Origin of the sequence: Micromonospora sp. NPDC023644 (assembly GCF_040640115.1) — a bacterium.
Classification (GTDB): Bacteria; Actinomycetota; Actinomycetes; order Mycobacteriales; family Micromonosporaceae; genus Micromonospora.
The window spans coordinates 1-89,207 of sequence record NZ_JBFABA010000021.1 but is presented as its reverse complement, the minus strand read 5'-3'; the positions used below and the strand labels follow the sequence as shown (position 1 = coordinate 89,207).

75 protein-coding genes, 3 tRNA genes, 1 rRNA gene and 1 other RNA gene are annotated in these 89,207 nt (G+C 74.0%); 44 read left to right on the top strand and 36 right to left on the bottom strand.

Annotation, left to right across the window (positions count from 1 at the left end; all coding sequences use genetic code 11):
• Together rrf and AB0G08_RS17505 are read left to right on the top strand one after the other, a co-directional pair.
• Nucleotides 1-93 (top strand): 5S ribosomal RNA (gene rrf, locus AB0G08_RS17510); the annotation flags it as partial.
• 63 nt (nucleotides 94-156) lie between these two features.
• The gene (locus AB0G08_RS17505) at nucleotides 157-894 is read left to right on the top strand and encodes a hypothetical protein (protein WP_358088623.1); all 738 of its coding nucleotides are present in this window, start codon (nucleotides 157-159) and stop codon (nucleotides 892-894) included.
• Nucleotides 895-1,041: 147 nt separating this feature from the next.
• On the opposite strand, the gene AB0G08_RS17500 is transcribed toward AB0G08_RS17505, so the two are convergent.
• The gene (locus tag AB0G08_RS17500) at nucleotides 1,042-2,856 is read right to left on the bottom strand and encodes a VanW family protein (RefSeq protein WP_358088620.1); all 1,815 of its coding nucleotides are present in this window, start codon (nucleotides 2,854-2,856) and stop codon (nucleotides 1,042-1,044) included.
• A gap of 179 nt (nucleotides 2,857-3,035) precedes the next feature.
• Here AB0G08_RS17500 and nudC point away from each other — a divergent pair, with 179 nt between their 5' ends.
• Nucleotides 3,036-3,956 (top strand): NAD(+) diphosphatase, encoded by a 921-nt coding sequence (nudC, locus tag AB0G08_RS17495; RefSeq protein ID WP_358088617.1) that lies wholly within the window; start codon nucleotides 3,036-3,038, stop codon nucleotides 3,954-3,956.
• A gap of 42 nt (nucleotides 3,957-3,998) precedes the next feature.
• On the opposite strand, the gene AB0G08_RS17490 is transcribed toward nudC, so the two are convergent.
• Both AB0G08_RS17490 and AB0G08_RS17485 read right to left on the bottom strand, forming a co-directional pair.
• Nucleotides 3,999-6,530, bottom strand: a complete 2,532-nt coding sequence (locus tag AB0G08_RS17490) for a DUF5005 domain-containing protein (RefSeq protein WP_358088614.1) — start codon at nucleotides 6,528-6,530, stop codon at nucleotides 3,999-4,001.
• Nucleotides 6,531-6,550: 20 nt separating this feature from the next.
• Complete coding sequence (locus AB0G08_RS17485) at nucleotides 6,551-7,810, bottom strand: polysaccharide biosynthesis protein (protein ID WP_358088612.1); 1,260 nt, start codon at nucleotides 7,808-7,810, stop codon at nucleotides 6,551-6,553.
• Nucleotides 7,811-7,896: 86 nt separating this feature from the next.
• On the opposite strand from AB0G08_RS17485, the gene AB0G08_RS17480 reads away from it, so the two are divergent.
• Together AB0G08_RS17480 and AB0G08_RS17475 are read left to right on the top strand one after the other, a co-directional pair.
• Complete coding sequence (locus AB0G08_RS17480; RefSeq protein WP_358088609.1) at nucleotides 7,897-9,486, top strand: hypothetical protein; 1,590 nt, start codon at nucleotides 7,897-7,899, stop codon at nucleotides 9,484-9,486.
• Between the two features lie 112 nt (nucleotides 9,487-9,598).
• Nucleotides 9,599-9,793, top strand: a complete 195-nt coding sequence (locus AB0G08_RS17475; protein WP_358088606.1) for a hypothetical protein — start codon at nucleotides 9,599-9,601, stop codon at nucleotides 9,791-9,793.
• On the opposite strand, the gene AB0G08_RS17470 is transcribed toward AB0G08_RS17475, so the two are convergent.
• Nucleotides 9,778-10,989, bottom strand: coding sequence for a glycosyltransferase family 4 protein (locus tag AB0G08_RS17470; protein WP_358088603.1), 1,212 nt, complete (start codon nucleotides 10,987-10,989; stop codon nucleotides 9,778-9,780). The two genes, AB0G08_RS17475 and AB0G08_RS17470, sit on opposite strands and share 16 nt — an antisense overlap.
• Nucleotides 10,990-11,074: 85 nt before the next feature.
• On the opposite strand from AB0G08_RS17470, the gene AB0G08_RS17465 reads away from it, so the two are divergent.
• Nucleotides 11,075-15,385: an alpha-(1->3)-arabinofuranosyltransferase gene (locus tag AB0G08_RS17465; RefSeq protein WP_358088600.1), complete on the top strand. Its 4,311-nt coding sequence runs from the start codon at nucleotides 11,075-11,077 to the stop codon at nucleotides 15,383-15,385.
• On the opposite strand, the gene AB0G08_RS17460 is transcribed toward AB0G08_RS17465, so the two are convergent.
• On the bottom strand, nucleotides 15,277-16,476 hold the full coding sequence (locus tag AB0G08_RS17460; RefSeq protein ID WP_358088597.1) for an acyltransferase: 1,200 nt from the start codon (nucleotides 16,474-16,476) through the stop codon (nucleotides 15,277-15,279). The genes AB0G08_RS17465 and AB0G08_RS17460 overlap by 109 nt on opposite strands.
• A gap of 110 nt (nucleotides 16,477-16,586) precedes the next feature.
• Between AB0G08_RS17460 and AB0G08_RS17455 the strand changes: the two genes are divergently transcribed.
• Together AB0G08_RS17455 and AB0G08_RS17450 are read left to right on the top strand one after the other, a co-directional pair.
• Nucleotides 16,587-17,711, top strand: coding sequence for a DUF3068 domain-containing protein (locus AB0G08_RS17455; RefSeq protein WP_358088594.1), 1,125 nt, complete (start codon nucleotides 16,587-16,589; stop codon nucleotides 17,709-17,711).
• 416 nt (nucleotides 17,712-18,127) lie between these two features.
• Nucleotides 18,128-19,249: a hypothetical protein gene (locus AB0G08_RS17450; RefSeq protein ID WP_358088592.1), complete on the top strand. Its 1,122-nt coding sequence runs from the start codon at nucleotides 18,128-18,130 to the stop codon at nucleotides 19,247-19,249.
• Nucleotides 19,250-19,310: 61 nt separating this feature from the next.
• Here the strand turns inward: AB0G08_RS17450 and AB0G08_RS17445 are convergent, their stop codons facing one another.
• Together AB0G08_RS17445 and AB0G08_RS17440 are read right to left on the bottom strand one after the other, a co-directional pair.
• Nucleotides 19,311-20,981: a DUF885 domain-containing protein gene (locus AB0G08_RS17445; protein ID WP_358088589.1), complete on the bottom strand. Its 1,671-nt coding sequence runs from the start codon at nucleotides 20,979-20,981 to the stop codon at nucleotides 19,311-19,313.
• Nucleotides 20,982-21,033: 52 nt separating this feature from the next.
• The gene (locus AB0G08_RS17440; RefSeq protein ID WP_358088633.1) at nucleotides 21,034-21,627 is read right to left on the bottom strand and encodes a Uma2 family endonuclease; all 594 of its coding nucleotides are present in this window, start codon (nucleotides 21,625-21,627) and stop codon (nucleotides 21,034-21,036) included.
• A gap of 124 nt (nucleotides 21,628-21,751) precedes the next feature.
• On the opposite strand from AB0G08_RS17440, the gene AB0G08_RS17435 reads away from it, so the two are divergent.
• Nucleotides 21,752-22,762: a DMT family transporter gene (locus tag AB0G08_RS17435; protein WP_358088586.1), complete on the top strand. Its 1,011-nt coding sequence runs from the start codon at nucleotides 21,752-21,754 to the stop codon at nucleotides 22,760-22,762.
• Nucleotides 22,763-22,879: 117 nt separating this feature from the next.
• Here AB0G08_RS17435 and AB0G08_RS17430 read toward each other — a convergent pair whose 3' ends face one another.
• The 3 genes from AB0G08_RS17430 to AB0G08_RS17420 form a co-directional block, all read right to left on the bottom strand.
• Nucleotides 22,880-23,956: a PHP domain-containing protein gene (locus AB0G08_RS17430; protein WP_358088584.1), complete on the bottom strand. Its 1,077-nt coding sequence runs from the start codon at nucleotides 23,954-23,956 to the stop codon at nucleotides 22,880-22,882.
• A 65-nt stretch (nucleotides 23,957-24,021) separates the two neighbouring features.
• Nucleotides 24,022-26,946, bottom strand: a complete 2,925-nt coding sequence (locus tag AB0G08_RS17425) for a glycosyl hydrolase (RefSeq protein ID WP_358088582.1) — start codon at nucleotides 26,944-26,946, stop codon at nucleotides 24,022-24,024.
• Nucleotides 26,947-27,118: 172 nt separating this feature from the next.
• Entirely contained in the window at nucleotides 27,119-27,883 is a 765-nt protein-coding gene (locus AB0G08_RS17420) for a M23 family metallopeptidase (protein WP_358088580.1), read from the bottom strand.
• Nucleotides 27,884-27,941: 58 nt separating this feature from the next.
• On the opposite strand from AB0G08_RS17420, the gene AB0G08_RS17415 reads away from it, so the two are divergent.
• The 4 genes from AB0G08_RS17415 (at nucleotide 27,942) to AB0G08_RS17400 (ending at nucleotide 29,898) form a co-directional block, all read left to right on the top strand.
• Entirely contained in the window at nucleotides 27,942-28,334 is a 393-nt protein-coding gene (locus tag AB0G08_RS17415; protein ID WP_358088577.1) for a hypothetical protein, read from the top strand.
• A 118-nt stretch (nucleotides 28,335-28,452) separates the two neighbouring features.
• Nucleotides 28,453-28,620, top strand: a complete 168-nt coding sequence (locus tag AB0G08_RS17410; protein WP_357877863.1) for a hypothetical protein — start codon at nucleotides 28,453-28,455, stop codon at nucleotides 28,618-28,620.
• A gap of 122 nt (nucleotides 28,621-28,742) precedes the next feature.
• The gene (locus AB0G08_RS17405) at nucleotides 28,743-29,270 is read left to right on the top strand and encodes a tRNA adenosine deaminase-associated protein (RefSeq protein ID WP_358088575.1); all 528 of its coding nucleotides are present in this window, start codon (nucleotides 28,743-28,745) and stop codon (nucleotides 29,268-29,270) included.
• 136 nt (nucleotides 29,271-29,406) lie between these two features.
• The gene (locus tag AB0G08_RS17400; protein ID WP_358088631.1) at nucleotides 29,407-29,898 is read left to right on the top strand and encodes a nucleoside deaminase; all 492 of its coding nucleotides are present in this window, start codon (nucleotides 29,407-29,409) and stop codon (nucleotides 29,896-29,898) included.
• A gap of 5 nt (nucleotides 29,899-29,903) precedes the next feature.
• Here the strand turns inward: AB0G08_RS17400 and AB0G08_RS17395 are convergent, their stop codons facing one another.
• The 3 genes from AB0G08_RS17395 to deoD all read right to left on the bottom strand — a co-directional run bounded on the left by AB0G08_RS17395 (nucleotide 29,904) and on the right by deoD (nucleotide 31,833).
• Complete coding sequence (locus tag AB0G08_RS17395; protein WP_358088572.1) at nucleotides 29,904-30,371, bottom strand: thioesterase family protein; 468 nt, start codon at nucleotides 30,369-30,371, stop codon at nucleotides 29,904-29,906.
• Entirely contained in the window at nucleotides 30,368-31,006 is a 639-nt protein-coding gene (locus tag AB0G08_RS17390) for a TetR/AcrR family transcriptional regulator (RefSeq protein WP_358088570.1), read from the bottom strand. The genes AB0G08_RS17395 and AB0G08_RS17390 overlap by 4 nt, the downstream gene beginning before the upstream one ends.
• A gap of 119 nt (nucleotides 31,007-31,125) precedes the next feature.
• The gene (gene deoD / locus AB0G08_RS17385; protein WP_089003001.1) at nucleotides 31,126-31,833 is read right to left on the bottom strand and encodes a purine-nucleoside phosphorylase; all 708 of its coding nucleotides are present in this window, start codon (nucleotides 31,831-31,833) and stop codon (nucleotides 31,126-31,128) included.
• Between the two features lie 75 nt (nucleotides 31,834-31,908).
• Here deoD and AB0G08_RS17380 point away from each other — a divergent pair.
• A tRNA-Ser gene (locus tag AB0G08_RS17380) sits at nucleotides 31,909-31,995 on the top strand.
• Between the two features lie 206 nt (nucleotides 31,996-32,201).
• Here AB0G08_RS17380 and AB0G08_RS17375 read toward each other — a convergent pair.
• The 7 genes from AB0G08_RS17375 to AB0G08_RS17345 form a co-directional block, all read right to left on the bottom strand.
• Nucleotides 32,202-32,753: a DUF5872 domain-containing protein gene (locus AB0G08_RS17375; protein WP_358088568.1), complete on the bottom strand. Its 552-nt coding sequence runs from the start codon at nucleotides 32,751-32,753 to the stop codon at nucleotides 32,202-32,204.
• Between the two features lie 316 nt (nucleotides 32,754-33,069).
• A complete protein-coding gene (locus AB0G08_RS17370; RefSeq protein ID WP_358088566.1) occupies nucleotides 33,070-35,637 on the bottom strand; it encodes a hypothetical protein in 2,568 nt (855 codons plus the stop codon).
• Nucleotides 35,638-35,729: 92 nt separating this feature from the next.
• Complete coding sequence (locus AB0G08_RS17365; RefSeq protein WP_358088628.1) at nucleotides 35,730-36,224, bottom strand: hypothetical protein; 495 nt, start codon at nucleotides 36,222-36,224, stop codon at nucleotides 35,730-35,732.
• A gap of 32 nt (nucleotides 36,225-36,256) precedes the next feature.
• Nucleotides 36,257-36,871, bottom strand: a complete 615-nt coding sequence (locus AB0G08_RS17360) for a hypothetical protein (RefSeq protein WP_358088564.1) — start codon at nucleotides 36,869-36,871, stop codon at nucleotides 36,257-36,259.
• 430 nt (nucleotides 36,872-37,301) lie between these two features.
• Nucleotides 37,302-38,102, bottom strand: a complete 801-nt coding sequence (locus AB0G08_RS17355) for a sulfite exporter TauE/SafE family protein (RefSeq protein ID WP_358088562.1) — start codon at nucleotides 38,100-38,102, stop codon at nucleotides 37,302-37,304.
• A gap of 158 nt (nucleotides 38,103-38,260) precedes the next feature.
• The gene (locus AB0G08_RS17350) at nucleotides 38,261-38,701 is read right to left on the bottom strand and encodes a hypothetical protein (RefSeq protein ID WP_358088559.1); all 441 of its coding nucleotides are present in this window, start codon (nucleotides 38,699-38,701) and stop codon (nucleotides 38,261-38,263) included.
• Nucleotides 38,702-38,879: 178 nt separating this feature from the next.
• Nucleotides 38,880-38,964, bottom strand: a tRNA-Ser gene (locus tag AB0G08_RS17345).
• 82 nt (nucleotides 38,965-39,046) lie between these two features.
• Here AB0G08_RS17345 and ffs point away from each other — a divergent pair.
• Nucleotides 39,047-39,136: signal recognition particle sRNA small type (ffs, locus tag AB0G08_RS17340), an RNA gene on the top strand.
• A gap of 107 nt (nucleotides 39,137-39,243) precedes the next feature.
• Complete coding sequence (locus tag AB0G08_RS17335; protein WP_358088557.1) at nucleotides 39,244-42,174, top strand: DNA polymerase III subunit gamma and tau; 2,931 nt, start codon at nucleotides 39,244-39,246, stop codon at nucleotides 42,172-42,174.
• Nucleotides 42,175-42,334: 160 nt separating this feature from the next.
• Here AB0G08_RS17335 and AB0G08_RS17330 read toward each other — a convergent pair whose 3' ends face one another.
• Nucleotides 42,335-43,408, bottom strand: a complete 1,074-nt coding sequence (locus tag AB0G08_RS17330; protein WP_358088555.1) for a DUF2332 domain-containing protein — start codon at nucleotides 43,406-43,408, stop codon at nucleotides 42,335-42,337.
• 159 nt (nucleotides 43,409-43,567) lie between these two features.
• On the opposite strand from AB0G08_RS17330, the gene AB0G08_RS17325 reads away from it, so the two are divergent.
• The 7 genes from AB0G08_RS17325 (at nucleotide 43,568) to AB0G08_RS17295 (ending at nucleotide 50,758) form a co-directional block, all read left to right on the top strand.
• Complete coding sequence (locus AB0G08_RS17325; protein ID WP_233600326.1) at nucleotides 43,568-43,876, top strand: YbaB/EbfC family nucleoid-associated protein; 309 nt, start codon at nucleotides 43,568-43,570, stop codon at nucleotides 43,874-43,876.
• Nucleotides 43,877-43,883: 7 nt separating this feature from the next.
• The gene (gene recR / locus AB0G08_RS17320; protein WP_358088552.1) at nucleotides 43,884-44,477 is read left to right on the top strand and encodes a recombination mediator RecR; all 594 of its coding nucleotides are present in this window, start codon (nucleotides 43,884-43,886) and stop codon (nucleotides 44,475-44,477) included.
• 320 nt (nucleotides 44,478-44,797) lie between these two features.
• Nucleotides 44,798-46,462 (top strand): ABC transporter substrate-binding protein, encoded by a 1,665-nt coding sequence (locus AB0G08_RS17315; protein ID WP_358088549.1) that lies wholly within the window; start codon nucleotides 44,798-44,800, stop codon nucleotides 46,460-46,462.
• 77 nt (nucleotides 46,463-46,539) lie between these two features.
• The gene (locus AB0G08_RS17310; protein WP_358088546.1) at nucleotides 46,540-47,544 is read left to right on the top strand and encodes an ABC transporter permease; all 1,005 of its coding nucleotides are present in this window, start codon (nucleotides 46,540-46,542) and stop codon (nucleotides 47,542-47,544) included.
• Nucleotides 47,541-48,497, top strand: a complete 957-nt coding sequence (locus AB0G08_RS17305; protein WP_358088543.1) for an ABC transporter permease — start codon at nucleotides 47,541-47,543, stop codon at nucleotides 48,495-48,497. The genes AB0G08_RS17310 and AB0G08_RS17305 overlap by 4 nt, the downstream gene beginning before the upstream one ends.
• Before the next feature lie 63 nt (nucleotides 48,498-48,560).
• Nucleotides 48,561-49,658: an ABC transporter ATP-binding protein gene (locus tag AB0G08_RS17300; protein ID WP_358088540.1), complete on the top strand. Its 1,098-nt coding sequence runs from the start codon at nucleotides 48,561-48,563 to the stop codon at nucleotides 49,656-49,658.
• Complete coding sequence (locus AB0G08_RS17295; protein WP_358088537.1) at nucleotides 49,655-50,758, top strand: oligopeptide/dipeptide ABC transporter ATP-binding protein; 1,104 nt, start codon at nucleotides 49,655-49,657, stop codon at nucleotides 50,756-50,758. Before AB0G08_RS17300 ends, AB0G08_RS17295 begins: the two co-directional genes overlap by 4 nt.
• 80 nt (nucleotides 50,759-50,838) lie before the next feature.
• Here the strand turns inward: AB0G08_RS17295 and AB0G08_RS17290 are convergent, their stop codons facing one another.
• Together AB0G08_RS17290 and AB0G08_RS17285 are read right to left on the bottom strand one after the other, a co-directional pair.
• Complete coding sequence (locus AB0G08_RS17290; RefSeq protein ID WP_358088534.1) at nucleotides 50,839-51,294, bottom strand: hypothetical protein; 456 nt, start codon at nucleotides 51,292-51,294, stop codon at nucleotides 50,839-50,841.
• The gene (locus AB0G08_RS17285) at nucleotides 51,276-51,938 is read right to left on the bottom strand and encodes an HNH endonuclease family protein (RefSeq protein WP_358088532.1); all 663 of its coding nucleotides are present in this window, start codon (nucleotides 51,936-51,938) and stop codon (nucleotides 51,276-51,278) included. Before AB0G08_RS17285 ends, AB0G08_RS17290 begins: the two co-directional genes overlap by 19 nt.
• Nucleotides 51,939-52,046: 108 nt before the next feature.
• Between AB0G08_RS17285 and AB0G08_RS17280 the strand changes: the two genes are divergently transcribed.
• Entirely contained in the window at nucleotides 52,047-53,498 is a 1,452-nt protein-coding gene (locus tag AB0G08_RS17280) for an MFS transporter (protein ID WP_358088529.1), read from the top strand.
• Nucleotides 53,499-53,519: 21 nt separating this feature from the next.
• On the opposite strand, the gene leuA is transcribed toward AB0G08_RS17280, so the two are convergent.
• The 3 genes from leuA to AB0G08_RS17265 form a co-directional block, all read right to left on the bottom strand.
• Entirely contained in the window at nucleotides 53,520-55,271 is a 1,752-nt protein-coding gene (gene leuA, locus AB0G08_RS17275) for a 2-isopropylmalate synthase (protein WP_358088526.1), read from the bottom strand.
• Nucleotides 55,272-55,508: 237 nt separating this feature from the next.
• Entirely contained in the window at nucleotides 55,509-56,060 is a 552-nt protein-coding gene (locus tag AB0G08_RS17270; protein ID WP_358088523.1) for a nitroreductase family protein, read from the bottom strand.
• A gap of 85 nt (nucleotides 56,061-56,145) precedes the next feature.
• Entirely contained in the window at nucleotides 56,146-56,970 is an 825-nt protein-coding gene (locus AB0G08_RS17265; RefSeq protein WP_358088520.1) for a hypothetical protein, read from the bottom strand.
• A 224-nt stretch (nucleotides 56,971-57,194) separates the two neighbouring features.
• On the opposite strand from AB0G08_RS17265, the gene AB0G08_RS17260 reads away from it, so the two are divergent.
• Nucleotides 57,195-58,460 carry an aspartate kinase gene (locus AB0G08_RS17260; protein ID WP_089003025.1) on the top strand — a complete coding sequence of 422 codons (1,266 nt, stop codon included), beginning with the start codon at nucleotides 57,195-57,197 and terminating at the stop codon, nucleotides 58,458-58,460.
• A gap of 5 nt (nucleotides 58,461-58,465) precedes the next feature.
• A complete protein-coding gene (locus AB0G08_RS17255; RefSeq protein WP_357870855.1) occupies nucleotides 58,466-59,527 on the top strand; it encodes an aspartate-semialdehyde dehydrogenase in 1,062 nt (353 codons plus the stop codon).
• 144 nt (nucleotides 59,528-59,671) lie between these two features.
• On the opposite strand, the gene AB0G08_RS17250 is transcribed toward AB0G08_RS17255, so the two are convergent.
• The gene (locus AB0G08_RS17250) at nucleotides 59,672-61,093 is read right to left on the bottom strand and encodes a diguanylate cyclase (RefSeq protein WP_358088517.1); all 1,422 of its coding nucleotides are present in this window, start codon (nucleotides 61,091-61,093) and stop codon (nucleotides 59,672-59,674) included.
• A 216-nt stretch (nucleotides 61,094-61,309) separates the two neighbouring features.
• Here AB0G08_RS17250 and AB0G08_RS17245 point away from each other — a divergent pair, with 216 nt between their 5' ends.
• The 4 genes from AB0G08_RS17245 to AB0G08_RS17230 all read left to right on the top strand — a co-directional run bounded on the left by AB0G08_RS17245 (nucleotide 61,310) and on the right by AB0G08_RS17230 (nucleotide 65,651).
• Nucleotides 61,310-62,092 carry a phosphodiesterase gene (locus AB0G08_RS17245; RefSeq protein WP_358088515.1) on the top strand — a complete coding sequence of 261 codons (783 nt, stop codon included), beginning with the start codon at nucleotides 61,310-61,312 and terminating at the stop codon, nucleotides 62,090-62,092.
• A gap of 24 nt (nucleotides 62,093-62,116) precedes the next feature.
• Nucleotides 62,117-62,794 (top strand): histone deacetylase, encoded by a 678-nt coding sequence (locus AB0G08_RS17240; RefSeq protein ID WP_358088512.1) that lies wholly within the window; start codon nucleotides 62,117-62,119, stop codon nucleotides 62,792-62,794.
• 308 nt (nucleotides 62,795-63,102) lie between these two features.
• On the top strand, nucleotides 63,103-63,558 hold the full coding sequence (locus AB0G08_RS17235; protein WP_358088509.1) for a lamin tail domain-containing protein: 456 nt from the start codon (nucleotides 63,103-63,105) through the stop codon (nucleotides 63,556-63,558).
• A gap of 380 nt (nucleotides 63,559-63,938) precedes the next feature.
• The gene (locus AB0G08_RS17230) at nucleotides 63,939-65,651 is read left to right on the top strand and encodes a bifunctional metallophosphatase/5'-nucleotidase (RefSeq protein ID WP_358088506.1); all 1,713 of its coding nucleotides are present in this window, start codon (nucleotides 63,939-63,941) and stop codon (nucleotides 65,649-65,651) included.
• Between the two features lie 67 nt (nucleotides 65,652-65,718).
• Here AB0G08_RS17230 and AB0G08_RS17225 read toward each other — a convergent pair whose 3' ends face one another.
• Nucleotides 65,719-67,002, bottom strand: a complete 1,284-nt coding sequence (locus tag AB0G08_RS17225) for an MFS transporter (protein ID WP_358088503.1) — start codon at nucleotides 67,000-67,002, stop codon at nucleotides 65,719-65,721.
• Nucleotides 67,003-67,134: 132 nt separating this feature from the next.
• Between AB0G08_RS17225 and AB0G08_RS17220 the strand changes: the two genes are divergently transcribed.
• On the top strand, nucleotides 67,135-67,608 hold the full coding sequence (locus tag AB0G08_RS17220) for a hypothetical protein (protein WP_358088626.1): 474 nt from the start codon (nucleotides 67,135-67,137) through the stop codon (nucleotides 67,606-67,608).
• Between the two features lie 296 nt (nucleotides 67,609-67,904).
• On the top strand, nucleotides 67,905-69,173 hold the full coding sequence (locus AB0G08_RS17215; protein ID WP_358088500.1) for a cytochrome P450: 1,269 nt from the start codon (nucleotides 67,905-67,907) through the stop codon (nucleotides 69,171-69,173).
• Between the two features lie 61 nt (nucleotides 69,174-69,234).
• Here the strand turns inward: AB0G08_RS17215 and AB0G08_RS17210 are convergent, their stop codons facing one another.
• Complete coding sequence (locus AB0G08_RS17210) at nucleotides 69,235-69,579, bottom strand: LysR family transcriptional regulator (RefSeq protein WP_358088498.1); 345 nt, start codon at nucleotides 69,577-69,579, stop codon at nucleotides 69,235-69,237.
• Nucleotides 69,580-69,969: 390 nt separating this feature from the next.
• On the opposite strand from AB0G08_RS17210, the gene AB0G08_RS17205 reads away from it, so the two are divergent.
• Nucleotides 69,970-70,356 carry a VOC family protein gene (locus AB0G08_RS17205; protein ID WP_358088496.1) on the top strand — a complete coding sequence of 129 codons (387 nt, stop codon included), beginning with the start codon at nucleotides 69,970-69,972 and terminating at the stop codon, nucleotides 70,354-70,356.
• 56 nt (nucleotides 70,357-70,412) lie between these two features.
• On the opposite strand, the gene AB0G08_RS17200 is transcribed toward AB0G08_RS17205, so the two are convergent.
• Together AB0G08_RS17200 and AB0G08_RS17195 are read right to left on the bottom strand one after the other, a co-directional pair.
• A tRNA-Pro gene (locus tag AB0G08_RS17200) sits at nucleotides 70,413-70,489 on the bottom strand.
• Between the two features lie 270 nt (nucleotides 70,490-70,759).
• Nucleotides 70,760-71,653 carry a metallophosphoesterase gene (locus tag AB0G08_RS17195; protein WP_358088493.1) on the bottom strand — a complete coding sequence of 298 codons (894 nt, stop codon included), beginning with the start codon at nucleotides 71,651-71,653 and terminating at the stop codon, nucleotides 70,760-70,762.
• A 25-nt stretch (nucleotides 71,654-71,678) separates the two neighbouring features.
• Here AB0G08_RS17195 and AB0G08_RS17190 point away from each other — a divergent pair, with 25 nt between their 5' ends.
• Nucleotides 71,679-72,134, top strand: a complete 456-nt coding sequence (locus tag AB0G08_RS17190; RefSeq protein WP_089003038.1) for a GatB/YqeY domain-containing protein — start codon at nucleotides 71,679-71,681, stop codon at nucleotides 72,132-72,134.
• An 82-nt stretch (nucleotides 72,135-72,216) separates the two neighbouring features.
• Here the strand turns inward: AB0G08_RS17190 and AB0G08_RS17185 are convergent, their stop codons facing one another.
• Nucleotides 72,217-74,652, bottom strand: coding sequence for a penicillin-binding protein (locus AB0G08_RS17185; protein WP_358088490.1), 2,436 nt, complete (start codon nucleotides 74,650-74,652; stop codon nucleotides 72,217-72,219).
• A 405-nt stretch (nucleotides 74,653-75,057) separates the two neighbouring features.
• Here AB0G08_RS17185 and AB0G08_RS17180 point away from each other — a divergent pair, with 405 nt between their 5' ends.
• Nucleotides 75,058-75,378 carry a WhiB family transcriptional regulator gene (locus AB0G08_RS17180; protein ID WP_357870892.1) on the top strand — a complete coding sequence of 107 codons (321 nt, stop codon included), beginning with the start codon at nucleotides 75,058-75,060 and terminating at the stop codon, nucleotides 75,376-75,378.
• 6 nt (nucleotides 75,379-75,384) lie between these two features.
• Here AB0G08_RS17180 and AB0G08_RS17175 read toward each other — a convergent pair whose 3' ends face one another.
• Genes AB0G08_RS17175 through AB0G08_RS17165 form a run of 3 tightly spaced genes read right to left on the bottom strand, consistent with a single transcriptional unit; the run spans nucleotide 75,385 to nucleotide 78,230 of the window.
• The gene (locus AB0G08_RS17175; protein WP_358088487.1) at nucleotides 75,385-76,536 is read right to left on the bottom strand and encodes an ArsA-related P-loop ATPase; all 1,152 of its coding nucleotides are present in this window, start codon (nucleotides 76,534-76,536) and stop codon (nucleotides 75,385-75,387) included.
• Between the two features lie 54 nt (nucleotides 76,537-76,590).
• Nucleotides 76,591-77,568 carry an ArsA-related P-loop ATPase gene (locus AB0G08_RS17170; protein WP_358088484.1) on the bottom strand — a complete coding sequence of 326 codons (978 nt, stop codon included), beginning with the start codon at nucleotides 77,566-77,568 and terminating at the stop codon, nucleotides 76,591-76,593.
• 26 nt (nucleotides 77,569-77,594) lie between these two features.
• A complete protein-coding gene (locus tag AB0G08_RS17165; RefSeq protein WP_358088482.1) occupies nucleotides 77,595-78,230 on the bottom strand; it encodes a hypothetical protein in 636 nt (211 codons plus the stop codon).
• 309 nt (nucleotides 78,231-78,539) lie between these two features.
• Here AB0G08_RS17165 and AB0G08_RS17160 point away from each other — a divergent pair, with 309 nt between their 5' ends.
• The 7 genes from AB0G08_RS17160 to AB0G08_RS17130 all read left to right on the top strand — a co-directional run bounded on the left by AB0G08_RS17160 (nucleotide 78,540) and on the right by AB0G08_RS17130 (nucleotide 86,361).
• Nucleotides 78,540-79,019: a hypothetical protein gene (locus AB0G08_RS17160; RefSeq protein ID WP_358088479.1), complete on the top strand. Its 480-nt coding sequence runs from the start codon at nucleotides 78,540-78,542 to the stop codon at nucleotides 79,017-79,019.
• A gap of 46 nt (nucleotides 79,020-79,065) precedes the next feature.
• The gene (locus AB0G08_RS17155) at nucleotides 79,066-79,221 is read left to right on the top strand and encodes a DUF4177 domain-containing protein (protein WP_018222171.1); all 156 of its coding nucleotides are present in this window, start codon (nucleotides 79,066-79,068) and stop codon (nucleotides 79,219-79,221) included.
• The gene (locus AB0G08_RS17150) at nucleotides 79,218-79,679 is read left to right on the top strand and encodes a RidA family protein (RefSeq protein ID WP_358088476.1); all 462 of its coding nucleotides are present in this window, start codon (nucleotides 79,218-79,220) and stop codon (nucleotides 79,677-79,679) included. The genes AB0G08_RS17155 and AB0G08_RS17150 overlap by 4 nt, the downstream gene beginning before the upstream one ends.
• A 121-nt stretch (nucleotides 79,680-79,800) precedes the next feature.
• The gene (locus tag AB0G08_RS17145) at nucleotides 79,801-80,628 is read left to right on the top strand and encodes an MBL fold metallo-hydrolase (protein ID WP_358088474.1); all 828 of its coding nucleotides are present in this window, start codon (nucleotides 79,801-79,803) and stop codon (nucleotides 80,626-80,628) included.
• Nucleotides 80,625-84,209 (top strand): adenylate/guanylate cyclase domain-containing protein, encoded by a 3,585-nt coding sequence (locus AB0G08_RS17140; RefSeq protein WP_358088471.1) that lies wholly within the window; start codon nucleotides 80,625-80,627, stop codon nucleotides 84,207-84,209. Before AB0G08_RS17145 ends, AB0G08_RS17140 begins: the two co-directional genes overlap by 4 nt.
• Before the next feature lie 129 nt (nucleotides 84,210-84,338).
• Complete coding sequence (locus AB0G08_RS17135) at nucleotides 84,339-84,809, top strand: hypothetical protein (RefSeq protein WP_358088468.1); 471 nt, start codon at nucleotides 84,339-84,341, stop codon at nucleotides 84,807-84,809.
• A gap of 31 nt (nucleotides 84,810-84,840) precedes the next feature.
• A complete protein-coding gene (locus AB0G08_RS17130) occupies nucleotides 84,841-86,361 on the top strand; it encodes a serine/threonine-protein kinase (protein ID WP_358088465.1) in 1,521 nt (506 codons plus the stop codon).
• On the opposite strand, the gene AB0G08_RS17125 is transcribed toward AB0G08_RS17130, so the two are convergent.
• Nucleotides 86,338-86,685: a hypothetical protein gene (locus AB0G08_RS17125; RefSeq protein WP_358088462.1), complete on the bottom strand. Its 348-nt coding sequence runs from the start codon at nucleotides 86,683-86,685 to the stop codon at nucleotides 86,338-86,340. The genes AB0G08_RS17130 and AB0G08_RS17125 overlap by 24 nt on opposite strands.
• A 99-nt stretch (nucleotides 86,686-86,784) precedes the next feature.
• Here AB0G08_RS17125 and AB0G08_RS17120 point away from each other — a divergent pair, with 99 nt between their 5' ends.
• Together AB0G08_RS17120 and AB0G08_RS17115 are read left to right on the top strand one after the other, a co-directional pair.
• Nucleotides 86,785-87,273 carry a hypothetical protein gene (locus AB0G08_RS17120; protein WP_358088460.1) on the top strand — a complete coding sequence of 163 codons (489 nt, stop codon included), beginning with the start codon at nucleotides 86,785-86,787 and terminating at the stop codon, nucleotides 87,271-87,273.
• A gap of 173 nt (nucleotides 87,274-87,446) precedes the next feature.
• On the top strand, nucleotides 87,447-89,207 hold a 1,761-nt coding region (locus AB0G08_RS17115), incomplete at its 3' end, for an alpha/beta hydrolase (RefSeq protein WP_358088457.1).

The window sequence follows — 89,207 nt, the reverse complement described above, 5'->3', positions numbered from 1 at the left end:
ACGCCCGGTTACATTCCGAACCCGGAAGCTAAGCCCTCCAGCGCCGATGGTACTGCACTCGGGAGGGTGTGGGAGAGTAGGACACCGCCGGACAATCTTTCAGTTCAGGGCCACCCCTTCGGGGGTGGCCCTGAACTGCGTTACGGAGGGCACGCCATGCATACCGTCGTGGAACCCCTGCGGGCCCGGCCCCGGCCCGACGACCAGCTGGCCCGGTTGTTCGCCGACGGCTGGCCGGCCTTCATCGGCGCCGACCGGGATGCGAGCCGTCACCTCGGACGCGTGCGGGAGGTGTTCGCCGACCTGGAGCTGGTGCTGCTCGACGGGGACGACGAGCTGGTCGCCGCGGGATGGGGCGTGCCGATCCGCTGGGACGGCGACCCGGCGCACCTGCCCGAGGGCTACACCGACTCGCTGCGGCACGCGGTCACCGGCCACGACCACGGCGACACCCCCGACACCCTGGTGGTGATGGCCGCCCAGGTCCGCCCTGACCTACGCGGCCGGGGACTGGCCGGTGACCTGATCACGGCGCTGCGTTCGCTGGTCGGTGAGCGCGGCTGGTCGCGCGTCGTCGCCCCGGTACGACCCACGCTCAAGGCCCGTTACCCCCTGACCCCGATAGAGCGGTTCGCCACCTGGACCCGCGAGGACGGCGCACCGCTCGATCCCTGGGTCCGTACCCACTGGCGGCTCGGTGCCCGGCTGGTCGCCACGGCGCCCCGGTCGCAGACGATGACGGGCACCGTCGCCGAGTGGGAGCAGTGGACGGGCCTGGTCTTCCCCGACAGCGGCGACTACGTCATCCCCGACGGGCTGGCCCTGTTGCGCATCGACCGCGACCTCGACCAGGGCACCTACACCGAACCCAACCTGTGGTTCCGCCACCGGTAGCGCCGGCGTAGGAGCAGATCGCCGCCCACGGGACGGCGAGGTGCCGGGCCGCGGCGTCGACGGTCGGGCGCGGTACGCGTACGACAGGAGGAAGCCCCGCCGGCGACGTGGCCGGCGGGGCTTCTCCGAGCGGGAGTCGGGCGGCCGTCAGGACGGCTCGGGGCCACAGATGAAGCGCGGCTCCGCGGAGTAGCGCCAGGTGAACTTCTCCCGCTTCACGACCTTGCCGTCCTTCTTGAACACGCGGAAGGCGTCCTGGGTGAACCCCTGGCTGCCGTTCGCCGGGATGCAGGTCGGGCCCGGCTTCAGGTAGACCGTCTCCGGGTGGGTGATGTTGCGGCGCGGGCTGTACTCGGTCTTCACGCTGTCCCAGATCTTCGTGCTCCAGATCGACACGGTGATCGAACTCGACGTGTAGGAGGTGTCGATCAGGACGCCGTGCTCGGTGTTGTTGCGGAACTTGAAGTCCAGGTCCGGCCAGAAGATGGTCGACTCGATGACCGCCGGGTACCGGCTGAACCAGTACGAGTGCGGCTTGTGCTCGACGTCCTCCAGCCCGGCGTAGTACGTCGCGTTGAACAGCGTGGTGGTGAACTGCGAGGTGCCGCCGCCCACCCCGGGGACCAGCTTGCCGTCGAGGATGACCGGGGCGTCCCGGTAGCCCTGGGCGTAGCCGCGCTCGCCGGTGTGCCCGTTGAGCGAGAACGTCTCGCCGGGCAGCACCACCGTGCCGTCGACGTCCTTCGCGATGGTGACGATGTTCTGGCTGCGCGGCGAGGAGAGCCCGCCGGTGAAGTGCGTGGTGAAGGTGGAGACCCGCTCCTCGATGCCCAACCCGGCCAGCTTCGCGGCGGTCAGCTCCGGCTCCGCCGGCTTCAGCTCGCCGGTGACCTTCCGCTCGTCCGCCTTCGGCAGGACGGCGAGCAGGTCGCGGCCGAGGGCCTCGCTGTCGAGCTGCTGCCCGGGCTTGCCGTCGACGACCTTCGGCTTGCCGCCGGAGATGGTCATCCGCGCGTCCTTCGGCGGCACCTCGATCGCGGCCAGGTCGTCGCCGAGCGCGGCGCGCAGCCGCTTCACGTCGACCTGGGGGGTCAGCTTCCCGGCCTTGTCGGCGGTGAACCGGAGGCTCCGCGCGATCGCCTTCGGTGGGATCTGCACCGAGCCCTTGCCGGTGGTCAGCGTGACCGGGGCCGCGACGGCCGGCTTCGCCAGCTCGGCGACCAGCCGGTCCACCTCCTCGGCGGTGGTCGCCGGGTGCGTCTCGACCAGCGGCACGGTCACCGGCTGGCCGCTGAGCCAGCCCTCCCGCACCACCTGCGCGGAGCGGTCCGGATCCAGCGCGAGGCTCGGCTTCGGGTGCACCGCCTTCGGCGTGGTGCCCTTCCAGGTGATCGCCGGCATGGTCATCTTCCGGCCCTGGTCGCCGACGACCTTCTCGAGGGCGGCGTCGAGCCGGGCCGCGTCCACGGTCACCACCGGCTGCACCGTCCGGGAGCCCACGAGCCGGTCGACCGCGTGCGCCTCGGCCTCGGCCGCCGCCGCCACGGTGGCGTCGACGTCGACCGCCAGGCCGACGGCGGCCGGGTCGATCGTGGCGGTCCGCTCGCCGACGCGTACCGACAGCGGGGCGTTGAGGGTGGCGGCGCGGCGTTCGAGCTCCGTCCGCAGCTCCCGGGCGGCGTCCGCGCGGCTCCGGCCGCCGAGCTCCGCGCCGAGCACCGTCGTCCCGCGCGGCACGTCACCGGCGTACGCGTAGGCGCCCGCCCCCGCCACGGAGCCCAGTACCGCCGTGGCGACCCCGGCGGCCAGCAGCAGGCGGACCCGGCGGGACCGGGAGCCGGCCGGTCTGCCCGCCGGCGCAGGCGGCTCCGGCTCGTCACCGGGCCAGGTCACGGCCGTGACCTGCACGGTGGGCCGTTCGTCGGCGGGTGGAGTCTTCTCGCCGTACAGCGTCACGGTCACCTCGATCGGACGTACCACAACGGGCGGAGCGCGCCTCCGCCCGGAAGACACCTACGGTAACCGGCGCTCCGGCGGGGCGGCCGCCTGCGCCCACCCGTCGCACCACGGCGTGTCGCCCGGCGTGTCGCGGGATACCGGCCGGCTGCGGGCCGGAGCGGCGGGCATGGCACGGTAGGGGCATGGGAACGGACGAGGCGGTCCTGGCGTACGGGGGCGGTTGGCTGGACCGGGCGGGGGAACTGCGTACCGACCCGGAACGGATCGCCGCGCTGCTGGCGGACCCGTCGAGCACCCTGCTGCCGCTGTGGCGGGACCGCTGCCTGGTCGCCGGAGACGTGCCGGTGCGGCTGAGCGGGGAACGGGCGGCCGGGGCGCGCGCCGTCGCCGACGAGACCGTCTTCCTCGGCATGGACGAGGGCTCGGCCGTCTTCGCCGTGGACCTCTCCGGGCTGCCCGAGGCCGCCGCCGTCGAGGTGGCGGGGGCGGGCGCCGCCGTCGACGTCCGGGCACTGGTCGGCCGGCTCGACCCGGCCGGGGCGGCCGTCCAGGCGTACGCGCGAGGGCTGCTGCACTGGCACCGGCAGCAGCGCTTCTGCGGCACGTGCGGGGCGTCGACCGTCGCCCGGGGCGGCGGACACGTCCGCTCGTGCGCGCGGGCGGACTGCGGCCGGCTCCTCTTCCCCCGGATCGAACCGGCGGTCATCGTGCTGATCGAGGCGCCCGGTGCCCCGGACCGCTGCCTGCTGGCCCGGCACGCGGGCGCGCCCGAGGGGGCGTACTCGACGCTCGCCGGCTTCGTCGAGGTGGGCGAGAGCCTGGAGGACGCCGTCCGGCGGGAGATGGCCGAGGAGGCCGGCGTGACGGTGACCGACCTCGCGTACGTGGGCTCGCAGGCGTGGCCCTTCCCGGCCGGGTTGATGGTCGGCTTCCGGGCCACCGCCGCGTCCGAGCAGGTGCGGGTGGACGGCGAGGAGCTGCTGGAGGCGCGCTGGTTCACCCGGGACGAGCTGCGCGAGCGGGCGGCCGCCGGACGGCCGCTGGGCCGCGCCGACTCGATCGACCACCACCTGCTGCGCTCCTGGCTCGCCGCCGGGGCCTGACCGGGCCAGCTCCTCCAGCGCGGCGCGGCCGCCGCCGGTCTCTCAGCGTGCGAGCACGGCGACCGGCGCGGACGGCGTACCGGTGTCGACGCCGTTGGTGGCGGCGACCCGGAACTCGTAGCGGTGCCCGCGGACCAGCAGCACGGCGGTGAAGTCCGTCCCGCTGACCGGCACCGGGTCCGTCCGCCACTCCCCGCCGGCCGTGACGTCGCGGAGCTGGACGCGGTAGGCGAGGCCCGGCCCCGCCGAACGCCAGGTCAGCCGGGCCTCGCCGGTGCCGCCCGCCGTCGCCGTCAGCCCGCCCGGCGTGGGCAGCCGCGGGACGGCCCGCACGGGCCTGCTCAGCCGACCGGCACCGGCCTGGTTGGCCGCGGCGACCGTGAACTCGTACTCGTGGCCGTTGCGCAGCTGGCGGATGGTGGCCTCGGTGCCCTGCACGGGCACCTCCTCCTCGGTGAACTCCCGCTCCCCGGCGGTGAGGTCCCGCCGGTAGACGCGGTGCCACCCGCCGGGATTGGCCGATCGCCAGGTCAGCTCCACCTCGGAAGTTCCGACCTTCGTCACCCGCAGGTCGGTCGGCACCACCTGCGGCGCGGTGAAGCGCGCCCGGCCCCGCACCGGCGGGGAGAGCGGACCCTCCCGGTCGCGGTCCACCGCGCTGACGGCGAACTCGTACTCGTGGCCGTGCTCCAGGTAGCGGGCGAGGTGGCTCGGCCGGGTCTCGAGTGCGGGCGAGTCAAAACGGCTCCGGCCCGCCGTCACGTCGCGCCGGTAGACCCGGTAGGAGATGCCGGGCCCCAGGTTGGCCCAGCCGAGCCGGAGGTTGCCGTCCGGCTGGGCCTGGACGGTCAGCCGGGCCGGCGCGGCTGGCGGGCTGACCGAGGCGGTGGCCCGGACGGGCGCCGAGGGCGGGCTGTCCCCGCCGCCGCCCACCGCGACGACGGTGAACTCGTACGTCCGGGCGTGCCACAGCGAGCTGACGGTCGCGCTGGTGCCGGTGAACGTGCCGACGAGGGCCGGTTCCCGCTGCCCCGCCGTCACGTCGCGCCGGTAGAGCCGGAACAACTGGACGAACGGCACCGGCTCCCAGCGCACCGCGACGTCCCCGGTGCGTCCGGCCTCGGCCCGCAGCCCGCCCGGCGGCGGTGGCGGCGGCACGGTGGCGGTCATCCCCGCCACGGCCGACGGGGGGCCCTCGCCCCGACGCCCGACGGCGGTCACCCGGAACTCGTACCGGTGCCCGTTGACCAGGAAGTCGGCCGAGGCGCGGGGCTCGGCGGTCGGCTCGCCGATCCGGACGAAGTGGGTCTGCCCGGCGGTCACGTTCCGGCGGTGCACCAGGTAGCGCAGCTCGTCGTCGGTCGGGACGGGGCGCCACCGCAGCTCGGCGTTGCCCGCGCCCCGTGCCTCGGCCGTGAGCGCCGCCGGCGCCGGTGGCACGTCGGTCCGGTCCGGCCGGGGGCGGGGCCAGTCGACCTCGACGAAGCGCGGCCGGTAGAGGCCGGCGTCGGCGTACGTCACCGCGTCGTCGACGTTGTTGACGTTGTAGGAGATCAGCAGCTTGCCCGGACGCGCCAGGTCGGGGTGCAGGTCGGCGTCGTAGACGAGGTGCCCGGCGTCGGTCTCGGGCGCGCGGTGCAGGTAGTCCGGCCCGTCGAACGGACCCGTCGGCCCGTCGGCCGAGTAGGCCACCAGGTCGGCGCTGAACACCAGGTTGTTCTCGTGGGTCACGAGCACGTACCGGTCGCCGACCCGCTGCACCCCGTACGTCGTGCCGACCCCGCTGAGGATGCGGGCGGAGCGGTCCGCCGCGGGCGCCCAGTCGCTGCCCGTCCAGAACTCCCACGGGCCGTTCAGGTCGTCGCCGGCGACCCGGGCGACGTGCGCGAACTTCGTCTCGCCGCTCGCCTCGGTGCCGTAGATCAGGGTGTGCCCGCCAGCGCGGAGCAGGGTGGAGCCCCACGAGACGCGCTCCCCCAACGGCAGCGGCCGGACCGCGGTGGGCGTCAGGCCGGGCAGTGCGAAGGTCGCCAGCGAGGTGCCCAGCAGGACGTGGTCCAGCGGGCCGTCGCCCGTGCGGCGGTAGCGGTTGACCAGCGCCTGGAGGGTCTCGCCCACGACCTGGGCGTCGCCGATCCAATAAAACTGGTCGGCTGCCGGCGGCGGCACCAGCGAGGCGGGGTCGTCGGCGGTGCCGCCGTGCACCGTCTCGCGCAGCTCGTCGCCCTGCTGCACCACCGCGGAGTTGTTGATGAACGACGCCGTGCGGGGGCGGGAGCCGTCCGGGCCGATGGGGCCGAGGAAGGTGTCGGAGAAGAGCCAGAGGAGCCGGCCGTCGGGGAGCCGGACCGAGGCCGTCCGGTCGGCGCCGTTCCACCGGCCGGAGGTGTCGCCGTAGCGCTCGAAGAGGGCGGTGAGCCGGTCGGCCGACATGCCGCCCTCGGCCCGCGCCCGGCCCGGGACGCCGGCCGTCAGGGTGAGCACCAGCGCGGTGGCGTACAACACGAGCAGCCAGCGGGCGTGCGCGCGGGACTTTCCTGGCCCGGATCCGGTCGTGGCCATGCTGACGCTCACCAGAAACCCCCGTCTCCTGGTTATCCGTCCCGCACTGTGACATGTCCTCCCGCTGGGGTGGTAGTGGCCGTACGGGTGCGTTTCGACCTGCTGTCCCGTTCGTGGGCCATTGTCAGGAGTCCCGTGACCACCGCGGTGACCGCCGCCGTGGCCAGGGCCGCCCCGGCGATCCCGGCGACGGTCCGTGGCACGACGGTCGCGACGGCGGCCACGAAGATCACCGTGGACGTCCACAGGGGAGCGGCGGGCCACCGGGCCGACGCCGCGACCCGGGCGTTGACCAGGATGAACACGACCGCGTACAGGGCGCCGGTGGCGGCGAAGAGCGGGGCGTAGCGGCCGGCTGCGGCGTAGGCGGGGCCGCCGGCCAGGCGGAAGGCCAGCCCGCCCGCGAGCGCCGAGCCGAGCACCAGCGTCGCCCCCGCGCCGGCGACCAGGGCCAGCGCGGTGACCAGGGCCCGCCGGTCGCCCCTGGCCAGCCGGGGCAGCGCGATCACGGTCACCACCTGCGGCGCCCACAGGGCCCCCTTGGTCAGCACGGTGCCGACGGCGTAGGTGCCGGCGACGTCCGGCGGCAGGAAGCGGCGGGCGAGCAGGAGGTCCGCGTAGGAGACGACCAGCATCGCCAGGGTGGCGCCGCTGGCGGTGAGCACGGTCCGGGTGGCGAGGGAGGGCACGGCCGGGTCGATGCCGGCGCCCCGGTTGAGGCGTACCAGCAGGGCGAGCACCAGGACCGAGGTGAGCGCGCCGGCCAGCAGGGAGCCGGTGAGCCCGCCGCCGAGCGAGAGCCCGGCGACCATGCCCCCGTAGCGGCCGGCGCCGAGCAGCGCCATGCCGCCGGCGAGGCGCAGGAAGCGCTGGTCGCCCTGCAACTCGCCGAGCCAGCGGCCGGCCGCCACGACCGCCACGGTGAGCACGCCGAGCAGCAGCACCGCCGGGGCGGTCAGCCGGAGCTGGATGGCGGCCACCGGCAGCGTCAGGGCGAGCAGCGCGGCGGTGACGAGGACCGTGAGCAGGGTCGGCCGGGCGGTGGCGGCGCGACCGTGCCGCGCCCGGTGCACGGCGACCGCGATCTGGAGTCCGGTGCTGGCCACGCCGCCGATCGCACCCAGCGCCAGGAGCGTGGCGAGCGCCCCCAGCTCCGCCGGATCGAGGTGCCGCGCGCCGAGGACGGGCACCACGTAGGCCAGCCCGTTGACGAACACCCCGGCCAGCGTCACCGCGACGCCGGCGGTGCCGAGACTCCTCGCCCGGCCGGGCCGCTCCGAATCCGTTCCCATCAACCGTCCCGTGTCGCCGGCACTCCCGGGGGTGCGACGGGCGCGCGTACAGTGGCGCCACGCCGGTGCCACGCCCGGTCAGCGTAATGAGGAGGTCAACCCTGCGGGAGAGGTCGATGCTCGTCGGGCTCGGGCTGGCCGTCACCCTGCTGGTGCTGGCTCCGCTGGCGGCACCCGGATACGTGCTCAGCTACGACATGGTCTTCGTGCCGCACCAGCCGTGGCGCGCCGAACTCGTCGCCCCGTCCGACTCGCTGCCGCGGGCGGTGCCGTTGGACGCCCTGGTGTCGCTGGCGAGCCAGGCGGTGCCCGGGTGGTTGGTGCAGCGGCTGGCCCTGGTCGCGGTGCTGCTGCTCGCCACCGTCGGCGCCGGGTTGCTGGTGCCGGCCCGGCATCCGGTCACCCGGCCGGTGGCCGCCGTCGGGTACGCGTGGACGCCCTACCTGGCGGAGCGGCTGCTGATCGGGCACTGGGGTCTGCTCCTGGCGTACGCGGCGCTGCCCTGGCTGGTGCTGGCGGCGATCCGGCTGCGGACCGGTGCGCGGCGGGCGCTGCCGCTGCTGGTGCTGGCCGCCGCCCTCGCCGCGGTGACCCCGACGGGTGGGCTCATCGCCCTGGCGGGCACCGTCGTGCTGGTGCCGCGGCGGGGCGGGGGCCGGGTCGGCGCGATCGCGGTGGCGGTGGTGCTGCTGCTGAACGCGCCCTGGCTGGTGGCGGCGGCCCTGACCCGGGCGGACGCCCGGACCGACCCCGACGGGGTGGCGGCCTTCGCGGCGCGGGCGGAGAACTGGAGCGGGGCGCTCGGCGCCCTGGCCGGCACCGGCGGGATCTGGAACGCACAGACGACGCCGGCGAGCCGGTCGTCCCCGCTGGCGCCGGTGGCCACCGCCGTCGTGCTGGCACTGGCGGTCCTCGGCTACCGGGCGCTGCGCCGCCGCTGGCCGGACGGGGTCCTCGACCGGCTCGTCGTGCTGGCGGCCGGCGGTTTCCTGCTCGCCGCCCTGGGCGTGCTGCCCGGCCTGGGCGCGTCGCTGGAGTGGCTGGTGGCCACGGTGCCGGGAGCCGGGGTGCTCCGCGACGGGCAGAAGTTCCTCGTCCCGTACGCCCTGCTGGTCGCCGTGGGGTTCGCGCTCGGCGCGGAACGGCTGGCCGGGGCGGCGGCCCGGGCCGGTCGGGCCGGCGCGGGCGCGGTGCTGGCCGGGGCGCTGGTGCTGCCGGTGGTGGTCCTGCCGGACCTGGCGTTCGGCGCGGCCGGCCGGCTGCGGCCGGTGGCCTATCCGGCGGACTGGGACGCCGTCGCCGCCCGCCTCGACGGCCAGCCGGGCGAGGTGCTCTCGTTGCCGCTGGGCTCCTACCGGGCGTATCCCTGGAACGGCGGCCGGACTGCGCTCGACCCGCTGCCCCGCTACGTCGACGCCGACGTCCTCGTCGACGACACGCTCTGGGTGGGCACGAGCGAGGTGAGCGGGGAGAACCCGCGCGTCGCGCACGTGCGGCGGGTGCTCGACGCCGCCGCCCCGGTGCGGGACACCGGGGTGCGCTGGGTGGTGGTGCAACGGGTGGCCGGCGGGCAGCGGATGGACCCGGCGGCGTTGGTCGGGCTGCGCGAGGTCTACGCCGGCGAGGACCTGACCCTGTACGAGAACCCGGCCGCGCGCGGCGCCGGTGCGCGGTGAGCCGTCGGCTCCCGCCGCGGGGCCGGTATCGATCGTCCTCGCGGCCCTCCCCACCGACGCTACTTGGTGGTAACGTCCCGCGCACGCAGCTCACGAGGAGGAAGTCAGCACCATGCGCAGTGCTCTCTCGTTGGTTCTCGCCGGAGTGATCGCGGTCGCTCTCGGCGTCTTCGGGTCGGTGGCGCTGGCCACCACCCTCACCGGCACCTCGTCGTCCGAGGCCGCCAAGGCCGAGCAGGCCGCGCGGACCAGCTCGGACGGCGGAGGCAGCGGCGCCAACAAGCCGCTGGTCTACGGCACGAGGTAGGACGGCTCCACCGGCTCCAACTGCTCCGCCGGCACCACAGCCCGAACGTTCGCGGCCCTCGTCACGAGGGCCGCGAATTTTTCGCCCGAGACCGGCCAGGTGAAGCGGGCCGCGTGCGCCCGCGCCGCCGTGCCCATCGCGGTGCGCCGGCCGTCGTCGGTCAGCAGCAGCCGCACCTTGGCGACGAAGTCGTCGACGTCGTCGGCGAGCAGGCCGGTCTCGCCGTCGACGAGCGCCTCCTCGACCCCGCCGGCGCCGCGGAACGCCACCGTCGGCGTGCCGACCGCGCCGGCCTCCACGATGGTCAGCCCCCAGCCCTCCTTGAGCGACGGGGTGAGCGCGACCCAGGCGCTGGCCAGCAGCTCCCGCTTCTCCCCGTCGCTGACGAAGCCGGTGAAGCGGACCCGGTCGGTGACGCCCAGCTCCTCGGCGAGCTGGCGCAGCTGCGGCTCCCACCAGCCCTGGCCGGCGACCACGAGGGTGAGCCCGGGCAGCTCGCCGGTGAGCCCGGCGACCGCGTGCAGGGCCAGCTCGACCTGCTTGTGCGGCACCAGCCGGCCGAGCACCACCAGGGACGGGTGCGGGGTGCGCGGGACCGGCCCGACCGTCATGTCGGGCGTGCCGTTGTGCACGATGGCGATCCGGGACGGGTCGATGCCGAGGGTGGCCAGCTCCCGCCGGGTGGCCGCGGAGACGGTCACGTACTGGCAGTGGCGGTAGACGCGTGGGGCGAGCCAGGACTCGACCCACCAGCCGAAGCCGGCCAGCCAGCGGCCCAGCACCACCGGCCACTGCTCGCGGTGCACGTGGTGCACCAGCGCGATCACCGGGCGGCGGGCGTACAGGGCGGACAGGAAGGGCAGGCCGTTGCCGACGTCCACGATCACGTCGGGGCGACCGCCCCGCCTGCGGGTCAGCGGCCCGAGCCCCAACGCGCCGGCCAGGTAGACGAGCGCGGCGCGCAGGTAGACGGTGTGCCGGCCGCCGCGCCGCAGCACCCGTACGCCGGCGGCGGTGACCTCCTCGGCGGGGCCGGCGGAGTGGGTGGCGCAGAGCAGCGTGGCGCGGTGACCCCGGCGCACGAGTTCGCTGGCGATCCGCTCGACGTACACCTCCGAACCGCCGCCCTCCGGGTTCCGGGTGTCGCGCCAGTTGAGGAAAAGTACGTGCCGGGTGGCGGCAGGCGGTGCTTCCACACTTACTCCTACTGCCGAGTAGTCTTCGCGTCGCGTCACACTATGGGCTTCGTCACGCCCCCCGCAATGCCCGATCGGAGGCGAAATGCAGCAGGCGCCGGCCCGCCCGGAGCTGACCGACCGACCGGACGCCACATCGAGAAGGGTGTGGCGTCTGCGCTTGGTCGCGGTCTGTCTCGGTTTGTCGGCCCTGGCGTTCCTCCAGGACCCGGGCATGATCGCCATCGACACGAAGGTGGACCTGACGGTCGATCCAGCCGGATGGCTGAGCCGCGCCCTGCACGTCTGGGACCCGGACGGCACCTTCGGGCAGCTGCAGAATCAGGCGTACGGCTACCTCTGGCCGATGGGGCCGTTCTTCCTGCTCGGCGAGGTGCTCGACATCCCGGCCTGGGTGGTGCAGCGGCTCTGGTGGGCGCTGCTGATGACGGTGGCCTGCACCGGCGTGGTCCGGCTGGCCGAGCGGCTGCACATCGGCACGCCGGCCGCCCGACTGCTCGCCGGGGTGGCCTTCGCGCTCTCTCCCCGGCTGGTGACCGAGCTGGGCCCGATCTCGGTGGAGGCGTGGCCGAGCGCCCTCGCCCCCTGGGTGCTGGTGCCCCTGGTGGGGCTGGGCCGGGGTGCCTCCGTACGCCGGGCGGTGACCCTGTCCGCGCTGGTGGTGGCGTGTGCCGGCGGCGTCAACGCGACGGCGGTGCTGGCCGTCGTGCCGCTGGCCGGTCTCTGGCTGGTCGGCCTGCACCCGTTCCGGCTGCGGATCAGGGCGCTGGTCGCCTGGGGGCTGGCGGTGGGCGCGGCGACCGCCTGGTGGCTGGTGCCCCTGCTGCTGCTGGGCCGGTACAGCCCGCCGTTCCTCGACTACATCGAGACGGCGCCGGTCACCACCGGGCCCACCGACATGACCACCGTGCTGCGCGGCGCCTCGCACTGGCACGCGTACCTCAACGGCGCGTACGGGCCGCCCTGGTCGGCCGGCTGGCGGCTGGCGACCGAGCGGCCGCTCGTGGTCGCCACCCTGGTGGTCGCCGGCCTCGGCCTCGCGGGCCTGGCCCGGCGCGGGATGCCGCACCGGCGTTTCCTGGTCACCGGCCTGCTGGTCGGGCTGGCCCTGGTCGGGCTCGGCCACGTCGGCGCGGTCGACGGGCTCGGCGCCCAGACGCAGCGGGACTTCCTCGACGCGGCCGGCGCGCCGCTGCGCAACGTGCACAAGTTCGACGTGGTGCTGCGGCTGCCGCTCATCCTCGGGCTCGCCCACCTGGTCGGGCTGGTGGCACGGGCGGCGCGTGCGGCCGACCGACCCGAGCTCAACCCGGGCCTGCCCCGCCTGCTCCAGCCGGTGCGGCTGCGCGCCACGCTGGTGACCGGCACCGCCCTCGTCGCGGTCGCCGGGGTGGCCGCGCCGGCGCTGGCCGCCGGGCTGCCCGCCCAGGGCAGCTTCCGGGAGGTGCCCGGCTACTGGCACCAGGCGACCTCCTGGCTGGACCGCAACCTCGGCGACGACCGGGTGCTGGTGGTGCCCGCCGCCCGCTTCCCCCGCTACCTGTGGGGCAGCCCGAGCGACGAGGTCACCCAGCCCCTGCTGGAGAGCCCCTGGGCGGTGCGCAGCTCGGTGCCGCTCACCCCGCCGGGCACGATCCGGCTGCTCGACGCCGTCGAGTCGGCGCTGGCCAACGGCGAGGGTTCGGCCGGGCTGGCCGACCTGCTCGCCCGCTCCGGCGTGCGGTACCTGCTGCTCCGCTCCGACCTCGACTACGGCCGCTCGGGGGCCACCCAACCGGTGGTGGTCCGGCAGGCGCTGCAACGCTCGCCCGGCATCCGCCCGGTGCGGGCCTTCGGGCCGGAGGTCGGCGGCGGCCAGCTGCCCGGCAACTTCGTCGACCACGGGCTGGACGTGAAGGTCCGGGCCCTGGAGGTGTACGAGGTCGCGCAGCCGGTCAGCCCCGTCGTCGCGTACGACGCGAAGGGCCTGACCACCGTGGTGGGTGGGCCGGAGTCGCTGCTCCAGATCGCGGCGGCCGGCCGGCTCTCCGACGCCCCGACGGTGCTCGCCGGGGATCGGCCGGCGGGGCTGGCCGACGGCCCGGTGGTGCTCACCGACGGGATGCGCCGGCGCGAGGTCGCGTTCGGGCAGCCGCACGACAACGCCTCGGCGACCCTGACGTCCGACGACGAGGCGAGGCTCGACGCGCCCGCCCGGGACTACCTGCCGTCGTGGGGCGAGGACCAGGCCACCACCGTGCGCTACCTGGGCATCGAGTCGGTCACCGCGTCGAGTTCCTGGTCCGACGCCCAGCCGCTGGTCGGCGGCCGGCCGGCGCACCAGCCGTACGCGGCGCTCGACGGCAGCCTCGCCACCGCCTGGCGCTCGGCGCCCGGGACGGTCACCACCGCGCAGTGGCTCCAGGTGGAGCTGACCGAGCCGCAGGTGGTCCGCGAGGTGGGGCTCACCTTCGACACCGGCGCCGACTCCCTGCCCACGAGGATCACCGTCAGCGCCGGCAACCAGCAGGCGGTGGTGGAGAACCCGGGCCAGAGCGTGCGGGTCACGGTGCCCGCCGGCTACCCGACCCGCCGGGTGCGCGTCTCCATCGACCAGGTCTTCGACATCCGGGCCGGCTTCGGTGGCGTCGGCATCGCCGAGATCACCATCCCGGGTGTGCGGGCCGAGCGGACCCTGGCCGTGCCGGCGCCGCCGGCCACCGCCGCCCCGGCCGCCGTGGTGCTCACGGCCGCCGCCGGCGCCTCGCCCTGCGTCTTCGACGAGGGCCGGCCGATCTGCGACGGCGGGCTGGTCCGGGAGTCCGAGGACGGCGACCGGATCGACCGGACGCTGAGCCTGCCGGTCGCCGCCGGCTACGACGTGGCGCTGCGGGTACGCCCCCGTGCGGGCGGCGCGCTGAACGCGCTGCTCGACGGCGGGGGCGCGGCGGCCGTCACGCGCGGTGTCAGCCCGGTGGTCGCCGCCTCCAGCGTCGGCGTCTCCCACCCCGCGGCCCGGCCGGGCGCGGTGGTCGACGGCGACCCGGCGACGACCTGGTACGCCGCCAGCTCCGACCGGCAGCCGTGGCTGCGCCTGACCTGGCCGAAGGCCCGCCAGATCGCCGGGCTGAAGGTGACCCTGCCACCCACGGCGGCGGCGGCCCGCCCGTGGCAGGCCACCGTGATCGGGGACGGCGGCATGCGCGGCGGCGTCTTCGACGAGGGCGGCAGCCTGGTCTTCGACCGGCCACTGACGACCGACGAGATCACCGTGCTGATCTCCGACGTGGTGCCGGCCAACACCTTCGACCCGTACCGGCGGTTGTCGCAGAGCCTGCCGGTCGGGGTGGGCGAGCTGATCGTGTTGCCCGACGGCCCGGTGCCCCGCCACGACCCGGCGGCCCGCGTCACGCTCCCCTGCGGCACCGGGCCCACCGTCGAGGTCGGCGACGCCTCGCGCCGTACGGCCCTGGTGGCCAGCCGGCGGGAGCTGGTGGAGCTGCGCGAGGTGGACGCGGTGCTCTGCGGCGCCGGCGCGAAGGCTCCGCTGCCCCTGGCCGGCGGTGAGGTGCGGGTGGTGGCGAAGGCCAGCCGGCTGGCGATGCCGACCCAGCTCGTCCTCACCCCGGACGCCGTGGTCCCGGGGCCCGCCGACGGCAGCGCGGCCGGCTCGGCGGGCGTCGCCGGCTCGGCGGAGGCGGCGGACGTCGTGCAGACCCCGGTCCGGGTGGACGGCTGGTCGGCCACCCGGCGGTCGCTGCACCTGGACGGGTACCCGGGTCAGCGGGTGCTGGCCCTGCGGGAGAACGCGAACGCCGGATGGGAGGCCACCGCCGGCGGCGAGCGGCTCACCCCGTTCGTGGTGGACGGCTGGCAGCAGGGCTGGCTGGTGCCGGCCGGGTTCTCCGGTGAGGTGCGGCTGCGGTTCGCCCCGGACGACGGGTACGTCCTGGCGCTGGGCGCCGGCGCGATCCTGCTGGGCGGGGTCGCGGTGGCCGCACTGCTGCCGAGCCGGGGCGTCCCGGCGGCGGCGGTGGGGCCGGCGCGTCGCCGCCGGCACCGGCTGCTCGCCCTGGTGTTCGGCGGGGCGGCGCTGTTGCTGGTCGGGGGCCCGGCCGCGGTCGCGGTCGTGCTGCTCGCGGCGGCCGGCGTGGTGGCCGGTCACGCGCTGGAGCCGCGCCTGCCCGCGTCGGACCGGCGCGGGCTGCGCCGGGTGTACGGACTGGTCGGGCGCTGGCTGCCGGTGGTCTGCTTCGGGCTGGCCGGCTGGTACGCGGTGACCCGGGGCGGGCACACCGACGCGGTGCCTCAGCTGGCGGCGGTCGCCGCCGCGACGGTGCTCTGGTTCTCGCTCGTGCTCCCGCGTCGGCGCGGCCAGGGGCCGTTCCAGCGTTGGAAGGGACGCTCGACGGCGTAGTAGCTGATCGCGGCGAGGACCAGCCCACCGGCGACGGTGAGCAGGAAGATCTCGCCCGTGTCACCGGTGAAGTTCGGTCGGTCGCCGACGACGTAGACGCCCTCCAGCACGAACGGGTGCCAGAGGAACAGCCCGTAGGACACCCGACCGAGCCACCGGCCGACGACGCCGCCGAGGACGGCCTTGGTGCGAGTGGCCGGCCCGAACGCCACCGGCAGCACCACCATCACCGCCACCAGGGCGTACAGCGCCATCTTCAGCCCGAACTGGGCGGCGGTGGGCTCGGCCAGGTCGCGGGGCCCGACGATCGGCGTGGTGGCGACGGCCAGCGCGGCCAGCGCGACCGACCAGCAGGCCAGCGGCGCGGCGCCGAGGTCGTCCAGCCACCGCCAGCGGTCACCGGTGCCGGTGCGCAGCGACACGTGGACGGTGGCCAGCGCCATGCCGGCGCCGAACCAGCCGGCGTACGAGGGCAGCCACATGGTGTGCAGGCCCAGGTCGAGCAGGCCGAATCCCATCAGGGCCACCCAGCCGGCGGTGATCGCCAGCCCCGCCGCGACGATGAGGACGGTGGACCGGCCGGGACGCCAGCGCCGCCGGAGCAGCAGCACGGCGAGCAGCGGCAGCAGCAGGTAGAAGGCCGCCTCGGTGGCCAGGCTCCAGGTCTGGCTCAGGCCGTGGCGCAACTGCCGGGGCTCGTAGATCTGGGCCAATGTCAGGTGTCGCCACCAGTCGCCGGCGGCCGCCGGCTGGTTCTGCGGCAGCACCAGTAGGCAGACCACCACGGTCAGCCAGTACGCGGGCAGGATGCGGGTCGCGCGACGCCACAGGTAGCGCCGGGCGGAGGGGCGCCGCTGGTCGGTGGCGGACGAGTGGGCGTACGGGCGGAAGAGCAGGAAGCCGGAGAGCACGAAGAAGACGGCGACGCCCACGTCGAGGCGGGACAGCCAGCTGCCCAGCCCCGAGTCGCCGGTGTTCGCACCGGTGGCGAACCCGACGTGGTGCCCGACGACGGCCAGCGCGCCGATCACCCGTACGGCGTCCAGCGCGGGCAGTCGGCGGAGGTCGTGATCCGGAGTTGGGGCAGACATCAACCGTCCAGAGGGTCGCGTGAATATGTAACCCGGGAGTAACCTGCGGCCAAGTTTAGGGACAGGACCGCTCGCCGGACACCGGCTGACTGTCTTTGTTGGGAGGATCAGTGAAGGCTCGTCTGGGCGCCGTGCTGTTCGGGATAGGCGTCTTGTGTCTTGTGCTCGCCGCGGGGGCGGCGTTCTTCGTGGCACCGACGGTGACGAAACTGCCGTACGACCTGAAGCTGTGCAACGCGGAGAACAAGCCGGAGGGTTGCCTGAAGCCGAGCGTCGCGGTGGCGGAGAACGCCAAGTTCCTGCAGCTCAAGAAGGATGCCCCGCCGACGGTGCAGACCGGAACGCTGCAGGCCACCACCGAGGTGGCACCGCAGGCGGGCAGCACCGAGTCGGAGATGACCGGCGACCTGGAGGGCAAGGCGGTCGTCTGGGGCGCGTACGGCACGGTGAAGTGGATCCAGACCGGCGAGGTGATCAGCCAGTACTCCGCGGAGCTGGCCCTGGACCGGCGGACCGCCGCGGCGGTCGGCTGGGACAAGCAGTTCCTCCAGGCCGACGGCCCGGAGGGGCCGAGCGAGGTCACCTTCGGCGGGCAGACCTACAAGTTCCCGTTCCACACCGAGCGCAAGGACTACGAGTACTTCGATCGTGACCTGCGCAAGGCGCTGCCGATCCGGTTCGACGGCACCGAGAAGATCAACGGCACCGAGGCGTACCGGTTCCGGCAGGTCATCGAGGAGACCGACCTGGGCATGCCGGCCGAGCGGGTCGGTGGCCTGCTCGGGGCGTTCGCGCCGGGCGCGACCAGCGGCAAGGTGATGTACAGCAACACCCGCACCATCTGGATCGAGCCGGTCAGCGGCAACCTGGTCAAGGTGCAGGAGCAGCAGAAGAAGACGCTGGTGCCGGATCAGGGCGCGCCCACCGCGCTGCTGGACGCCGACTTCGTCTACACCGACGAGACCATCGCGAACAGCGTCGAGTCGGCCGGTAAGAACCGGGACAAGCTGCTGCTGATCGGGCGGACCATCCCGCTCGTGCTGACGGTCGTCGGCGCGCTGGCGCTGATCGTCGGGCTCTGGCTGGTGCTGGCCGGACGCCGGGCCACCGCCGCCGCGCGGCACCGCGCCGCCGGCGGGGACGCCGACGCCACCACGGCGCCCGCGCCGCGGACGTCGTCCGAGCAGGTCACCTCGGGGGCGCCGGTGCGCGACGGCGAGGCCGGACACCGGTAACCGACCGTCGGGCGGCGTCCCTTGTGTGGGGGCGCCGATCGCCGACAACTGATGACAGGCCGCCACCGTCGCCCCTTGACGCGGGGCGACGGCGGCGGCCTGTCGCGCAGGCGGGGGCCGGCCGGCCTCGTTGTTACTGAACCGTGACCTGTCCCGCCCCTCGTCACTCACGGTCGCCGCCGGGTGGCGAGGTGCTCGGTTTGCGGGAAAATCATCGATATGCGCCGATAGCATCGGGGGTCCTCCGCACGAAGCTCGGCTACCGAGCGTCATGGCGGTCGTCGTAGCCGGTGATGCGGCTCTTGTGGCGTACGCCTCGGCGGGGCATCATCGGGCACGTTCATTACTCGTCGGTAACCGTGACGGCCCGAATGCGGGCCCGACCCCGTCCCCTCTGGTCCCGGCAGGAGGCGTACGTGACGACCGCCGATCCGCTGTCCGACCGGCGCGGCCGGTACCGCGCGGCGTGGCACGGCTTGCACCGCCGGCGAGGGGTGCGGCCGCTGCGGGGCGGCTCGTTGACCGGTCCCCGGCCGTACGTCGTGCCGCCGGTGCTGCTCGGCCTCTTCGCCGCCGTGGCGCTCGCCGCGCCCGGCCCGACGCCGGTGCACGGTGCGGCGCTGCCGACTCCCGCCTGCCCGACCACGGCTCCCGGCCAGGGCGGAACGCGGCCGGCGCCGAGCGGAACGCCCCTGGCCCCCACCGGCACGCCGAGTGCGACGCCGGCCCCGAGCGCCCCCGGCCCGTCCCCGTCGGCCGGCGGCGGGACCGTCGTCCTCGACGACCTCCTCGGCGACGGCCGGGACGACGACGAGGAGGCGGACTCCCGCGCGACGCCGTCGGCCACCCCGACCGCCCACCCCACGGCCACCCTGGGCGTCCGACCCACGGCCAGCCCGACCCCCCGCCCCAAGGCCACCCCGGGCGTCCGACCCACGGCCACGGCCACCCCGGGCGTCCGACCCACGGCCACGGCCACCCCGACCGTCCGACCCACGGCCACGGGTCGGCCGGCGGCTCCCGGCCCGCCGTGCGCGCCGGCCAGCCCGACGCCGAGCCGGCCCGGGCCGGTGGCGACGGGCGGGCCGCTGCCGCGGATCGACCCCGATCCGGGGCAGCCGGTGGTGGCGCCGGTCCCGTCGCTGCTCACCGGTTCGCAGGTGACCATGACCGGGCTGCGGTTCGAGGGCGTCGTCGACCTGCCGACCGCCGACGGCAGCCTGCGGGCGTTGAAGTTCACCATGGAGCAGGCGGTCACCGACGACTTCCTGCTCCGCTCGCCGGGACCGGCCGGCACGACGATGCGGTTCGCCACGGACCGGCTGACGGTGCGGGGGGACGTCGCCTTCTACGCCACCCGGTTCGTCGGGCGGCTGCTCGGCGTCAAGATCACGCTGACCCCGGACCTGCCTCTTCCTGACGGCCTGCCGATCACGTCACCGGTGCCGGTCACGTTCACCGACCCGGCCATGGAGTTGGCGTTCGTCCGCAGCGGCACGCTGACCGCCCAGCCGGCGCTGAAGCTCACCCTCTCCTGACCTCACTGCGCACCACCACCCGGTGCGGGGCCGGTGTCCCCCCGGCCCCGCACCGCAGACCTCAGAGGCGGGCGAGCGCCTTGCGCAACGGGTCGAGCCCCAGCGAGCCGAGGTCGAGCGCCTGGCGGTGGAACTCCTTGAGGTCGAAGTCGGCGCCCTTGCGGGCCTTCGCCTCGTCACGGGCCTGGAGCCAGATCCGCTCGCCCACCTTGTAGGAGGGGGCCTGCCCCGGCCAGCCGAGGTAGCGGTTCAGCTCGAAGCGCAGGTTCTCGTCCGGCACCCGGCAGTGCGCCCGCATGAACTCCCAGCCCAGCTCCGGGGTCCAGCGCTCGCCCGGGTGGAAGCCGAACGGGTTGTCCTTCGGGATCTCCAGCTCCAGGTGCATGCCGATGTCGACGATCACCCGGGCGGCCCGGAACGCCTGGCCGTCCAGCATGCCGAGCTTGTCGCCCGGGTCCTCCAGGTAGCCCAGCTCGTCCATCAGCCGCTCCGCGTAGAGCGCCCAGCCCTCGCCGTGCCCGGAGACCCAGCAGAGCAGCCGCTGCCAGCGGTTGAGCAGCTCGGCCCGCACGGCGGTCTGGGCGACCTGGAGGTGGTGGCCCGGCACGCCCTCGTGGAAGACGGTGGTCACCTCGCGCCAGGTGGAGAAGTCGGTGACGCCCTGCGGCACCGCCCACCACATCCGTCCCGGGCGGGAGAAGTCCTCGCTCGGGCCGGTGTAGTAGATCGCGCCGTCGCTGGTCGGGGCGAGGCAGCACTCGATGTGGCGTACCTGCTCCGGGATGTCGAAGTGGGTGCCGTGCAGGTCGCCGATGGCCTTGTCGGCGAGCGCCTGCATCCAGTCCCGGAACGCCTCCTTGCCCCGGATCGTCCGGGCCGGGTCGGCGTCCAGCGCCTCGACCGCCTCGTCGATGGTGGCGCCGGGGCCGACGATCCGGCCGGCCACCGTCCGCATGTCGGCCTCCAGCCGGGCCAGCTCCTCGAACCCCCAGGCGTACGTCTCGTCGAGGTCGATCTTCGCCCCGAGGAAGTACTGCGAGGCCAGCTCGTAGCGCTCGCGACCCGCCGCCTGCTTCTCCCGGCCGAGCGGGGCCAGCTCGGTGCGGAGGAACTGGCCGAACTCGGCCGTCGCCGCGGTCGCCGCCGCCGCGCCCCGCCGCAGCTCGGCGCCGAGGGTGCCGTCGGCGCCCAGCCGCTCGACCAGCCCGTGGAAGAAGTTGTCGCCGTCCGGGTCGACCCAGATGTCGCACTGCTTGGCGACCTCGACCAGCTGGACCCGCGCGCTGACGTGGCCGGCGGCGGCCGCCTCGCGCAGCGTCGTCTTGTAGCCCTCCAGCGTGCCCGCGAAGCGGTTGAGCCGGGCGGCCACGTTGGCCTTGGCGTCGTCGCCCTCGGTCGGCATCAGGTCGAAGACCATGCGGACCTCGTGCAGGCCGCTGGAGATCACGTTGACCTCGCTGCTCGCCTCGCCGGCGTCGTAGCGGGCGAGGTCGAGGCCGAGTCGCTCCTGCATGGCCTCCTTGGCCGTCCGCTCCGCCTCCGACTCCGGCTCGGTCACGTCCAGGTCGGCCAGCGTCCGCCGGGTCAGCTCCGCCCGGGCGGTGTAACCGTCGGGCGACAGGTCGTCGAGCTTGTCGTCGTGGCCGGCGATGCCGACGTAGGTGGCGCCGATCGGGCTCAGTGGCGCCCACTCGGCGACGTACCGGTTCGCGAGGTCATCGATTCGTCCCACGCTGCGACCCTACGTGAGGGCACCGACGGGTTGTCGAACGCGTGCTGCGTGTTCAGGGCAGCAGGTCGGCGGGGTCGAAGTCGATCGGGAACGGCAGGTCGGCCGAAAGCCGCCGACCGCCGACCGCCCTGGCGACGGTGTCGTAACCGCCGAGCTTGCCGAGGGTGAAGAGCTCCGCCTGGGCATGCCCCAGCCGGCGGGAGAGTTCGACCCGCAGGAAGTACGGCACCCGTCCCTCCGCGCACCGCATCGGCTTGTCGACGAAGTCCTGCCGGCGGCTGCCGGGCGAGACGAACTCCACCGCCATCGTGCAGAGGTGGGCCGGGATCCACCGGTCCTCCTCGTCGGTCTTCGGCAACGCGTGCAGGACGGTGATGTCGGGCTGGATCCAGCGCCGCGGCGAGAAGGTCAGGTTCACCTGCCCGAACACGTAGAACCCGTGGGTCTCCGCGGCGGGTGACAAGATGCGGGCGAGCTTTATCTCGCCGTAGCTGTTCGTGCCGACCTCGGCGGGCGTCATGACCAACCTCCCGTCGATGCACTCGTAGCGCGCATCGGCTAGCCCCGGCAACGGGAGGTATCGGTCGGCGAACTGGGTCGTCCACATGCCGTCGAGGTCGACGAGCGGGTCGAAACGCATCGGCATCGCCACGGCGTGCACCTCCTCGGGGTGGTCAACGCGGCACCAGCGTAGGCGGTTTCTGTGGTGGTCGACACGGCGTGGAAGAAGTCGCGGGACTTCGTCGTACGGCTGCGGCAGAGTGTCAGGGGTGACAGTGGATTCCACTCCTGACCGGGCGGCGCTGCGGAGCTGGCTGCCCGGGTTCCTGGCGCTGGCCGCGATCTGGGGCTCCAGCTTCCTGTTCATCAAGATCGGCATCGGGGAACTGCATCCGCTGCACCTCACCCTCTACCGGGTCGGCGCCGGCGCGCTGACCCTGCTGCTGGTGCTCGCCGTGCTCCGCGACCGGCTGCCCGCCGAGCCCCGGGTCTGGGCGCACCTGACCGTGGTCGCCGCGTTCGGCGTCGCCGTGCCGTTCACCCTCTTCGGCTACGGCGAGCAGCGCGTCGAGTCGATGCTGGCGGGCATCTGGAACGCCACCACCCCGCTCATCGTGCTGCCGCTGGCCGTGCTGGTCTTCCGCACCGAGCGGCTGACCGCACGCCGGGCGGTCGGGATGGCGCTGGGCTTCGCCGGGGTGCTGGTGGTGCTCGGCGTCTGGCAGGGGGTGGGCGGGGCGCACTTCACCGGGCAGCTGATGTGCCTGGGCGCGGCCGCCTGCTACGGCGTCGCCATCCCGTACCAGAAGAAGTTCGTCGCGGGCAGCGCGCACTCCGGGCTCTCGCTCTCGGCGGCACAGCTGCTGATCGCGACCGCCCAGCTCGCGATCGTCGCGCCGCTGGTGGCGGGGGCGCCGCCGGCGCCGACCGGCCTCTCGGCCGAGGTGCTCGCCAGCGTGCTCGCGCTCGGCGCGCTCGGCACCGGCCTCGCCTTCGTCATCAACCTGCGCAACATCCGGGTCGCCGGGGCGAGCACCGCCTCCACCGTCACCTACCTGATCCCGGTGTTCGCCGTGCTCATCGGCGCCCTGGCCCTCGACGAGCAGCTCGCCTGGCACCAGCCGGTGGGCGCGCTCGTCGTGCTGCTCGGCGTCGCCGTCTCGCAGGGCCTGATCGGCCGCCGCCGGCCCGGGCCCGCCGGCGTCACCGAGCCGTCCACGGCCCCTGCCACCGTGCCTGCCGCTTCCCCGGTCTCGCCTACGTCGCCGCGAGCCGTCTGAGTCGTCCGCGTCGTCCGCGCCGTGCCCGCCGTCCTCAGGATCTTGGTACGAAGTCGCCCCGCCGAGGGCCCTCTCGTACCAAGATCCGCACGGGACTCCCGGTGCGGTGGTGGGTGCTCAGCGGGTGGCGTGGTCGCGTGCCCAGTCGACCAGCCGGTCGGCGTCCCAGGTGTTGACCACCCGGTCGGCGGGCACCCCGCACAGCGCGGCGCGCTCGCAGCCGAACCGCTGCCAGTCGAGCTGCCCGGGGGCGTGCGCGTCGGTGTTGACGGCGAAGTGGCAGCCCGCCTCCAGCGCCCGGCGGATCAGCCGCTTCGGCGGGTCCTGCCGCTCCGGGCGCGAGTTGATCTCGACGGCCACCCCCCGCTCGGCGCAGGCGGCGAAGACGGCGTCGGCGTCGAAGTCGCTCTCCGCCCGGGTACGCGGCCGGTGCGCCCGGTCGCCCGGCCCCTTCACCCCGGCCGGCCGGGACGACACCATCCGCCCGGTGCAGTGGCCGAGGATGTCCAGGTGCGGGTTCGCGATCGCGGCCAGCATCCGCCGGGTCATCTTCGCCCGCTCGTCGTTGAGGCCGCTGTGCACCGAGCCGACCACCACGTCGAGCCGGGCCAGCAGCTCCTCGTCCTGGTCGAGCGACCCGTCGGCGAGGATGTCCACCTCGATGCCGGTCAGGATCCGGAAGCCCTCCGGCAGCGCCTCGTTGACCTTCGCCACGTGGTCGAGCTGCCGGCGCAGCCGGTCGGCGGTCAGGCCCCGGGCCACCTTCAGCCGGGGCGAGTGGTCGGTCAGCACCACGTACTCGTGACCCAGCTCGACCGCCGCGAGCGCCATCTCCTCGATGGGGGAGCCGCCGTCGGACCAGTCGGAGTGGGTGTGGCAGTCGCCGCGCAGCGCGGTGCGCAGCGCGGTGGCCGCCGCGTCCAGGTCGGTGCCCTCCGTGGCGAGCAGCCGGCGCAGGTAGACCGGCTCCTCGCCCGCGAGTGACTCGGCCACGCAGCGGGCGGTGACGTCGCCGACCCCCGACAGCTCGGTGAGCTTGCCGGTGCGGGTCCGCTCGGTCAGTTCCCTCCCCGGCAGCGCGGCGAGGGCCGTGGCCGCCGACCGGAACGCCCGGACCCGGTAGGTCGCCTCGTTCGCCCGTTCCAGGAGGAACGCGATCCGGCGCAGGTCGGCGATGGGGTCCCGGGCGCTCATGCCATGGAAAATACGCCTCCGCGCCGCCGGTCGTCAGACGACCGACGGCGCGGAGGGTCACGGGATCACGCGTGCGGCAGCTTCACCAGCGACCGGTCGCCGATGCCGAGGGTGGTCGGGTTGTTTCCGATCGCCGACCAGACCTCCACCTTCACGGTGCCGTTCGACAGGTTGCCGAGGGCGCCGGTGGCCGAGTGCAGGCCGCTCTGCTGGGTGTAGCGCTCGTATCCGGGAACCGGGTCGGTGGCGAAGTAGCGGTACGTCTCCACCCGCTCCCAGCTGCCGTTGCCGGTCAGGTCGTAGGAGACCCGCACCTGCACCCCGTTGCCGACCGCGTTGCCGGCGTCGAGGAACAGGTCGAACGTGGTCTGCCCACCGGCGTACGCCAGATCCAGGCCCGTCGCGGTGAACACCTGCGGGTTGGTCGGCGTGCCGTCGCGGTTCGCGCCGCCCGCGCTGGCCACCGTGGCGGTCGCCGGGCCGCCGGCCGCGGCCAGCCCGCCGCCCGGCAGCAGGTACCGGGTGGGGAAGTCCGACGACGGCGGCGGGGTGGTGGGCGGCGGGGTCGTCGGCGGCGCCGTGGTGGGCGGGGTGGTCGTCGGCGGGGTGGTCGTGGGCGGCGTCGTGCCCGTGACCCCACCGGTCGCGGTGCCGCCGCTCCAGGTGTACGCCCCGCTGGTGGCCGTCTTCCCGGCGGGCACGTCGAGCCGGGTGCCGTCGGAGAACGTGACCGTCAGCGGCGCGGCGGTGATGTTGCTCGCCACGTAGGTGCGCGCGCCGTTGCGCTGGAACACCGCCGAGAGCGGGTGGTTGGCCGTGACCGCGGTGTGCACCGTCCCCAGGGCGGCGAGGTTGCGGATCCAGTGGAAGGTGTGCGCCCGGCTCTCGCCCTCCTCCGGCGTGTACCCGGGGTTCGCGCGGAGCTTCGCCAGCGCCGCGTCCGGGTCGCCGAGCGCCAGGAACTGCCAGTGGATGTCCTGCCACACCGTCGGTTCCCCGCCGTTGTTGCGTACCAGCTCCTGGTAGTTCGCCCGGTTGGACGCCGGGTGCTGGCCGAGGTAGAGGTGCCCGCCGGTGATCGGGAGCATGTTGATGCCCTGGATCATCTCCGGCTCGGCGCTGAACCAGGTGGCGTACGCGCCGCCGTCACCCCAGACCATGCCGACCGTGGAGTGCCCGAACGCCGCCGGGTAGTTCTCGTTCGTCACGTCGAACCAGTACTCGTGGATCGCCGCGGCCTGCGTGGTGTGGATGAAGATGCCGGCGTCGCGGACGGCGGTGTTGCCGGTGGCCTGCCCCCACTGGATGAGGGCGTTGGCGAAGTTCATCCCCTCGGACGAGGACTCCTGGTTGTTGCCGGCGTGGAACGAGCCGTGTCCGGCGGCCCAGTCGTGCCCGGCGTAGATGTCGAAGTCGCGCAGGTACGGGAAGCGGTTGTCCGCGCGGTCGTAGTTGTTCGCGTCCCGGATCAGCAGGTCGATCATGCCGCCGTACTGGTCCTGCCGGGCCCAGGCCGGGTCGAACTTGGCCAGCGTGGCGGCGGCGGCGATGTAGTAGCCGTAGTGGAAGTGGTGGTCGTTCAGCTCCTGGTCGGAGCCGTAGGAGGCCGGGTAGCCGATGAGGGTTCCCCAGTTGCGGTCGTAGTGGAAGACGCCCTCGGTCTCCCCGGGCGTGGCGGTGAGCCAGTCGGTGAGCGTGCTCCGGATGGCGTTGAGCGCGGAGGTCCGGGTCTCGGCGTCGCCGACCTGGTCGGCGATCTCGGCGATCCGGGCGGCCCGGCCCAGGCCCTTGCCCGTCCAGTAGGTGTCGCCGCCGCGCTGGTCCATCGGGTTGCCCCGGACCGCCGCCAGCTGGCTGCGCAGCGTGGTCAGGTCGGCTCCGGTGCCGGTCGCGACGGCGGGGACCTCCGGCAGCACGCCGTGGAACTTCATCGAGGTGCGGAACGTGTCGACGCCGGCGAGCACCTTCATCCGGCCGCGCGCCGACGGGTAGGTGAGTGCGAGCGGGGTGGAGCCGGTCAGCGACCGCCACTGGTGCGGGTAGAGGCTGACGACCGTCCGGTTCGCGGTGCCCTCCCGGGCCGTCGTGGTGACGGCGTACGTGGTGTTGACGGTGCTGGTCGCCTGGTCGTAGGCGTACGAGACCCGGGTGCCGGTGACGTGCGCGTGGGCGTACCGGCCGTAGGTGGTGGCCAGCTCGGCGCGGGACGCGGCGTCGGTGCCCGGCGTGGTGGGCAGCAGGGCGACCGAGAAGTAGCCCCGGCCGGCCAGGTTGGAGCTGATCCGGCCACCGTTGACGGACCAGCTGGCGCCGGTGGGCGCGTACGCGACGTAGTCGTGGCCGCGGACGGTGAAGCCGATCGTGGCGCCGCTGTTCGACCAGACCGTGGCGCTGCCGCCGGTGGCGTTGATCAGGGCGTCGCCGCCGCTGGTGCGGAAGTACGCGAACGGCAGACCGTGGCCGATGGTGGCGCGCATGGTCCGGGCGCCGTCGTTCCAGTACGGGGTGACCGTCCAGTCGGTCCAGCCGTCGACCTTGACGACCGGGGCGCCGAGCGCGGCGACGCCGACCCGGATGTCCTCGGAGTACGTGTACTTGAACTCGCCGACGCCGGTCGCGGTGCCGCTGACGGTCGGGGTGGAGGTGGCCGAGAGGCCGAGGCCGTCGCCGAACGGCTGGTAGGAGACCGGGTGCGCGTGCAGCGGCTCGCTGTAGGAGCAGTTGGTCCGCTTCCACAGCAGCGAAGACCACCAGTCGTTGGTGGGGATCGGCCCGGCGGGCGCGTCGGCGGTGGCGAACTGCCGGGGGTTGGTGGTCATGTCTCCGCAACCGGTGGGCAGGGGGCCCACGCGGTCGGTGGTGTAGCTGCCGGCGCCGACGGTGGCGGCCTGGGCGGGGGTGGTGGTCACGACGGCAAGGCCGCCGAGGGCGAGGGCCAGGGCGGAGGTGGCCGCCACGGCCCAGGTGCGGCGTGTCGCAGGAGGTGTCACAGTGCCTCCGGTCGGGGAGCGCCGGTCGGGGACGGGCGCGGTCTGCGGGCGAATTGTGCGGAAAGTTGCCTCAGAGAGCGCTCTCTTGCAGCGGGACGCTAGCCCAGGGCCGAGACTTCCGTCAATGTTTCCGAGCTATGAAGCGCTGATGACGACAAACGGGAGCGTGTCGTCAGGCGGTCGGCGGCGCCTTCGGGCAGCCGTGCCGGCGGTGCCAGGCGGCCACCTCGGCGGCCGGTTCCCTGTTGCCCTTGCGCCGCCACGAGTTCAGGTACGGCGCCGGCCAGACCACGCCCCGCCGGATCCACCAGCCGTCCCGCCCGGTGCACGGCGGGGAAATGCCGAAGTGCAGGTGGCAGACGTTGTTCGCGTTCCCGGTCCGGCCCACCTCGCCGAGCCGCTGCCCGGCGCGCACCCGCACCCCGGCATCGATCCCGTCGGCGATGCGGCGCAGGTGCGAGCCGTAGTAGCGCACCCCGTCGTCGCCGAGCAGCGACACCGACAGCCCGCCGTTGTGCGGCCCCCGCGGCCCGCGCTCGTCGAACCGGTCGACCCGGCTGACCTCCAGCAGGACGCCGTCGGTCACCGCCACGACCGGCTCGCCGCAGTCGGCGAAGATGTCCGTCCCCGGGTAGGCCGAGTGGGTCGGGTGGTAGGCGACCTTCGTCGCGCGTACCGGAAAGACGTGCGGCAGCCCGGCGCGGGTCGGCGCGGCCGACGGGCCGGTCGGGGCCGCGGTGCCGGTCGGGGTGGTGGCGCCGGTCGGGGTGGCGACCGGCGGCGCGGGCTGCCCGGCCGTCGCCGGCAGGCTCGGCCGGGGGGCGCCGGGCGTCGTCCCTGGCCGGGTCGTCGCGCAGCCGGCGGCCAGGACCGGCACGAGCAACAGCAGGACCGGGTACGCCGGGCGCGCGCGGCGTCCGATCGTCGGCGAGGGCATCCGGTCATCCTGACAGAGTCGGTACGGTGGGACGAGGTCCACGCAGAGGGGAGGGTCGGTGACGACCGGACGGTACGCCTTCCCGCCCGAGCCGGACGCCGCGTTCCGGCCGGCGCCACGGGTCCCCTCGGGGCTCTTCCCCTCCGGGCCGCCGTCGCGGCCCACCTACCGCGAACCGCACCCGGTCACCGGTGCGGGCGTCGCGTCCGGCGCCGCCGTGGCGACCGTGTGGCTGCTCCTGTTCGGCCTGCTCGGCCGCAGCGTGTCCGGGTACGCCTGGTGGACGCTGCTGGCCGGCGGGCTGGCCTGGCTGGTCGCGCTGCTGCTGGTCCGCGGGGGCGACCGGGGCGTGGCCACGGGGGTCGCGATCGTCACCGCCGGCGGGTGGAGCATCGCCGCCGCCGTCGTGGCGGTGCGGTGGGCGTCGAGCGGGGACTGGCCGCTCTGGTGAACGCCGTCCGGCCCGGCCGGCCCTCGTTCCGGCGGGCCGCGGCTGCGCTGCGTCGCGGGCCGGCTGCGCAGCGAATCCCGCCTTGACGTGGCCGCCCGAACTCGGCACCCTCGGCGTTATGGCCTGGACCACTCCGCGGCTCGATCCCGAGCGCAGCCGCCGTCGCCAGCAGCTCCTCGCCGAGTTGGCGGGCGCCCGGGCGGTACGCCAGCGCGTACGGCCGCAACGGGTGCGCACCGAGCGGCTGCGGGAGCTGATCGCCACCCGCCGCCGGGTCGCCGGCTGACGGCCGGCAGACTTTCCCCAGGATTGACCGGCCCTTCGGGGCGTTGACCGGTCGCCTGCCGACCCGACCGGCTAACGTGCACGCGTAACGGGTCGGCCTGCCGAGGCTCTTTTGGGGGAACCGTGTCGTACTTCGCTGCGGCCGTCGTGCGTGACGACAGCGGTTGGACGGCCGCAGAGGTGAACCTGCGGGGTGTCACCGACATCGAGGACGTCGCCGACCGGCTGCGTGACGTCGACCAGGACGCCGACCTGTCGCTGCTCTTCGTCGAGGCGGACGACACGTACCTGGTGATCATGCGCCTGGACGAGGGGGAGGACCTGCGGGTCTTCGGCTCGGACTCGGCCTACGCGGAGGAGTCCCGGCTGGGCGCCCTGCTGGTCGGGGACCTGAAGACCTCGGTGACCGGGCTCGACGACACCGAGGAGCCGCGCCCGTCCGGCCGCGGCGACGAGGACACCGAGCAGCCCGCCGTCGATCCCGAGGCCGACCCGGTCGGCGAGGCCGACCTCCTGGCCGACCTGGGCATCTCCGCGCAGAAGCTGCTCAACCTCTGCGCGCGGGAGGGCATGATGCCGGCCGACGTCACCGCCGAGGTGTGCCAGGTGCTCGGCTGCGCCGACGAGGTCGAGGAACTGCGTGAGGTCTGAGTCGGCCGGGCCGGGCCGGGCCGGGGCGGGCGGTGCCGAGCCCGCCGACGCGACCGACCCGGCGCTGGGCACCGTACGCCCCGGGCAGCCCACGCCGGGCTCGGCGGGCCGGGTCGGGCCCGGCGCCCACGAGGGGCTGGCCGATCCGGACGGCGCCGGCCGGCGGCAGCGACACGAGCGGTGGATGCGCCGGGCCCTGGAGGTCGCCGTGACCGGCCCCGACAGCCCCGCGGGCCCCGACGACTCCGACGACATCCCGGTCGGCGCCGTGCTCTACGGGCCGGACGGCGCCGAGCTGGCGATCGGGCGCAACGAGCGCGAGCTGACCGGCGACCCGACCGCGCACGCCGAGGTGCTGGCGTTGCGCCGCGCCGCCGGACGGCTGGGCCGTTGGCGGCTCGACGACTGCACCCTGGTCGTCACCCTGGAACCCTGCACGATGTGCGCGGGCGCGCTGGTGCTGGCCCGGGTGTCCACCGTGGTCTTCGGCGCCTGGGAGCCCAAGACCGGGGCCGCCGGCTCGCTGTGGGACGTGCTGCGCGACCGTCGGCTCAACCACCGGCCGGAGGTCTACGGCGGCGTCCTGGAGTCGGAGAGCGCCGCCCTCCTGCGCGCCTTCTTCCGCTGACCGGCTCAGGCACCCGTCGGGGCGGGCCGGAGCAGGGTCGCGGCCACCGCGCGGGCGGTGTCGGTCCACGCGGTGGGGCGCAGGGTCGCCGGGTCGAGCCGGACGATCGCCCGCACCCCCTCCGCGTGCACCGTCCCGCCGTCCACCGACTGGAACCGGTAGGCGTACCGGGCGCTGCTGGTGCCGAAGTGGTCGAGCCAGAAGTGCACCGCCACGGGCCCGGTGCCGGTGACCGGGGTCCGGTAGGTGATGGCGAACTCGCGTACGGCGTGGAACACGTCCGGCGCGCTGCGCTGCCCGCCCTGGAAGGAGACGCCGTGCTCCGCCCAGTACCCCGTCAGGGCCCGTTCGAGCAGCACCGCGTACCGGGAGTTGTGCAGGAGGCCGAACGCGTCGAGGTCGTCGAAGTGCACCGCGACGTGCGCGACGTGACCGAATTCGACGGCCGGCGGGTCGACGATGGCGTGGCTCATGAGATGCCTTCCGGTAGCAGGGTCGGGTCGGGGCACAGGGCCCGCAGGCGGTTCAGCAGGCCCTGGCGGGCGTGCCGGTAGGCGGTGTCGGGGTCCAGCAGCCGGGAGCGCATCGCGGCGCTGATCCCGAGCGCGTCGATCTCGTACGCCAACTGCGGGACGTCCACGTCGGCGGGAAGCTCGCCGGCGGCGACGGCCTCCCGGACGAGGTGTTCGAGGAACGCGGTCCAGCGGCCGAACACCTCGGCGAGCCGGTCCCGGACCGGGCCGGGACGCGCGTTGTACTCGAAGTCGGCGCTGGCGAAGAAGCAGCCGCCGGGCAGCACCCGGGCGGCGAAGAAGTCGATCCGGGCCTGGTGCAGCGCCCAGAGCCGCCGTACGCCCCGGGGGGCGCGCAGGGCCGGTTGGATGATCCGTTCCTGCTGCTGCTCCACCGCCCGGTCGACCGTGGCGAGCTGGAGCGCCTCCTTGGAACCCCAGTGCGCGAAGAGACCGGACTTGCTGACCCCGAGCGCGTCGGCGAGCTGGGCGAGGGAGAGCCCGTGCAGGCCGACCTCGGTGGCGAGGACCACGGCGGCGTCCAGCGCGGCGGCGCGGGTCCGGTCGCCCCGCGCGACGCGTCCGTCGACTGTCATGGGGAGAGGCTAATAAAAAAGCACGACCGGTCGTATTGATTTTCGGGGTGACGGTGGTCACGGAAATGCGACGCCGCCCGCCATCCGGGGATGACGGGCGGCGTCGAAGCCGACGAGGGTCAGGCGACGATCGTGTCCAGGGCGATCTCGACCATCTGGCTGAAGGTCTGCTCACGCTCCTCGGAGGTGGTCTTCTCGCCGGTCTTGATGTGGTCGCTGACGGTCAGCAGGGTCAGGGCGCGGGCCTTGAATCGGGCGGCGATCGTGTAGAGCGCCGCCGACTCCATCTCCACCGCCAGCACGCCGTAGTCGGCGAGGCTGTCGTAGAGGTCCGGGCGGTCGGTGTAGAAGGCGTCCGCCGCCAGGATCGGTCCGACCCGCATCGCGATGCCGCGCCGCTCGGCCACCTCGACCGACGTACGCAGCAGCCCGAAGTCGGCCACCGGGGCGTAGTCGATCAGCCCGTCGAAGCGCATCCGGTTCATGTTCGAGTCGGTGGACGAGCCGATCGCGGCGATCACGTCGCGCAGCCGCAGGTCCTCGGTCAGGGCCCCGCAGGAGCCGACCCGGATCAGGCTCTTCACGCCGTACTCGTTGACCAGCTCGTGGGCGTAGATGGAGGCGGAGGGCATGCCCATGCCGGAGCCCTGGACGGAGACCTCGACGCCGTTCCAGCGGCCGGTGAAGCCCAGCATGCCGCGGACCGTCGAGTAGCACTGCGCGCCCTCGAGGTAGGTCTCCGCGATCCACTTGGCCCGCAGCGGGTCGCCCGGCATCAGGACCCGCTCGGCGATCTCTCCCGGCTTCGCGCCGATGTGCGTACTCATGGCAAGGATCCTGCCAGGCCGCCCCCGGGCATACCGGTTCGGCGTCCGAACCCGGGGTCATGTACCCTTCTCGGCGGTGGCGTGTCCGAGTGGCCTAAGGAGCACGCCTCGAAAGCGTGTGAGGGTTTACGCCCTCCGCGGGTTCAAATCCCGCCGCCACCGCTCCTGAACAGCGCAAACGCCCGGTCGATCCTCGCGGATCGCCCGGGCGTTTCCGCTTGCGCGCCCCCCGCCAACGCCGACCCTTGACGGCGCCGATCATGCAGTTGTGGTGCCCCGTGAATGGGGCGTATAAGGAGTTACTCCCCACCGCAACTGCATGATCGACGGCGCGAGTGCGCGGGCGCGGGGTGCAGGTTGGGGGCCGGTCAGCGGCGGGTTAGTTCCTTTTCCAGGCGTTGGATGAGGGTCTTGCGGGACTTGCCGTCGCGCTCGCGGCGCAGGGCCGCCTTGAGCTGGCCCTTGTCGAGGTCGCGGACGAGCTTGGCCGCCTCGGCGACCGGCAACTCCGCCAGCTGCTCGGCCGACGTCGCGTTCCGGCGCGCGCGTTTGGCCGGTCCGGTGTTGGCGACGTACTGCCTGCCGGACTTCGACTCCTTCCGCTTCTTGGCGTCGGTCGCGCGCCGCTGCTCGGGGGAGAGCTGCTCCCAGGCCTGCTCGGGCAGGTAGCGGCTCGTCTCGTCGCCGTGCCGCGCCCGGGTGTCGCCCTCCTTGGTCTGCCAGTGCTCGCCGCCCCAGCGCTGCAGGGACTTCTGCCGCTCGTCCTTCGGGCCCAGGTAGCCCCCGCCGCGCTTCTTGTACTCCTGGGTGACCAGCTGCGACTTGCGCGCCGACCACTGCCCCGGCCTGCCGCCCTTGTCGGAGGCCTTGATCTCTTCCTTGACCTGCTCCCTGAGTTCGGGCTTCGTGTACCGCGCCATGCCCGGCGGTTACCCGGCACTCCCGGGCCCATGCTTCCGGTGCTTCGGCCGCCCCCGCGAGCATCCGCGCGCCGTCGACCCTCCGTGTGCTTCGCGCTCGGGCGGGCACGGTGCGACTGGTAGCTTCCGAGGTCCCGGCGGCCGGGCCGGTCGCCCTCGTCGAGAGGATCGGACCATGTCTCCCCGGGTGGGGGCACGGCTCGTGTTCCGTCGCCCCGGCCGACGAGAACGCCCGGCCGGTCCCTGCGGACCGACCGGGCGTTCTGCGCTGGCCTGAACTGACGGGCCGCCCACCGGGTCGGCCCGTCAGCCCGCGTCAGGTGGCCGGCGTGGCGGCGTCGCGGTGGGTGAGCCGGTACGTGGCGTCGACCCCGTCCGCCTCCAGGAGCACCGTGACCGGGCCGGCCGGCAGGGTGCAGGTGATCGTGCGCTCGACCGAGTAGCCGCTCGGGCCGCAGTACCGGACGCCGGCGGCGTCGAAGACCGACAGTCGGGCGTCACCCGTGCCGGAGGTCCGGGTCCAGGTGAAGCTCTCCCGGGCCGCGTGCTGGTCGGCGGGGACGGCGAAGCAGGCCGCGAACGAGCCGGCTGCCGTGGTCACGGTGGCGCCCGTCGCGTCCCGCGGCAGCACCGGGCAGGCCGGCGGGCCGTCGACCCGCGCGAAGCCCACGGCGTACGGGCCGGTCGGGCTGCCGCCGGGGGCGTTGAGCACGGCGGAGAACGGTGCCGTGCCGGTCAGCTCACAGCTGTACTGCCGCAGGCTGTAGATGTCGCAGACGTACGCTCCCGTGGCGTCCACGACCGTGATCTCCGGGTTGGCCGCGCCGGTCGCGTCGCCCGCCTGGAGGCGCACCACGCGGGAGCCGGCCGGGCTGGGCAGTTGCAGGCAGTCGTACTGCCCGGCGGCGGCGAACGTGCCCTGGTGCGGGGCCTGCCCGTGGGCGTCGGAGACGGGGACGCAGCCGGCGGGGGCCTTGGGCAGCAGGGCGACGGCGTACTCGACGTCGTTGTCGATCACCTGGGTCGTGACGTTGCCGGCCAGCACCATGGTGTAGCGGCCGGGCGCGTCGAACTGGCAGTGGACGCCCCCGCAGACCCGCAGCCCGGCGGCGTCGTACACCTGGGCGTACTCGGGGTGGTTGGCCGCGTGCACCGCCCTGACGAGGTAGGCGCCCGCCGCCGGGACGTCCAGCGTCCGGCAGCGGATGCCGCCGAGGGCGCCGGCGGGCGCCGCGCCGTAGCTGCCGGGGACGACGGTCGGGCAGCCCACGGCCGCCGACAGCCGGCGGACCTGGAGCCGGTACGTCAGGTCCGTGCTGTCGCTCTCCCAGTTGGCGAGGTAGCTCACGACGCGGTACGTGCCCGTGGCGGGCAGCACGCAGCCGTCCTCCTCCGACCACTCCGTGCACAGCGGGGTGCCCGCCTGGTCGACCAGCCACATCGACAGGTCGTTGTACGCGGTCGGCGCCCCGTACGCGATGACCCGGTCACCCGCCTCGCCCTGGAACGGCTGGCAGTTGGTCTGCACACCCGAGGTCTGGTGCACCAGGAGGGCCGGCTGGTCCCAGGCCGTCCCGGTGGCCCCGACGCACCCGGCGTCGTGGTGCAGCGCCGCCACCGCCACCTGGTAGGTGATCGCCTCGCCGAAGTCGTGGTGGTTGTGCACCAGCACGGTGTAGGAGCCCGCGCCGGGCAGGGGGCAGTGCCGGGAGTTCGTGTACTCGTCGCAGATCCGCTGGCCCGCGACGTCGTACATCGTCCAGGTCAGGTGCTGGTCCTGGTGGCGGCTGAAGCGGACGGTGACGGCGCCGGCGGTGGTGGTCGTCAGCGCGTGGCAGGTCACCCCGTCCCACGCCACCGTGGCGGATTTGACGGCGGCACCCGGGTCACCGAAGCCGGCCAGCGGGATCGCCGGGCAGCCGACCGCGTTCGAGATCCGGGGCATCCTGAGCGTGTAGCTGGCCTCGGTCCCGTAGCCCGACTGGAGGAACAGCCGGTACGGCCCCGGCTGGCTCAGCGTGCACTGGGTGGTGTCGCGTACCGGGCACCCCATGGGCTGGTACTGCCCGTCGAGGATCTCGCCCTGCACGTCGCCGGCGTTCCCCGGTTCCGCGAGGTGCAGCACCGTACCGACGGGCTGGGTGAACTTGAAGCAGATGGCGGCGACGCCGGCCGCCAGGGTGCCCGTGCGGCCCGCCGAGGCGAAGGAGAAGAAGTTCGCCGGGAGCGTGTCGCACTCCGACGGCGTCCGCTTCGACTCGACCGACAGGGTGTAGCTGCCGCTGCCGGAGCCGTAGTGGAGCGAGGCGGTGATCGTGTAGGTGCCGGCGGCGCCGAGCTGGCAGTCGCCGGCGTAGCTGGACAGGTAGCAGACGTAGGTGCCGTTCGGGTCGGTGACCCGGGCGCCCACGCCGTCCCCGGAGACCTGGGACAGCCTGCCGATCAGGATGTCCCAGTCCACCGTGGAGCGGACCGTCCAGACGTTCTCCTGCTCGTCGACGATCGCCGGGCAGCTCTCCACCTCGCCGAAGGTCAGCTCGCCGCCGCAGCCGGTTCCGGTGGCCCGCGCTCCGGTCTTCGCCGGGCGTGGGGTCTCGCCCGCCGCCGACGCCTTCGGGGCCGGGGCCTTCGGCGTGGTGGGCGTCTCGTCGGCGGCCGGCGCGGGGGCCGGGCTCGCCGCCGCCGGCGCGGCGGTGGACGGGCCTGGAGTCGGGGCGGAAACGGCCGGCGCGGCCGTGGACGGGCCCGGAACGGGCGCCGCCGACGCGACGCCGGGACCGGCGAGGACGGTCGCGGCCACGGTGGCGACCGTCGCCGCCAGGGCCAGCAGTGGGTGGCGTCGGGTGGGCCGGATCTTCGGGCACGGCGACAGGGACGTTCGCATGATGATTCCCCCGTGAATTGGCGCGCGACCTGCGCGGCGCGCCAATGCTTTCACGGGTGTCGATCGGTGGGCAATCGTCTTCCCGGGCGTCTTCAGCAGGGGCTGTGGCCCTCGTGGAAGAGTCGCTGGGCCCAGTCGGCGTACCCGGCGATGATCTTCTTCACCGCCCGCCCGTCGTGCAGGAAGAGGTACGCGCGGTCGCCCTGCCGGGCGAGCAGCCCGTCGAGCCGGTACGTCCCCTGTGGAGCGTCCAGCTCCCGCGCGGACGGGTAGCGGCTGCGGACCTCCTCGACCGGCGTGCCGGCGGTGATTCCCTGCGGGGTGCGCGTCGCCTCGCCGAGCCAGAGCAGCACCAACCGGTCGTCGACGAAGATGGGGCTGGTGGTGTCGTACCCGGCGAGCGCCGGACCGCAGGCGTCCACGTCGGAGCGCAGGATGCCCCGCCGGGTCAGCTCGTCCTCGGTGTCGCCGAACTCGATGTCGCGCAGGCCGTTGAGGTCGACCACCTCGACGGCCCCGACGGGCCGGCCGTCCAGCCCGGGCGACGGCGGGTGCGCGCCGCTGCCCGAAACCCAGGCAGCCGTCAGCAGCGTCGAGATAAAGGCAAATTGTCGCAATTTCATGGAATCCCCCAGTCCCCAACGGGACCGGGCCGTTCGGGTTGCTGCCCGCCCGCAGATTGCCGGCTTTCCCACTCCTCGGCCAGCTCGTCCCAGTAGTCGGCGCTCAGTCGCCGGCGCCCGTGCGCCAGCCAACCGGCGGTGCTCCGCTCGACGTGCAGGCCCAGCTCGGCGAACGGGTCGATCCACACGCCAGGCTCCACCCCGAGCCGGGCCAGCGCCGCGTTGAGCGGCCACTGGGCGCGCGGCCCGTCGAAGAGGCGGTCGAACCCAGGCCCCCAGCTCGCCTCGCCGCCGAGCCACACCATCGCCGACTGGTAGCCGGCCCCGCCGGCGAACTCCGCCTCCAGGTACGCCACCGGGCCCGACCGCGACCAGCGCGCGAGCACCTCGGCGAGGGCCGGCGAGACCGCCAGGTGGAACGGCTCCTCCGGCGACCGCTCGGCCACGGAGAAGTCGGGCAACGCTCCGGTCAGCTCCTCGACCAGCTGCGGGGTGACCGGCAGCAGCGCGAAGTCCTGACGCAGCTCGCCGAGGACCGCGTGGTCGAGGTCGACGGTCCGCTCGCGGAGCAGGTCGCCGTCCGCGACGACCGCGCTGAGCTGGTAACCCATCAGAGCCCTCCGCCGTCCACAGCCTGTGGATGGAACATGTGTACGACGGATCCCGCCTCCGCCGCCCTCGCACCGTACCGAATCGTCCCCCGCCGGCACCGTCCCGCGATCTTGCGCCTTCGGTCCCCGTTTCGGGCGCGACGCGGCTTTCGGCGAGGGTCAGTCGGCAACGGCGGCGAAGTAGCGAGCGGACCGAGAGCGCCGCCGGCGGCGGACCGGGACGAGTGGAACACCACGGGTGCATCCCACGCCGGGAGACACCCGTGGTGTTCCACCCGCACCGAGCGCGCCTCCCCGGCGTGAGCCCCGCCCGGCTCGCCGAGCGCTTCCTCTCCTGGGTCCGCCCGGGCGGAGGACCACCCGTCGTGTCTTGCCCACCCGTCGCCTTGCCGCCCGGCTCGTCGGGTGCGGGCTGTGCCCGGACCGGTGCTCAGAGCAGCAGGTTGACCAGGGCGGCGAGCCCGACGACCACGATCGTGGCGCGCAGCGCCACCGGCGGGAGCCGACGTCCCCACCGGCCGCCGATCAGGCCGCCCGCCACGGAACCCGCCGCGATCAGCAGCGCCGGCTGCCACGCCACCGTGCCCACGGCCACGAACAGGACCGCCGCGACCCCGTTCACCAGGCCGGCGAGCACGTTCTTCACCCCGTTGACCCAGCGCAGGTCGGTGGAGAGGAGCACCCCGAGCAGCCCCAGCAGCAGCACTCCCTGGGCGGCGCCGAAGTAGCCGCCGTACACCCCGGTGCCGAAGACGCCGAGCAGCAGCAGCGGCCCCGCACGCCGTACCGCCCGACCGCCGGCCGACGACGCGCCCGCGTCGTCCGCGACCGGCCGCCGGCGGGCCAACGCCCGCGCCAGTCGGGGCTGCACCACCACGAGCACCAACGCCAGGACGATCAGCGCCGGCACGATGGCCCGGAACGCGCCGGGTGGCAGGAGCAGCAGCAGTACGCCGCCGGTCATCCCGCCGAGCACGGCGGCGACGCCCAGGCGGGCCAGCAGGCCGCCGTGCCCGGCCAGCTCCCTGCGATAGGCGTACGCCGCGGAGAACGACCCCGGCACCAGCCCGACGGTGTTGGACACGTTCGCCACCACGGGCGGATAGCCGAGGGAGAGCAGGACCGGGAAGGTCACCAGCGTGCCCGAGCCCACCACCGCGTTGATGGCGCCCGCCGCGACCCCGGCGGCCAGCACGGCCAGCCCTTCGGCGACGGTCAGCGTTGCGTTCACTCGTCTCTGCGCTCTCCCCGGGCCGGTCGTCGCCCGCGGGTCGCCGCCGCCCGGTCGTCTCGCTGCCGGATGCGGCTGTCAGCGTAGGGCGCGGGCCGGGCCGGCTGATCGACGTGCGGCAGGGATCACGCCGTGACCAGCCGCTTCACCGGCGGCGCTCACCTCCGCAGCGGGCGCGGTCGCCGGGGTCCGGCGTGGCGGCGGCGCAGCCAGCGGGGGAGGCGGTGCCGGGGCACGAACCCGCCGAGGTCGTCCGCCGCGTCGTCGGCGTAGCCGCGCAGCTGACAACCGCCGAGCACGGTGCGGTCGCGTAGCGCGCGCCGGAGCAGGGCCAGCGACTCGACGTCGATCTCCCGGTGCAGGCGTCCGAAGTGACCCAGCGACTGCAACGCGTTCGCCCTGGTCTGCGGGTCCCGCGACCGGAGCCCACGCTTGATGCGGGGAAGGACGACGGCGGCCGGGTGGAACTCGTCCAGCACCAGCCAGAGGAGAGCTGGGCCGGCCCCCGGCTCCGCGCGGTCCAGGGCCGCGTCGACGTTCTCCGGGCAGTCGCATTCGTCGAACTCCGGGCCGGTCGTCCGGTCGCGCGTCTCGCTCACGGTGGCATGATCGCGCGGCCTGGTCACGGAGTGGGGAGCCGAGGTCGGGGAGGTCGACGCCGCCGTCCCGGGCGATGAGCGGGAACGGGGCAGGGAGGAACCGGGAGGGGTGGGCGTAGAGACGACTCAGGGCCGGTCCCCGCGGGGGCCGGCCCTGTCGTTCTTCCTGCTCAGCGAGCGGAGGATACGAGATTCGAACTCGTGAGGGTGTTAACCCAACACGCTTTCCAAGCGTGCGCCCTAGGCCTCTAGGCGAATCCTCCGCAGACGAGGATACAGGTCCCCGGCGGGTGGGCCACCCCACCACCCCCTGAAGATCGACGCGGCGTCGGGTAGGGTTGGCGGTACCTCCCGTGCGGCGGTATCTCGTGAACCTCCCCAGGGCCGGAAGGCAGCAAGGATAAGCGGGCTCTGCCGGGTGCACGGGAGGCCTTTCTGTCTCCGGGTCCCGGTAACGTCCCTGCGGGTCAGGTCACGGGGTGGTGGGTGGTCACCCGCGCCCGACCGGCGCAGAATGGCTCGGTCGAGAGGAGGCGGGACGAGTGGCACTGGCGCTCTACCGCAAGTACCGGCCACGCACCTTCGCCGAGGTCATCGGGCAGGAGCACGTCACCGAACCGCTGTCGCAGGCGCTGCGCAGCGGGCGGCTCAACCACGCCTACCTCTTCTCCGGCCCACGCGGCTGCGGCAAGACCTCCAGCGCCCGGATCCTGGCCCGCTCGCTCAACTGTGAGCAGGGCCCCACGCCGGAGCCGTGCGGGCAGTGCCAGTCGTGCCGCGAACTGGCCACCGACGGCGGCTCGATCGACGTGCTGGAGATCGACGCGGCCAGCCACGGCGGCGTCGACGACGCCCGCGAGCTGCGCGAGAAGGCGATCTTCGCGCCGGCCAAGAGCCGCTTCAAGATCTACGTCATCGACGAGGCGCACATGGTCTCGTCGGCCGGCTTCAACGCCCTGCTGAAGCTGGTCGAGGAGCCGCCGGAGTACGTCAAGTTCATCTTCGCGACCACCGAGCCGGAGAAGGTCCTCGGCACGATCAAGTCGCGGACCCACCACTACCCGTTCCGGCTGATCCCGCCGAAGGTGCTCCGGCCCTACCTGGAGCAGCTCTGCGAGGCCGAGGGCGTCGCCGTCGAGCCGGCGGTCTTCCCGCTGGTGGTGCGCGCCGGCGGCGGCAGCGCCCGGGACAGCCTCTCCGTGCTCGACCAGCTCATCGCCGGGGCCGGGCCGGAGGGGGTCACCTACTCCCGGGCCGCCGCCCTGCTCGGCGTGACCGACGCCGCCCTGATCGACGAGATGTGCGACGCGCTGGCCGCCGGGGACGGCGCGACGGCGTACGCGACCGTCGACCGGGTCGCCGAGGCCGGGCACGACGCGCGCCGGTTCGCCTCCGACCTGCTGGAGCGGCTGCGCGACCTGATCGTGCTCCAGCAGGTGCCGGACGCCGCCGCCAAGGGCCTGATCGACGGCCCGGCCGACCAGATCGAGCGGATGGCCGCCCAGGCCCAGCGGCTCGGTCCGGCGACGCTGTCCCGCTGCGCCGACATCGTGCACAACGGCCTGGTGGAGATGCGCGGCACCACCGCGCCCCGGCTGCTGCTGGAGCTGATCTGCGCCCGGATGCTGCTGCCCGGCGCCGACGACAGCACCGGCGGCCTGCTCCAGCGCCTCGAACGCATGGAGCGCCGGCTCACCCTCGCCGGCACCGACGCGCCGCCGGTCGCCGCCGGCCCCGCGCCGGTCGCCTCCCCTCCTCCCGTACGCCCCGAGCCCGCCCCCGCGTACGCCTCCGGCGGCCCGGCCCCCTCGCCCGAGGCGGCCCCGGTCACCGGTGCCCCAGGCGTCGCGCCACACGGCGTCGGCGCGGCTGTCCCGGCGGGGCCCTCGGGTGCCGCCCCGGAGGGCCAGGCGTCGACCGCTCCAATGTCCCCGGCCGGGCCGGGCAGTGCCCCGATGCCCCCGGGCAACGCCCCGGTGTCCCCGGCCGCGTCCGAGCCGGCGGCGGGCGCGCCCCGCCGGGTGGTGCCGCCGTCGGCGGTGATGCCCGACCCGGCCACCCCCGCCCCGCCCCGCCCCGGCGCGGAGGCGACCGGCGCGCTGGACGCGGTCGCGGTGCGCCGGGTCTGGCCCGAGGTGGTCGGCAAGGTCAACCGGACCAACAAGCGGATCGCGGCGCTGATGCGCGACGCGGTGGTCCGCGACCTCGACGGCGACACGCTCGTGGTGACGGTGAAGTCGTCGGTGCTGGCCAAGATGATGTCCGACCACGCCCAGGTGCTCACCGACGCGCTCTACGAGGAACTGGGCGGGCGCTGGCAGATCCGCTGCGAGGTGGCCGGCGAGCGGGGTGGGGCGTCGCTGGGCGGTTCGTCCCGTTCCGCGGCCCCGGCCCGTCCGGCGTCCCCGCCCGCGACTCCCGCCGCCCCGGCCCCGGTCGGCCCCACCACCGGCCCGGTCGCCACCAACCCGCCCGCCGGCGGCCCCAGCGGCGGTGGCCCGAACGGTGGTGCCCTTGATGGCGGCCCGCCCGGCGGCCGGAGCGGCCCGGCAGGCGGCGGCCCGGCAGGCGGCGGTGCGACCGGCGGTGGCTCCGCCAGCGGTGGCTCCGCCAGCGGTGCCGCAGGCAGCGGCGCTAACGGTGGCGGTGCGACCGGTGGTGGCGGTGCGACCGGCGGTGGCGGTGCGACTGGCGGCGTTGGTGCGGGCGGTAGGCCCGGCGGCGTGGGCGGCTCGTCCGGCGGTGGCCCCACGGGCGGGGCGACCCGTCCGGCCCCAGGCGCGGCGCGGACCGGCGGCGTCGCCGTCGAGGAGACCGAGGACTGGCCCGAACCGGCCCGGCCCGGTGGTGCCGGTGGCGGTGCCGAGGACTGGCCCGAGCCCGCGCGCCCGGGTGGCGCCGCGACCGGCGCCGGCAGCGAAGAAGACTGGCCGGAGCCGGCCCGACCGGGTGGCGCGTCGGCTACCGGCACGTCGCCCACCGCAGCGTCGACCAGCGGCACGACAGCCGGCTCCCCGACGGCGACCGGCCTGCCGGGCACCAGGCCGGCGAGCGCCGGCACGGCGTCGGCGACCGCCGCGCCATCCGTACCGAAGCCGGCCGGCTCCTCGACGGCTCCGCAGCAGGCCGGCCCGGCCGGGCCGCCGGTGAGCAGTGCGATCGCGGCGGCGCGGGCGGCGGCGGCGGGACGTGGTCCGCGTACCGGCCAGCCGGTCCGGAAGACCGCGGACGCCGACTGGGCCGGCGAGCCGCCGTACGACCCGGACTTCGACGGCCCGGTGCGCGGCGGCGGGGGACGCCCCGGCGGCGCCCGGCCGGCGGCCCCGAACTTCGAGGGCTTCGACCCGGGCGACGAGCCGCTGGACGAGGTCATCGACGAGCAGACCGCGCGGGAGTCCAGCGAGGAACAGGCGGTACGGCTGCTCCGCGAGGCGTTCGGCGCGGAGAAGATCGACGAAGTGGACGCCCGCTAACCGCCCTCTCCCCCGGGGCGCCTCCCTGCACGGGGGGCACGTCCGCCCCGAGGCATCGGCGAGTACGGGGAATCTTGGTACGAGACGGCCCCTCCAGGGGCGCTGCCGTACCAAGATCGCGGGCGGGCGGACGCAGCGGGCGGGCGGGCGCAGCGGGCGGTCAGGTGGGCCAGGCGGGTAGGCCGTGGGGGTGTGCCTCCGCCAGTAGGCGTTCCGGGCCGGTGCCGAGCCGGGCGCGGAGCTGGAAGTCGTTCCGGGCTTCCCACGGGTGCGGTTCGAAGGACAGGTGGGCGACCGGCGCGTCGGGGCCGCCTGCGGCGGCCAGTCGCTCCAGCTCGGCGGTGACCCGCGCCCACTCCTCGGCCGGCACGTACTGCCGCATCACCGAGTGCCACACCACGGTCAGCGTGCCGGGGTGCGGGGTGATCGCGGCGAGGAAGTCGGCCGCCCCCGCCGCGACGACCCGGGCCGGCAGCCGCCCGGCCAGCTCCAGCGCGCCGGCCAGCCGGGCCGCGCGGGCGGTGTGCTCCGGCCAGAGGTACGCCCGCAGCGCGAGCGCGCCGTCGGGGTCGCCCGGGTCGAGCGGGGTGACGTCGCAGCCGAGCCGCTCCACCACGGTCAGCCGAGGGTGCGCCCCGGCCGCCTCCCGCAGCCAGTCGGGCGCCCCGCCCCGCCAGGCGTCGGGCAGGCGCACCGGGGAGTCGGCCGGCCCCCAGGCGAAGCCGGCGGCCTCGACGCGGAACCGGTCGGCGTGCAGGTTCAGCCCGGCGCTCGCGCCCAGCTCGACGAGGCGCACCGGCAGCCCGCCCACCTCGTGGACGGCGAGCAGCAGGCCGGCCAGCAGCAGGTTGGCCCGGCCGACCTCGTTGGTCTGGGGCGGGCGGCGCAGCCAGCCGCGCAGCGTGTCGTGCTCGGCCTCGACGACCGACCGGAAAGCGGCCCAGCAGGCGGGGGCGTCCGCCGCCCGGTACGCCCCGCCCGCGCTGGGGTAGAACCGGGCCAGTTCCGGCGCCCGGCCGGAGATCACCAGCGCGTGCACGCCGCCGAGCAGGCGTAGCGACACGAGGGCGTCGGCGTCGGCGTCCTCGTACCCCGTGATGACGGTGGCGCACGGGCCGCCGGCCCGCACGTCGCCGGCGGCGCGCGCCAGCAGGTCGGCGTAGAGGGCGGCGTCCATGTTGACGCAGGCCCGCGCCTGCCGTTCCATGGCCGCCGCGGCCTGTTCCCGGGACATCCGCCACCTCCGTCCGGTCGGTCCCGTGATCGTGCGCCCGGACCCGCCGCGAGCCAAGCACCGGGCGGGGCGAGGCTGCTCACAGCGGATAGGCTGAGCGGCGGCCGAGCAGACGAGTGCGAGAAGGAGCCATCCGTGCGCCCAGGTGGACAGCCGAACATGCAGCAGATGCTGAAGCAGGCGCAGAAGATGCAGCAGCAGATCGCCAAGGCGCAGGCCGAGCTCGCCGAGGCGGAGCTGACCGGCACCGCCGGCGGTGGCCTGGTCACCGCGACCGTCGCCGGCACCGGCGAGCTGAAGTCGATCAAGATCGACCCGAAGGCGGTCGACCCGGAGGACGTGGAGACCCTGGAGGACCTGGTCGTCGCGGCCATGCACAACGCCGCCGAGGCGGCGCGGGAGCTGACCGAGAAGAAGATGGGCCCGGTCACCGGCGGCATGGGCGGCCTCGGCCTGCCCGGTTTCTGAGCGGCAGATGTACGAGGGCGCCATCCAGGACCTGATCGACGAGCTGGGGCGGCTGCCGGGCGTGGGCCCGAAGAGCGCCCAGCGGATCGCCTTCCACGTCCTGTCCGCCGACCCGGCCGACGTCAACCGGCTGGCCGGGGCGTTGCGCAAGGTCAAGGAGCTGGTGCGGTTCTGCACCAGTTGCTACAACGTGGCCGAGTCCGACCGGTGCCGGATCTGCCGCGACCCGCGCCGCACCGACGAGGTGCTCTGCGTGGTCGAGGAGCCGAAGGACGTGGTCGCGATCGAGCGGACCGGCGAGTTCCGGGGCCGCTACCACGTGCTCGGCGGGGCGATCAACCCGCTGGAGGGGATCGGGCCGGACAACCTGCGCATCCGTGAGCTGATGGCCCGGCTCAGCGCCGGCACGGTGCGGGAGCTGATCCTGGCCACGGACCCGAACACCGAGGGCGAGGCGACCGCGACGTACCTGGCGTTGATGGTCAAGCCGATGGGCATCGCGGTGACCCGGTTGGCGAGCGGCCTGCCGGTCGGCGGCGACCTGGAGTACGCCGACGAGATCACGCTCGGCCGGGCCTTCGAGGGCCGTCGCGCCGTCTGAGTTCCCGCGTCGGCCGGCACCGGATCCCGGTGCCGGCCGACGCCGTACGGGCGCCCGCGGGTCCACTGTGGGGTTCTGACATGCGGGCGATGCTGGTGACGATCGATGTAACAAATCGGCATCGCCCAACCCGGACATAATGCCCCTTTGTCGGCGGTCCGGAACGGCCTTCGAGGCGGGGCGCATCGGTTAAGACACGATCCGGTACCAACCGGTTCCTCGATGGTTTCCCGCCGGTCCGAACGGCGGCTAAGGTCACGGCGATCGGTGACCCCTGTCACCACGATTGTCCGTAACCCCAAGGACGAGGTGAAGCACCCATGCGTGCATCCAGGCCGAAGGTCGCCCTCGCGGCCGTCGCGGTCGCGGCCCTCGCGGTAGCAGGCTGCGCCGAGAGCGACCGCGATGACAGTTCCGGCGGTAGCAAGAAGGACACCCTCGTCTTCGGCGTAGCCGGAGACCCGAAGGTGCTCGACCCGAGCTTCGCCAGCGACGGTGAGTCGCTGCGTGTGGCGCGTCAGGTCTTCGAGACGCTGGTCCGTCCGGAGGAGGGTGGCACCAAGGTCACCCCCGGCCTGGCCGAGACCTGGACCCCGGACGCCGCCGGCACCACGTGGACCTTCAAGCTGCGCTCCGGCGTGAAGTTCCACGACGGCACCGAATTCAACGCCGAGGCGGTCTGCAAGAACTTCGACCGCTGGTACAACGCCAAGGGCCTCATGCAGAGCCCCGACGTGACCCCGTACTGGCAGGACGTCATGGGCGGCTTCGCCAAGAACGAGAGCGCGGACCTGCCGCCGAGCCTCTTCAAGTCCTGCACCGCCAAGGACGCCACGACCGTCGACCTGGCCTTCACCCGGGTCTCCAGCAAGATCCCGGCCGCGCTGATGCTGCCCTCGTTCTCCATGCACAGCCCGACCGCGCTGGAGAAGTACGACGCCAGCAACGTGGGCGGCACCGCCGAGGACATCAAGTACCCGGCCTACGCCACGGCGCACCCGACCGGCACCGGCCCGTTCAAGTTCAAGTCCTGGGACGTCGCCAACAAGACGCTCACGATCGAGCGCAACGAGGACTACGCCGGCACCAAGGCCAAGCTGAAGACCCTCATCTACAAGACGATCTCGGACGAGAACGCGCGCAAGCAGGCGCTGCGCTCCGGCGACATCCAGGGCTACGACCTGGTCGGCCCGGCCGACGTCGAGCCGCTGAAGGGCGAGGGCTTCAACGTCCTGACCCGCCCGGCGTTCAACATCCTCTACCTGGCCATCAACCAGAAGGGGAACCCGAAGCTCGCCGACGTCAAGGTCCGCCAGGCCATCGCGCACGCGCTGAACCGGCAGGCCCTGGTCGACTCGAAGCTGCCCCCGGGCGCCAAGGTCGCCGAGAACTTCATGCCGGACACCGTCGAGGGCTGGAACGGCGACGTCACCAAGTACAACTACGACCCGGCGAAGGCGAAGGCGCTGCTGGCCGAGGCCGGCGCGACGAACCTGACCCTGCGGTTCCACTACCCGACCGAGGTCACCCGGCCGTACATGCCGAACCCGAAGGACATCTTCGAGCTGCTCTCGGCGGACCTCAAGGCGGTCGGCATCAACGTCCAGGCCATCCCGCTCAAGTGGAGCCCGGACTACCTGAACGCCACCACCTCGGGCAACAAGCACGACCTGCACTTCCTCGGCTGGACCGGTGACTACGGCGACGGCTACAACTTCATCGGCACCATGTTCGACCGGCCGAAGGCCGAGTGGGGCTTCACCAACAAGGCCCTGTTCGACCAGTTCAAGGACGCGGACAGCACCGCCGACGTGGCGGCCCGGACCGAGAAGTACAAGGCCCTGAACAAGGCCATCATGGACTTCCTGCCCGGTGTCCCGGTGTCGCACTCGCCGCCGGCGATCGTGTTCGGCAAGGACGTGACCGGGGTCAAGGCGAGCCCGCTCACCGACGAGCGCTTCTCCACCGCCGAGTTCAAGTCCTGATCTGACGCTCCGACCGCGGGCGGGCGCTGTTTTGGCAGCGCCCGCCCGCGACCCTCCGTACCCCTTACGAGGCCGCCGTGTTCCGGTTCATCGTCAGACGCCTGCTCCAGCTGATACCCACGCTGTTCGGGCTCTCCCTCCTGCTGTTCATCTGGCTCCGCCGACTGCCCGGCGGTCCCGAGACCGCCATCCTCGGTGAGCGCGGGACGCCCGAGATGCGCGCCGCGATCCGGCGCAACATGGGCCTCGACGAGCCGATCCTGGTGCAGTACGGCCGGTTCGTGCGGCGGCTGATCCGCCTGGACCTGGGCACGTCGACCTCCACCAAGCGCACCGTCGTCACCGAGTTCGTCGAACGCTTCCCCGGCACGGTGGAGCTCTCCATCACCGCGATGCTGATCGCGATCGGCCTCGGCATCCCGCTGGGCTACCTGGCGGCCCGACGCCGCGGCCGGATGCTCGACCACCTCTCGGTCGGCGGCTCCCTGATCGGCATCTGCATCCCCGTCTTCTTCCTCGCGTACGTGCTCAAGGCGATCTTCGCGGAGAACCTCGGCTGGTTCCCGGCGAGCGGCCGGCAGGACCCGACGCTCGGGGCGACGCGGATCACCAACTTCTTCGTCCTCGACGGGATCATGACCCGGGAGTGGGACGCCGCCGCCGACGCGCTCTGGCACCTGGTGCTGCCGGCCGTCGCGCTGGCCAGCATCCCCCTGGCGATCATCGTCCGGATCACCCGCGCCAGCGTGCTGGAGGTGCTCAACGAGGACTTCGTACGCACCGCCGAGGCGAAGGGCCTGACCGAGAGCACGGTCCGGCGCCGGCACGTGCTGCGCAACTCCATGCTGCCGGTGGTCACCTCGATCGGCCTGCTCACCGGTGGCCTGCTCTCCGGCGCGGTGCTGACCGAGACCGTCTTCGCCTTCAGCGGCATCGGAGCCTTCATCTACGAGGCGATCAGCCAGCGTGACTATCCGGTGCTGATGGGCTTCATCCTGATCATCGCGGTGGTGTACGTGCTGGTGAATCTCCTGGTCGACCTCTCCTACAGCCTGATCGACCCGAGGGTGAGGGTCCGATGACGATCACCAGCGGCAAGAAGAAGGAAAAGATCGACCGGCTCTCCGAGTTGGCGGCCCGGGAGGACGAGCGCGGCGTCAGCCTCTGGAAGGAGGCGTTCCGCCGGCTGCGGCGCAACCCGGCGGCGATCGTCGGCGCGGTGATCCTGAGCCTGTTCCTGCTGGTCGCCGTCCTCGGGCCGTTCTTCGTCCCGCACCCCCCGGACGCCCAGCTCTGGAAGGGCGAGATCCGCCTCGGCGACTTCCCCGGCTTCCGGTCGGAGAACTGGTTCGGCGTCGACCACATCGGTCGCGACGAGTTCAGCCGCATGATCGTCGGCGCCCGGCAGACCCTGCTGGTCGGCGTGGTCTCCACCCTGATCGGCCTCGCCGTCGGCTCGCTGATCGGCGGGATCGCCGGCGCCGCCGCCGGCCTCGGTGGCCGGTGGGGCCGGGCGGTCGACAACGTGCTGATGCGGTTCGTCGACATGCTGCTGGCCATGCCGAGCCTGCTGCTGGCGATCAGCATCGCCGCCCTGCTCGGTGCCGGTCTGACCACGGTCATGATCGCGGTCGGCGTGGTGTCGGTGCCGGTCTTCGCCCGGCTGTTGCGCGGCTCGATGATCTCCCAGGCGAACAGCGACTACGTCCTGGCCGCCGTCTCGCTGGGCGTGAAGAAGCCGAAGATCGCGCTGACCCACGTGGTGCCGAACTCGCTCGCCCCGGTCATCGTGCAGGCCACCCTCACGCTGGCCACCGCGATCATCGAGGCCGCGGCGCTCTCCTTCCTCGGCCTCGGCAACAACGACGCCTCCATCCCCGAGTGGGGGGTGATGCTCGCCGACGCGCAGCAGTACCTGGACTCCGCGCCCCGGCTGGCGATCCTGCCCGCCCTCGCCATCATCGTCACCGCGCTGGGTTTCACCCTGCTCGGCGAGGCGATGCGCGAGGCACTCGACCCGAAGCTGCGGAAGTAGGACCGGTGAGCGCGAGGAGTGAGCTTGCGAGCCCCGCAGTCGCGAACGAAAGGCGGGCCCGACATGGCTCTGCTTGATGTCGAAGATCTCTCCGTCACCTTCGCCCGGCGCGGTCAGCGCACCGTGCACGCCGTCGACGGGGTCTCCTTCTCCGTCGACGCGGGCGAGGTGGTCGGCCTGGTCGGCGAGTCCGGCTGCGGCAAGAGCGTCACCTCGCTGGCGATCATGGGTCTGCTGCCCAAGCAGCCGGGCCTGCGCGTCGGCGGCAAGGCGGTCTTCGACGGCACGGACCTGCTCCAGCTCGACGACCGGTCCCGGCGGGACATCCGGGGCCGCGACGTCGCGATGATCTTCCAGGACCCGCTCTCCTCGCTGAACCCGGTGATCCCGATCGGATTGCAGGTCACCGAGGTGCTCACGCGGCACCGGGGGATGAAGGGCGCGGCGGCCGAGAAGGAGGCGGCGGCCCTGCTGGACCGGGTCGGCATCCCCGACCCGAAGCGGCGGCTGAAGGAGTACCCGCACCAGCTCTCGGGCGGCATGCGGCAGCGCGCCCTGATCGCGATGGCGGTGGCCTGCAAGCCCCGGCTGCTGATCGCCGACGAGCCGACCACGGCGCTGGACGTCACCATCCAGGCGCAGATCCTGGAGCTGCTCAAGGAGCTGGTCCGGGAGTCCGGCACCGCCCTGGTGATGATCACGCACGACCTGGGCGTGGTCGCCGGCATGTGCGACACCATCAACGTGCTCTACGGCGGCCGGGTGGTGGAGACGGCCCGCCGTCGCCCGCTGTTCCGCGAGCCCCGGCACCCGTACACCGTGGGGCTGCTCGGCTCGGTGCCGCGCCTGGACGCCGGGCGCGGCGAGCGGCTGAACCCGATTCCCGGCTCGGTCCGCGACCTGCTGCCCTGGCCGGACGGCTGCGCCTTCGCGCCGCGCTGCACGCGGCGGGTCGACGAGTGCGTCGGGGAGCCGCCCGCGCTGGTGCTCGCCCACGACGGCCGCAGCTACCGCTGCGTCAACCCGGCGCCGGTGCCCGGCACCCTGCCCCGGCCGGCCGCCACCAGCACCGCCCCGGCGGAGGCGCCGACCGCCACCGTCCCGGCCGCGGAGGCGACCGCGGGCCCGGTGCCCGCACCGCGCGAGGAGGAGAAGCCGTGACCGAGAGCGACATCCTCGTCGAGGTCCGCGACCTGAAGGTCCACTTCCCGATCCGGCGGGGGGTGATCTTCGATCGGACGGTCGGCCACGTGAAGGCCGTCGACGGCGTCGACCTGAGCATCCCGCGCGGGAAGACGTACGGCCTGGTCGGCGAGTCCGGCTGCGGCAAGTCGACGCTGGGCCGGGCGCTGCTCCAGCTCACCCCGCCCACCAGCGGCGAGGTCCGGTTCGACGGCGTCGAACTGACGAAGCTGCCGTCGGGCAAGCTGCGGTCGATGCGCCGCCGGATGCAGATGATCTTCCAGGACCCGATGTCGAGCCTGGACCCCCGGCAGAACGTCGAGTCGATCCTCACCGAGGGCCTGCACGCCCACGGCATCGGCGGCAACCGGGACGAGCGGCGACGGGTCATCGGCGAGACCCTGGACAAGGTCGGCCTGCCCCGCTGGGCGCTCTCCCGCTATCCGCACGAGTTCTCCGGCGGCCAGCGGCAGCGCATCGGCATCGCCCGGGCGCTGGTGCTCGGGCCCGACCTGATCGTCGCCGACGAGCCGGTCTCCGCGCTCGACGTGTCGATCCAGGCCCAGGTGGTGAACCTCCTCGACGACCTCCAGGACACCCTCGGCCTGACCTATCTGGTGATCGCGCACGACCTCGCGGTGGTCCGGCACATCTCCGACACCGTCGGCGTCATGTATTTGGGCGCGCTGGTCGAGGAGGCGCCGAGCGACCGGCTCTACACGGAGCCGATGCACCCGTACACGCGGGCCCTGATGTCGGCGGTGCCCGTGCCGGACCCGGACGTGGAGGACCGCCGGGAGCGCATCCTGCTCGCCGGCGACCTGCCCTCGCCCGCGAACCCGCCGGCGGGCTGCCGGTTCCACACCCGCTGCCCGTGGGCGCAGCCGACCCGCTGCGCCGACGAGCGGCCCGCGCTGCGGGACGTCGGCGGCAGCCGGGTCGCCTGCCACTTCGCGGAGCGGATCGCCAGCGGGGAACTCCGCCCGCACAAGGTCAGCGTGCAGCTCACCCGCCCGGTCGGCGAGGGCGAGGAGCCGCACATCGTCTCCGCCCCCAACGAGCCCGGCTCGTACGTCTGATCCGCGTCGCGGACGCGGCCCTCGGACGGGGGCCGCGTCCGGGCGCCGGGCGCTGGGGGCCAGCCCTCGCGGCGGTGGGGTCAGCCCTCGGGGCGGTGCAGCAGCGCGACCGCGACGCCGTGCACCGCGTCCAGCCCGGCCGGGTCGGCCAGCGCGACCCGGCCGCCGGTGACCGTGTACCACTCGTCGGCGTCCTTGTACTGCACCGTCAGCGTGACCTGGCCGTCGGCGTACCCGGTGCGCAGGGTCAGCTCGCCGGTGACCACACCGACCTCGTCGGTCATCACCCCGCCCGGGCCGGGCACGATGTCGGCCGTACGCTCCTGCGCGGCGGTCGACGTGCCCTCGGCGTCGGCGGCCATGCCGGCCCCCGGCACCCCGGTCGTCGCGCCGGCCGCGCCGTCCGCCGTCATGCCGGCCGTGGTCGGCCCGGCCGACGCACTGCCGGTGGCCGCCGCCGCGTCCTCCCCGGTGGCGTCCGGCGTCTGCTCCGGGGCGGGCGTCGCCCCGGCTCCGGTCACGGCTTGCTCGCCCATGTGCAGCCCTCCAGCATGTCGGTCAGGGCGGCCTTCTCGGCGGTGGTCACCGTGAGCCGCCAGTGGTGCTTGACCGTCACCCAGTTCTCGGCGTACTGGCACCAGAACGACCGGTTCGCCGGCTTCCACTGGGACGGGTCCTGGTCACCCTTTGCCCGGTTGGAGGAGGCGGAAACCGCGATCAGCTGCGGCCGGTCCAGATCGTTGGCGAACTCGCCGCGCTTCGCGTCGTCCCACTCGTCGGCGCCCGAACGCCACGCGTTCGCCAGCGGCACCATGTGGTCGATGTCCACGTCGGAGGGGTCGGTGAGGGCGCGGTCGTCGTACACGCTCTCCCAGCGGCCGTCGACGACGTTGCAGCCGGAGAGCCGGATGTCCTCCCCGTCGCGCTTCAGCACGCTGTCGCGTACGTCGCAGTTCTTGCCGGTGTCCCGCCAGTGCGGGAAGCGCTCCCGGCTGTAGCCCTTCATCGACCCGGCGGTGGCCACGGTGAGCTGGGTCAGCTTCTGCGCGGCGTTGCCGCCACCACCGCTGCTCGGCGGGGTGTCCGGCTCGTCGACGGCGGCACAACCGGCCGCGCCGAGCGCCAGCGCCGCGGCGAGCGCGGCCGTCACCGCGGCGCGCGGTCCTGATCTGGTACGCACAGACGACACCTCTCCAGCTTGCGGGCTCCCGGCGATCCCGCACAGTACCCGGGCCTGGTTTCGGCGATTCGTGGCGTCTCTCATATCGTGCGAGGCAGATTGGACCCCATGACCGAAACCGCCCCCGCGCTCCGGCTGGGCACCGCCCGCGGGCGGGGCACCCTGCTCGCGGCCGTCCTCGCCTCCGGCATGGTCTTCCTGGACACCACCGTGGTCAACGTGGCGCTGCCCCGCCTCGGCGCGGACCTCGGCGCCACCGTCGCCGGTCTCCAGTGGACGGTGAACGGCTACCTGCTGATGCTCGCCGCCTTCGTCCTGCTCGGCGGCGCGCTCGGCGACCGCTTCGGGCGGCGGCGGGTCTTCCTGCTCGGGGTGGTCTGGTTCACCCTCGCGTCGCTGCTCTGCGGCCTGGCCCAGGGCACCGAGTGGCTGATCGCGGCCCGGTTCCTCCAGGGCGCCGGGGGCGCGCTGCTCACCCCCGGCTCGCTGTCGGTGCTCCAGGCCAGCTTCCACCCGGACGACCGGGGCCGCGCGATCGGCGCGTGGTCGGGGCTGTCCGGCGTCTCCACCGCGCTCGGCCCGTTCCTCGGCGGCTGGCTGATCGACGCGCTCTCCTGGCGGTGGATCTTCTTCCTGAACCTGCCGCTGGCCGTGCTCGTGCTGCTGGCGGCGCTGCGCTGGGTGCCGGAGAGCCGGGACGAGGCCGCCTCCCGCACCGGGGCGTCGGGGCGCCGCCGCCGGTTCGACGTGGCCGGCGCGCTGCTCGGCGCGCTCGCCCTGGCCGGCGTCACGTACGCGCTGATCGACGCCCCCGTCCGGGGCTTCGACTCGGTGCCGGTGCTCGTAGCCGCGCTGGCGGGCGTGGCCGGCGCGGCGGCCTTCGTGCTGGTCGAGCGGCGCCGGGGGGACGCCGCGATGCTGCCCACCGGCCTGTTCGGCAGCCGGCTCTTCTCCGTGCTGAACGTCTTCACCGTGCTCGTCTACGCGGCGCTCGGCGGCTTCACGTTCTTCCTCGCCGTCTACCTGCAGAACGTGGTCGGCTGGTCGGCGCTGCTCACCGGGGTCGCCCTGCTGCCGATGACGGTGCTGCTGCTGGTCGGCTCGGCCCGGGCCGGCGCGCTGTCGGCGCGGATCGGGCCGCGGCTGCCGCTGACCGTCGGGCCGGTGGTGGCCGCCGCCGGGCTGGTGCTGCTGCGCGGCGTCGGCCCCGACGCGTCGTACTGGCGGGACGTGCTGCCCGGGGTGGTGCTCTTCGGGATCGGGCTGACGCTGGTGGTGGCTCCGCTGACCGCCTCCGTGCTGGCCGCGGTCGACGACCGGTTCGCCGGCGTGGCGAGCGGCTTCAACAACGCCGCGTCCCGCGCCGGCGGCCTGCTGGCGGTGGCGGCGCTTCCGCTGCTGGTCGGGCTCTCCGGCTCCGGCTACGCGCAGCCGGCCGCGCTGACCGCCGCGTACCGGGGCGCGATGCTCTGGTGCGCCGGCCTGCTGCTGGCCGGGGCGGCGATGGCGGCCCTGCTCATCCACCGCCCACCCCGGCGTCGGGAAGGGCACCCTGCCTGAACGGGTGCCCTTCCCGGCCCGTCAGGCGCGGGCGCGGTTGACGGCGCTCGTCACGGCCTTCACGGAGGCGGTGACGATGTTGGCGTCGGTGCCGACGCCCCAGACCGTACGACCGTCGACCTCGCACTCCACGTAGGCGGCGGCCTGCGCGTCCCCGCCGGAGGAGAGCGCGTGCTCGTGGTAGTCGAGCACCCGTACCGCCACGCCCACCGACTGGAGCGCGTTGACGTACGCGTCGATCGGGCCGTTGCCGACCGCGGTCAGCGAGCGGGGCTCCCCGCCCAGGCCGACGCGGGCCTCGATCTCGACCTTGCCCTCGGCGGTGCCGATGGCGTACCCGTCCAGGGTGAGCGCCGGGTCGACCTGGTGGTCGAGCAGGTAGTGCCCGGCGAAGATCTCCCACATCGTGCCCGGGTCGACCTCGCCGCCGTCGTGGTCGGTCACCTGCTGGACCACGCCGGAGAACTCGATCTGGAGCCGGCGCGGCAGGTCGAGCTGGTGCTCGCTCTTCATGATGTACGCGACGCCGCCCTTGCCGGACTGCGAGTTGACGCGGATGACCGCCTCGTAGGTGCGGCCCAGGTCCTTCGGGTCGATCGGCAGGTAGGGCACCGCCCAGGTGTGCTGGTCGATGGGCACCCCGGCCGCCGCCGCGTCCTTGGCGAGCGCGTCGAAGCCCTTCTTGATCGCGTCCTGGTGGGAGCCGGAGAAGGCGGTGTAGACCAGGTCGCCCGCGTACGGGTGGCGCTCGTGCACCGGGAGCTGGTTGCAGTACTCGACGGCGCGCCGCACCTCGTCGATGTTCGAGAAGTCGATCATCGGGTCGACGCCCTGGGAGAAGAGATTCAGCCCCAGCGTCACCAGGTCGACGTTGCCGGTGCGCTCGCCGTTGCCGAAGAGGCAGCCCTCGACCCGGTCCGCGCCGGCCAGCAGCCCCAGCTCGGCGGCGGCGACGCCGGTGCCCCGGTCGTTGTGCGGGTGCAGGCTCAGCACCAGGCTGTCGCGGCGGGGCAGGTGCCGGTGCATCCACTCGATCGAGTCGGCGTAGACGTTCGGCATCGCCATCTCGACGGTGGCCGGCAGGTTGACGATCAGCTTGCGGTCCGGGGTCGGGTCGACCACCTCGATGACCTTGGCGCAGACCTCCAGCGCGTACTCCAGCTCCGTGCCCGTGTAGGACTCGGGCGAGTACTCGTAGTGGATGTCCGTGTCCGGGGTGTGGATCTCCGCGTACTTGCGGCAGAGCCGCGCGCCCTGGGTGGCGATGTCCGCGATGCCGTCGCGGTCCAGCCCGAAGACCACCCGCCGCTGGAGCGTGGAGGTCGAGTTGTAGAAGTGCACGATCGCCCGCCGCGCGCCGCGCAACGACTCGAAGGTCCGGTCGATCAGGTGCTCCCGGCACTGGGTGAGCACCTGGATCGTGACGTCCTCCGGGATCAGGTCCTGCTCGATGAGCTGCCGCACGAAGTCGTAGTCCGTCTGGCTGGCCGAGGGGAAGCCGACCTCGATCTCCTTGTAGCCCATCTGCACCAGCAGCTGGAACATCCGGCGCTTGCGCTCCGGTGACATCGGGTCGATCAGCGCCTGGTTGCCGTCGCGCAGGTCCACCGCGCACCAGCGCGGCGCGACCTCGACGTGCCGGGTCGGCCAGCCGCGGTCGGGCAGGTCGATCCGGAACTGTTGCTGGTACGGCTGGTAGCGGTGGTACGGCATCCGGCTGGGGCGCTGCCGGGCGATCGGATCGGTCTCAGCGTCGGTGACGGGTTGAGCCATGACGGAGTACTCCCTGGAACATGTGGCGTCAGCAATCGGAAGGTGTCGGCCAGGTGCCGGGCGACGGTGCCCGGGCGGTTGCCGATGGGAAGTTCGGATGTGCTGGACGGCGCGGTTCGACTCCGCGACGAGGTGCCGGCCTTCAGGCCTCGTCGCGGCGACCAAGGAGGAGGTACGCCTGCCACATGACCAGGTAACCCTACGTGGCTGGCCGGGGTGCGGGAAGGCCGGTCCGGACTATGAGACGCACTTCGCAGCCTGGCAGGTCAGCATGAGTTCGGCCAGGGGGAGGCGGCGGCGCAGGCCGGTCTCCGAGCGGAGCAGGTCGGCGGGGAGGCTGAGCGGGTCGCCGAGCTGCCCGACGGCGGCCACCGCGTGCGGCCGTACGCCCGCCGGCAGGTCGAGGTCGGCGGCCAGGCCGGCGTGGTCGAGGTCGCGCAGCTGGCGTACGTGCAGGCCGAGCGCCGTGGCCTGCACGGTGAGGTGGGCGACCGCCTGGCCCAGGTCGTACGCGTGCCGGGCGGAGCCCGTGCGGTGGGCGCACAGCAGCAGCGCGGAGGCGCGCTGGGCCCACCGCTGGTCCCGTTCCGGCAGGTTGACCAGGATCCGCTTGAACGTCTCGTCGTCCCGGTGCCCGAGCGCGAACCGCCACGGTTGGGCGTTGCCGGCCGAGGGCGCCCAGCGGGCCGCCTCCAGCAGCGCGGACGCGTCCTGGCGGGACAGCTCCGCCACCGGGTCGAAGGACCGGGGGCTCCAGCGGAACGCGAGCAGCGGGGTGAGGTCGGCCATGGGGCGAGTGTCCCGTAAGGGCGATTCAGTAGTTAAGGGCGGGATGTCCGAATGTGGCGAACGGCACCCGTAACGTCACCCGTGGTCAGAACGTTCCCGCGCTCGGGCTCACGGTCGGTTCCGCGGTCGGCTCCGGCGTCGCCGTGCCGAGCGGCTCGGCGTCGACCACCGGCCCGGCCAGCTGCACGGTGGCCGGGGCCGGCGCGGGCGTCCCGGCGAGGATCAGCGTGCCGAACGCCGTACGCACCGCCGTGGGCGTGCCGTCGGGGCCGTAGCAGTAGATCCCCACGTCGAGCGGCGCGTTGATCGACGCCGAGGTGGTCTCGACCGAGTAGCAGGCGCCGGACGCGCCGGGCGGCGGCTGGGCGGGCGAGACGGCGAGCGGGGCCCGCTGGTCGGTCAGCACGTCCAGCCAGTCGGTGAACGGGTGCTGCACCCGGGGATCGAGCCGCCGCGGCACGGCCTCGTCCGGGTCGCCGAGGCGTACGCAGGCCGCCGGCTCGGGCCGGGCGGCGGACGGCAGGGCGCACTGGAACAGCCCGTCGGCGGTGGCGGCGAACGAGACGTCGGCGGTCCCGCCGAGCGCGCCGCCCGGCACGTCGACGCGCCAGCTGCCGTCGTTCGCGCTGGTCACCAGGATCGTCCGGTCCGGGGACCCGGGGGCGCGCAGCGTGTAACTGGCGACCAGGTGCCGGTCCTGCGCGGCGGCCGCCAGCGCGGCCAGCTCGTCGCGCGCCGCGTCCAGCCCCGCCGGCGCCGGTGTCGAGGTGGGGGTGGGCCGGGCGACCGGCTGGTCGGCGGTGCAGGCGACGAGGAGCGCGGGCAGGGCGATCGCGAGCGGGCCGGCGAGGCGTCGGGCCGCTCGCACGGGCTTCGCGGCAGGGCCGGCCGGGCGGGGATGGGCGTGCACGGGGCCATTCTGCGGCCCGGAAACGGCGCGCGTGGGCCCTGCCGCGCGCAGCGCCCCGGCGTGTCGCGGGCCACCCCGCCCCGCGCGGCCGGGCCGGATCGTGGGATCACCCGACCCGCCCGGGTCGGCCGACCGATACCCTGGGTGCGTCTGACGCGCGCCGCCGGCTGAGATCCGGCGGCGTCGGCACGCTCAGGGTCGTCGCTGGGAGGGAGTGCACCGTCGTGGCACTCGTGGTGCAGAAGTACGGCGGGTCCTCCGTCGCCAACGCGGAGCGGATCAAGCGGGTGGCCGAGCGCATCGTCGCCGCCCGCAAGGCCGGCGACGACGTCGTCGTGGTGGTCTCCGCCATGGGGGACACGACAGACGAGCTGCTCGACCTGGCCAACCAGGTCAGCCCGCTGCCGCCGGGCCGCGAGCTGGACATGCTGCTCACCGCCGGGGAGCGGATCTCCATGGCGCTGCTCGCCATGGCCATCCACAACCTGGGGTACGAGGCCCGCTCGTTCACCGGCTCCCAGGCGGGCGTGATCACCACGTCGGTGCACGGCCGGGCGCGGATCATCGACGTCACGCCGGGCCGGCTCAAGGGCGCGCTCGACGAGGGCGCGGTGGTCATCGTCGCCGGCTTCCAGGGCGTCTCGCAGGACACCAAGGACGTCACCACGCTGGGCCGGGGCGGCTCCGACACCACCGCCGTGGCGCTCGCCGCCGCGCTGCACGCGGACGTCTGCGAGATCTACACCGACGTGGACGGCGTCTTCAGCGCCGACCCGCGGATCGTCCCGAACGCGCGGCACATCACCCAGATCACCTACGAGGAGATGCTGGAGCTGGCCGCCTGCGGCGCCAAGATCCTGCACCTGCGCAGCGTGGAGTACGCCCGCCGGGCGGGCTTGCCGATCCACGTCCGTTCGTCATACTCGACCAACACCGGCACGATGGTCACCGGATCGATGGAGGACCTTCCTGTGGAGCAAGCACTGATCACCGGGGTCGCCCACGACCGCAGCGAAGCCAAGATCACGATCGTGGGGGTGCCCGACGAGCCGGGCGCCGCCGCGCGGATCTTCGACACCGTGGCCGGCGCCGAGATCAACCTCGACATGATCGTGCAGAACGTGTCCACCGAGGGCACGGGCCGCACGGACATCTCCTTCACGCTGCCCAAGGCCGACGGCCCGACGGCCATGGCCGCCCTGAGCAAGATCCAGGAGTCGGTCAAGTTCAAGGGCCTGCTCTACGACGACCACGTCGGCAAGGTCTCGCTGATCGGGGCCGGCATGCGCTCGCACCCCGGCGTCGCGGCCGGCTTCTTCGCCGCCCTGGGCGCGGCGGGGGTGAACATCGAGATGATCTCCACCTCGGAGATCCGGGTCTCCGTGGTCTGCCGCGACACCGACCTGGACGCCGCCGTGCGCGCCATCCACGAGGCCTTCGACCTCGGTGGCGACACCGAGGCCGTCGTCTACGCGGGGACGGGACGGTAGCCACCGTGTCGCCGCTGCCCACCCTGGCCGTGGTCGGGGCGACCGGTGCCGTCGGCACGGTGATGTGCGAGCTGCTCAGCGGCCGCAAGAACGTCTGGGGCGAGATCCGGCTGCTCGCCTCCGAGCGCTCGGTCGGGCGGCGGCTGCGCTGCCGGGGCGAGGAGCTGACCGTCCAGGCGCTGACCCCGGAGGCGTTCGACGGCGTCGACGTGGCGATGTTCGACGTCCCGGACGAGGTCTCCGCGCGGTGGGCGCCGATCGCGGTCGGCCGCGGGGCCGTCGCGGTGGACAACTCCGGCGCCTTCCGGATGGACCGCGACGTCCCGCTGGTGGTGCCGGAGATCAACCCCGAGCAGGTACGCAACCGGCCGAAGGGCATCATCGCCAACGCCAACTGCACCACCCTGGCGATGATCATCGCGATCGCCCCGCTGCACCGCGAGTACGGGCTGCGCGAACTGGTGCTCGCCTCCTACCAGGCGGCCTCCGGCGCCGGCCAGAGCGGCGTGGACACCCTGCACGCCCAGCTGACCAAGATCGCGGGCGACCGGGTGCTCGGCTCCCGCCCCGGCGACGTACGCCAGGCGGTCGGCGACGACGTGGGCCCGTTCCCCGCGCCGCTGGCGCTGAACGTGGTGCCCTGGGCCGGCTCCCTGGCCGACGCGGGATGGTCGTCCGAGGAGATGAAGCTGCGCAACGAGTCGCGCAAGATCCTCGGGCTGCCCGACCTGAAGGTCTCCGCCACCTGCGTACGGGTCCCGGTGGTGACCGGCCACTCCGTCGCGGTGCACGCGGTCTTCGCCACCGAGGTGGACGCCGAGGGCGCCCGCGAGGTGCTGCGGAACGCGCCCGGGGTGATCCTGGTCGACGACCCTGCCGCGGGCGAGTTCCCGATGCCCATCGACGCGGTCGGCACCGACCCCTCCTGGGTGGGCCGGATCCGCCGCGCCGTCGACGACCCCCGCGCCCTGGACTTCTTCGTCACCGGCGACAACCTCCGCAAGGGCGCCGCCCTCAACACGGCCCAGATAGCCGAACTCCTGGCCAGGGAACTGACCCCCCGCTGACCCCACCCGCGCCGCCCCGCGCCGGCCCGCGTCGATCATGCACTTGTGGTGGGGGAAGAGCGGCTCTTGTGGCTTCTGCGGGGCACCACAACTGCATGATCGACGGCCTGAACCGGGGGCTGGTCCGCGGCACGGGCGGGAGGGTCAGGCGGGGGCCAGGCGGACGCCGTCGCGGCCGTGCCGTTTGACCGCGTACAGCGCCTGGTCGGCGCGGCGCAGCGTGGCCTCGGGTGACTCGCCCGGGCGGGGAAGGGCCACCCCGACGCTGATCGTGCGGCCGATCCGCCTCGCCGCCTCGGCGAGGCGTTCGGCGATCCGGACCGCCTCCTCGGGGCGACCCACCTCGATCACGGCCACGAACTCGTCGCCGCCGACCCGGTAGAGCTCGTCGCCGTGGCGCAGCGCCCCCTCCAGGGCCCGGGCCAGCCGGACGAGCACGCGGTCGCCGGCCTGGTGGCCGTACGTGTCGTTGACGGTCTTGAAGCCGTCCACGTCGATCGCCAGCAGGGCCGTGCGCCCCGGGGTGGCCACCGCGATCCGCCGGCCGAACGGGCCCGTGTGCCGCAGCCCGGTCAACGGGTCCGAGTTGGCCTGCTCGCGCAGGCGGGCGAGGGTGCGCAGCCGGTCCAGGCAGCTCCACGCCTGGCCGGCGAGCAGCTCCAACAGGTTGACCGTGGTCGGGTCGGGGCGCAGCAGCCGTTCGTCGGCGACCAGCAGCACCCCGCCGTCGGCGGGCAGGCCGACCGGCACCGCGACCAGGGTGCGCACCCCGGCCCGGGTCAGCGGCCGGTGGTCGGGGATGGGCGGGTGCCCGGCCTCGCCCAGCGTGTAGCCCACGCCGTGGCGGTGGGCGCGGGCGACCAACCGGTCCAGCGCGGCCGGTCCCGCCTCGGTCAGCTCCGCCCGGATCCGGGCCTCCAGCTCGCCCGGGGTGGCGGGCGGCGTGCCCAGCCGGGGCCCGTCCGGGCCGGCGAACACCAGCACCGCCGCGGAGAGGGTGGACACGTCCCGGGCCGCGGCGATCGCGGCGGCGAACAGGTCCCACTCCGTCGACGCGGAGGTCAGCGCGGCGGCGTGCCGGAGGAGCTTCTCGCTGCGGCTCTCCGGCGGTGGTCCGCCGAGCGCCACGATCCGGGCGCCGAGCCGGGCCGCCAGCCGCTCGGCGGTGTCGCGCCACGGGGCCAGGTCGGTCGGGCCGCACCACTGGAGGTCCAGCACCCCGATGGGCCGGCCCGCCGGATCCAGCACCGGTACGCACACCTCGGCGGTGACGTCGGGGCGTACCGGGATGTAGTCGGGGTCGCCGGCGACGTCGGGCACGACGGCGGTCTCGCCGGAGGCGTACACCCGGCCCACGATCCCGGTCTTCGGCGGCACCGTGGAGAAGACCTGCCAGGACCCGGTGGCCGCGACGCAGCGGAGCCGGTCGTGGACGTGCAGCAGGACGGAGATGGTGGCCGGCGCGTGCCGGGCGAGCGCGCTGACGGTCCACCCGCACGCCTCGACGACGGTCGACGCCATGGGGAGGCGGACCGTGACGTCACGGATGACTCGCTCGTGATCCACTCGGCACGTCGTTCCAGGTAGGGAGGGCTGCGACCGGCGGGCGGGCCCGCGATCAAGCGTACTCAGCGGGGCCCCGGACCGCCGGTGACCAAGATCGCCCACCGCTTTCGTACACATGTGCCATCCACAGGCTGTGGACAGGGCCTGTGGGTTCGGCGGGCCGCGCGCCGGGGCTCGCGGCGATAGCGTGGGGGTCCCGGTCGAGTGGAGGCACGGATGCTCATCGCCCAGCTCAGTGATCCGCACGTGACCACCGGCGCGCTCGCCACCGAGCCGGCCGCCGGCCTGCACCGCGCCCTGGGCCGGGTGCTGGCGCTGAACCCCCGGCCCGACTGCGTGGTCCTCACCGGCGACCTGGTCGACCGCGGCGGCCCCGACGAGTACGCGGCCCTGCGCGAGATCATCGGCCGGTTCCCGCTGCCGGTGCACCTGGTCGCCGGCAACCACGACGACCGGGAGTCGCTGCTGGACGCGTTCGGCGGCACGCCGTGGCTCGGCGGCGGCTTCTCCGCGTACTACCACGTGGACCACGCGGAGGCGACGGTCGTGGTGCTGGACTCGTCGATGCCGGGCGGGGGCGGCGCCGGCTGTCTCGGCGAGGACCAGCTCGGCTGGCTCGACGGGGTGCTGGCCGGCCGCCCCGAGGTGCCGGCCGTGGTCTGCCTGCACCACCCGCCGGCGCCGGTCGGCATCCCGTTCCTCGACGACATCCGGCTGACCGACGGCGACGGGCTGGCCGAGGTGGTCGCCCGGCACCCGCACGTCGTCCGGGTGATCGCCGGGCACGTCCACCGCCCGGTCACGGTGAGCTTCGCCGGCACGGTGCTCACCACCGCGCCGAGCACCTGGCGGCAGAGTTCGCTCACCATGAGCGCGGCGGAGCAGTTCGGCTGGGTCACCGAGCCGACCGGCTTCCTGCTGCACCGGGTCACCGCGAGCGGATGCGCCACGCACCTGGTGCAGGCGAGCCACGCCGCCGGCATGACCTGCGGGTTCTGACCGCCGGGGGACGGGCGGTCGCGGATGGACGAGGTCTGGTACGTCGCGTACGGGTCGAACCTGCACGCCGCCCGGCTCGGCTTCTACCTGGCCGGGGGCTGCCCGCCCGGCGGACGGCGGACCTACCCGGGCTGCCGGGACCCGCGACCCCCGAGGCGTACCGTGCCGGTGTCGCTGCCCGGCGGCGTCTACTTCGCCGGTGAGTCCCGGGCGTGGACCGGCGGGATGGCGTTCTACGACCCGGCGCTCCCCGGCGAGGCGGCGGCCCGGGCCTACCTGCTCGACGTCGGGCAGTTCGCCGACGTGGCCGCCCAGGAGATGTACCGGGAGCCCGGCGCCGACGTCGGCCTGATCGCCGAGGCCGTGGCCACCGGGCGGGCCACCCTCGGCCCCGGCCGGTACGAGACCCTGCTCTGCCCCGGCCGGCTCGACGGGCTCCCGCTGCTGACCTTCACCGCCCCCTGGGCGGCGTCCGAGGTGCGGTGGCGGGCCCCGGCCCCGGCCTACCTCGGCATGATCGCCCGTGGCCTGCGCGAGTCGCACGGCTGGGACGCCGACCGGATCGTCCGCTACCTGCTGGCCCGGCCGGGGGTCGCCGACGCCTGGGACGCGGCGGCCGTCGCGGCGCTGATCGCCGGGGACGGACCCGCGCTGACCGCCGGGGACGGACCCGCGCTGTCCGGCGGGAAGGATCCGCACTGACCCCGGGACGGGACCGGCAGGACGCGCCGGACGACTGACGCACCGGCCGGTCCCCGGGCACCGAACGCCGGGCGGGACGGGACGCCCGGTGGCCGTCGTCGCGCCGCCCGGTCACCCCGGCGGCCGGTCCGGCGACCGGCGTACGTCCCGCCGGTCGGCAGTAGATCAACCGGGCGGACGCAATCGCCCGCGGCGACCGTTTAACCGTCCACAATGACCAGTGGGCATCGATAACCTCGGCCGGCCGTGCGCGGGCACGGCTCATCCGCCGGCCTCACGAACCGGCCGTCTGTGTGTGGGGGAATCGCATGAGGAGAAGGCTGATCGGTCTCGCGGTGGCGCTCGCCGTCACGGTGGGCGTCTCGCTGACCGCCGCCGGCCCGGCCCAGGCCGCCACCCCGGCCATCCAGATCACCAAGGTCTACTACAACTCGCCGGGTGCCGACAACCGCTCGAACTCCAGCCTGAACGCCGAGTACGTCCGGCTGACCAACCGGCGCTCCACCGCCGTCAACCTGAAGTACTGGACGCTGCGCGACCAGGCCAACCACGTCTACAAGTTCTCCGGCGACTTCCGGCTGGCGGCGGGTGCCAGCGTCCTCGTGCACACCGGAAAGGGCACCAACAGCTCGACCCACCGCTACTGGGGCTCGGGCAACTACATCTGGAACAACACCGGGGACAAGGCGTACCTGCGCAACTCGTCCGGCACCCTGATCGACTCCTGCTCGTGGGGGAGCCGCGGCAGCTACACGTACTGCTGAGGCGGGCGCCGGCCCCGGGCAGCCGGGGCCGGCGGCACCCCCGGCGTCCGCCGGCGGGAACCCGTGCTCATCCGATCATCCTTCCGGCGTACGCCGTCCGTCCGGTCCTTCCTGGACCAGCCCGACCTACTGCCGTGACGATTGGGCACCCGCTGCCGGGCATGTCGGAAACGCCCGTCCGGAACTCCCGCTCGGCGGGCGTATGCCCAGGTCCCGCGGGCCCGCCCCGGTCGACCAACGGCGTCCGACGATGAGAGGCTGTCTGCGACGCGGCGGCGTCCCCCACCGTCGCCACCGCGACCGAACCCTGCCGACGGCGCGGCCCGACCCGGGGTGGACCGTCACCCGGGTGCCCGCGCCGGCTTTCCACGAGGAGTTCCATGTCCATCCCCGGGATGCGCCGGGCCGCCATCGGCCTGACCGCGCTCGCCGTGACCGCCCTCGGCGCGGTCGCGACCACCCCCGACCAGGCGGACGCCGGCCCGAAGCCGGTCGCCGTCAAGCTGCTCGCCCTCAACGACTTCCACGGCAACCTCGAACCGCCGTCCGGCACCACCAACGGCACCATCGCCGGGCAGCCCGCCGGCGGGGCCGAATACCTCGCCACCCAGCTCGCCGAGCTGCGCAAGCGCGCCGCCAAGGAGCAGAACACCATCACCGTGGCGGCCGGCGACCTGATCGGCGCCTCCCCGCTGCTCTCCGCCGCGTTCCACGACGAGCCGACCATCGAGGCGCTGTCGCTGGCCGGGCTCGACTACGCCAGCGTCGGGAACCACGAGTTCGACGAGGGCGCCGACGAGCTGCTGCGCATCCAGAACGGCGGCTGCCACCCGGTCGACGGCTGCGCCGACGGCACCCCGTACGAGGGCGCCGGCTTCCAGTACCTCTCCGCGAACGCGTTCAAGACCGCGAGCGGTCAGCCGCTGCTGGCCCCGTACGCCATCCACAAGGTGCAGGGCGTCAAGGTCGGCTTCATCGGCATGACGCTGGAGGGCACCCCGCAGATCGTCAGCCCGCAGGGCGTCGCCGGCCTGACCTTCACCGACGAGGCGCAGACCGCCAACCGGTACGCCCGCGAGCTGCGCCGCCAGGGCGTCGAGACCATCGTCGTGCTGATGCACGAGGGTGGCACCCAGGACGCCACCGGCGGCATCAACGACTGCAAGGGCATCAGCGGCCCGGTCGTGGACATCGCCAACCGGATGGACCCGTCGATCGACGTGGTCGTCAGCGGCCACACCCACCAGGCGTACAACTGCAACATCAACGGCAAGCTGGTCACCAGCGCCAGCTCCTTCGGTCGCCTGGTCACCGACATCGACCTCTCCATCGACCGGCGCACCGGCGACGTGATCAGCGCCAAGGCCGAGAACGTGGTGGTCACCCGCGACGTCGACCCGGACCGGGCGCAGACCGATCTGATCAACCGCTACAAGACCGTGCTCGGCCCGGTGGCCGGCCGCGAGGTCGGCCAGACCACCGAGGCGATCACCAAGACCCAGGAGACCCTCTTCGGTACGGTCAAGGGCGAGTCCCCGCTGGGCAACCTGGTCGCCGACGCGCAGCTCGCCGCCACCGACGACGAGCAGGGGGCGGTAGCCGCCTTCATGAACCCCGGTGGCGTACGCGCCGACGTCGACGCCGGCCCGGTCACCTACGAGGAGGCGTTCACGGTGCAGCCGTTCGCCAACAACCTCGTGACGCTCGACCTCACCGGCGCGCAGCTCTACTGCCTGCTGGAGCAGCAGTTCGTCACCGGCCGGACGCTCTACCCGTCGTCGACCGTCCGCTACGTCGTCGACCCGGCCGGCACCACCGGCACCGTCGCCGACGCCTGCGCCGGGACCCGGGTCGTCCGGGGCAGCCTCACCCTGGGCGGGGTGGCGGTCACCGCCGACGCCACGTACCGGGTCACGGTGAACAACTTCCTCTCCGGCGGCGGCGACGGCTTCACCGTCCTCACCGGCGGCACCAACGCGGTCACCGGCATGATCGACCTGGACGCGTTCGTGGCCTACCTGACCGCCGAGTCCCCGGTTTCGGCGCCGGCCCTGGACCGGATCCGCACCACCGCGGAGGTCCCCGCCGCCTGACGGCAGCGGTACGCACACCCGACGGGCCCCGGAGCATCCGCTCCGGGGCCCGTTCTCCGTCCGGTGGTCAGGCCTGCACGGGGGCCGGTTCGGTGGCCGACGGGGTGGCCGGTGTGCGGCCGTCCTGGGCCGGCGTGAGCAGCCGGCGCAGGGAGAGCGCGATGAGCGAGGCCACCAGGCAACCGCTGACGACCGCCACGACCCAGATCCGGCCGTTGGCCGCACCGAGCAGCGGGCCCGCCGTGACCGGGCCGATCACCCCGCTGATGCCGAAGATCATCGAGCTCATGGCGTTGTACCGGCCGCGCAGCGCGTCCGTGGCGAGCGCGTTCGTCAGCGCCGGCATCACCGGCGACAGCAGGGTCTCGCCGAAGCCGAAGATCGCCGAGCAGGCCACGACGCAGAGGGCGGCGACCAGCGCGTTGCTCGGGCCGACCACGCCTCCAGCCCCCAGGACCAGCCAGGCGATCGCGAAGACCCCGCCCACGACCGCCAGCCCGCCCGTCCGGCTGCGCCCCTCCATCCGCCGCAGGACCAGCAGCTGGGAGAGCACGATCATCACCGTGTTGCCGGCCAGCGCCCAGGCCACCACGCGCGGCGTCACCTCGGCCACCCGCACGGCGTACGCGGTGAAACCGACCTCGATCTGCGCGTATCCGCAGGTGGTCAGGACCAGGCCGAAGATGACGAGCCGCCGGAACGGGCGGTCGCGCAGCACGGTGAGGTAGCCGCCGGACGACGTCCGGTCCCCGGTCGGTCCGGCGGCGAGCCGGCGGCCCACGTGCGGCAGGGTCAGCAGGATCAGCGCGGGCATCAGGTAGCTGATCGCGTCGAGCACGTAGATCGCCTGGAAGGTGACGGCGCGGGTGGTGTCGACGATCGCGCCGGAGGTCAGGCCGCCGACGCCGATGCCGAGGTTGAGCAGGGCGAAGTTCAGCCCGAAGATCCGCTGCCGCTCGTCGGCGTCGGTGAGCGAGGCGAGGATCGTGTTCTGCCCGGGCCAGATGACGGAGCTGCCCATCGCGACCAGCGTCATCACGCCGAACGCCGAGGCGCTCGAATCGACCAGCGCCAGCGACCCGGTGCCGACCGCCTCGATCACCAGGCCCGAGAGCAGGATCCGGCGCGCCCCGAACCGGTCGATGAGCGTGCCGCCGACCGGCGACAGCGCCAGGGTGACCACGCCGTACCAGCCGATAACCAGACCGGCCCGGGTGTCGGTGAGGCCCCGCACGTCGGTCAGGTAGATGAACAGGAACGGCAGGGTGAGGCCGCGCCCGATCGCCGACAACAGCGTGCCGACGAGCATCCGCCGGGCTTCCGGACGGCGGGGCAGGGCGCGACTGAGCATCCCCCGATTCTGTGCGCTGGGTGTGACGCGGCGCGAGACCTTTTCGCTCGGAGTTTCCCGCGCAGCGTGTGCGCGGTGTCACACCCCGAAGCGCGTCTGCGGGCGTCGTACCTCTCTGCGATCCTGGTCGGGATGACCACCACCTGGCGACACCTGCCCGCACCGGCCCGCGAGATCGCCACCGCCGCCACCGACGCGGTCGCCGCCGCGCGCGAGCGCGCCCCCGAGGCGTACGACGTCGCGGTGGCCCGGCTCGCCACGGCCGAGCGGTCCGGCCTGGTGCTCGGCGCGGTGGTCCGGCTGCTGCTGGAGGAGACCCACCCGGACGGCCTGGACGGTGACGACGTCCGTCAGGTGCTCGAGGGCTGCGTGCGCGGCGCCGCGCAGTGGCGGCCCGACGTCGACCCGCACGTGGTGCTCGTCCTGCTGGCGGGCGCCCTCGGCGTCTACGACCCGGACGGCGACGAGTCGCCGCCCGACCCGCCCGACGTGGCGCGGCACGCGCCGCTGCTCGTCGCCGACCTGCTCGCCGCCACCGGCCGGCCCCTCGACGGCTACCTGACCGCCGCGTTCACCGAGATCGCGCGCACCGAGCGGCAGGACTGAGCGGGTCGCCTCCGGCGGGCCCGCCCGCCGGCAGGGGCGATAAGAATTCGTGATTAGACGAACACGAAGGGTGTTCCCTAGGCTTCTCCGCGTAAGCCCCGGCAGCGGGAAGTCGGCACCGCCGGTGGTCCGGCGCGGTGCGGGTCGGTGGCTCGCTCCCCCGGGAGATTCGTGGTGATCGTCGAGAGGCGGTCGCGCGCCGCGCCACATCTATCCACTGTGGAGTGATCCGGGTTCGACGAGGGCCGTTCCATGCCGGCACGACCGCTTGACACGCGAGTGAAGGGACCCCTCCCATGACCACCGAACAGACCGCACCCGACCCGGTGTTCGACACCTTCTTCGACGATCCGCACGCCAAGTACCGCGAGCTGCACGCCAGCGGGTGTCCGGTGCGCAAGGTGGTCACCCCGCAGGGCATCCCGGCGTGGTTCGTCACCGAGCACGAGGCCGTACGCCAGGGCCTGCGCGACCCCCGGCTCTCCCGGCGGCTGGAGAACGCCGGGCCGGACTACCAGCGTGCGGCGGGCCCCACGCAGCTCCTCGCCAAGTCGGTCGTCACGGAGGACCCGCCGGAGCACACGCGGCTGCGTCGGGCCCTCAACCAGGCCTTCGCGCCGCGCTCCATCAAGCGGCTGGAGCCCCGGATCGTCGCGCTCACCGAGGAGCTGATCGACGACGTCGCCAAGAAGCTCGCCGAGACGGGCAGGGCCGACCTGATGACCGACCTGGCCCTGCCCCTGCCGCTCATCGTCATCGCGGAGATGCTCGGGGTGCCGGTCGAGCGGCGGGCGGACTTCCAGCGCTGGGGCGACGGCATGCTCGCCCTCGACGCGAAGGTGCAGAAGGAGTCGGGCGCGGCGATGATCGGCTTCCTCAGCGAGCTGGTCCAGGCCAAGACCGACAACCCGAGCGACGACATGCTGTCGTACTGGGTGGCGGCCCGCGACCAGGACGGCAATCCGTACGACGCGCAGGAGATCCTGAGCCTGACCACGGTGATGCTGGTCGGCGGGTACGACACCTCGGTGGGCATGATCGCCGGGACGCTGCTCGGCCTGCTCGCCGACCGGGAGCGCTTCGCCGACGTCTTCGAGGACCCGGACCGGCTCCCCGGCGTGCTGGAGGAGTTCCTGCGCCTGTACGGCACCGTGCACACCGGCGTGCGCCGGTTCGCGACCGAGGACTTCGAGCTGGCCGGGCAGGACATCGCCAAGGGGGACGCGGTCCTGCTGTCCATCGGCGCGGCGAACCGGGACCCGAACCGCTACCCGAACCCCGACGAGGTCGCCGAGGAGCGGCTCGGCAGCCGCAGCCACCTGGCGTTCGGGCTGGGGCCGCACATCTGCCCCGGCAACGAACTGGCCCGTCTGGAGATCGAGATCGCGGTCCGCGCGGTGCTGACCCGCCTGCCCCGCCTGCGCCTGGCGGTCTCCCCGTCGGAGGGGGACCTGTCCCCGCACTCGCTGCGGCACGCGGTCCCGTACCGGCGGGCGTATTTCATCCGGGTGCCCCTGGCGGTGCCCGTGGAGCTGGACACCCTGCCGGAGCCGAGCGACTCCTGACGTGCGCCCCGCCGAGGGGTGAACCGACGACGGTCCGCCCGTGGCGCCGGACGCGCCGGCGTCACGGGCGGACCGTCAGCGGCAGCAGCAGGTCGTACGGCTCGTCCGGCCGGGGCGGGCACGCGGTGCACAGTCGACGGCTCTGCTCACGCGAGGCGCGGTGCCGCGCGGCGAGAGTCGTCTCGTCCATCAGCCGCAGCGCCGCCCGGGCGCCCCTCAGGAAGACCCGCCCGGCCGGGGTGAGCGAGACGGCCCGGTTGGCCCGGTGCAGCAGCATGGTGTCGACGTCCTTCTCCAACCGGGCGATCTGCTGGCTCAGGGCCGGCTGGGTGATGTGCAGGAGCTTGGCGGCCCGGCCGAAGTGCAGTTCGTCGGCAAGACACACGAACGACCGTATCCGCGTCATGCCCAGATCGGCCGTCGAGGTGGCGCACACGCATGGCGGCATCGTTCCTCGCCTCCGCTTTCGCTTCTTCGAGCGGTCGTCGGCCCGGGCCCTGGTGGGCGTGCCGTCGCCGGCTGTGGTCGGTGGTCCAACGCGGGCGGCCAGGCGCCCGCTGAGCGCTACCTGGGCTGCAACGTGGTGGGGTTGCCGGTGCCCGACAACTGGTGCGGTGACACGGGCACCTGTTCGTCCTATCGCGACGGGGTCAGCGCGGGGGAACGAGGTCCCCACGTGCCGGGAACTGCCGCCGCTCCCTGCCCGCGTCCGGGGGAACGCGGCTCACCTCGCCGTGGAACACTGCGACCGGTGGGTGGCTCCGGCGGACCCGCTACCTGGCTGGGAGGTCCTGACATGACCAGTAAGTTCACCGAGCTTGCGATCGACTGCGCCGACCCCGTCGGTCTCGCCCGGTTCTGGTGCGCGGTCCTCGGCTACGAGATGCAGGGCGAAGAAGACGGAGTCGTCACGATCGGCTCCCCTGTGGTGCCTGAGGGCAGGAACCGCCTCGGCCCGGTGCCACCGACGTTGACGTTCGCGCGCGTGCCCGAGGGCAAGACCGTCAAGAACAGGCTCCACCTCGACGTCAACCCGACCGACAGGGAGCAGGACGAGGAGGTCCGTCGCCTGCTCGACCTCGGTGCTCGACACGCCGACGTCGGCCAGGGCGAGGAGAGCTGGGTCGTGCTCGTCGACCCGGAGGGGAACGAGTTCTGCGTCCTCGCGGACCGCTGCCCCTGATCGCCTGAAACGAATCAAGGCCCCTCGCTGGAGGGGCCTTGATCTGCTCTTACCTCTGGTCGGGGTGGCCGGATTCGAACCGACGACCTCTTCGTCCCGAACGAAGCGCGCTACCAAGCTGCGCCACACCCCGAGGCGTGCCGACAAATAGTAGCCCACCCCGCTCAGGGGTCCAACTCGGTACCCCCACCGCCGTGCCGGCCCTCCCGACCGCGCGGGAAGCGCCCGGCACCGGGCGCACGCTGCGCCTGATGTCGTGGACGATTCAGCTCGACAGGGCGCACGCACCCGGGCCCGGGTGGATCCGGCGCCGCGTGTGCCCCGCGTCACCCCGCCCGGATCACCGCAGACCCGCCGACCCGCCGGGCTGGGGCAGCGGCCCGGCGGATCGCAGGCGTACGGGTCAGCGGGGGATCAGGGTGAGCACGCTCGCCTCCGGCGGGCAGGCGAACCGGACCGGCGCGGTCGGGTGGGTGCCGAGCCCGGCGGTGACGTGCAGCCAGGAGTCGGATCCGGGCCAGCGGTGCAGGCCCCGTGCCATGGAGCGGGGCAGGCCGCAGTTGGTGACCAGCGCACCGACCCCCGGTACGCAGACCTGGCCGCCGTGGGTGTGCCCGGCGAGCATCAGCCCGAAGCCGTCGGCGGCCATCCGGTCGAGGACGGCCGGCTCGGGGGAGTGGGTGAGCGCGATCGACAGGTCGGCGGTGGGCGACACCGGCCCGGCCACGGAGTCGTAGTCGTCCCGTTCGACGTGCGGGTCGTCCACCCCGAGCAGCTCGACGACCCGGCCGCCGGCCTTCAGGGTGGTGCGGGCGTTGTTCAGGTCCGTCCAGCCGGCGCCGACGAAGACGTCGCGCAGCTCCTCGTGCGGCAGTTCGGCGCCCTCGGTGTACTCCCGGTCGGGCAGGAAGTAGGTGAACGGGTTCTTCCAGACCGGCCCGGTGTAGTCGTTGGAGCCGAAGACGAAGGCACCCGGGAAGTCGAACAGCGGCTGGAGGGCGCGCAGCACGCCGGGCACGGCGCCCGGGTGCGCCATGTTGTCCCCGGTGACCACGACCAGGTCGGGGTCGAGCGCGGCCAGCGACGCCACCCAGCGCTGCTTGCGCCCCTGGTCGGGCATCATGTGCAGGTCCGACAGGTGCAGGACCCGCAGCGGCTCCGCGTCGGCCGGCAGCACCGGCACGTCGTACCGCCGCAGGGTGAACATGTTGCGCTCGACGAGTGACGCGTACGCCAGGGTCGCCGCGCCGAGGGCGGCGGTCCCGGTCGCGAGCCGGAATAGTGTGCGCTTTCGCATGCCGTTCAGGGTAGTTTCACCGACCATGAGCACGCTGAAGGACCGTCTGACCGCAGACATGCGCGCCGCCCTGAAGGCGCGCGACGAGCTGACCACCTCCACGCTGCGGATGGCGCTCGCCGCCGTCGGCACCGCCGAGGTCGCCGGGAAGGCCAAGCGCGAGCTCACCGACGACGAGGTGCTCGCGGTGCTGACCAAGGAGGCGAAGAAGCGCCGGGAGGCCGCCACCGCCTTCGGTGACGCCGGCCGCACCGAGCAGGCCGCGAAGGAGGTCGCCGAGGGCGAGGTGCTGGAGCGCTACCTGCCGAAGCAGCTCCCCGACGCCGAGCTGACCGAGCTGGTCGCGGGGGCGCTCGCCGCGGGCGGCTTCACCGGCAAGGCGCAGATGGGCCCGGCCATGAAGGCGGCCCAGGCGGCGGTGGCCGGCCGGGCCGAGGGCGGCCGGGTCGCCGCCGAGGTACGCCGCCAGCTCGGCCTCTGAGCCGGGCCGCACCTACCCGCGTACGCGAAACGGGCGGGCACCCCCGCGAGGGGTGCCCGCCCGTGGCGTTCGTCCGGCCTGCTCAGCCGCCGGGGCGGTTGGGCGGTCGGCCGGGGTTGGTCGGCCGGCTGTTGTCGGGCGTCGTGCCCGGGGCGGTGCCGCCGCCGGCGCTGATCTGGATGGTCACCACGCCGCCCTTGATGGTCCGGCCGTCGGGGCTGGTGCCGGCGGCCTTGCCGGCGGGGCAGCTCGACGGGACCCTGATGTCGGAGATGACCGCGTCGAAGCCCTCCGCCTCGATCCGGGACTTCGCCTGCTCCGGGTCCAGGCACTTCACGTCGGGGATCCGCCGCTGGTCGCCCTCGGAGATCTTCTGGCCCGGGGGCTCGAAGTTGACCCGCTTCTTGCCCTTCATGGCGTCGCGCAGCGTCTCGTAGACCGGCGGGTTGATGCCGTCGCGGGGAGCGTGCTTCATCTTGACGTTGGTCTGCGGCCAGTCCGGGTCGGCCATGATGCCGGCCACCGCGTACTGCTTGGTCATCGCGACCAGGGCCGCGCTCTTCTCCGAGTCGGTGGTGCCGGACTTGCCGGCCACCGGCGCGTCGACGATGCCCCGGACGTTCCCGGCCGTGCGGCTGCCGCCGCACTTGCTGGTGGAGGAGTTGTCACCGACCGGGCAGCGGGCGGCGTCGACGGCGGCGCGGGCCACCTCGGTGCTGACCCGCTTCTCGCAGCGCGGGTTGGCGATGTCGAGCTTCTTGCCCTCCGGGTCCTTGATCTCCTGCACCGGGATGGGCTCGCAGTACTTGCCGTCCGCCGCGAGGGTGGCGTAGGCGTTGGCCAGCTCGAGCGGGGTGGTGTCCGTGACACCCAGGGTGAACGCGCCCCAGTCGTGCGCGTAGTCCTTGTTGTTGGCCCACTCGTTTTCCCTGCTGACCCGGAACTGGATGCCGAGCCGCTTGGCCACGTCGACCACGTTCTCCGCGCCGACCTGCTGCTGGAGCGGCACGAAGTACGTGTTGATCGACTGGGCGAAGGCGCTCCACATGTTCTGCACGCCGCCGGCCTTCTTGCCGGAGTTGGTCGGGCAGTACTTGTTGGTGCCGGGGCACGCGGCGGGGCTGCCCGCCTCGACGATGTATTCCGACTTGAACTGCTGCGGGGCGTTGATCGTGTAGCCGAGCGGGACGCCCTTCTCGAGCGCCGCCACGATGGTGAAGATCTTGAAGGTGGAGCCGGCCTGGTAGCCCGTGATGCCGTCGCCGCCGGTGAGCAGCGGGTTCACGGTGTTCGGGTAGTTGCCGCGCTTGCCCTTCTTACGCTGCTTCGGCTCGCTGTGCGGCTTGTTGGCCGGCTTCTTCGGATCGTCGAGCTTGAAGTTGCGGTTCACCGCCAGCGCCCGCACCCGGCCGGTGCCCGGCTCGACCACCGCCACCATGGCGGCTTCCTTGCTCTTCTCCGACTTGGCCTTGCGGACGGCCTTGTCGGCGCCCCGCTGGGCCTGCGGGTCGAGCGTGGTGACGACGGTGTAGCCGCCGCTCTTCAGCCGCCGCTCGCGGTCGTACGTGGTCGAGCCGAACGTCTCCTGCCCCATCCACCAGCGGTAGAAGTAGTCGCAGAAGAAGCCCCAGCCCTTCTCGTTGGTCGAGACGCAGCCGTTGGGGGCCCGCTTGCCGGTGACCACGAGCTTGACGGCCTTCGCCGCGTCCGCCTCCTGGCGGGTGACGGCGCCGGTCTCGACCATGTTCTCGATGACGTAGTCGCGCCGGGCGACCGCCGCCGCGTGGCCGCTCTTGGTGGTCGGGTCGTTGGTGCTCGGCGCCTTCACCATGCCCGCGAGCATCGCCGCTTCCTCGAGCTTCAGCTTGCTCGGCGGCTTGTTGAAGTAGACCTGGCTGGCGGCGTAGATGCCGTAGGCGCCGTTGCCGAACGCGGCGATGTTGAGGTAGCGCTCCAGGATCTCGTCCTTGGAGAGCTCCTTGTCGATCTGGATGGCGTAGCGCATCTCGCGCAGCTTGCGGGCGCTGGTGTCCTCGGTGGCCGCGACCACGTCCGCCGGGTGGCTCGCCGAGTAGGCGATGGCGAGCCGGACGTACTGCATGGTCAGCGTCGAGGCGCCCTGCTGGCTGGCCGCGTTGGACTGGTTGTTGACGAAGGCCCGGGCGATGCCGTTGAGGTCCACGCCGTTGTGCTTGTAGAAGTCGTGGTCCTCGGCGGCGATGATCGCCTTCTGCATGACGGGCGCGATGTCGGCCAGCTTCACGTCGCGACGGTTCTCGTCGTACATGGTCGCCAGCGGGGTCTTGCCGTCGGAGGCGAGAAGGTAGCTGATCTGCGGCGCGCGGGCCACCGTCAGCTCCTTGGGAAGTGCGCCGAAGGTCTCGGCGCCGGCCTTCGCGGCCAGCCCGGACATCGCCACCGCGGGGAAGGCCGCCGCCGCGACCACCACGCCGGCCAACAGGCCACATATGAGTAGCGATGCGGCGTTGGTCAGCACATTGTGGTCACGTTTCCGCATCCAGGTCACCTCGACAGGGTACGCGAGTAGGGAACGAGGGGCGCCGGGGCGTTCTTGCCCCATTTCCTGCGCGCGCCGACCTCGTTGTGCTAAACGCACGACCCCCGGTGCGAGGTTGCGTGAATCCGCCGCCGAGTCTCCCTCCTGACGGAGGAGGCCCGCAGCGTTTTCACCGACTTCGACGGGGTAACCGGCGGTCGCGAAGCCCGGGAAGCCGGGAGTGTCCGGAATGATGGATTTCGCCGACAACGTTGCGTAATCAGTCGACTACAGAGCATGATGGGGGCGGCGACAGCGCCACATGTCGTCCGTGCCGCCTTGGGGAAGGCAGGCCGGGCGATCGGGGGGAATTGCCGGCTGGTCCGCGACGGGGTCGGTAGGTACTGCAAGGGGGGACGTGTACAGATGGGCATGATCACTGACTGGCCGTCGCTGGCGGCGTGTCAGAACGGGGACCCGGACGCGTTGTTCGTACAGGGCGCCGAACAGAACGTGGCGAAGCGGATCTGCCGGAGCTGCCCAGTTCGGTACGAGTGCCTGGCCGACGCGCTGGACAACCGGATCGAGTTCGGCGTGTGGGGTGGCATGACCGAACGCGAACGCCGGGCGCTGTTGCGCCGCCACCCCCAGGTGGCGAGCTGGCGCAAGATGTTCGAGGCCGCGATGAAGAAGAACGCCAAGGACAAGACCGGCAAGGACAAGATCCTAGTCAGCACCGCAGGCTGAGCGCCGTCACGGCCGGCTGATCGCCGCGCCGATCGTCCGCAGCCCGTCGACGTCGTGCACGTCGGCGGGCTGCGCCGTCACCGACACCGCCGGCACCGCCGGAAAGGCCTCGGTGAACCGGGCCGCCACCTGCCGTTCGCGTGCCGCCTGCCGGGCCAGCGCCGCGTGGGCCCGCAGCACGTCGACGGTGCCCTCGTGCCCGCCGAGGTCGGCCAGCCGCTCCGCGGCGGCCAGGCTCTCCGCCGCGTCGAGCCCGGGCGCCGCCGAGCGGTGCACCCGGTTGAGCACCAGGCCCGCCAGCGGCATCCTCTCCTCGCGCAGCCGGCCCGCGAAGTAGGCGGCCTCCCGGACCGCGTCCGGCTCCGGGGCCGCGACCAGCAGGAACGCCGTCTCCCGCGCCTGGAGGATGCGGTACGTCTGCTCGGCGCGCTGGCGGAAGCCGCCGAACATCGAGTCCAGCGCGGCGACGAAACCGGAGAGGTCGGTCAGCAACTGCGCCCCGAGCACCTTCTGCACGACCTTGGAGAACATCCCGAACGAGGCCGTGACCAGGCTGAACATGCTCCGGCCGCCGGTGCGCGCCGGGGCCAGCAGCAGCCGCAGCATCCGCCCGTCGAGGAAGCGGGACAGGCGGGCCGGGGCATCCAGGAAGTCCAGTGCCGAGCGGGACGGCGGGGTGTCCACCACGATCAGGTCCCACTCGCCCCGGGCGTGCAGCTGGCCCAGCTTCTCCATCGCCATGTATTCCTGCGTGCCGGCGAAGGTCGAGCTCATGGCCTGGTAGAAGGGGTTGGCGAAGATCTCCGCCGCCTTCGCCGGATCGGTGTGCTGGAGCACCACGTCGTCGAAGGTGCGCTTCATGTCGAGCATCATGGCGTGCAGCTCGCCGCCGTTGGCCTCGACGTCGATCCCCTTGACCTGGCGGGGGGTGTTGTCCAGCTCGGTCAGCCCGAGCGACTGGGCCAGCCGGCGGGCCGGGTCGATGGTGAGCACGACCGTGCGCCGGCCGTGCCGTTCCGCGGCGCGCAGGGCCAGCGCGGCGGCCGTGGTCGTCTTCCCCACCCCGCCCGCCCCGCAGCAGACCACGATCCGGACGCCCGGATCGGCGAGGATCTGGTCGACGTCCAGCTGCGGCGCCGCGTCTTCGGAAGGCACCAATCGAGCGTATCGGGCCGGGTCGGTCCGTGCGCCCGTGCCGCTGGCAGGTGTGAGTCAATCCGCTCGGACGAGGGTCGCGGCGAGCCGGTCCAGGCCGGCCCGGTCCACCCCGTCGGGCAGCAGCGGCAGCTCCGTCATCGGCAGCCCCAGCTCCACCAGGTCGGCGCGGAGCGAGTCCTCCAGCTCGCGGCGGACCGCCTGGTCGCGCGCCTCGGCGGCCAGCCCGGCGACGGTGGCCCGGTCGGTCGGCAGCCCGGCGGCGCGCAGCCCCCGCTCCAGCTCGTCGGCGGCCACCAACCGGCCCGCGGGCAGCGGCGGCCGGGCGCCGTTGACGATCACCCGTCCCACCGGGAAGCCGAGCTGGGTCAGCTCGGCGATCGCGTCGACCGTCTCCTGGACCGGCATCTCCTCCAGCAGGGTGACGACGTGCACGGCGGTGATCGGGGAGCGCAGCAGCGCGGCGACCCCCTCGCTCTGGGTCTTGATCGGGCCCACCTTGGCCAGCCGGGCCGTCTCGGCGGTGACGTTGAGGAACCGGCCGATCCGCCCGGTGGGGGGCGCGTCCAGCACCACGGCGTCGTACGTGCGCCGCTGGCCGCTGGTGCGGGTGGTCGCCTCCTTCACCTTGCCGGTGAGCAGGACGTCCCGCAGGCCCGGGGCGATGGTGGTGGCGAAGTCGATCGCCCCGAGCTTGCGCAGCGCCCGGCCGGCCGCGCCGAGCTTGTAGAACATGTCGAGGTACTCCAGCAGGGCCTCCTCGGCGTCCACCGCCAGGGCCCGCACCTCCCCGCCGCCCGGCGCGTCGGTCAGGTGCCGCTCCTCGTACGGCAGCGGGTCGGTGCCGAAGAGCTGGGCGATGCCCTGCCGCCCCTCGACCTCGACCAGCAGCGTGCGCCGGCCGCCGGCGGCCAGCGCCAGGGCCAGCGCCGCCGCGACGCTGGTCTTGCCGGTGCCGCCCTTGCCGGTCACGACGTGGAGGCGGGCCGGCCACTCCGGTCCGGCCGGGTCGGCCGGCGACTCTGCTGCTCGCACCCGTCGAGCCTATCCAGGCCGCGGGCTCAGGCGACCTCGCAGACCCACCAACCCGTCTTCTTCACCACGGTGAACCGCAGGTCCTGGTCGGCCACCTTCTCGTCGGCGGTGGTCATGGTGACCTTGGTGGTGACCGTGGCGCGGTCGCCGGTCTGGTCGTCCACCTTCGGGGTGCTCCACCGGAACCGGGGGTTCTGGTGGGCCGAGACGTGCTTCTCGACCTCGGCGACCTTGGCGGCGATCTTCTTCTCGTCGCGGGACGAGGAGCAGACCAGGCCGGCCGCCCGGTCCGCGTCGCGCTCCTGGTAGACGGCCTTGAGGAACTCGTCCACCGCGACCGCCGGCTCCTTGGCCCCCTCGCCGCTCTCGGCGGCGCGCAGCGTCAGGAACGTGACGACGCCGCCGGCGGCGCAGAGCAGCAGGATCACGGCCAGGGCGATGGCGGCGATGAGCACGCCGCGCTTCTTCTTCGGCGCGGCGGGTGACTGGTAGGGCGGGTACCCGGCCGGGGGAGGCGGGATCGACGGGTCACCGGCGCCGGCCGGGCCGGGCGGGACCGGCGGGCCGGGCGGGCCGGGCGGGACGGCGCTGGCGGGAGTCGCCGGGAAGCCCGGCTGGCCGGCCGGCGGTCCGACGGGGCCACCGCTGGGTGGTTGGGTCATCTCATCCCCCGGGTTGCGACGTCGTCGCCTGACCGGGCGACGAGCGTGATCGAGCTGGCGGCGAGCCGGCGAGCGCCCGTCCGACCGGAAGGGTAACGGTCGGTTCCCCGCTCCGGGGGGCGGCGGGTGCCGTCAGGTTCCTTACTGACGCTGTGTCGCATATGTGACTTTGTGTGATCAGATGTGCGCGTCCTGTTGGCGGGACTGTCGCCCCGGACCTAGGTTCTCAGCGGCGCGGGGGGCGGGCCGGACGAAGGGTCCCGGCCCGCAAGCGACGACCTGACCAGGTACGACGTCCGGAGGCAAGGCATGCGCGACGTGGACAAAATTCCTCGGGCCCAGTTCCCGGCGGGCGACCGGGCGCGGCGGCCCGGCTCCTCGGGCGACGCCGAGGGCAACGCCGGCCTGCCCATCAACGAACGGTCGTACCGGCGGCTCGCCGAACCCGCCGAGGTGGTGCGCGCGCCCGGCCGGCCGGGCCCGGGCGGCCGGGACGAGGAGGAGTCCGGGTTCGTCATCCACCTGCCGATCCGGGTCGCCGACCTGCGGGCGGCCACCGCGCTGGCCGGGACGGTCGCCACCTCGTTGAGCTTCCTGGCCGAGCTGGACGCCGGCGAGACCACCGTCTCCAGCACCGACGACCAGAACAACCGGCACCGGGTCTTCTGCGACCTGCTGCTGTCGGACCGCTCCCGCTGCCCCCAGCCGTACGAGCACGGCGGCCCCTGCGGCGAGGCGCCGACGCCGCCGGAGCAGCGTCCCGCGCCCCGCCCGTCGGCCGGACCGTAGGCTGTGCGTCGAGAAGTCGAACTCCAGCCAAGGGAGCCCTCCACCTATGCAGAAGTGGGAATACTCCACGGTCCCGCTGCTGGTCCACGCGACCAAGCAGATCCTCGACAACTGGGGTGAGGACGGGTGGGAACTCGTCTCCGTGGTTCCCGGTCCCAACCCGGAGCAGCTCGTCGCCTACCTGAAGCGGCCGAAGGCATGAGCAACGGTCCGCACGCGAAGCTCGCCGAGCTCGGGCACACGCTGCCCGAGGTGGTCCCGCCGTTGGCCAGCTACGTGCCGGCCGTCCAGTCCGGGCAGCACGTCTACGTCTCCGGGCAGCTGCCGATGGTCGAGGGGAAGCTGCTCGCCACCGGCAAGGTCGGCGCCGGCGTCTCCGCCGAGCAGGCCAAGGACCTGGCCCAGCAGTGCGCGCTCAACGCGCTGGCCGCGATCGACTCGCTGGTCGGCCTGGAGAACGTCGTCAAGGTCGTCAAGCTGACCGGCTTCGTGGCCGCCGCGCCCGGCTTCACCGCCGTCCCGGGCGTGATCAACGGCGCCTCCGACCTGTTCGGCGCGGTCTTCGGGGAGGCCGGCCGGCACGCGCGCAGCGCCGTCGGCGTCGCCGAGCTGCCCCTGGACGCCCCCGTCGAGGTCGAGGTCGTCGTCGAGGTCTCCTGAGGGGCGTCACCGCCCCGCGATCCTGCGCTGCACACCCGGCAAAAGCCGTGAACTGGGACGTACCAGGGGTCCAGAGCGCAGGATCGCGGGGAGCGGCCGGCGGGGCCGTACGATCGCAGCCATGACCGGGCACTTCACCGCGCCGGCGGCGGCGCTCGCCGGCGAACTCCCGGGTTGGGTGACGCTGCTGCGCGCCCCCAACCCGGGGCCGATGACGCTCGACGGCACCAACACCTGGGTGCTGCGCGCCCCCGGCCAGGAGCACGCCGTCGTCGTCGACCCGGGCCCGGCCGACGAGGGGCACCTGGCGGCCATCGCCGCGCGGGGGCCGGTCGGCCTGGTGCTGATCACCCACGGACACCCCGACCACACCGACGGCTCGCGCCGCCTGCACGACCTGCTCGACGGGGTGCCCGTACGCGCCGCCGACCCGGCGCACACCATCGCCGGGCAGCCGCTGGCCACCCCCGGGGAGGAACTCGGCGGCCACGGCCTGGGCGTCCGGCTCGTGCCGACCCCCGGGCACACCGGCGACTCGGTCTGCTTCCTGGTCGAGCACGGCGACGAGCGGGTGGTCCTCACCGGCGACACGATCCTGGGCCGGGGGACCACCGTGGTCGCCCACCCGGACGGGCACCTCGGGGACTATCTGGACAGCCTGGAGCTGCTCTCGACGTACCGGGGGATCCCGGCGCTGCCGGGGCACGGCCCGGCGCTGGCCGACTGCGGCGCCGCCGCGGACTTCTACCTGGCCCACCGCCGGGCCCGGCTCGACCAGGTCAGGGCGGCGGTCACCGCGGGCGCCGGCACCGCCGCCGAGGTGGTCGCGACGGTCTACGCCGACGTCGACCGGTCGCTGTGGTGGGCCGCCGAGTGGTCCGTCCGGGCGCAGCTGGAGTACCTGGGTCGGGAATCCGGCGGAGGTGCCGCGGGGTTGGGGCAAGCGTGACCTGCCCGGTGTGCGGAACCGTCGCCGTGCCCGGCGCGCGGTTCTGCCACAACTGCGGCGCCGCGCTGCCGGCCGCCGCGACGCTGCCCGCGGCCGAACGCCGCGTGGTGACGGTGCTCTTCGGCGACCTGTCCGACTTCACCTCCTGGTCGGAGGACCTCGACCCGGAACGCGTCGGCGCGGTCACCGACCGGGTGCTCGCCGCCCTGGCCGGCGCGGTGAAGACGTTCGGCGGTCACGTCGACAAGCTCACCGGCGACGGGATCATGGCGGTCTTCGGCGCGCCGGTCGCGCACGAGGACGACGCCGAGCGGGCCGTGCGCGCCGCGCTGTCGATGCAGCGGGCGGTCCGCCGGGTGCTCGACGACGAGCGGGGCGGCGGCGCGCCGCTCGGCCTGCGCGTCGGGCTGAACACCGGCGACGTGATCGCCGGCATCCAGGCCGCGATCGAGTACACGGTCATCGGCGACACCGTGAACACCGCCGCCCGGCTGGCCGACGCCGCCGCCGTCGGCGCGGTCTACGCGGGGGCGCGGACCTCCGCCGCCACCCGGCACGTCGCCTCCTGGCGGGCGCTGCGCCCGCTGCGGCTCAAGGGCAAGCGCGAGCCGGTCGAGGCGTACGAGCTGCTCGGCCTCCTGGACGCCCCGGGCACCCGGTCCGGCCTCGGCGACGAGGCCCCCTTCGTCGGCCGGGAGACCGAGATCGGTCGGGTCGCCGGCCGGCTGGCCGAGGTCATCGACCGCGCCGAGCCCCGGGTGCTGCTGATGACCGCCGAGGCCGGGATCGGCAAGTCCCGGTTCGCCGCCGAGGTGGAACGCCTCGCCGCCGGCTACGACGTCGGCGCGGGGCGGTACGCCGCGCACACCGGCGCCCGGGTGCTCTCGGTGCGCTGCGCCGCGTTCGGCGAGCGACGCCGGCTCGCGCCCCTGGCCGACCTGGTCCGGGCGGCGGTCGGCCTGCCCAACGACGCCGCCACCGCGCTCACCCGCCCGGCCGTCGAGGAACGCCTGCGCCGGCTCGGTCAGCGGCTCAGCCGCTCCGGCGAGCCGGCGCCGGTCGCCACCGACCAGCTGCTGGCCCTGCTCGGTTACGCGGAGCTGCCCGGCGGCGGCCCGGCCGACCAGGGCGAGTGGGGCACCGCCCAGCCCGCCGACGCCGACGCCGTGCCGAACGCGGTCGCCGACCTGCTCACCGCCCTCGCCGGGGAGGCGCCCCTGGTGGTCGTCGTCGACGACCTGCACGACGCCACCGCCGAGACCATCAAGGCCCTCGGGGTCACCCTGTCCCGGCTCGCCGGCCCGGTGCTGGTGCTGCTGCTCGGCCGGCCGGAGCTGGTGCGTACCGCCGGGGCGCTGACCCGGGTCGCGGACGCCGAGGTGCACGCGCTGCCGCCGCTGCGCGGCGCCGACGCGGCCCGGCTGCTCACCACCTACCTCAGCGGCGGCAGGCTGCCGCAGCCCGACACCGACCGGCTGCTGGCCACCGCCCAGGGCAACCCGTTCTACCTGGCCGAGCTGGTCACCCTGCTGATGGAGCGGGGCGCGTTGACCGCCGTCGCCGAGCGAAACTCCCCGAACCAGGGCGGCTGGCGACTGGTGCCCGGCTCGCTCGGCAGCCGCCTGCTCTCCCGCGACCTGGCCGCGGTGCTCGCCGCGCGCATCGACGCGCTGCCGGCGGAGGCCCGCTCCGTGCTGCGGGACGCGGCGGTCGTCGGCGACACCGTGCCGGACGGGGCGCTGGAGGCGCTGCGCGAGCAGCGGGCCGGCCGCGACGGCCGGCCGGCGGCGGTGGTCGCCGTCGAGCTGGAGCGGGCGGTCGAGGAGCTGCTGCAACGCCGGATGCTGCACCGCACCCGCACCGGGTACGCCTTCGCGACGCCGTTGATGCGGGAGGCCGCGTACGCCGGGGTGAGCAAGGCCGAGCTGGCCGAGCGGCACGCGGCGCTGGCCCGGTGGGCCGCGGCCGATCCGCCGGCGGGGGCGGGCGCGCCGGGTGGCTTCTCCGAGGCGGCCCGGGACGTCTTCGTGGCCCAGCACGTGGAACGGGCCGCCGCGCTGGCCGACGCGGTCGGCCTGCGGCCGGACGCGCCGGCGCGGGCCGTCGTCGGTCTGGGCGTCGCCGCGCTCGGCGGGGCCGCGCGCCGGTCGCTGCAGGCGGGCGAGCCGGCGATGGCCGTGGAGTACGCCGAACGCGCCGCCGAGCTGGCCCGCGACGGGGTGCCGGCGGCCGACCGGGTGGTGCACGCCCGGGCGCTGCTCCAGGTCGGTCGCCCCGCCGACGCCCTCGCGTTCGCCGAGAAGATCGCCGCCAACGCCGGCGACGAGTCCGTCGTGCGGACCAGCGCGCTGCTGCTCGCCGGGCAGGCCCACCAGACCATGGGCGACCAGGGGCGCGCGGTGGCCTGCTGGCAGGAGGCGTTGCAGGTGGCCACCGCCGGAGGGCTGCCGACGCTGCGCGCCTCCGCGATGCGCCGCCTCGGCATGGCCGACTTCGTCGCCGGGCGGTTGGGGCAGGCCAGCAGCCGGCTCGCCGCGTCGTACCAGGTCAGCCTCCAGGCGCAGGACCGCCGGGGGCAGGCGTGGTCGTTGCAGAACCTGGCCTGGGTCACCACGACCCGGGGCGACTTCGCCGGCACCGACGCCGTGCTCGGCCGGGCCGCCCGGCTCTTCGCCGAGCTGAAGGACCCGTACGGGCGGGCGTGGCTGCGCGGCACCACCGCCTTCGCCCGGCTGCTCGCCGGCCGGCTGCGCGAGGCGTGCCGGATGGCGCAGGTCTTCCTGCCGTTCGGCGAGCGGGTCGGCGAGGCGTGGGCGGTGGGCACGCTGCGCGCGGTCGAGGCGTTCGCCACCGCCGAGCTGGGCGAGCTGGCCGAGGCGGACCGGGGGGCCCGCCGGGCGTACCGGGAGTTCGCCGCCGCCTCCGACGACTGGGGGCGCGGGTTCGCGCTGGTCGTCCGGGGGGTCGTGGCGCGCGGGCTGGGCGAGCCGGGGCACGCCGCCGACCTGCTCACCGACGCGCTGTCGTACGCGGAGCGGACGTCGCACCCGCTGCTCACCGGGATGGCGGGCACGCTGCGCGGGTTCGTGGCGCTGGATCTGGGCGACTGCGAGACGGCCGAGCGGGACGCCCGCTCGGTGCTGACCGCCGTCGAGCCGCACAACCCGCAGGCGCCCGCCCAGGTGGGGCCCCGGGTGCTGCTGGCCACCGCCCGGCTGGCCGCCGGCGACTCCGCGACCGCCGTCGGGCTGCTCGCCCCGGTGGCCACGGCCGCCGCCACCGTGCCCTCGCTGCTCTTCTCCCGCCGCCACACCCTGGCCCGGTACGCGTCCGCGCTGCTCGCCCACGGCCAGCACGAGCAGGCGCTGGACTGGGCCCGGCGGGCCGTCACCGTCCCGGCGGAGGACGTGCGCAGCCAGGTGGTCGCCGCGCGCGTGCTCGCCGAGGCGCTCGCGGCCTGCGGCCGGCCGGAGGAGGCGCTGGCCAGCGCCGAGGAGGCGGTCCGCCTGGCGTACACGACGGAGCAGCGCAGCGAGCGCGCCGACGCCGACGCCCTGCGGGCCCGCCTCGCCACCCCCTAGTCCCGCCCGGTCCCGGGGCCGGAAAGGTCTGGCGGTTCTGGGGATGCGGTCTGTCGGGGGTGGCCGATAGCGTGTCAGGTCCGAGGGGCGGTCGGTCGTGCGACCGCGTCGGGTCTGGGGAGGGCCGTGATGAGGTTGCCGCGTTCGGCCGCCGGATGGACGATCGCGGTCTTCGGCGTGCTGGCCCTGCTCATGGGCGCGGTCGGGCTGGTCTGGCCGGAGGCGCTGCTGCGCCTGCTCGGCTTCGAGGTGCCGGAGACCCGCGCGGTCGGCGACCACACCGGCACCTTCCTGGTCGCCTCCTCGATGGCCTCGTTCAACATGGGGGTCTACTACCTGCTCGCCACCGCCACCGAGTGGCGCCCGTTCTTCCGCTTCACGGTGGTGTTCCGGCTGGTGACGTTCGCGGTGTTCAGCATCGCGGTGCTGGCCGACGTCGCGCCCGGGCGGTTCTTCGGGGTGGCTGCCTGGGAGGGCCTCGGCGCGGTGGCGACCGCCGTCGGGCTCTGGTGGGACGACCGTCGCGCGGGTCCGGGGGCGGTGGGTGGCGGAGGCGGCTCCGCCGCCGGTGCCGTCCCGGCCGCTGGTGCGGTTCACTGAGCCGCCGGTCCGGTTGGGTATTTTCAGAGCTGTGACCGAGACCCCGCCCGGCGCCCTGCCGTTGCCCATTGTGCCCGGTCTGACCGATCTGCACGTGTTTGCCAGGGGAGGCTACGCGACGATCTACAAGGCGACCCAGATCTCGGTGGGTCGCGAGGTCGCGGTCAAGGTGGAGAATCGCACGCTCGACAGCGAGCACGACCAGGCCCGCTTCCTGCGCGAGGCGCGGGCCGCCGGGCGGATGTCGTCGCATCCGCACGTGGTCGACCTCTTCGACGTCGGGGTCACGGTCGACCAGCACCCCTACCTGATCATGGAGCTCTGCGACGGCTCGTACGCCGAGCGGATGCGGACCTCGCCGCTCGGGCCGGCCGAGGCGCGCGACCTCGGGGTCAAGATCGCCGACGCGATCGCCCACTCGCACGCCGCCGGCGTGCTGCACCGCGACGTCAAGCCGGCGAACATCCTCCACTCGCACTTCAACTCGGCGGTGCTGGCCGACTTCGGGCTCGCGGTGGTGGCCGAGATGCGGGACGCCTCGGTCGCCCTGGAGGTGCTCACCCCGGCCTACGCGCCGCCGGAGATGTTCAACCACAGCCCGCCGTCGCCCGCCGTCGACGTCTACGCCCTCTGCGCCACCCTCTACGCGGTGATGCACGGCCGCCCGCCGCGCTGGCAGTCCGAGCGCAACCCCAGCCTGGTCACCGTGCTGGAGATGTTCCACCAGCCGGTTCCCGGCCTGCCCGGGGTGCCGGCCGAGATGATCGACGTGCTCCGGGTCGGGATGTCCAACGATCCCGGCGAGCGTCCCTCGGCCGTCGAGCTGCGCGACCTGCTGGCCGGCCTGCCGCTCGGTCCGGCCAACTCCCCGGTCGGCGGCACGGGCGTGCCGGGGCCGGTCGGCGGCGGGCCCGGCCCCGTCGGCCCCTACGCCGTCGACCGCGCTTCCCGGCCCGCCCCGCGACCGCCGGTGGAGGACCTCCACCCCACGGTGCCCACCGTCGGCCAGCGGCGTCGACGGCGCTGGTTCCTCGGCGGTGCCGGGATGGTCGCGCTGGCCGCCTCGGCCGGTGCGGGCGCCTGGCTGGCCGGCGCGGTGTCCTCCCCGGGCCCGTCGCCGACGGCCGGCGTGGCGGCGACGAGCGTGGCGGCGAGGAGCGCGGTGCTGCCCGCCTGTGCCCTGACGACCGGGTTGCCCGCTGGCGCGGGCTGCGCCGACGAGCTGGAGTGCTTCGGGCCGATGGAGGTGCGCGGCGCGCGGGCCCGGGCGGCCCGGGTGCCCTGCGACGGCCAGCACACCTGGGAGAGCTACGCCGAGGGCAGGCTCCCGGACACCCTGGTCGGCGCCGGCCACGACGAGGTCAGCACGGACGCGGTGGTGCGCCGGGTCTGCAACGAGACCACCTTCCGGCTCACCAGCGGGATCAGCTACGCGGACGGCTGGAACCTCGAGGTGCTGCCCCCGGCCGGGGCCGACGCCGACCGGACGTACCGCTGCCTGGCCGGGCGCGGGCTCGACGCGCTCGCCTCACCCACCCTCACGGGCCGCTGAGCCGCCGCGTCCCCGGTGACGCTCCCGCATGGCGCGGACGGTCTCCCGGTGGTCGAGCGACTCCAGCGTGTCGGCGTCGACGCCGTACAGGCCCCCGGCCGGCTGCCCCGGGCCGCCCGGCGTGACCGCCGGTTCCGTGCCGTCCTCCTGCCGGGCCGCCGCCACCGACACCGCCGCGATCATCGTCGACAGGACGCAGAGCAGCGCCAGGGTCACCCCGACGAGATCCTGACGCCCCCGGACGATCAGCGTCACCAGCAGCGAGACCGCCGTCAGCGCCGCGAGGACCGCCTTCGCCCGCGCGTCGGGCCTCGGAATTCTCACCCGTCCAGGATGTCCGAGCGGGGCCCGCTGTCAACCGGGACGTCGGCACCGGATGCGATGATCTCCGCCGGAGATCGTCTGCGTGGGAGAGGAGTGCCGGTGACCCGCGTCCTCCGGATCGTCGCCGCCGTGCTGGTGTCGGGTGCGCTGGCCGCGTGCGGGTCGGACGGGCCGCCGGAGCCGGCGACCGCGCCGCCCGCCGCGAGCGGCGCCACGCCGGGGGCGTCCGCGTCCGCGTCGTCGTCCCCGCCCACGTCGTCGGCCGCCCCGTCGGCCGGCCCCGCGTCGTCGGCCGGCGGTCGCGGCGGGTACGCCAACCCGGACGCGGCGATGGCGGGGCACCTGTCGGCCGTGCCGGGGGTCCGCTACCTCGGTCTGTGCAAGAACGCGAAGCGCGATCCGACGGCGGTCTGCGCCCTCCGGATGGGCTTCGTCGGCCAGGACGAGGTCTACGGCCTCGGCGCCCCGCACAGTGACGTCGTCGGCTTCCTGTTGCTGCGCGAGGGGCCCGACGGCTGGCGGGTGGTGGACGAGCACGCGCCGGACGGGCAGGCCGCGGCGCCCGCGTGGATGGCCGGCATCGGGTAGCCCCGGCACGCGGAAGGGCGTAAAGCGTCGACGATGAAAAATTCGTTACATCGGCCGGCCGGATTGTCGGATATGTAGCCACTCGTCGGCCTGCATCCCTGTCGCGCCATCCCTAGAGTGACGGGGGTCGAGCCACGGCTCGACCGTCCTGTCGCCCACCGGAAGGCGTCCACATGCCACGACGAAACCGGTCCCTCGCCGCCGCGGGAATCGCCGGCGTCCTCCTCGCCGGCGCCGCGGTCGCACCCGCCGCCGCCGCACCGTCCCCCGCCAGCGGGGACCGTCCGGTCACCTCCGACCGGACCAGCCCGCAGGAGGCCCGCCGGGTCGACCGGGTGCCCACGCCCACACTGGACTGGTACGCCTGCTACGACTACGCCGAGTGCGCCACCGTCCGGCTGCCCCGGGACTACGACGAGCCGAACGGCCCGACGACCGAGGTCGCCGTGCTGCGGGTCAAGGCCCGCGACCAGCAGCGGAAGATCGGCAGCCTCTTCATCAACCCGGGCGGCCCCGGCGGCTCCGGCACCGACGTCGCGCTCGCCGCGCCGTACTTCCTCGGTGACGAGGTGCTCGACCGCTTCGACGTCGTCGGCGTCGACCCGCGCGGCGTCGCCGCCAGCCAGCAGGTCAGGTGCTTCCCCTCCGTCAAGGAGCAGACCCGGGCGTACGCCGGGCTGAACGTGGCGTTCCCGTGGACGAAGGCCGAGGAGAAGGCGTACGTCGCCTCCTCGAAGGCCGTCGGCAAGGGCTGCTCCACCACGGGCCGGCCGCTCACCGGCGCGATGTCGACCGCCGAGGTCGCCCGGGACATGGACGTGCTGCGCCGCGCCGTGGGCGACCGGAAGCTCACCTTCCTCGGCTTCAGCTACGGCAGCATCCTCGGCCAGTACTACGCCAACATGTTCCCGGACCGGGTTCGCGCCGTGGCGATCGACGGCGTGCTGAACCCGAACGAGTGGGTCGGTCAGGGCAGGGCGCGCAGCCTGTCCCAGGAGGACCGGATGCGCAGCGCGCAGGGCGCGTACAAGGCGCTGCGGGAGATCCTGGTGCGGTGCGACAAGGCCGGCGCCCAGGCGTGTCCGCTGGCCGAGGGGGACCCCGTCGCATCGTTCGACCTGGTCGCGAAGCGGCTGCGGGCCAAGCCGGTGGTGATCGAGGACCCCGACCTCGGCCCGCTCACCATCACGTACGCCGACTTCATCGCCGCCAACCTGGGCGCGCTCTACGGCCCGGCGGGCTACGCCGAGGTCGTCGACCTCACCGCCGCCCTGCTGGTGCTCACCGACCCGGCGTCCTCCCCGGCCGCCCGCCGCCCGGCGACGGCCGACGTGACCCGGCAGGCCGCCAAGGCCCGCGAGCAGGCCCGACGGTACGACTTCCCGTACAACAACGGGTTGGAGACCTTCCTCGGCGTGGACTGCACCGACGGGTACCACCCGAAGGACGCCGGCTCGTTCCCGGCGCTGGCCGCGAAGGCCGACGAGCGCGACCCGTACTTCGGTCGGCTCTGGACGTGGGGCACCTCGCCGTGCGCCCGCAACACCTGGACCGTGCGCGACGAGGACGCCTACACCGGGCCGTTCAACCGGCGCACCGCCGCGCCCGTGCTGGTGCTGGGCAACTACTGGGACCCGGCGACCAGCTACCGGGGTGCGGTGGGCTCGGCCCGGCTGCTGCCGAACAGCCGCCTGCTCAGCAGCGACAGTTGGGGGCACACCGCGTACGGGACGTCGGCCTGCGTGACCGGCGCCGTCGACGCGTACCTGCTGCGCGGGGCGCTGCCGGCCAACGGCAAGGTCTGCGTGGGCGACGTCCAGCCGTTCGCCGAGCTGCCGGCGGAGCCGGGGGCGACCCGGCGGGCGGAGGCGGCGAAGGGCGCGCCGACCGTCGAGGGGGCTCCGGGACGGGGCGAGCCGAAGCGGCTCCCGCCG

What these genes read in the sequence shown, in the direction of transcription:
- AB0G08_RS17155 (WP_018222171.1), top strand. Translation starts at nt 79,066, where the DNA reads ATGCAGAAGTGGGAATACTCCACGGTCCCGCTGCTGGTCCACGCGACC.
- AB0G08_RS17475 (WP_358088606.1), top strand. Translation starts at nt 9,599, where the DNA reads ATGCGCAGTGCTCTCTCGTTGGTTCTCGCCGGAGTGATCGCGGTCGCT.
- AB0G08_RS17205 (WP_358088496.1), top strand. Translation starts at nt 69,970, where the DNA reads ATGACCAGTAAGTTCACCGAGCTTGCGATCGACTGCGCCGACCCCGTC.
- AB0G08_RS17465 (WP_358088600.1), top strand. Translation starts at nt 11,075, where the DNA reads ATGCAGCAGGCGCCGGCCCGCCCGGAGCTGACCGACCGACCGGACGCC.
- AB0G08_RS17460 (WP_358088597.1), bottom strand. Translation starts at nt 16,476, where the DNA reads ATGTCTGCCCCAACTCCGGATCACGACCTCCGCCGACTGCCCGCGCTG.
- AB0G08_RS17190 (WP_089003038.1), top strand. Translation starts at nt 71,679, where the DNA reads ATGAGCACGCTGAAGGACCGTCTGACCGCAGACATGCGCGCCGCCCTG.
- AB0G08_RS17290 (WP_358088534.1), bottom strand. Translation starts at nt 51,294, where the DNA reads ATGGGCGAGCAAGCCGTGACCGGAGCCGGGGCGACGCCCGCCCCGGAG.
- AB0G08_RS17165 (WP_358088482.1), bottom strand. Translation starts at nt 78,230, where the DNA reads ATGACCCAACCACCCAGCGGTGGCCCCGTCGGACCGCCGGCCGGCCAG.
- AB0G08_RS17370 (WP_358088566.1), bottom strand. Translation starts at nt 35,637, where the DNA reads ATGCGAACGTCCCTGTCGCCGTGCCCGAAGATCCGGCCCACCCGACGC.
- AB0G08_RS17375 (WP_358088568.1), bottom strand. Translation starts at nt 32,753, where the DNA reads ATGGCGCGGTACACGAAGCCCGAACTCAGGGAGCAGGTCAAGGAAGAG.
- AB0G08_RS17360 (WP_358088564.1), bottom strand. Translation starts at nt 36,871, where the DNA reads ATGGGTTACCAGCTCAGCGCGGTCGTCGCGGACGGCGACCTGCTCCGC.
- AB0G08_RS17270 (WP_358088523.1), bottom strand. Translation starts at nt 56,060, where the DNA reads ATGGCCGACCTCACCCCGCTGCTCGCGTTCCGCTGGAGCCCCCGGTCC.
- AB0G08_RS17225 (WP_358088503.1), bottom strand. Translation starts at nt 67,002, where the DNA reads ATGCTCAGTCGCGCCCTGCCCCGCCGTCCGGAAGCCCGGCGGATGCTC.
- deoD (WP_089003001.1), bottom strand. Translation starts at nt 31,833, where the DNA reads ATGAGTACGCACATCGGCGCGAAGCCGGGAGAGATCGCCGAGCGGGTC.
- AB0G08_RS17185 (WP_358088490.1), bottom strand. Translation starts at nt 74,652, where the DNA reads ATGCGGAAACGTGACCACAATGTGCTGACCAACGCCGCATCGCTACTC.
- AB0G08_RS17210 (WP_358088498.1), bottom strand. Translation starts at nt 69,579, where the DNA reads ATGACGCGGATACGGTCGTTCGTGTGTCTTGCCGACGAACTGCACTTC.
- AB0G08_RS17325 (WP_233600326.1), top strand. Translation starts at nt 43,568, where the DNA reads ATGCAGCAGATGCTGAAGCAGGCGCAGAAGATGCAGCAGCAGATCGCC.
- AB0G08_RS17410 (WP_357877863.1), top strand. Translation starts at nt 28,453, where the DNA reads ATGGCCTGGACCACTCCGCGGCTCGATCCCGAGCGCAGCCGCCGTCGC.
- AB0G08_RS17485 (WP_358088612.1), bottom strand. Translation starts at nt 7,810, where the DNA reads ATGGGAACGGATTCGGAGCGGCCCGGCCGGGCGAGGAGTCTCGGCACC.
- AB0G08_RS17180 (WP_357870892.1), top strand. Translation starts at nt 75,058, where the DNA reads ATGGGCATGATCACTGACTGGCCGTCGCTGGCGGCGTGTCAGAACGGG.
- AB0G08_RS17150 (WP_358088476.1), top strand. Translation starts at nt 79,218, where the DNA reads ATGAGCAACGGTCCGCACGCGAAGCTCGCCGAGCTCGGGCACACGCTG.
- AB0G08_RS17300 (WP_358088540.1), top strand. Translation starts at nt 48,561, where the DNA reads ATGGCTCTGCTTGATGTCGAAGATCTCTCCGTCACCTTCGCCCGGCGC.
- AB0G08_RS17220 (WP_358088626.1), top strand. Translation starts at nt 67,135, where the DNA reads ATGACCACCACCTGGCGACACCTGCCCGCACCGGCCCGCGAGATCGCC.
- AB0G08_RS17135 (WP_358088468.1), top strand. Translation starts at nt 84,339, where the DNA reads ATGAGGTTGCCGCGTTCGGCCGCCGGATGGACGATCGCGGTCTTCGGC.
- AB0G08_RS17420 (WP_358088580.1), bottom strand. Translation starts at nt 27,883, where the DNA reads ATGCCCTCGCCGACGATCGGACGCCGCGCGCGCCCGGCGTACCCGGTC.
- AB0G08_RS17315 (WP_358088549.1), top strand. Translation starts at nt 44,798, where the DNA reads ATGCGTGCATCCAGGCCGAAGGTCGCCCTCGCGGCCGTCGCGGTCGCG.
- AB0G08_RS17160 (WP_358088479.1), top strand. Translation starts at nt 78,540, where the DNA reads ATGCGCGACGTGGACAAAATTCCTCGGGCCCAGTTCCCGGCGGGCGAC.
- leuA (WP_358088526.1), bottom strand. Translation starts at nt 55,271, where the DNA reads ATGGCTCAACCCGTCACCGACGCTGAGACCGATCCGATCGCCCGGCAG.
- AB0G08_RS17230 (WP_358088506.1), top strand. Translation starts at nt 63,939, where the DNA reads ATGTCCATCCCCGGGATGCGCCGGGCCGCCATCGGCCTGACCGCGCTC.
- AB0G08_RS17240 (WP_358088512.1), top strand. Translation starts at nt 62,117, where the DNA reads ATGGACGAGGTCTGGTACGTCGCGTACGGGTCGAACCTGCACGCCGCC.
- AB0G08_RS17440 (WP_358088633.1), bottom strand. Translation starts at nt 21,627, where the DNA reads ATGCCGATGCGTTTCGACCCGCTCGTCGACCTCGACGGCATGTGGACG.
- AB0G08_RS17390 (WP_358088570.1), bottom strand. Translation starts at nt 31,006, where the DNA reads ATGACAGTCGACGGACGCGTCGCGCGGGGCGACCGGACCCGCGCCGCC.
- AB0G08_RS17280 (WP_358088529.1), top strand. Translation starts at nt 52,047, where the DNA reads ATGACCGAAACCGCCCCCGCGCTCCGGCTGGGCACCGCCCGCGGGCGG.
- AB0G08_RS17330 (WP_358088555.1), bottom strand. Translation starts at nt 43,408, where the DNA reads ATGTCCCGGGAACAGGCCGCGGCGGCCATGGAACGGCAGGCGCGGGCC.
- AB0G08_RS17235 (WP_358088509.1), top strand. Translation starts at nt 63,103, where the DNA reads ATGAGGAGAAGGCTGATCGGTCTCGCGGTGGCGCTCGCCGTCACGGTG.
- AB0G08_RS17305 (WP_358088543.1), top strand. Translation starts at nt 47,541, where the DNA reads ATGACGATCACCAGCGGCAAGAAGAAGGAAAAGATCGACCGGCTCTCC.
- AB0G08_RS17430 (WP_358088584.1), bottom strand. Translation starts at nt 23,956, where the DNA reads ATGAGCGCCCGGGACCCCATCGCCGACCTGCGCCGGATCGCGTTCCTC.
- AB0G08_RS17195 (WP_358088493.1), bottom strand. Translation starts at nt 71,653, where the DNA reads ATGCGAAAGCGCACACTATTCCGGCTCGCGACCGGGACCGCCGCCCTC.
- AB0G08_RS17395 (WP_358088572.1), bottom strand. Translation starts at nt 30,371, where the DNA reads ATGAGCCACGCCATCGTCGACCCGCCGGCCGTCGAATTCGGTCACGTC.
- AB0G08_RS17245 (WP_358088515.1), top strand. Translation starts at nt 61,310, where the DNA reads ATGCTCATCGCCCAGCTCAGTGATCCGCACGTGACCACCGGCGCGCTC.
- AB0G08_RS17480 (WP_358088609.1), top strand. Translation starts at nt 7,897, where the DNA reads ATGAGGAGGTCAACCCTGCGGGAGAGGTCGATGCTCGTCGGGCTCGGG.
- nudC (WP_358088617.1), top strand. Translation starts at nt 3,036, where the DNA reads ATGGGAACGGACGAGGCGGTCCTGGCGTACGGGGGCGGTTGGCTGGAC.
- AB0G08_RS17145 (WP_358088474.1), top strand. Translation starts at nt 79,801, where the DNA reads ATGACCGGGCACTTCACCGCGCCGGCGGCGGCGCTCGCCGGCGAACTC.
- AB0G08_RS17215 (WP_358088500.1), top strand. Translation starts at nt 67,905, where the DNA reads ATGACCACCGAACAGACCGCACCCGACCCGGTGTTCGACACCTTCTTC.
- recR (WP_358088552.1), top strand. Translation starts at nt 43,884, where the DNA reads ATGTACGAGGGCGCCATCCAGGACCTGATCGACGAGCTGGGGCGGCTG.
- AB0G08_RS17505 (WP_358088623.1), top strand. Translation starts at nt 157, where the DNA reads ATGCATACCGTCGTGGAACCCCTGCGGGCCCGGCCCCGGCCCGACGAC.